The sequence below is a fragment of the Longilinea arvoryzae genome, from assembly GCF_001050235.1.
GTDB lineage: Bacteria > Chloroflexota > Anaerolineae > Anaerolineales > Anaerolineaceae > Longilinea > Longilinea arvoryzae.
On sequence record NZ_DF967972.1, the window covers coordinates 4,008,709 to 4,124,051 of the forward strand.

Annotated in this window: 104 protein-coding genes, 1 tRNA gene, 2 pseudogenes and 1 riboswitch (2 of these 108 only partly in view); of the genes and pseudogenes, 40 read left to right on the forward strand and 67 right to left on the reverse strand. The window is 57.2% G+C overall.

Translation table 11 applies throughout. The features are described 5' to 3' along the window. From LARV_RS17945 to LARV_RS17965, 5 genes are all read right to left on the reverse strand, one after another. On the reverse strand, positions 1 to 57 hold the 5' end (the start) of the coding sequence (locus LARV_RS17945) for a MerR family transcriptional regulator (protein ID WP_075074932.1). Its footprint begins 339 nt before the window's first position; 57 of the gene's 396 nt are visible here — the first part of the coding sequence; the start codon lies at positions 55 to 57; the stop codon falls past the left edge of the window. Between the two features lie 63 nt (positions 58 to 120). Continuing rightward, positions 121 to 657, reverse strand: a complete 537-nt coding sequence (locus tag LARV_RS17950; protein ID WP_075074933.1) for a flavodoxin family protein — start codon at positions 655 to 657, stop codon at positions 121 to 123. A 137-nt stretch (positions 658 to 794) separates the two neighbouring features. Further along, complete coding sequence (locus tag LARV_RS17955) at positions 795 to 1,289, reverse strand: flavodoxin (RefSeq protein ID WP_075074934.1); 495 nt, start codon at positions 1,287 to 1,289, stop codon at positions 795 to 797. A gap of 40 nt (positions 1,290 to 1,329) precedes the next feature. Beyond that, complete coding sequence (locus LARV_RS17960; protein WP_075074935.1) at positions 1,330 to 1,746, reverse strand: cupin domain-containing protein; 417 nt, start codon at positions 1,744 to 1,746, stop codon at positions 1,330 to 1,332. Between the two features lie 19 nt (positions 1,747 to 1,765). Continuing rightward, on the reverse strand, positions 1,766 to 2,617 hold the full coding sequence (locus LARV_RS17965; RefSeq protein ID WP_075074936.1) for an aldo/keto reductase: 852 nt from the start codon (positions 2,615 to 2,617) through the stop codon (positions 1,766 to 1,768). Positions 2,618 to 2,915: 298 nt separating this feature from the next. Between LARV_RS17965 and LARV_RS17970 the strand changes: the two genes are divergently transcribed. The 3 genes from LARV_RS17970 to LARV_RS17980 all read left to right on the forward strand — a co-directional run bounded on the left by LARV_RS17970 (position 2,916) and on the right by LARV_RS17980 (position 6,054). Beyond that, entirely contained in the window at positions 2,916 to 3,818 is a 903-nt protein-coding gene (locus LARV_RS17970; RefSeq protein ID WP_075074937.1) for an alpha/beta hydrolase, read from the forward strand. A gap of 427 nt (positions 3,819 to 4,245) precedes the next feature. Continuing rightward, entirely contained in the window at positions 4,246 to 4,713 is a 468-nt protein-coding gene (locus LARV_RS17975) for a DUF420 domain-containing protein (RefSeq protein WP_075074938.1), read from the forward strand. Between the two features lie 39 nt (positions 4,714 to 4,752). Continuing rightward, positions 4,753 to 6,054 carry a B12-binding domain-containing radical SAM protein gene (locus LARV_RS17980; protein WP_075074939.1) on the forward strand — a complete coding sequence of 434 codons (1,302 nt, stop codon included), beginning with the start codon at positions 4,753 to 4,755 and terminating at the stop codon, positions 6,052 to 6,054. A gap of 23 nt (positions 6,055 to 6,077) precedes the next feature. Here LARV_RS17980 and LARV_RS17985 read toward each other — a convergent pair whose 3' ends face one another. The 23 genes and pseudogenes from LARV_RS17985 to LARV_RS19960 all read right to left on the reverse strand — a co-directional run bounded on the left by LARV_RS17985 (position 6,078) and on the right by LARV_RS19960 (position 31,610). Beyond that, the gene (locus LARV_RS17985; protein WP_075074940.1) at positions 6,078 to 7,445 is read right to left on the reverse strand and encodes a B12-binding domain-containing radical SAM protein; all 1,368 of its coding nucleotides are present in this window, start codon (positions 7,443 to 7,445) and stop codon (positions 6,078 to 6,080) included. Next, on the reverse strand, positions 7,442 to 8,272 hold the full coding sequence (locus tag LARV_RS17990; RefSeq protein WP_075074941.1) for a hypothetical protein: 831 nt from the start codon (positions 8,270 to 8,272) through the stop codon (positions 7,442 to 7,444). The genes LARV_RS17985 and LARV_RS17990 overlap by 4 nt, the downstream gene beginning before the upstream one ends. Then, on the reverse strand, positions 8,269 to 9,606 hold the full coding sequence (locus LARV_RS17995) for a hypothetical protein (RefSeq protein ID WP_075074942.1): 1,338 nt from the start codon (positions 9,604 to 9,606) through the stop codon (positions 8,269 to 8,271). The genes LARV_RS17990 and LARV_RS17995 overlap by 4 nt, the downstream gene beginning before the upstream one ends. Before the next feature lies 1 nt (position 9,607). Then, complete coding sequence (locus tag LARV_RS18000) at positions 9,608 to 11,152, reverse strand: glycosyltransferase (RefSeq protein WP_152031843.1); 1,545 nt, start codon at positions 11,150 to 11,152, stop codon at positions 9,608 to 9,610. An 879-nt stretch (positions 11,153 to 12,031) separates the two neighbouring features. Next, positions 12,032 to 13,036, reverse strand: a complete 1,005-nt coding sequence (locus LARV_RS18005; RefSeq protein WP_075074944.1) for an ABC transporter ATP-binding protein — start codon at positions 13,034 to 13,036, stop codon at positions 12,032 to 12,034. A gap of 65 nt (positions 13,037 to 13,101) precedes the next feature. Then, positions 13,102 to 14,106, reverse strand: coding sequence for an ABC transporter ATP-binding protein (locus LARV_RS18010; protein ID WP_152031844.1), 1,005 nt, complete (start codon positions 14,104 to 14,106; stop codon positions 13,102 to 13,104). 22 nt (positions 14,107 to 14,128) lie between these two features. After that, entirely contained in the window at positions 14,129 to 14,791 is a 663-nt protein-coding gene (locus LARV_RS18015; protein ID WP_075074945.1) for an RraA family protein, read from the reverse strand. A gap of 17 nt (positions 14,792 to 14,808) precedes the next feature. Further along, positions 14,809 to 15,819 carry a Gfo/Idh/MocA family protein gene (locus LARV_RS18020; protein ID WP_075074946.1) on the reverse strand — a complete coding sequence of 337 codons (1,011 nt, stop codon included), beginning with the start codon at positions 15,817 to 15,819 and terminating at the stop codon, positions 14,809 to 14,811. A gap of 6 nt (positions 15,820 to 15,825) precedes the next feature. Further along, complete coding sequence (locus tag LARV_RS18025) at positions 15,826 to 16,581, reverse strand: amidohydrolase family protein (RefSeq protein ID WP_075074947.1); 756 nt, start codon at positions 16,579 to 16,581, stop codon at positions 15,826 to 15,828. Between the two features lies 1 nt (position 16,582). Continuing rightward, positions 16,583 to 17,365 carry an amidohydrolase family protein gene (locus LARV_RS18030; RefSeq protein ID WP_075074948.1) on the reverse strand — a complete coding sequence of 261 codons (783 nt, stop codon included), beginning with the start codon at positions 17,363 to 17,365 and terminating at the stop codon, positions 16,583 to 16,585. 36 nt (positions 17,366 to 17,401) lie between these two features. Continuing rightward, positions 17,402 to 18,238 (reverse strand): ABC transporter permease, encoded by an 837-nt coding sequence (locus LARV_RS18035; RefSeq protein ID WP_201785941.1) that lies wholly within the window; start codon positions 18,236 to 18,238, stop codon positions 17,402 to 17,404. Positions 18,239 to 18,369: 131 nt separating this feature from the next. Then, the gene (locus LARV_RS18040) at positions 18,370 to 19,323 is read right to left on the reverse strand and encodes an ABC transporter permease (protein ID WP_075074949.1); all 954 of its coding nucleotides are present in this window, start codon (positions 19,321 to 19,323) and stop codon (positions 18,370 to 18,372) included. A 103-nt stretch (positions 19,324 to 19,426) separates the two neighbouring features. Continuing rightward, positions 19,427 to 21,115: an ABC transporter substrate-binding protein gene (locus LARV_RS18045; protein WP_075074950.1), complete on the reverse strand. Its 1,689-nt coding sequence runs from the start codon at positions 21,113 to 21,115 to the stop codon at positions 19,427 to 19,429. A 169-nt stretch (positions 21,116 to 21,284) separates the two neighbouring features. Further along, positions 21,285 to 22,340, reverse strand: a complete 1,056-nt coding sequence (locus LARV_RS18050; RefSeq protein ID WP_075074951.1) for an aldo/keto reductase — start codon at positions 22,338 to 22,340, stop codon at positions 21,285 to 21,287. Positions 22,341 to 22,366: 26 nt separating this feature from the next. Further along, the gene (locus LARV_RS18055; RefSeq protein WP_075074952.1) at positions 22,367 to 23,683 is read right to left on the reverse strand and encodes an aspartate aminotransferase family protein; all 1,317 of its coding nucleotides are present in this window, start codon (positions 23,681 to 23,683) and stop codon (positions 22,367 to 22,369) included. Between the two features lie 40 nt (positions 23,684 to 23,723). Next, complete coding sequence (locus LARV_RS18060; RefSeq protein WP_172797933.1) at positions 23,724 to 24,767, reverse strand: PfkB family carbohydrate kinase; 1,044 nt, start codon at positions 24,765 to 24,767, stop codon at positions 23,724 to 23,726. A 33-nt stretch (positions 24,768 to 24,800) separates the two neighbouring features. Further along, positions 24,801 to 25,091, reverse strand: a complete 291-nt coding sequence (locus LARV_RS20975) for a VOC family protein (protein ID WP_407936375.1) — start codon at positions 25,089 to 25,091, stop codon at positions 24,801 to 24,803. Between the two features lie 60 nt (positions 25,092 to 25,151). Next, positions 25,152 to 25,820: pseudogene (locus LARV_RS18065) on the reverse strand (bifunctional 4-hydroxy-2-oxoglutarate aldolase/2-dehydro-3-deoxy-phosphogluconate aldolase); the annotation flags it as partial. Positions 25,821 to 25,834: 14 nt separating this feature from the next. Next, positions 25,835 to 27,082 carry a M20 family metallopeptidase gene (locus tag LARV_RS18070; protein WP_075074955.1) on the reverse strand — a complete coding sequence of 416 codons (1,248 nt, stop codon included), beginning with the start codon at positions 27,080 to 27,082 and terminating at the stop codon, positions 25,835 to 25,837. 1 nt (position 27,083) lies between these two features. Further along, positions 27,084 to 28,145: a zinc-dependent alcohol dehydrogenase gene (locus LARV_RS18075; RefSeq protein WP_075074956.1), complete on the reverse strand. Its 1,062-nt coding sequence runs from the start codon at positions 28,143 to 28,145 to the stop codon at positions 27,084 to 27,086. Between the two features lie 2 nt (positions 28,146 to 28,147). After that, on the reverse strand, positions 28,148 to 29,164 hold the full coding sequence (locus LARV_RS18080; RefSeq protein WP_075074957.1) for a C-terminal binding protein: 1,017 nt from the start codon (positions 29,162 to 29,164) through the stop codon (positions 28,148 to 28,150). A 27-nt stretch (positions 29,165 to 29,191) separates the two neighbouring features. Next, positions 29,192 to 29,866: an RraA family protein gene (locus LARV_RS18085; RefSeq protein ID WP_075074958.1), complete on the reverse strand. Its 675-nt coding sequence runs from the start codon at positions 29,864 to 29,866 to the stop codon at positions 29,192 to 29,194. A gap of 85 nt (positions 29,867 to 29,951) precedes the next feature. After that, positions 29,952 to 31,610, reverse strand: a complete 1,659-nt coding sequence (locus LARV_RS19960) for an amidohydrolase family protein (RefSeq protein ID WP_083522692.1) — start codon at positions 31,608 to 31,610, stop codon at positions 29,952 to 29,954. Between the two features lie 382 nt (positions 31,611 to 31,992). Between LARV_RS19960 and LARV_RS18100 the strand changes: the two genes are divergently transcribed. Next, a complete protein-coding gene (locus tag LARV_RS18100; RefSeq protein ID WP_075074959.1) occupies positions 31,993 to 32,796 on the forward strand; it encodes an IclR family transcriptional regulator in 804 nt (267 codons plus the stop codon). Between the two features lie 134 nt (positions 32,797 to 32,930). Continuing rightward, a complete protein-coding gene (locus LARV_RS18105) occupies positions 32,931 to 33,737 on the forward strand; it encodes a fumarylacetoacetate hydrolase family protein (protein ID WP_201785942.1) in 807 nt (268 codons plus the stop codon). 320 nt (positions 33,738 to 34,057) lie between these two features. Here LARV_RS18105 and LARV_RS18110 read toward each other — a convergent pair. The 9 genes from LARV_RS18110 to LARV_RS18150 form a co-directional block, all read right to left on the reverse strand. Beyond that, positions 34,058 to 34,129, reverse strand: a tRNA-Lys gene (locus LARV_RS18110). A gap of 231 nt (positions 34,130 to 34,360) precedes the next feature. Continuing rightward, positions 34,361 to 35,332, reverse strand: a complete 972-nt coding sequence (locus LARV_RS18115) for an acetylxylan esterase (protein ID WP_075074961.1) — start codon at positions 35,330 to 35,332, stop codon at positions 34,361 to 34,363. 272 nt (positions 35,333 to 35,604) lie between these two features. Next, a complete protein-coding gene (gene thiS / locus LARV_RS18120; protein WP_075074962.1) occupies positions 35,605 to 35,844 on the reverse strand; it encodes a sulfur carrier protein ThiS in 240 nt (79 codons plus the stop codon). Next, complete coding sequence (locus LARV_RS18125; RefSeq protein WP_075074963.1) at positions 35,841 to 37,538, reverse strand: aldehyde ferredoxin oxidoreductase C-terminal domain-containing protein; 1,698 nt, start codon at positions 37,536 to 37,538, stop codon at positions 35,841 to 35,843. Before LARV_RS18125 ends, thiS begins: the two co-directional genes overlap by 4 nt. A gap of 117 nt (positions 37,539 to 37,655) precedes the next feature. Then, positions 37,656 to 38,945: an aspartate aminotransferase family protein gene (locus LARV_RS18130; protein ID WP_075074964.1), complete on the reverse strand. Its 1,290-nt coding sequence runs from the start codon at positions 38,943 to 38,945 to the stop codon at positions 37,656 to 37,658. A 15-nt stretch (positions 38,946 to 38,960) separates the two neighbouring features. Beyond that, the gene (locus tag LARV_RS18135; RefSeq protein ID WP_075074965.1) at positions 38,961 to 40,544 is read right to left on the reverse strand and encodes an APC family permease; all 1,584 of its coding nucleotides are present in this window, start codon (positions 40,542 to 40,544) and stop codon (positions 38,961 to 38,963) included. Positions 40,545 to 40,666: 122 nt separating this feature from the next. Continuing rightward, positions 40,667 to 41,872, reverse strand: a complete 1,206-nt coding sequence (locus tag LARV_RS18140; protein WP_075074966.1) for a saccharopine dehydrogenase family protein — start codon at positions 41,870 to 41,872, stop codon at positions 40,667 to 40,669. A 47-nt stretch (positions 41,873 to 41,919) separates the two neighbouring features. Next, the gene (locus LARV_RS18145) at positions 41,920 to 43,596 is read right to left on the reverse strand and encodes a sodium:solute symporter family protein (protein WP_075074967.1); all 1,677 of its coding nucleotides are present in this window, start codon (positions 43,594 to 43,596) and stop codon (positions 41,920 to 41,922) included. A gap of 302 nt (positions 43,597 to 43,898) precedes the next feature. Further along, a complete protein-coding gene (locus LARV_RS18150; RefSeq protein WP_075074968.1) occupies positions 43,899 to 44,381 on the reverse strand; it encodes an Lrp/AsnC family transcriptional regulator in 483 nt (160 codons plus the stop codon). Between the two features lie 162 nt (positions 44,382 to 44,543). On the opposite strand from LARV_RS18150, the gene LARV_RS18155 reads away from it, so the two are divergent. From LARV_RS18155 to LARV_RS18165, 3 genes are all read left to right on the forward strand, one after another. Next, a complete protein-coding gene (locus tag LARV_RS18155; protein ID WP_075074969.1) occupies positions 44,544 to 46,445 on the forward strand; it encodes an aldehyde ferredoxin oxidoreductase family protein in 1,902 nt (633 codons plus the stop codon). Positions 46,446 to 46,448: 3 nt separating this feature from the next. Next, positions 46,449 to 46,682, forward strand: coding sequence for a MoaD/ThiS family protein (locus tag LARV_RS18160; RefSeq protein ID WP_075074970.1), 234 nt, complete (start codon positions 46,449 to 46,451; stop codon positions 46,680 to 46,682). A 210-nt stretch (positions 46,683 to 46,892) separates the two neighbouring features. Continuing rightward, the gene (locus LARV_RS18165; protein ID WP_075074971.1) at positions 46,893 to 47,813 is read left to right on the forward strand and encodes an Abi family protein; all 921 of its coding nucleotides are present in this window, start codon (positions 46,893 to 46,895) and stop codon (positions 47,811 to 47,813) included. A gap of 66 nt (positions 47,814 to 47,879) precedes the next feature. Here LARV_RS18165 and LARV_RS18170 read toward each other — a convergent pair whose 3' ends face one another. Genes LARV_RS18170 through LARV_RS18180 form a run of 3 tightly spaced genes read right to left on the reverse strand, consistent with a single transcriptional unit; the run spans position 47,880 to position 50,935 of the window. After that, positions 47,880 to 49,532 carry a DUF4153 domain-containing protein gene (locus LARV_RS18170; protein ID WP_075074972.1) on the reverse strand — a complete coding sequence of 551 codons (1,653 nt, stop codon included), beginning with the start codon at positions 49,530 to 49,532 and terminating at the stop codon, positions 47,880 to 47,882. Beyond that, complete coding sequence (locus tag LARV_RS18175) at positions 49,522 to 50,211, reverse strand: hypothetical protein (RefSeq protein ID WP_075074973.1); 690 nt, start codon at positions 50,209 to 50,211, stop codon at positions 49,522 to 49,524. Before LARV_RS18175 ends, LARV_RS18170 begins: the two co-directional genes overlap by 11 nt. A gap of 7 nt (positions 50,212 to 50,218) precedes the next feature. Then, positions 50,219 to 50,935 (reverse strand): CPBP family intramembrane glutamic endopeptidase, encoded by a 717-nt coding sequence (locus LARV_RS18180; RefSeq protein ID WP_075074974.1) that lies wholly within the window; start codon positions 50,933 to 50,935, stop codon positions 50,219 to 50,221. A 289-nt stretch (positions 50,936 to 51,224) separates the two neighbouring features. Between LARV_RS18180 and LARV_RS18185 the strand changes: the two genes are divergently transcribed. From LARV_RS18185 to LARV_RS18210, 6 genes are all read left to right on the forward strand, one after another. After that, positions 51,225 to 51,965, forward strand: a complete 741-nt coding sequence (locus tag LARV_RS18185; RefSeq protein WP_075074975.1) for a response regulator transcription factor — start codon at positions 51,225 to 51,227, stop codon at positions 51,963 to 51,965. After that, entirely contained in the window at positions 51,962 to 54,076 is a 2,115-nt protein-coding gene (locus LARV_RS18190) for a sensor histidine kinase (RefSeq protein ID WP_075074976.1), read from the forward strand. The genes LARV_RS18185 and LARV_RS18190 overlap by 4 nt, the downstream gene beginning before the upstream one ends. A gap of 10 nt (positions 54,077 to 54,086) precedes the next feature. After that, positions 54,087 to 54,668, forward strand: coding sequence for a hypothetical protein (locus LARV_RS18195; protein ID WP_075074977.1), 582 nt, complete (start codon positions 54,087 to 54,089; stop codon positions 54,666 to 54,668). Between the two features lie 510 nt (positions 54,669 to 55,178). Then, the gene (locus tag LARV_RS18200) at positions 55,179 to 58,190 is read left to right on the forward strand and encodes a hypothetical protein (RefSeq protein WP_075074978.1); all 3,012 of its coding nucleotides are present in this window, start codon (positions 55,179 to 55,181) and stop codon (positions 58,188 to 58,190) included. A gap of 15 nt (positions 58,191 to 58,205) precedes the next feature. Beyond that, on the forward strand, positions 58,206 to 59,414 hold the full coding sequence (locus tag LARV_RS18205) for an NAD(P)-binding protein (RefSeq protein ID WP_075074979.1): 1,209 nt from the start codon (positions 58,206 to 58,208) through the stop codon (positions 59,412 to 59,414). A 9-nt stretch (positions 59,415 to 59,423) separates the two neighbouring features. Then, positions 59,424 to 60,110 carry a glycosyltransferase gene (locus LARV_RS18210; protein WP_075074980.1) on the forward strand — a complete coding sequence of 229 codons (687 nt, stop codon included), beginning with the start codon at positions 59,424 to 59,426 and terminating at the stop codon, positions 60,108 to 60,110. A 279-nt stretch (positions 60,111 to 60,389) separates the two neighbouring features. On the opposite strand, the gene LARV_RS18215 is transcribed toward LARV_RS18210, so the two are convergent. From LARV_RS18215 to larE, 5 genes are all read right to left on the reverse strand, one after another. Beyond that, positions 60,390 to 60,815 (reverse strand): pyrophosphohydrolase domain-containing protein, encoded by a 426-nt coding sequence (locus LARV_RS18215; protein WP_075074981.1) that lies wholly within the window; start codon positions 60,813 to 60,815, stop codon positions 60,390 to 60,392. A gap of 49 nt (positions 60,816 to 60,864) precedes the next feature. Further along, a complete protein-coding gene (locus LARV_RS18220) occupies positions 60,865 to 61,638 on the reverse strand; it encodes an SDR family NAD(P)-dependent oxidoreductase (RefSeq protein ID WP_075074982.1) in 774 nt (257 codons plus the stop codon). 136 nt (positions 61,639 to 61,774) lie between these two features. Then, positions 61,775 to 62,725, reverse strand: coding sequence for an IS110 family RNA-guided transposase (locus LARV_RS18225; protein WP_075071883.1), 951 nt, complete (start codon positions 62,723 to 62,725; stop codon positions 61,775 to 61,777). A 584-nt stretch (positions 62,726 to 63,309) separates the two neighbouring features. Then, complete coding sequence (larC, locus tag LARV_RS18230; protein ID WP_075074983.1) at positions 63,310 to 64,602, reverse strand: nickel pincer cofactor biosynthesis protein LarC; 1,293 nt, start codon at positions 64,600 to 64,602, stop codon at positions 63,310 to 63,312. Then, a complete protein-coding gene (gene larE / locus LARV_RS18235) occupies positions 64,599 to 65,444 on the reverse strand; it encodes an ATP-dependent sacrificial sulfur transferase LarE (protein ID WP_075074984.1) in 846 nt (281 codons plus the stop codon). Before larE ends, larC begins: the two co-directional genes overlap by 4 nt. A gap of 457 nt (positions 65,445 to 65,901) precedes the next feature. Between larE and LARV_RS18240 the strand changes: the two genes are divergently transcribed. Then, the gene (locus LARV_RS18240; RefSeq protein ID WP_075071883.1) at positions 65,902 to 66,852 is read left to right on the forward strand and encodes an IS110 family RNA-guided transposase; all 951 of its coding nucleotides are present in this window, start codon (positions 65,902 to 65,904) and stop codon (positions 66,850 to 66,852) included. Positions 66,853 to 66,893: 41 nt separating this feature from the next. Here LARV_RS18240 and larB read toward each other — a convergent pair whose 3' ends face one another. Both larB and LARV_RS18250 read right to left on the reverse strand, forming a co-directional pair. After that, positions 66,894 to 67,661, reverse strand: coding sequence for a nickel pincer cofactor biosynthesis protein LarB (larB, locus tag LARV_RS18245; protein ID WP_075074985.1), 768 nt, complete (start codon positions 67,659 to 67,661; stop codon positions 66,894 to 66,896). Positions 67,662 to 67,673: 12 nt separating this feature from the next. Next, a complete protein-coding gene (locus tag LARV_RS18250; RefSeq protein WP_075074986.1) occupies positions 67,674 to 68,249 on the reverse strand; it encodes a nucleoside-triphosphatase in 576 nt (191 codons plus the stop codon). A gap of 129 nt (positions 68,250 to 68,378) precedes the next feature. Here LARV_RS18250 and LARV_RS18255 point away from each other — a divergent pair, with 129 nt between their 5' ends. From LARV_RS18255 to LARV_RS18315, 14 genes and pseudogenes are all read left to right on the forward strand, one after another. Continuing rightward, a complete protein-coding gene (locus tag LARV_RS18255; protein WP_083522694.1) occupies positions 68,379 to 69,440 on the forward strand; it encodes an alpha/beta hydrolase family protein in 1,062 nt (353 codons plus the stop codon). Positions 69,441 to 69,682: 242 nt separating this feature from the next. Continuing rightward, positions 69,683 to 70,696, forward strand: coding sequence for an ATP phosphoribosyltransferase (gene hisG / locus LARV_RS18260; protein WP_075074987.1), 1,014 nt, complete (start codon positions 69,683 to 69,685; stop codon positions 70,694 to 70,696). 15 nt (positions 70,697 to 70,711) lie between these two features. After that, complete coding sequence (gene hisD, locus LARV_RS18265) at positions 70,712 to 72,034, forward strand: histidinol dehydrogenase (RefSeq protein WP_075074988.1); 1,323 nt, start codon at positions 70,712 to 70,714, stop codon at positions 72,032 to 72,034. Continuing rightward, a pseudogene (hisC, locus tag LARV_RS20980) lies at positions 72,031 to 73,101 on the forward strand (histidinol-phosphate transaminase); the annotation flags it as partial. The gene hisD and the pseudogene hisC, both read left to right, overlap by 4 nt. Positions 73,102 to 73,203: 102 nt before the next feature. Further along, the gene (gene hisB / locus LARV_RS20985) at positions 73,204 to 73,791 is read left to right on the forward strand and encodes an imidazoleglycerol-phosphate dehydratase HisB (protein WP_083522766.1); all 588 of its coding nucleotides are present in this window, start codon (positions 73,204 to 73,206) and stop codon (positions 73,789 to 73,791) included. After that, complete coding sequence (gene hisH, locus LARV_RS18275; RefSeq protein WP_075074990.1) at positions 73,788 to 74,408, forward strand: imidazole glycerol phosphate synthase subunit HisH; 621 nt, start codon at positions 73,788 to 73,790, stop codon at positions 74,406 to 74,408. Before hisB ends, hisH begins: the two co-directional genes overlap by 4 nt. An 8-nt stretch (positions 74,409 to 74,416) precedes the next feature. Next, positions 74,417 to 75,157, forward strand: a complete 741-nt coding sequence (locus LARV_RS18280; protein WP_075074991.1) for a 1-(5-phosphoribosyl)-5-[(5-phosphoribosylamino)methylideneamino]imidazole-4-carboxamide isomerase — start codon at positions 74,417 to 74,419, stop codon at positions 75,155 to 75,157. Positions 75,158 to 75,160: 3 nt separating this feature from the next. Beyond that, positions 75,161 to 75,958 carry an imidazole glycerol phosphate synthase subunit HisF gene (gene hisF, locus LARV_RS18285; RefSeq protein WP_075074992.1) on the forward strand — a complete coding sequence of 266 codons (798 nt, stop codon included), beginning with the start codon at positions 75,161 to 75,163 and terminating at the stop codon, positions 75,956 to 75,958. Continuing rightward, positions 75,933 to 76,259, forward strand: coding sequence for a phosphoribosyl-AMP cyclohydrolase (hisI, locus tag LARV_RS18290; protein WP_075074993.1), 327 nt, complete (start codon positions 75,933 to 75,935; stop codon positions 76,257 to 76,259). The genes hisF and hisI overlap by 26 nt, the downstream gene beginning before the upstream one ends. 61 nt (positions 76,260 to 76,320) lie before the next feature. Beyond that, a complete protein-coding gene (locus LARV_RS18295) occupies positions 76,321 to 76,599 on the forward strand; it encodes a phosphoribosyl-ATP diphosphatase (RefSeq protein ID WP_075075306.1) in 279 nt (92 codons plus the stop codon). Between the two features lie 96 nt (positions 76,600 to 76,695). Next, complete coding sequence (locus LARV_RS18300) at positions 76,696 to 77,367, forward strand: ribonuclease D (RefSeq protein WP_075074994.1); 672 nt, start codon at positions 76,696 to 76,698, stop codon at positions 77,365 to 77,367. Between the two features lie 61 nt (positions 77,368 to 77,428). Continuing rightward, positions 77,429 to 78,310 (forward strand): hypothetical protein, encoded by an 882-nt coding sequence (locus LARV_RS18305; RefSeq protein WP_075074995.1) that lies wholly within the window; start codon positions 77,429 to 77,431, stop codon positions 78,308 to 78,310. Between the two features lie 74 nt (positions 78,311 to 78,384). Beyond that, positions 78,385 to 80,280 (forward strand): CASTOR/POLLUX-related putative ion channel, encoded by a 1,896-nt coding sequence (locus LARV_RS18310; protein ID WP_075074996.1) that lies wholly within the window; start codon positions 78,385 to 78,387, stop codon positions 80,278 to 80,280. 75 nt (positions 80,281 to 80,355) lie between these two features. Beyond that, positions 80,356 to 82,017: an alkaline phosphatase family protein gene (locus tag LARV_RS18315; RefSeq protein WP_075074997.1), complete on the forward strand. Its 1,662-nt coding sequence runs from the start codon at positions 80,356 to 80,358 to the stop codon at positions 82,015 to 82,017. Between the two features lie 102 nt (positions 82,018 to 82,119). Here LARV_RS18315 and LARV_RS18320 read toward each other — a convergent pair whose 3' ends face one another. After that, a complete protein-coding gene (locus LARV_RS18320; protein ID WP_075074998.1) occupies positions 82,120 to 82,506 on the reverse strand; it encodes a hypothetical protein in 387 nt (128 codons plus the stop codon). A gap of 29 nt (positions 82,507 to 82,535) precedes the next feature. Beyond that, on the reverse strand, positions 82,536 to 83,069 hold the full coding sequence (locus LARV_RS18325; RefSeq protein ID WP_075074999.1) for a DUF4405 domain-containing protein: 534 nt from the start codon (positions 83,067 to 83,069) through the stop codon (positions 82,536 to 82,538). 157 nt (positions 83,070 to 83,226) lie between these two features. Between LARV_RS18325 and LARV_RS18330 the strand changes: the two genes are divergently transcribed. The 4 genes from LARV_RS18330 to LARV_RS18345 all read left to right on the forward strand — a co-directional run bounded on the left by LARV_RS18330 (position 83,227) and on the right by LARV_RS18345 (position 87,453). After that, positions 83,227 to 83,910: a response regulator transcription factor gene (locus LARV_RS18330; protein ID WP_075075307.1), complete on the forward strand. Its 684-nt coding sequence runs from the start codon at positions 83,227 to 83,229 to the stop codon at positions 83,908 to 83,910. Further along, the gene (locus LARV_RS18335) at positions 83,907 to 85,307 is read left to right on the forward strand and encodes a sensor histidine kinase (RefSeq protein ID WP_075075000.1); all 1,401 of its coding nucleotides are present in this window, start codon (positions 83,907 to 83,909) and stop codon (positions 85,305 to 85,307) included. The genes LARV_RS18330 and LARV_RS18335 overlap by 4 nt, the downstream gene beginning before the upstream one ends. Before the next feature lie 173 nt (positions 85,308 to 85,480). Next, on the forward strand, positions 85,481 to 86,971 hold the full coding sequence (locus tag LARV_RS18340) for a hypothetical protein (RefSeq protein WP_075075001.1): 1,491 nt from the start codon (positions 85,481 to 85,483) through the stop codon (positions 86,969 to 86,971). Positions 86,972 to 87,132: 161 nt separating this feature from the next. Then, entirely contained in the window at positions 87,133 to 87,453 is a 321-nt protein-coding gene (locus tag LARV_RS18345) for a hypothetical protein (RefSeq protein ID WP_152031845.1), read from the forward strand. A gap of 90 nt (positions 87,454 to 87,543) precedes the next feature. Here LARV_RS18345 and LARV_RS18350 read toward each other — a convergent pair whose 3' ends face one another. The 10 genes from LARV_RS18350 to LARV_RS18395 all read right to left on the reverse strand — a co-directional run bounded on the left by LARV_RS18350 (position 87,544) and on the right by LARV_RS18395 (position 96,087). Continuing rightward, positions 87,544 to 87,822 (reverse strand): ubiquitin-like small modifier protein 1, encoded by a 279-nt coding sequence (locus LARV_RS18350; RefSeq protein WP_075075003.1) that lies wholly within the window; start codon positions 87,820 to 87,822, stop codon positions 87,544 to 87,546. Between the two features lie 200 nt (positions 87,823 to 88,022). Further along, complete coding sequence (locus tag LARV_RS18355) at positions 88,023 to 88,799, reverse strand: ABC transporter ATP-binding protein (protein ID WP_172797922.1); 777 nt, start codon at positions 88,797 to 88,799, stop codon at positions 88,023 to 88,025. 5 nt (positions 88,800 to 88,804) lie between these two features. Then, positions 88,805 to 89,833, reverse strand: a complete 1,029-nt coding sequence (locus tag LARV_RS18360; RefSeq protein WP_075075005.1) for a FecCD family ABC transporter permease — start codon at positions 89,831 to 89,833, stop codon at positions 88,805 to 88,807. 211 nt (positions 89,834 to 90,044) lie between these two features. Next, entirely contained in the window at positions 90,045 to 90,971 is a 927-nt protein-coding gene (locus tag LARV_RS18365) for an ABC transporter substrate-binding protein (RefSeq protein WP_075075006.1), read from the reverse strand. 183 nt (positions 90,972 to 91,154) lie between these two features. Beyond that, positions 91,155 to 91,332: riboswitch (cobalamin riboswitch) on the reverse strand. A gap of 105 nt (positions 91,333 to 91,437) precedes the next feature. Beyond that, the gene (locus LARV_RS18370; protein WP_075075007.1) at positions 91,438 to 91,842 is read right to left on the reverse strand and encodes a DUF4332 domain-containing protein; all 405 of its coding nucleotides are present in this window, start codon (positions 91,840 to 91,842) and stop codon (positions 91,438 to 91,440) included. A gap of 60 nt (positions 91,843 to 91,902) precedes the next feature. Then, positions 91,903 to 92,100 (reverse strand): hypothetical protein, encoded by a 198-nt coding sequence (locus LARV_RS18375; RefSeq protein ID WP_075075008.1) that lies wholly within the window; start codon positions 92,098 to 92,100, stop codon positions 91,903 to 91,905. 122 nt (positions 92,101 to 92,222) lie between these two features. Then, positions 92,223 to 93,527 (reverse strand): M23 family metallopeptidase, encoded by a 1,305-nt coding sequence (locus tag LARV_RS18380; RefSeq protein WP_075075009.1) that lies wholly within the window; start codon positions 93,525 to 93,527, stop codon positions 92,223 to 92,225. Positions 93,528 to 93,605: 78 nt separating this feature from the next. Then, positions 93,606 to 94,187: a TetR/AcrR family transcriptional regulator gene (locus LARV_RS18385; RefSeq protein ID WP_075075010.1), complete on the reverse strand. Its 582-nt coding sequence runs from the start codon at positions 94,185 to 94,187 to the stop codon at positions 93,606 to 93,608. Between the two features lie 11 nt (positions 94,188 to 94,198). After that, positions 94,199 to 94,702 (reverse strand): GNAT family N-acetyltransferase, encoded by a 504-nt coding sequence (locus tag LARV_RS18390; RefSeq protein WP_075075011.1) that lies wholly within the window; start codon positions 94,700 to 94,702, stop codon positions 94,199 to 94,201. A 182-nt stretch (positions 94,703 to 94,884) separates the two neighbouring features. Then, on the reverse strand, positions 94,885 to 96,087 hold the full coding sequence (locus tag LARV_RS18395; RefSeq protein WP_152031846.1) for a hypothetical protein: 1,203 nt from the start codon (positions 96,085 to 96,087) through the stop codon (positions 94,885 to 94,887). Positions 96,088 to 96,568: 481 nt separating this feature from the next. Between LARV_RS18395 and LARV_RS18400 the strand changes: the two genes are divergently transcribed. Further along, on the forward strand, positions 96,569 to 97,426 hold the full coding sequence (locus LARV_RS18400; RefSeq protein ID WP_075075013.1) for an alpha/beta fold hydrolase: 858 nt from the start codon (positions 96,569 to 96,571) through the stop codon (positions 97,424 to 97,426). A 249-nt stretch (positions 97,427 to 97,675) separates the two neighbouring features. Here the strand turns inward: LARV_RS18400 and LARV_RS18405 are convergent, their stop codons facing one another. After that, a complete protein-coding gene (locus LARV_RS18405; protein ID WP_075075014.1) occupies positions 97,676 to 99,343 on the reverse strand; it encodes a sugar phosphorylase in 1,668 nt (555 codons plus the stop codon). Positions 99,344 to 99,495: 152 nt separating this feature from the next. Between LARV_RS18405 and LARV_RS18410 the strand changes: the two genes are divergently transcribed. The 4 genes from LARV_RS18410 (at position 99,496) to LARV_RS18425 (ending at position 103,252) form a co-directional block, all read left to right on the forward strand. Beyond that, positions 99,496 to 100,425 carry an NAD-dependent epimerase/dehydratase family protein gene (locus LARV_RS18410; RefSeq protein ID WP_075075015.1) on the forward strand — a complete coding sequence of 310 codons (930 nt, stop codon included), beginning with the start codon at positions 99,496 to 99,498 and terminating at the stop codon, positions 100,423 to 100,425. Between the two features lie 4 nt (positions 100,426 to 100,429). Continuing rightward, positions 100,430 to 101,014, forward strand: coding sequence for a DNA-3-methyladenine glycosylase (locus LARV_RS18415; protein WP_075075016.1), 585 nt, complete (start codon positions 100,430 to 100,432; stop codon positions 101,012 to 101,014). 84 nt (positions 101,015 to 101,098) lie between these two features. Next, positions 101,099 to 101,779: an acetyltransferase gene (locus LARV_RS18420; RefSeq protein WP_075075017.1), complete on the forward strand. Its 681-nt coding sequence runs from the start codon at positions 101,099 to 101,101 to the stop codon at positions 101,777 to 101,779. Positions 101,780 to 101,941: 162 nt separating this feature from the next. After that, entirely contained in the window at positions 101,942 to 103,252 is a 1,311-nt protein-coding gene (locus LARV_RS18425) for a GNAT family N-acetyltransferase (protein WP_075075018.1), read from the forward strand. Positions 103,253 to 103,386: 134 nt separating this feature from the next. On the opposite strand, the gene LARV_RS18430 is transcribed toward LARV_RS18425, so the two are convergent. The 6 genes from LARV_RS18430 to hpt form a co-directional block, all read right to left on the reverse strand. Further along, the gene (locus LARV_RS18430) at positions 103,387 to 105,078 is read right to left on the reverse strand and encodes a CHAT domain-containing protein (RefSeq protein WP_075075019.1); all 1,692 of its coding nucleotides are present in this window, start codon (positions 105,076 to 105,078) and stop codon (positions 103,387 to 103,389) included. 40 nt (positions 105,079 to 105,118) lie between these two features. After that, positions 105,119 to 106,210, reverse strand: a complete 1,092-nt coding sequence (locus LARV_RS18435; protein ID WP_075075020.1) for a C1 family peptidase — start codon at positions 106,208 to 106,210, stop codon at positions 105,119 to 105,121. Positions 106,211 to 106,413: 203 nt separating this feature from the next. Beyond that, positions 106,414 to 107,853: a hypothetical protein gene (locus LARV_RS18440; protein WP_075075021.1), complete on the reverse strand. Its 1,440-nt coding sequence runs from the start codon at positions 107,851 to 107,853 to the stop codon at positions 106,414 to 106,416. 27 nt (positions 107,854 to 107,880) lie between these two features. Beyond that, positions 107,881 to 108,210: a hypothetical protein gene (locus LARV_RS18445; RefSeq protein WP_075075022.1), complete on the reverse strand. Its 330-nt coding sequence runs from the start codon at positions 108,208 to 108,210 to the stop codon at positions 107,881 to 107,883. 22 nt (positions 108,211 to 108,232) lie between these two features. Continuing rightward, the gene (locus LARV_RS18450; protein ID WP_075075023.1) at positions 108,233 to 109,360 is read right to left on the reverse strand and encodes a ComEC/Rec2 family competence protein; all 1,128 of its coding nucleotides are present in this window, start codon (positions 109,358 to 109,360) and stop codon (positions 108,233 to 108,235) included. A gap of 171 nt (positions 109,361 to 109,531) precedes the next feature. Beyond that, entirely contained in the window at positions 109,532 to 110,101 is a 570-nt protein-coding gene (gene hpt, locus LARV_RS18455; RefSeq protein WP_075075308.1) for a hypoxanthine phosphoribosyltransferase, read from the reverse strand. 219 nt (positions 110,102 to 110,320) lie between these two features. Between hpt and LARV_RS18460 the strand changes: the two genes are divergently transcribed. Further along, positions 110,321 to 111,241 carry a radical SAM protein gene (locus tag LARV_RS18460; RefSeq protein ID WP_075075024.1) on the forward strand — a complete coding sequence of 307 codons (921 nt, stop codon included), beginning with the start codon at positions 110,321 to 110,323 and terminating at the stop codon, positions 111,239 to 111,241. 188 nt (positions 111,242 to 111,429) lie between these two features. Here the strand turns inward: LARV_RS18460 and LARV_RS18465 are convergent, their stop codons facing one another. After that, on the reverse strand, positions 111,430 to 114,225 hold the full coding sequence (locus tag LARV_RS18465; protein ID WP_083522698.1) for a PEP/pyruvate-binding domain-containing protein: 2,796 nt from the start codon (positions 114,223 to 114,225) through the stop codon (positions 111,430 to 111,432). A 61-nt stretch (positions 114,226 to 114,286) separates the two neighbouring features. On the opposite strand from LARV_RS18465, the gene LARV_RS18470 reads away from it, so the two are divergent. Then, positions 114,287 to 115,343, forward strand: the start of a protein-coding gene (locus LARV_RS18470; RefSeq protein ID WP_075075025.1) for a DNA polymerase III subunit alpha. It continues 2,018 nt past the right edge of the window; 1,057 of the gene's 3,075 nt are visible here — the first part of the coding sequence; its start codon is at positions 114,287 to 114,289; its stop codon lies off the right edge, out of view.

A 115,343-nucleotide genomic window follows, 5' to 3' on the forward strand; every position in this document is an offset into this window, starting at 1 on the left:
ATAACGCAACGTATCCGTGGAAATGCCATATTTTTCACTGACTTCTGCGATTTTCACAGCTCACCTCTATCCAACAGTCTAGCACATGGAGTGGACTCCAGGTCAAGGGTTGTGGACTGTTTAGACGTTTTTGCCCATTTCGTAAGCCTGCTGCATGGCAGGGCTCCCTTTGATTTCACCCTTTTTCCACGCGCCGCTCCCATAGATGACGCCTTTTTCGACCGCACCGCCCAGGCAATCGGTGAAACCGCGCAAACCGTCGATCGTGCGTACCAATGCCTGCTGCTCACCATCCGCGGCCGTGGCAATGAAATAGAATTCTTTGTCTTTGATCTCCGTGTAGCGCGGAACCGTCCGGTCGATCAGCATCTTCATCTGCGCGTTCATGGTGTAGAAGTACACCGGCGTCGCCATGACGATGACATCCGCCGCGATCATCTTCTCCAGGATTCCGGCCATATCGTCTTTCAGCACACACGCATGATTCTTATAACAGGCCTCACAGGCAATGCATGGGCTGATCTTTTGGTCGCGCACGAAAATCTTTTCGGCCGGGTTTCCGGCTTCCTGCGCGCCTTTGATAAACTGGTCGCATAACAAATCGGAGTTGCCACCCTTTCTGGGGCTGGCGGATAATACCAATACTTTCTTGCTCATTTTAATCCTCTGGTTTATTGTTTCTTAACCAAGCTTACTACCTGGAGTGAACTCCAGGTCAAGGGTTTCCCGGAAAATGGATCGTTCAAGGATGGGTGGACGCACAGATTCGCCCCTTCCTTTCCCAACCGGAGGGGTCAACCGCCCATCCCCGTCTGGCGCAGCCAATCGGCAATCTCCACCCGGGCGGCATGGACGTGAGAGCCGCGTACGGCGAAGCCTTTCAGGACCGTTGCCCCCGGGCAGAGCTTCTGGATGTCACTCTCGCTGCGTCCCATGCCGCTGCCTTCATGTGTGCAGAACGGCAGGATCCTCTTGCCGGAAAAATCAGATTGCCCCAAAAAGGTGAAAACGGCCATCGGCATGGTTCCCCACCAATTCGGGAAACCGAGGAAAATCACATCATAAGCAACCAGGTTTTCCACTTTTGCGGTCAACTCTGGACGGCGGTTGGCGGTCTGTTCCCGCCTGGCTACATCGACAACCGTGTTGTAATCCCGCGCATACGGATCGATGGTCGCGATTTCGAACAGATCGCCGCCAACGTTCTTGCGAATTTCCTCCGCGATGGTCCGCGTATTGCCGGAGTGTGAAAAATAAGCGATGAGAATTTTTGATTTCTCTGAGTTCATTTCGATTCACCATTTTTTCCAAACAGACAAACGGTCCGTTTTATTTCAAGTTCCTATAATCAGCATCGGGAAGGGGCTCCAGCCATTCAGCGCCGCCTTTTAGCGGATTGGTGCCGATGGCCAGGTGCGTAAACCAGCTATCCGGGGCCGCTCCGTGCCAGTGTTTCACATCCGGTTGGATTTTCACCACGTCCCCCGCGTGCAGTTCTCTGGCCGGCTGGCCTTCCCCCTGGTAATAGCCCCTGCCCCCGGTCACCAGCAGAATCTGGCCGCCCGGATGCCTGTGCCAGTTGTTTCGGGCCCCCGGCTCGAAGGTCACGTTCCAAACCATGCAATTGAAGGTGCCGGCGTCCGAAATCAAGGTCTCGGCCCAGGCAGCGCCCACAAAGTGGTCTTGATCGGCTTTGGCCCCTTTCGGGAAGATAATGCTTTCATGGAGTTCATTCGACTGATTCATCGTTTATTCTCCGTGTTTCCTAAATATCCAATTTCACGCCGCTGACCCTCTTGACGGTCTCCGGGTCTCGATGAGAGAAAAAGCTGCTTTCCTTCGTATCCAATGTTGCGATCTTTTGCATGTCTTCACCGCCCAGTTCAAAATCGAAGATGTCGAAATTTTCGACGATCCGCTCTTTGCGGACTGATTTTGGAATGGCAACGACATCCCGCTGAATCAACCAGCGCAGGATGATTTGCGCGACCGAACGGTTGTGTTTGGCAGCCAGGGAAAGCAGGGTTTCATTCTGGAACAGGTTGTTTCGGCCCTCGGCGAAGGGTGCCCATGACTCGATCTGCACACCGTATTCTTTCATCCATCGGACGCTTTCGACCTGCTGGCAGAACGGATTGGTTTCGACCTGATTGACAGCCGGAACGATCGCGTTGTGCAGGATCAAATCGACCAGGCGGTCCGGTGGGAAGTTACTCACGCCAATCGCGCGGATTTTCCCCGCGCGGTTTAGTTCTTCCATTGCGCGCCACGAACCGTAATAATCGCCGAAAGGCTGGTGAATGAGGTACAGGTCAAGATAATCAAGCTGCAATCGCTCCAGAGATTTACCAAAGGCTTTCCGGGTATTTTCATACCCTGCATCCTGAATCCAAAGCTTTGTGGTTATGAACAATTCTTCGCGCGGAATGCCGCTGCGCCGGATGGCGCGGCCGACCGCTTCTTCGTTGAGATAGGCTGCAGCGGTATCGATCGAGCGATAACCTGCCATCAACGCATCATAAACCGCCTGTTCACATTCTGTGGCATCCGTGATTTGGTAGACCCCGAAGCCCAGAACCGGCATTTCAACACCGTTATTCAAAATTACGTTCTTCATGTGCAAATCCTTCAAGATAAAATGGAACTCCAGACATCTGTTTTCAACTTCGTCAAAAAGAATAACACCTGGAGTGAACTCCAAGTCAAGAGTTTTTCGAATATTGATTCGAAATCTCGGGGGAGAATCCTTTTTTATCGAAAGCAATGGCGGAGGATGATACCCACCGGTGGCCCGGATGCGGAAAAACGGCCCGAACCAGGCCTTCCCACTTGTTGGAATTTACATTCACAGCGATAATGACAGCGGATAGCAATTGTGCCAGAATTCTATCCAACGGATTGGGGATGAACGAGTCATGCGCAATCTGAAGCTGTCATTGTTGCGGGTATTGGTCAACCAGGTCTACGGAAAGATCGTAGGCCGGACGCCGGACGTAAAAAATGTGGCGACGGTTCCGGACGTTGCCTATGTCGAGGATGGCCTGGATTGGCATAAGCTGGACGTCTATTCGCCCGTTTCACATCCTGAAACACTACCCGCCGTGATCTACATTCATGGCGGCGGCTGGTCGATCGCCGACAAGAGACAATTCCGGCACTTTTGCCAGGCCATCGCAGCTGGCGGTTACGTGGTCTTCAATGTCAACTACCGCCTGGCACCGGATTATTCGCACCCGGCCCAGTTGGCGGATGTCCTTTCAGCCATGGCATGGGTCAAGTCGCATGCCCGGCGATACGCCGCGAATCCTGCCGAAGTGTTTCTGGGCGGAGATTCCGCCGGAGCGCATCTGGCCGCGCTGGCTGCCTGTGTTTGTACAAACCCGGACCTGGAAGATTTCTACCGGATACCGGCGCCCTTTACTGAGAAAGAGATCCGGGGCTGCATCTTGTTTTGCGGCACTTACGATCTGCGCACCAGCCTCAACACTTCCTTCCCGCTGATCCGGGATTTTGTACAGGCACTCCTCGGGACGCGCGACCTCGAACAGGTTCCCGATCTGGACCGGCTCGCGCCGACGAAGAACATCACGCCTCGCTTTCCACCCTGTCTCGTTTCGGATTCGGTGAAGGATGCGTTGATCGGTGAAAGCCGGACTCTGATCCGGCTGTTGGATCAAAACGGCGTGAAACACAGCGATTTATTGTTCGAGGACGTTGGCAGGGCGTCCGCTCACGATTATCAGATCGAGTCGGACAAGCCCATCTTCGATCGCTGCATCAAGGAGTGCCTGGCATTTTTGGCGGAAGATCGATCCTAAAGAAGATCGCCATCAGGTGGTTCTCAGTTGCGAGGATTGGATCAAACATCGATGGGATTCGAACCACCCAAAGTAAAAAACGGCCTCTCGGCCGTTTTTATTCGTCGCGGGGGGTGGATTCGCATGCCCGAACGGCCAGTCCCGGGAACCACTACACAGGCGAATACTTCGTGATCTCTGGGTTATAAGCAAAGATCCTGCATCCGTGCCACAATGTCCTGTTCTATAGGATTTGTGCAGTGAATCTTGATTTATTCTCTGTTTCTTCGAATAATATTAATAATTGGGATATAACCTGCTCCTTTGTGTGACAAACCATAAGCGCTGAAGGCAAATTTATATTTGAAGATTATCAACATTCTCTCTATAATCAATAAATAGACACGACCACCCATCTGATGGGATATCGAAAATATCAGGAGAATCAATGATTGATTTCCTTAACCGCCCCGGGTTTCTCGGGACTCATGCTTTTTTATTATCCGATATTTCGCTCATCCTGATATTGCTGACTGCAATCTTATTCACCATTGGTCGGGGATTAATCCGGCGTAATCATGTCGAGGCACACCGATGGGTTCAAACCGTCGCCGCTATAATAAATGCCATAGTTGTTCTCGGCGTGATGATTAATTCATTTTTTGTCCATATACTTCCCGGACTTCCGGACAAGTTTTTTGAGGGTTCTTATGGAGTCACAACGGTTCATGCTTTTGTGGGTTTGATCGGTCTGGTCCTGGGCATATTTGTCGTTTTGAGAGGTAATCAACTGGTACCCCAAAGATTGCGGTTCAAAAATTACAAGTGGTTTATGCGGACTTCTTACGCATTGTACATGTTGGCAACTTTACTTGGCGTAGCCGTATACATTGAAGCTTTTGTGATTGGTATTTAGGTCAAATTCTCCTTAATCCGATCGATGGAGAAATCACGGATGCCCCGAATAGCCTTGATTTATCCTTATTTCCGCACAAGATCAGCGAACGAAATCTTGTTCCCACCCCTCGGGGAGGCATATCTTGCCAGTCAGCTTCATGGACTCGGAATAGAAACAAGGATTTTTGATTGTACCTTCGAGACTTTCGAAATTACTCAAAAGAAACTCGAAGATTACCACCCGGATATTGTCGGCATTTACGTTATGGTGACATTGAGCCGAAATGCTTTTCGGATTGCTGAAATGGTGAGAAGGAAATTATCGGAAAGTCTACTGGTTGCAGGTGGGCCTCTACCCACGCTCTACCCTGAACAATATTGCGATTGCTTTGATGTTGTTTTTCGAGGGGAGGTTGATATTAGTTTCCCCAGTTTTTGCAGGGATTACTTTGATCTCCACTTGATCAGAAACCAACTTGGCGAACTTCCCCTTGACACTTATGCAGGACTCTTCATCCAAAATGAGAATTTCCGGATTAATAATCCTGTAGTCCATCACAATGAAAATGAACTTGCCTCTTTTGCACTCCCTTACCGCGATGACTTTGACCATGCTGCGTATCAAAAAGTCTGGCAACAGCAGGATGGCTCGAAAACCACTTCTCTCATGACCACATTTGGTTGTCCCTTCGATTGTGATTTTTGTTCGCGACCTGTTTTTGGCGACCAGTTTCGCCGCAGGAATCTGGATAAGGTATTCGCCGAGATCGAGCAAATTCGATCCCTGGGCTATGACAGCCTGTGGATCGCCGATGATAACTTCACGTTGGATCAACGCTTCCTCAAAGAATTTTGTAAGCGCATGATTGGAAGCCAGATGCAATGGAGTTGTTTATCGCGGGTGACAGGTATCAATGAAGAAATAGTGGGAATCATGAAAGATGCTGGCTGCCGCAGGGTCTACCTGGGTTTGGAATCCGGTAACCAGGGCACCCTCAAATTGATGAATAAACAGACCACGCTCGAAGAAGGGCAAAATGCAGTTCACCTGTTCCATAATGGAGGCATCGAAGTTGCTGCTTTTTTCATCGTCGGTTATCCGGGTGAAACAACCGCATCCATTGAAGACACATTTCGTTATGCCCTTGAACTCCCCATCAATCTTATCTCTTTTAATATTCCCTTCCCGTTACCTGGATCACAACTGTATGAGCATGTCAGTAAACTGGATAAGAATAAGGATTGGAACGTGGAAAACGAAGTCACCTTTGTTTATGAATCGGAATTTGACTCTGAATGGCTGCAACGGCGTATCAACCAGACCATGCAGGCATTCGCAGAGAAGTATAAAAAGAGATAACCCCCCTGGGGGCCAACAGAACACTATTTTAATAGCTTGAAGAGCACATCAGTTGGTTTTTCGAAAAGCGGAAGAAAGAAAGGCGCAAATTTCCCAGTTCTTTTCTTAATTTCAAACTGCATATGCCCTTTCATGATCGCAAACCACACCTTTGCTTCTGAAAAATCCGCATCAAAAATGAGCACGTGGCTTGAAAATGGACTTTCACCCTGGTGCCAATCCCGGTTGATTCGATTTTTGACCCTGTTAAATAGACCCGTTCCGGGGAGCGGATATGGCATACTAAGTCCAAGATAATCGATGGGTAAACTAGTGGCAAAACGCAACGTTTTGAGGACGGTCTCATCCGTATCCCCCGGGTAGCAAAGGATAAAGAAAGCCCCCACCTGCAAACCTGCCCGGTGGGCGTCATTCACTGCCCTGCGTGCCTGCGCGCTTGTGATTTGTTTGTGCATCAATTCCAGCATCTGGTCATCCCCGGATTCAACGCCAAAATAGATCCTTGTGCAGCCAGACGCTTTCATTTCCAGCGCAATGGAATAATCGATTGCATCGACTCTGCCCAGGCATTCCCATTTAAAAAGCAAGCCTCGTTTTTTGATTTCCTGGCAGATTAAAATCGTCCGCTCTTTCTTCATCGTAAAAACATCATCAGCAAATGAGATACGGTCGTACCCCAATGCCAGCGCAGCCTCAATTTCGTCAACAACATTTTCAGGCGAGCGCTCCCTGTAGGAGCCGCCAAAAACGACATTACTGCAGAACTCACACCTGAACGGACACCCCCGGGTGCTCATCACTGTGGTGATCGAATATCCATATTTTTTCTTGCCATAGGAGATGTAGCTTTCATTGGGCAGCAATTCGCGCGCAGGGAATGGGATCCGGTCAAGATCCTTAATAAAACTTCTTGCAGGAGTGCGAATTAGCTCACCTTTAGCCGGCCATTCAGGGTCTGATCGATATACGATCCCCGCGATATTCCTCAGGTCGGAGCCCGCCTCTATGGCACTCATCAGCTCAGACATGGTGTGCTCACCTTCACCGCGGACCACGATGTCAAAATCCTCCAGAAATGAATCGGGATTGCAGGTAGGTAGCGGACCTCCCGCCACCAAATATCGGCAGTGAACGCGTAAATGCTTCGCGAACCACCGACACTCCTCCATCATGCTGGTCATGCAGTAAATTCCCACAACATCCACATCAACCGCCAACGCTTTTTGGAGAGCCTCTTCCTTCTCCATGAATGTGCAGTCGATTAGATGGACCTCATACCCATCCCTTTTCAGGCCGGCAGCGATATAACTGACCCCGAGCGGAGGGAACCTAAAAACCGATCTGTCGCGCCGGGGAATAAAAAAAGGATAGATGAGTAATATGGAAGTCATCGAGTCTCTTCGATTTCAATTTCATATTGGATGTACTTAATGGATGACGGAAAAGAATAACCAAAGCCAGCCCATGCAAGTCGATTGCCGACCAACTCTCTCCCCCGGAAAAGCCGGGCGCCTTTTATTTGCCCGAGTTTGAAAGATACTTTATGTTTACTGCTCGTAAACCAGGCCTTTTCGCCATTGACCTCATCCCAACAACCAATCTCATCGCCCTCAAGCGTTGTCCCCGATGTATCAGTATACCTATCGAACGCTCGGGCGCCTTGTTCATTCATCACCACCACTTCCGTCACCTCCGGACGCAAGTTACTGGCGTCAACTTTGATTGCCACTTTTCCAGTTCCGAACTCGATTCTGTATTCTATTTTCACAATTTCTGAAAAATCCGTAAAAGAATAAGTGGTCTCCCAGTTGAACATCTTCCTTAATTTACTGGATGTAAAGGTCAACAAACCGCGCGAGATTGGCAGCCTGCGGATGGTGGCAGCGAGTAGATTCTTAACGCCATACAACCACCTGTTCTCCACCAACTCGTTTTGTCCCGCCGAGATTTTTTCAACCAGATTCAACTTGAAGTAAGCGTAGACGATGTAAGTCGACTCCTCCTGCTGCAGGGTAAGCTCCACCGACCCCGGAAATATGGTGTTCAATCCACGTTTAAGCAGAGGAACTCCGAACCCCACTCCTTCTTCATCGAGCTCCATTCCATGGTCAAGTAATATCAACCCCTTTTGCAGATAAGCCGTTGGATACTCTTTTCTATTGAGAGGTACGCCGTTCATTTTCAAAGAAAATCCCTGGAAAAGCGGAATCTCGATCATCGTTGATTACGATCCCCCTCTCCTGAGTATGCCACGTTCAATGTTTCAGAATGGCTGGCAGGTGTCTTTATTAAACACCGGAAAACGACCCGCCAACCCACAATTTGCCAAGGAATGACGATGATTATTTTCGAAATTAGCCTGAACTTTCGAAACTCCTCCGCCAGCGCAACCAATTTTTCCATAACCGCTGGTAGGCTGGGAAAAAACAGTTGAGCAAAGGCAGTGTTGAAAAAACTAAAAACCAACGGCAGGATCCAAATCGCTGCCAGTGTGAATCGGTCAAATTCATCAACGGAGGTCAATATCACAATGAACGGCAGCACCAGGATAATATTTGGCTCGGATAGCCAGGCCCGTGTGAGAAAGAGAACCATGATCAGGGCAGTACTTTTTATGAGAAGGTTCTTTAATCCACCCGTACTTCTACCGATAAAAAATGAAGTAACTGCCAGAGCAGGGATCCATAACATCCCCAAAAACCACCATGCCGGGACCAATTGATACGAGTTTCGGGTGAGCTCAAGGAACACCAAGAAAGACATTCCTCCACCGACGATGACATGGGCATTCCAGTTTTGGAGGATCGGGCTCGGATCCCAACCGAAAACAATAAACGGGACGATACAAAACAGGACGCCGCTGATAATTAGGACCCCATAATAATTCAACGTCTGCCGAATGGAGTCGAGTTTTAAATAGAACAGGGGGATAAGCACCAGTGGGAGCGCAATCGGTTTGAAAGAAATTGCCATTGCCAGAAGGATGGCTGAAAATTTGATTTTTCCCGTATCAAACAGGACGAGCGAATAGAGGGCCAATAGCGCCACGATCGAATCAAATTGCCCCCAGGCTGCTGTGGCATAAAGCATGAATGGATTCAGCAACATGAAAAGCCAGGCTTTTCGGGCAGCCTTGGAATTTGGATTGATCTTTCTGATTACGCCAGATACCAGGTATGCCAACCCGATGTTGGCTGCAATAATGGGTATCTTGAGCGCCAAATTGTAGACCAGAAAATTGGGAATGGCTGTATATACAACCCGATAGATTAGTCCCAATACCAGTGGCCAGGGGGGAGGATATCCCACGGTAGTGATGTTCTGAAACGTGAGATTGTGAAAAACAGCGCTGAGATCCTGAGAAATATACGGGTTTTGCCCTGTCCCCACCAGGTACCCTGTGGCCATAAAGATACGCATGTCGTAGAGATGCCCAAACAGGACACCTAAAACCACTTGTATGGCAATGCTCAACACCAGGATTCCCAGGTCTCTTTGGAAGAATTGGTTTTTGGGGTGAAGTGGGCTTACCGTCGAACCATGCGAAGCCATATCAGGCTGCCTTTTCTTTCCGGCTTTGGAAAACAGTCAGCAAAAATACGAATAAGTAGGCAGCAGTGTGAGGGATTAGAATCGCTAGCGCGCCGTAATAATGATTCAAAACGCCTATGCCAATGGAAATTCCTCCCAGGCAAATCAACGCGAATTCCAAAACCCAGGTGAAATCCAAAGGAACCTGGTATTTTTGTTTTTTCCAACTTTTATCTCTCTGTAGATCGGCGTATTTTGGAGTCCGGGTGAAATTCCAAACCCGGTTTGAAAGCAGCCCTTTACCGGCTTCTATTGTGTTGCTCAAACTGATCCCAAACCCGAGCAAAAACGTGATCAATAGGCTAACCAAATTCCGCGCCACAGACAGGTTTTGCGATTTCAAAGAGACGATCATTGATATCCAGGGGGCGATTGTACAAATGACAATTCCCAGTAAAAGAATTTCCCCACCCAGAGTCCTTAGGATTTCTGCTACAGAAAGACCAGACATTCCCTGGAGGATACCCGGCAGTGGAATAGGCTTGGGGTTCGAAATTCCGACGTTTTTAATTTCCAGTAGTGTGACCATACATAGTAATAAAAAGGAGAATAACATCAAGGGATGCAAAAAGTAACCGGTCAGATGAATAAATGCCTGGAGACGGAGTTTGAAGCCGAGTTGAGGGTTATTAAAGACACCTGGCAGAACTTTCCTGGCGGTTCGCAATGACCCGCACGCCCAACGCCCTTGTTGTTTTTTAAAACTTGGCACTGTAGGAGGGATTTCGCCTGGGCTCAGAAGATCCTTAAGGAAGAGGATCTTGTACCCGTGATTTTGCATCCGATAACTCAGGTCAAGGTCCTCAGCGAGGGTGTCTGATTGCCACCCGCCTGCCTCAAGGATGACGCTTTTACGTAAAACGCCTCCACTGCCGTTGAAGGTTTGGAAGACTCCAGCAGCAAACCTTCCTGTTTGTTCAACCAGGAAATGTACATCAATGCCAATGGCTATCGCCTTAGTCAGCGCGTTGTAGTCGCGGTTGAGATGCGTCCATCGGCTTTGGACGATCCCCAGGTGTTCATCTTGAATAAAATACGGTAGAGTTCTCAGCAGAAAGTCGGGCGCAGGAATGAAATCGGCATCAAAGACGACTATATACTCTTCCTCGGTTTGTTCCAAGGCTGCCTGCAAAGCCCCGGCTTTAAAGCCAGTCCTGTTCTTGCGACGCAGCACCTCGATATTCATATGCTTTTGTTTGTATTCCTCGATAATTTTATCGATTTCAAGGATTGTGTCGTCATTTGAATCATCAAGAATCTTGATATTCACTTTATCCATTCCGTAGGATTCAGCCATCACGGCACAGGCAGCAACCAGCCGGTTCACCACATATCTCTCATTGTAAATCGGCAGATGAATTGAAACGGTTGGACGATTCGTTGAAATGTCCGGCAGGATTGGCTTTTTATACTTGCGTGTGGCGGATAGCAAATAATAATGATTAAATCCGTATACAAAGAAAGTCAAGGTCAAAAACATCGACAGGACGAAGAAAAATATCTGCATGAACAACCTGTTACATCCACCGACTTAAGTCATGAAGATATTTGAACCCATCTAAATTAACGAAGGCCACAAAGTAAATCTGATTTAGATATGAATTTGCCTTCGACTATTATGACACAAAATATAAAGACTAGCTCGAATGGAGTGATGAAATAATAAGTTCCTCCGATTTCGCCGGCGATTCACCATGCAGTCACTGAATTTTTCAATACGGCAAATTGGAAAATTTCACAAAGCCGGGGAATCACTGACCTCCAGGTTACGCCAGCACCCGGCGCGGTGTGAGTCAAAATCCCGAATCCGTGGCGTTTGCCTGGGTGGGCTCTCCAAATACCTGCGCCAGCCGCACACTCGACCTGGATGCCAACGCCAGAGAGTGCAGGTGTCAACACCGACCTGACGAACTTGGGTCCACGCTTGCCGGGCACATGGGGGTGGGCCTTAGCGGTGAATCCGTTTGAAAAGATTCATCACCATGGTCCCCGCCCACGGAAGAAAGGACAAATGGATTTTATTAATGCGACTTCTGTTCAGCGTCCTGGGAATATCGCCATTATCGTAAAAATGCTCGCGTGTATGTGTGAAGTTTTCTCGAAAGAACAAAGGCTGTAATGGCGGTGGGCATACCACCGGCGTCTGTCATTCGACATTTCGGAACTAAATGATAATGAAGAAATTTGCGCGTATCATCACAATGGCAAAATACGACTCAAATTTGGGTGCTCGAATGATTCCCTGGGGGGAGTGGTTTGTCAACTATAACCTCACCAGATTTCACCTCGAGCTTTTTCATCTCCCGCCAGGTGGCAACCTGGGGGAATAAAATGGGGTATCACGATGCTGCACATCGTGATTCCGCGTCAGGATAGGCACATGGCTTTATTCATAATTTGTGACCTGCCAGCATGCAACGCGGTGTTTATCGTTGATCTGACTTAATTCCGGTTCGAGCCGGGTACAGATTTCACGGGCCAGCGGGCAACGCGGGTGAAAACGGCAGCCGGCAGGTGGATTGAGCGGGCTGGGCACGTCCCCGGTAAGGATGATCCGCTTGCGGCGGGCTTTTGGGTCGGCGATCGGGATGGCTGAGAGCAGCGCCTGCGTGTACGGGTGGAGCGGATTGTTGAACAATTCCTTCTTTCCCGCCATCTCCACAATCTTTCCCAGATACATCACCGCCACGCGATTCGAAATGTGCTCGACTACGCTCAAATTATGGGAAATAAAGAGGTAGGTGAGGTTCAATTCCTGCTGCAGAGTCTTTAGCAGATTCAGGACCTGTGATTGGATGGAAACATCCAATGCAGATACGGGTTCGTCACAAACAATAAATTCCGGTTGGAGAACCAGGGCGCGTGCAATGACGATCCTCTGACGTTGCCCCCCTGAAAACTCGTAAGGATAGCGTTGCAGGTGATATTCCTGCAGGCCAACCTTTCGCAACGCGTCGATGACCATTTCTTTGCGTTGTTTCGCATCACCGATATGGTGGACATTAAGCCCACGTTGGATCGAATCACCGATCACCACCCGGGGATCGAGAGAGGAATACGGATCCTGGAAAACAACCTGCATGCAGCGGCGCATTTCTTTCATCTGGGCGCGGTCCAATTTCGCGATATCCCGGTCCTTGAAGCAGATCGAACCCGAGGTAGGTTCGGTCAAGCGCAGGATTGCCCGCCCGAGCGTCGTCTTCCCGCAGCCCGATTCACCCACCAACCCTAAGGTCTCGCCGCGCTCGATATCAAAACTGACGTCATCCACTGCCTTTACGTATTCTTTCGTCTTCTCGAATAACCCGCCTTGAACGGAGAAATATTTCTTAAGGTGCTGAACAGATACGAGTGGTGTCTGAACTGGGGTGGCAGGAGTGTTTTCATTCATACGGAAGCCTTTTATTGTTCAATTCGATCGTCGATACTATCCCGAAAATTCATCTCACTACCGGCTTACTCCACGTATTGCCAGCAGCGCACGGAATGATTCTCGTTTATTTGAATCAACTCCGGGGTCTTTTCTGTGCAATTACTGCCCGGAGCCCGGATGCAATCCCGGCAACGTGGCGCGAAACGGCAGCTCGGCGGCAGATTGACCAGGTCGGGCACTGTGCCCGGGATAACATCCAGCAGATCCTTTTCTCTGCCTAAAATTGGGATCGATCCGATTAATCCACGGGTATAGGGGTGCAGTGGATTCTCGAAGAGTTCGTTCACGTCGGCCTGTTCCACAATCTGTCCGGCGTACATGACGGCGACCCGGTCTGCCATTTCGGCAATTACCCCCAGATCGTGAGTAATCAGGATGACCGACGTCCCCAGACGGTCGACCAGGTCCTGCATCAGGTCGAGGATCTGAGCTTGAATGGTCACATCGAGCGCGGTAGAAGGTTCATCGGCAATCAACAGTTGAGGACCCAACGCCAGCGCCATTGCAATCATTACGCGTTGGGCCTGCCCGCCGGACATTTCGTGCGGGAAGGAACGGCACCGTTTTTCTGGGTCTGGCAACCCCACCAGGTGCAACAACTCGATGGCTTTCTTCCAGGCCTCTTCGTGTGAGAGCTTTTGATGCACCTCGAGCACCTCGGCCACCTGTGAGCCGACCTGGAACACCGGGTTCAGGCTGGTCTGAGGTTGCTGGAAAATCATCGAGATGCGCTGCCCACGCATGTGAACCATGTCGGTCGTGGATAGCTTCAGCAAGTCCTGGCCATCGAAAATGATTTCGCCGGCCACGATCTTCCCGGGGTTGTCGACCAGTCGCAGGATCGATAGGGAGGTGACGCTCTTTCCGCAACCCGATTCGCCGACCAGGCCGAAAATCTCCCCCTGCCTTACCGAGAAACTGACATCATCCACTGCCTGGACAGCGCCGTCCACGGTGTTGAAATAGGTCTTCAGACCTTTTACTTCCAGAATATTCGTGCCTTTTTCTGGCTGTTGGGCATTTGTCACGGTTGTCTCCAATAATAAGGGCTCAAAGACCGCCAAAGGCTAGCAACTCTTCAACGGTGGCACCATCCCGGATCATCTGCCGCGAGGTGCTCTCGCGCGAGATGACCTCTTGCACCTTTTCGAATACTTCGTAGAGGATTTCTTGCGGAATGACGACGACGCCGCCGAGTTCACCTACGATGAAGTCTCCCGGCCTGATGGCGACGCCATTGATAAAGATCGGCTTCTGGTAACTCTCCAATTGCGAACGGCCGTTGGCTTCATGCGGGCAGATGAACGTATAGAACATATTAAAGCCCAATTTATAAATGTAATAGGGATCCCGCACGCCGCCGTTGATCACCGCCCCATCGATGCCCTTGCGCAGGCACATGTTGCACATCAACTCGCCCCAGTAACCCGAATTCTTACAATTGCCCGAATCGATAACCGGGACCATCATCGGCTCAAGGTGGTTGACCAGCTCGGCGATGTATTGCTTTCCCTGTTCACCTAACGGAACAGGGTCGTTGATCCAGCGCATCGTGAACGCCGGTCCCGCAATGCGATTCTCTGGGTTCAAGGGTTTGATCTCGGGTCCCAACCACTGGTTCCATAGGCCATAACCCTCGAGGATGTCGGTGACGGCCGCCGGGTAGATCTGTTTGAAGCTTTTGATCATCGTTTCGAATGATGGTTTTTCCATGATCATCCTTTATTCACTCAACCGATATGAACCATCCGGTGGGTTTGCTGTGATTGGTACGCAGCCAGCACGATTTCCACCGCGGCGCGGCCGTCCCCGCCGGTGATTGCGGGAGCGCGGTTTTCGAGGATGCTGTCAACGAATTCCTGATCTTGCAAGGCAAAAGACTTCAAGCGCACAGGCGAGAGGGGGTCTTTTTGAAAGTCGAACGGTTCCTGTTCGTACATCACCTGCCAGCCGTTCTCCGTGCCCAACTTCACCATCCCATAGCTATCGATATCCAGGAGCCCTTTTTCACCGATGATGCGCGCGTGAAACGCCGAGGTTGGAAACAGCGGAGGAGCGCTCTCGAATGTTACCCATACCGTAGCCATCACTCCCCGGGAGAACTGTATCAGGGTCATCGAACTGTTTTCGTGCGGCGATTGGATGGCGTAGTTTCCCGAAAAGCCGCACACCCACTCGGCTTCATCCTCCAGGAACCAGCGCAGGCGGTCGGGGCTGTGGATGCCATGCCCCAACAGGCGGCCGCAAGTCTCCGTGCTGTGTGAAATATCGGCGGGCAATTGGGCATGTTGTACCTCTTCAACCATTCTAATCCGCCCGATCGCCCCGGAGTCGATGAGCGATTTGGCCACCCGGTTGCCATCCCGATAACGCTGAGTCTGGGCAGTCATCAGATTCAACCCGGCTCGGCTGCAAGCATCGATCAATTGGTCGATATCGGGCAGGGATGTCCCGATGGGTTTCTCCATCAGAATGTGCTTGCCGTGTTGAGCGGCGGCCAGCCCCTGTGGAAGATGACAGTCGTGTGGAGTGGTAATGATGACGGCGTCGATGTCATCGCGGTCCAGGAGGTTCTCGACGCTCCCTTCGAAGTCGACCTGATATTCAGCCGCCAGCTTTGGCGCGCGTTTTCCCCCGGCGATTGCCACCAGACGCGCGTCGTGACAGTATCTGCTGGCCACCTCGGCGTGCGTCTTGCCCATGAAACCCGCTCCGATGATGCCTATCCTGACCTGTGCCATCTCAGCCTACTCTCCTGCCAGCACTCTTGCGGCGTTGCCGCCCAGAATCATTTCTCTATCCCGCTCCGTGATTTGCGCCTTCTGAATCTTGTAGAGACCCGGAAGCGGATACATCAGTGGCAGCCCAGTACCCATGTAAACGCGTTCGGCACCGGCTTTATTGACCAACGTTTCGATCCCATTCACCATCTGCATGCATGAAGTCTCGAAGCCTACGTTTTCGTGCCGGCGCATCACCGCGAGGGCGTCGCGAAATTCGCCGTAATTCACGCCACCGATGATAATGTTCAGTTTCGGAAAATTTTGGGCGACCGTATTGATCTCGCGCACATCCAATTGCGGCAGGCCCCAATGCAGGATCATGCGGATCGGAATGACCACGGTCATGCCCAGGTCCTGGCCAAGTGCCAACACTTCGTTCAGGCAAGGATCGTCGTCCAGGTGATAACGGTGATGTTGCGGGAACAGGCGGAAACCGCGCATGCCGGCCTCATGCGCTGATTTGAGGATGTCGCAGGCGTTCTTTTCATCGCAAGGATTGATCACCGCGAAAGCATGTACACGACCGTTCGACGCGCTTGCAAAGCTGGCTGCGTCCTCATTTCCCTGGCGGGGTTCGAAGAAAACACTGCGCGTCGAGGCCACCACTGCCTGGTCGATTCCCTCTCGATTCAGCAAATGGATCAGATCGGCCTGCGTTGTGTACTTGATCTTCCAATACGGCCACAGCCCAAAGTACGCGGAAAAATCGATGATTGCCATGTCAGGCCTGCCCTTTTTCTTTTCGATCTGCGATTGCGGTAGATTGACCGACGAGTCTGAGGATGTTCCCCCCCAAAATCAGGGCCTTTTCTTCATCCGACAACTCCGCGCCCTTCACTTTGGAAAAGCCAAAGAAGGGATCGATCAATGGCATATCCGTGCCGAAAATAACCCGTTGAGCACCGACCCCGGCGACCATTGCCTCCAGATACCCCATATCGGACTGTGAACTGGCTGTATCGAGGTAGATGTTGGGGTAATGCCTGGCGACCTCGATTGCGCGGAACCAATCCCCCATCGCAGTCGGATGCCCGCCGGTGTGAGCCATGATAATGACCGCCTCGGGAACAGCATCGCACAATCCCGCGCATTCTTCGGCGGTCGCATGCGCCAGGATAGGCATCTTCAATTCCGCCGCCTTGGCGACGATTGGATACATGGCGGGTTCGTTGACGGTTGTCAGCAAGGAGTAGCTGCCGAGGCCCGCGGTTTGGTGAATGATCTTCAATCCCCGCATTCCATAGACTTCAAAACAGCGCTGCACTTCTTCCACGGCCTCGCGTCCAAATCGGCCGTTGACCAGCGATGCATAGCCGATAATGCGGTCAGGATGACGTTTCATGTCCGCTGCCAGACGGCGGTTGCCTTCGGCAGGATCATAGTGAAGCGCGTAACTGTCAGTGGCAAATATCTTATCGATCCCCACGCGATCGGCCAATCGCAGGACGTCGTCTGTCGAATAGCCGTCGTAGCCTCCAGTATGTACATGCGCATCAACGATCATAAATCCTCCTCATCATGCAAATCCCTGCTGGCGTTCTCATTTTCCGCGCTGCGTTCGCGTCCTGCGTGGATCCAGCGCATCCTGCAGGCCATCAGCAAAGAAATTCATTCCCAACACGACCAGAGTGAGCGCCACGCCCGGGAAGATCCCGTACGTCGGGGCGCGGCTGATGTAAACCTGGGCCGTTTGCAGCATATTTCCCCACGAAGGCTCGGGCGGCTGGCTACCCAACCCCAGGTAGCTTAAAGATGCTTCCATCAGGATGGCGCTTGGCGCAGCGATGGCGATGTTGACGATCACCGGCGTCAGGCAGTTGGGCAGGATGGTGCGGAAGATGATCTCGAAGTCCGATACACCCAGTGCCCTTTCCGCAGTGACGAATTCCATTTCCTTTGTCGAGATCGCGATGGAACGAGTCAGGCGGGCGAAGGTGGGCATGCTCGTCAGCGCGACTGCGAAAATTGCCACCGAAGGTCCCGGACCCAGAATGGAGACCATGCCGATGGCCAAAAAGATGCCCGGAAAAGCCAGGATGGTATCCCAAACGCGCATGATCACCGAGTCCACTATGCCGCCCATGTAACCGGCAATCAAGCCGGTGGTTACCCCAATCAGGGCCGCCAGCGACACCGCGAACAGGCCAATCTCGAGTGAGATGCCCGATCCAAAGATGACGCGACTCAAAATGTCGCGGCCCAATTCATCCGTCCCGAAAAGGTGGGCAATCGAAGGTTCCTGGAGTTTGTGCCGCACGTCCAGAATGTAAGGATCATACGGAGAGATTTGTTTGGCAAATACCGCCATAATGATCAACAGTAATAACACGACGACGCCAAATGCGCCCTTGCGGCTTCGTAACAATCGCGTAACCACGCCCAAAAATCCTCGCCTTCGGAGGCGGTTTGGCAGGGCTACGACACGGCCAGTGGAGTTAATTGGTTCAGCGGGATTCAAGGTAAATCCTTATCTCAGGCGATGAATGCTGGCGAGAATCCAGAATGCGCTCAATATCCACGCGCCACCCGTACGCGCGGATCCAGGAAACCATAACTCATATCGACCAGCAGGTTGGTGATGATAAAAATCAACACCACCAGCATCAACGAAGATTGGACCACCGGGTAGTCGCGGTTCATAATGGATACCAGGATCAATCGACCTATGCCGGAATAAGCGAACACGGCTTCGGTGATCACCGCTCCTGCCAGCAGCCGGCCGAATTGAATGCCAACGATCGTGACCACCGGGATCATGGCGTTACGCAGCGCGTGGTGGCTGATGACGCGCGATTCGAACAAACCTTTCGCGCGCGCAGCGCGAATGTAATCCGTCGAAAGCACGTCCAGCATCGCCGAGCGCATATAGCGGGCGAAGACTGCGATCTGCGGCACAGCGATGGAAATTACCGGCATCAACAGGTACTTAAAATTCAGGATGTACGTTCCTTCGATCTCTCCCGTTCCGGAAGGCGGTAACCATTTCAAGCGCACGCTAAACACCAGAATCATCATCAAGCCCAGCCAGAAATTGGGAATTGCCAGCGCAAGTGAGCTCAATGATGTGATTGCCATATCCAGGATTGAATTCGGTCGCAAGGCAGACAGGATTCCCAAGAGGAACCCGAGAAACACAGCAATGATCATAGAAATGACGGCCAGTTGCAGCGTCTTTGGGAACGCATTCCCGATCTGGTCGGCTACAGGTTGCCCGTTCGTCAGCGAATAACCCAGGTTGAAATGAAGCATGTCCGAAAGCCAGACAACATACCGGACGACGATCGGTTTGTCCAATCCCAGTCGCGTTCGTTCGGCCTGAATCTGTTCTTGCGTCGCTTCTGTGCCGAGCTTCATGGCAACCGGATCGCCCGGGGAAAGGACGATAATGGCGAAGATAAGGATGGAAGCAATGAATAACGTAGGAATCAATTGTAGAAGGCTTCTGACCAGAAAACGCCGCATCCAAACCTCCTGACAGTGAACAAAGGTGTTGGCTGCCGCCAGTAGTTCGGGGGAACTAACCAACGGCAGCCCCTATTATTTGGATCAATCCATCAGGAGTGGTCTAGCGGTCCAACCACACCTGTTCGAAACCATAGAAGCCCAGAAGGTCGGCATAGAGACCCTTGACCGTCTTGCTCAGTCCAGCCACATACGGATTGGTGACGACCTGGATCATGGGGAGTTCATCCACCAGGATCTCGTTCGCCCGTTGGTAATATTCCGCCCGTTTTGCCGGATCAAGTTCGGTGCGGCCTTTGGTTACACAATCTTCATATTCCGCGTTGTACCAACCGTAAGGATTGACAATGCCGGATTTCTCGCCGGCGCCATATTGCGGTTGGGTCTGGAAGAAGATCGCCGGGTCGCGCTTCGTACGACCGGTTCCCCAGCCCGCCAGGTTGTAGCCGCCCAGGTCAGCGCTCTGAGCAATTTCATAAAACTTGGCGTTCTCGAACTCATCGATCTTCAATGTAATGCCGATCTTTGCCAGGTCAGCCTGCCAGATCTGGGCGTAGATCTTCCATTCCGGGAAGCCTGTTCCGGTCACAAAGGTCAACGAAAAATCGCCGACGCCAGCCTCATCCAACAAAGCCTTCGCCTTATCCAGATCGAACTGGTGAGCCATCACTAAGTCTTCTCGGTAGGCAATCGTCGCCGGGCTGTAAAAGGGAGAGGTGATCGGTTCGGAGATGCCGTAGTAAACTTCGTCGGCGATCAATTGGCGATCCAGCGCGTAAGACAGCGCCTGGCGAACTTCCTTCTTATCAAGCGGTGCGAGTTTCGTGTTTACGATGACATTGACGATATTACCGGAACCTTCATTGATCATCACGTCATAATTAGGATCGGCTTTGATGGTATCCACATAGGATGAGGGTACTTTACCGATTCCATCAACCGCGCCACTTAGCAAATTCGGAACCAGTGTCTCCGCCTGATCCAACCGTCGGACAACGATTTCATCCAGGTAGGGCACGTCCTTATTATAGTATTCTGCAAATTTCTCTAGACGAACGTATTCTTTCGTCTTCCATTCTGTCATCTTGAATGGGCCAGTACCAACGGCTAAAGTCTTGGTCAGGTTTCCATCCGTTTTATCAGGGATCAAGATGGCATACCAATAATCCAGGATGTCATAGATGAATGGGACTGGCTGGGCGAAGGTGAGCTTTAACGTGTAATCGTCTACAGCAATCACATCTTCGATCGATTTCAATAAGCCATTGATTTTTTGAACACCGGCGATGGTTTTCAGGGTTTCGTCTTTGGTGTACCCGAACATTTCAACGAAATCATTGGCTGTAAAAGCCTTACCATCATGCCATTTGACGTCGTGCCGCAAGTTCAAAGTCATCGATAGACCATCATCGGCAATTTTCCAATCCGTCGCCAGATCGGGATGGATTTCTCCCGATGCATCTTTCCAGAGCAAGCGGGAATAGACCATGTTGTGGATGATATCGTTGGTGCCAGACATCGCCCAGGCGTTCCAACTGGTGAAATCGCCTAACTCAGCCCATGTCAAGGTACCGCCGGTTTTAACACTCGGCTCGGCAGTTGGGTCGACGATCACCTCGGTCGGCAAAACAGTTGCCTGTTCAGTCGTTTGAGGTTCTTTGGTATCAGCGGGCGCAGAGGTCGCGGTAGCGGCAGCAGGAGCGCATGCCGTCACCAGAAGTACCACGATCAGTAAAATGGCTGAAATGGTAAACACCCTCTGAATTTTTGGTGTCTTGGAATGCTTCTCCATCTTATTCACTCCTATGCTTGAATACGGTTCGTGGGAATTGAAATCGGGAAAAGATTGCGATGGTTTCGGCATCGCAGTTGAGCGCTATGAAATCGTTACAGGCTCACCTCCTCTTGGAATCTGACGGGATGTGAAAGTAACCGGTAAGAAGAGTCTGATCTCGCTATCACTAAGGTTTTTCCGGAACAATAATGGCGTTAATTCGTTCTCTTTGTTCCGCGGTCAGCACGAATCTCCCGGCTGCAGCGTTGGACTCGAGTTGTTGAACGGTCGACGAAGCGGGAATGACCGGCCCCATACCGGGCAGTGTGAGCATGTACGCCAGCGCCAACTGGTTGACTTCGAGGCCCAATTCGGTTGCCACGGCGGCCAGTTGAACCAACCGCTGATAGGCCTGGGGCGTCAAATCTTTATCGAGGGTGCCCTCGTCAAACAACCGGTCCCCGGGGCCAATTTTGGTTTTGTTCAGATATCGTGAGGTCAATAAACCGCGCGCCAGGGGTGAGAAAGCCACAAAGGAAACACCGGATTGGCGGCAATGCTCGAGCACGCCCGGCTGGCCGGTTTCGAAGTTAAGAATGTCGTACTGGTTTTGGACGGCAACGACCCGGCATCGGATCGAAAAACTGCTTTCAAGCGACTGGTAAAGTTGCAATTGGTCCACGGTAAAGTTGGATACGGCGAAATGGCGGATCAAATCCTGCCGGACCAGATCTTCGATGGCGGACAGGCTTTCCTCGGGAGGGGTATCCGGCTCATACGAATGGAAATAAAGCAGGTCGATGCTGTCGCTTTGAAGACGGTCCAGGCAAGCGTAAACCGATTCCAGGATGTTGATGCGCCCCAACCGGCAATGGTTGGGGGTGTAACCGTCCATACCGCCAAAGATCTTGGTGGCCAGCACGATATTGCGGCGCTGATCCGGATTGTTTGCCAACCATTTGCCGATCAGGCGTTCTGAATTGCCCGATCCGAAGTTATACCGATTGGCGGTATCCCAAAAGGTAACGCCCAGTTCAATCGCGCGATCGAAAATTTCAAACGCCGTCTTTTCATCGACTCGAGCTCCGTCGCCGGTCTCCGGATACCCGAATTTCCAGGTGCCCAGGCCCACATTGGAGACCCGTAATCCGGATTGGCCAAGCCGCCGGTAGGGCATCTTGTGGAAATCATCGATTACGAAAGGCACGTCGGTTTGTGCAGGATTGGGAATGCTCGACTCCATGGGATCTCTCCTTAACAGTGGTTCGGTCAGGATGCGAGTGTCTTGAATACACCTTCAAAAACATTCAGGGCAGCGTCCAATTCCGGCTGAGTGATGATGAGCGGCGGGGCGATCCGAATGACATTTCCATAAAGGCCCAGCTTACCCAGCAGAACGCCGTGCTCCGCGCAGCCCATGACCACCTTACGGGTAATCTCCTGGGACGGCGTAAAGCGGTCGACAGGATCAACGAATTCGATCCCGATCACTAATCCCTTACCGCGAACATCGCCGATGAATGAATACCGGTTTTTCATCTCCAGGAAACGGGATTTCAAGTATTCACCCATGACCCGTGAATTTTCCGGAAGATTCTCTTTTTCCATGGCATCCAGCACTGCCAGCACGGCCGCGCTGGCCATGGGATTGCCACCCCACGTGCTGGACAACTCGCCCGGTTTCATGCACTTAAGGACATCCGATTCGCCGCAAACAGCCGAGGCGGGAATGCCGCTGCCCATGCCCTTGCCCAGGCAAAGCAGTTGGGGATGGATATCCTCCCACTCGATGGCGAACATCTTGCCAGTGCGGCCAAAGCTGGCCTGCACTTCGTCGACGATGAGCAGCAGGTTGCGCTGCCGCGCCCAGGTCTCAAGCCCCTTGAGCCAGCCTTCCGGCGGGAAGATAAATCCGGCCGTCCCCTGGTAGGGTTCGACGATCACAGCGCCCAGATCGCCGGATGAAGAGGATTCGACCACCCGGTCGAGAGCCTTCAAACAGAACATGCCGCAATCGGGATAGGTCTTTCCATAGAAGCAGCGATAGCAATAAGCATAGGGAGCCATGATCCCGCCGGGAACCGGAACACCAAAATGGCGCCGGGTGTTCATGCTGCCGGCTACCCCCATCGCCCCATAGGTGCGACCGTGAAAACCGCCGTAGAAGGCCAGAATTTCCTGCTTCCCTGAATACCGCCGGGCAATTCTCAAAGCCGCTTCGGTCGCGTCTGCACCTGTGCTCAGCATGAACACCTGGTTCAGATTTCCCGGCAATTTCTTCGCCAGGCGATAGGCAGCCGATACGCGTTCGGGGGTCGGGAATGAATAGCAGTTCATCATGCGCGGCGCCTGGTTTTGAATTGCAGACACCAGCCCGGGGTGGTTATGCCCCAAATTACTCACCAGGACTCCGGACGTAAAATCGATGTATGGGTTTCCGTCCACATCCCAGACCCACACACCCTGTCCATGATCCCAAACGATCGGAGTCTGGTCCACCGAGCATGCCGGTTCACACTGCCGTGATTTTTCGATAATCTCTGCCGACTTTGGGCCGGGGATGGATCTGTAATCCAATTTTTCCATATCAAACCTCCAGATTAATTACAGGTTGAAGAAAAGCGATCTAGCGCTGCACGCGGCCGGATGCATCACCTTTCATCAATCGTTCCACTTCGGTGACGCTGATTCGATTGAAATCGCCGGCGATGGAGTGCTTGAGACAGGAAGCTGCCACTGCAAACTCGAGGGCATCCGAATCCGGCATATTCTTTGTCAGACCATAGATCAGGCCTCCGGCGAAAGCGTCACCGCCGCCAACCCGGTCGACGATGTCGCTGATGTCATACCTTCTGCTGACGTAGAACTCCTTGCCGTTGTAAAGGCAGGCTGACCAACCGTTATGGTCGGCGCTGATGCTCTCACGCAGCGTGATGGCCTGTATCTTGAGATTGGGGAACGTTTCCAACATCTTCTTGCACAGCGCTTCGTAGTGCGCCCGATCGAGATGTCCACCTTCAATCGATTGGCTTGATCCGACGGCTTCGACTTCGACTCCCAGAGCCTTCTGACAATCCTCTTCGTTGGCGATCCCCACATCCACCAGCCGGACGATTTCTGTCATGACCGATTGGGCTGACTTGCCGTATTTCCAGAGATTCTTGCGGTAGTTGTAATCGCACGAAATCGTAATGCCGTGCGCTCGGGCTACATGCAATGCCTCCAGGCACAGGTCCGCAGCACTTTGGCTGATGGCGGGCGTGATGCCCGTCAAATGGAACCAATCGGCATCTGCCAGGATGCGTTCCCAGTCCAGGTTGCCCGGCTCGGCCGTGGCGATCGAGGATTCGGCCCGGTCGTAAACGACCACGGAAGGGCGTTGGTTGGCCCCGGCCTCCAGGAAATAGATTCCCATGCGCGATCCCTGGCGAAGAATCTCCGCGGTGTCGACGCCGAATCTGCGTAACTCGGCGATGCACGCGTCGGCTACGAGGTTCTTGGGCAGGATGGTGACAAAGGATACGGGTAGTCCAAAATTCGCCAGCGAAACCGCCACGTTGGCTTCACCCCCGCCGAAAGTCGCCTCCAACATGGGCGATTGGAAAAAACGCTCAGTGCCTGGAGCTTTGAGGCGGAGCATAATCTCACCGAATGTGACGACATGTTTCATCATTCTTTTTCCTCTGGAACTCGACCGTTCTCTCTATTTCCGCCACAACAGGTGCACTCTGTGGCCGGCAGGATCCGTCTGTTTCAGGTAAACGGCTTTCGATGTGGGCTTGATGATCGGCGTCTCCAGCTCGATGCCGCGCGCCATGAGCGTCTCCACAGCGGTTTCGAAGTTGGAGACCGAAATGGCTACGTGCGCGGGCTGACCATCAGCGGATTTACCGATCTCGATCCGCCCCGAACCGCTGCCCTGCACGAAGATGCTCGAGTTGCCTTCCTTGACCTCGAACCCAAAGGTATTCTGGTACCATTCTGCCATCTCCATGCCTTTGTGGTCAGCCAGCGGATATAACCCGACGTGTTCAACGCCGTTGAAAACGTTCAACCCGCGCGCCGCCCGCGACCAATCGAGGCATTTGGCGGTGAGCTCGGTGATCGCGGCGTAATTCTCCGCCAGCACCCAGTCCTTGCGGATCAGATCCGATCCGATGCCAACCGCAGCCACCCCAGCCTTGAACCAGGAGGTGATGCTGGCTTCGTTGGCTTCCACACCCCCGGTTGGCATGATGCGCGTCCATGGCGTCGGGCCAAGGATGCTTTTGACAAATTTGGGTCCGCCGACCGAATCGCCGGGGAAAACCTTGACGATTTCCACTCCCAATTCCTCGGCCTGCGAGATTTCAGTGGCGCTGCCGCATCCGGGGCAATAAGTGACTTTGCGCCGATTACATATCTTCGCCAGTTCGGGATTGAACACCGATCCGACCACGAAATTGGCGCCGCTGGCCAGGAAGATCGATCCGATTCCTGGGTCTCCCACCGACCCAACTCCCAGAATGACCTCGGGGGCTTCCCTGGTGTAGTACATCACCAGATCGGAAAACACACGGTAAGCGTTGTCGCCGCGGTTGGTAAATTCGATGGCCCGCGCACCGCCTGCAACACAGGCGTCGATGATCTTCCTGGCGGTATCGAAATTCGAGTTGTAGAAGACCGGGATGACCCCCAGCCGGTTGATCTCATTGAGAACTTCCAAACGTGAAAAACGCGCCATCTTTTCCTTCCTTACTACGATTGCGATTTTTTGAGCAGTTCCATCTGCGTATCGCCCTGGACGTAGTCCGCTAAAATTTCCGCGGCTTTGAGGATGTCATCTATCGAAATCTGTTCTTCCTTCGAATGGGCATGCAGGATGGATCCCGGGCCGAATACCACGGTGGGGATGCCAACCTGGTTGTTGTAAAGCCAGGCGTCGCAGGCAGCCGTCATTGCGTGTATCTCACCGGGCAGGCCCATTGCCTGCACTGACTTGACCAGTCCGGTGACAAGCGGGTGATCGACGGGCAGACTGTTGCCGTCGTTATTCAACATTGGGAAGCTGAGCTCAAAGTGCTCGCGCAGCCATTCATCGCCTTCGTCCAGCAGCGCCTGGCGCAACCCGGCCTGCACTTCGTGGCGATTCTTGTTGGGCAGGAATCCGATCAACCCCTTCAAAACGGCAAGGGATGGGACGCTGGACGGCCATGTGCCGGCCTGGCATTGCCCAATGGTTAACGGCATGGGGTCGGCATATTTATCGAAGAGCGGAAGATGGTGGGATTCAGCCAGCAGGCGGTCGTGATAACCGCGCCAGATCTGGATGGCTTCAAAGGCCTTATCGAGTGCGCTGATTCGCCCCTGGGCGTTTCCGCTGTGCGCCGCCCGCCCGAAGACCTTCAATTCGAACCACACCGCGCCACGTACCGCTGGAATTACCGCCATGTTGGACGATTCGAGCACGATGGCCGCGTCAGCTTTGACCCCGCGGCGAATCATAGCCAACGTCCCATTTCCGCCGTTCTCTTCCTCGATCACGAAATGGAAGATCAGATCGCCCTTTGGCCGGATACCCCGCTCGCGAAGGAGCAGCGCCAGGGCGTACATCGTCGTCACCTGTCCTTTATCATCGCTGGCGCCACGGCCAAAGATGACTCCATTCTCATCTCGCGGGAAGAAGGCATCCTCCTGGCCTTCCGAGGGCGGCACCACATCCAGGTGAGCGTTGAACACAATCGTCGGGCCTTCGCCACTGCCCTTGATGACACATTCAACGTTGGGGGTGTCTTGATAAGTGAAACCCGGCAGCGGGAAGGCGTAATCGGGGTCCTGAATGATGCTGTCGTCGATCGGCACGAGCTCGCACTCATCCACCAATGAGTGAATTTTGCTATAAACGTATCGACTTGCCGGGCCTTCATGCCCGCGAGTGGACGGGATGCGGATCAAATCCATCAGGAATTGTTGAGCCTCATTGCGAAGTGCGACGGTCACAGCCATGTCAATCCTCCTGAAAGGTAAAAATGACTTTCAAGGCTTCCTGCTTTTCAATCAGATCGAACACACGTTCCCACTCTTCGAGTCGCACCGTGTGGCTGATGATCTTGCGGACGTCCATTTTCTTCGAAGCGATCAAACCGATCGAACGGTCCCAGCAGGAAAAACCGGTGCTCATATTGAAATACAGATTGCAAACTTTCCAGGCAGCCTTATCCCAGGGGATCTTGATCTCATCCCGGCCGGTCAACCCGATCTGGCTGATCCGTCCCATACGCCGAACGACATTGAATGACGTTGCAATCGCCTGAGGTGCGCCGGAGGCTTCGACCACCAGGTCCGCACCGCGGCCATGGGTCAGGCGCATCACTTCATCCACAGTATCCTGTTGGTCGGCCAGGATAATTTCATCGACACCGATTTCTGCGGCAACAGGCAGGCGCATCTTCTGGTCGACGGTGGTGCCGACGATAATGGTCTTGCCAGCTCCGCCGGCGCGGGCTGCCATCAATGCCAGCAGACCGATGGGACCGGGGCCGAAGATGACCACAGTATCATTGGCAAACACCAATCCACGTTCCAACACATCCTGGACGACGTTGGCCGCTGGCTCGACCACCGCGCCTTCTTCGAATGTCATCGAATCGGGGATTTGATGAAGCAGGTGTTCGGGCATGACCAGGTATTTTGCGAAAGCGCCGTCGATCCCCCATCCTGGCGAACGTTTCGAGCTGCACAATTGCGGATTGCCCGAACGGCACATTTCGCACTTGCCACAGGCGCGCGTGTGAGGCTCGCCGACGATGCGGTCGCCGACTTTGAAATTGGTGACTTCGCTCCCCACCTCGACGATAGCGCCGGAAAATTCGTGTCCCAGGATCACTGGCGGCCAATAGGGAAATTGGTCATGCCGAATGTGGACATCCGTACCGCAAATCCCGGCTGCCTTGATCTCGATCAGGACCTCGTTTGCCTTTGGTTGAGGAACCGGCGCCTCACGAAGCTCCATATTCCCCACCCCTTTGGCCGTCTTATAAAGTGCCAGCATCGTATCGGCTCGTTTCATGGCTAACTCTTTCTTCCTTGTCCCTGCATCTCGACCCCGGTCGGAAATACCGGGTGAAGTTGTTCTTCGCCATTGCGAAAACGACGGATGTCCTCCACGATCTTCTGCCGGATGGCGAGGCCGGATTCTTCGGAAAGCCACGATAGATGCGGGGTGCAGATGACCTTCGGGTTATTGGTCAAAGGATGGTCCGGCGCGGGTGGTTCTTGTTCGTATACATCGATTCCGGCCATAGCCAGTCTTCCCTGGTTCAATGCGTCGTTCAATGCCTCCAGGTTGACAACCCCGCCGCGCGAGGTGTTGACCAGGATGGCGGTGGCCTTCATCTGCTCGAATTGGGCGGAGTCGAACATGTGGTAGGTCTCGCCCCACTTCAACGGCACATGTACTGTGATGGCATCCGCCTCACGCAGCAGTTGTGTAAAGGGCGACGTCTTTATGCCGAACTCCTGCTTGCGCACTTCACTGATGTATGGATCGACGATGATGAAGCGGGTGCCAAAACCCTGCAACATCCGAAAAACTGTGCTGCCGATGCGCCCAAAACCGACGATCCCCACCGTTTTTCCGGCCAGGCGAAAGACTGGATTGATGGAATTGAAATCCCATTGCCCATGGTCTACCGATAGGCGAAGTAACTGGTTCTGTAACAATAATTTTCGCTGGCAGGCCATCATCAAAGTCACAGCCTGCTCGGCCACTTCCTGCACGCAATAATCCGGAATGTTGACGACCTGGATTCCTTTCCGTGTTGCCGCGACAAGATCCACATTGTCATATCCGATACCGTGACGGATGATCAGCTTGCAGTGCCGCAACCCGTCGATGACTTCTGCGTCGATGCGGGCCATGTTGACCACCATAATGTCGGCATCCTGCGTAATCTGGATTAATTCATCCGCCCCGGCCGTCTTCAATTGGAACGCATTCAGGTCGACCCCCATATCTTTACATTGTTCGGTTTCCCATATGAGGTCCGGCTCGATAAAATCTGTGACAACAGCGGTAAGGTTAGGCACGAGCTTCTCCTATTGCGAAGATAGTTTTTACAGACGTCCGCCTGCTTTTAACATTTCCTTGACACTGGCTCCTTCACGGATCAGCTTGCGGGTGGCGCTTTCTTTTTCCATCAATTCCTTCGCCTTGTAATAAACGTCCGTGACGATCTCTTGCGGGATGACCACCACACCGCCGAAATCTCCCATGATGAAATCGCCGGGACGAATCTGCACGTCATTGATGAAAATGGGTTTCTGAACGCTCTCCAGCCGGGAACGATTAAAATTTGCTTCCAATGGGCATGGAAAAGCAGCAAACATGTTGAAGCCAGCCTTGTAGATATAATACGGATCGCGCACGCCACCGTCGATGATTGCACCCTCCACACCGTGTTCGGCGCAGATCGTACACATCAATTCCCCCCAGTACCCGGCATTCTTGCACTTCGAAGAGTCAATCACAGGAACCACACAAGGCTTTAACTCGTCCACCAGCCGGCGGGCCATTTCCTCATAGGCTGCGTCCTCAACGATCTCCGGGTCATTCACCCAGCGCATGGTAAAAGCCAGGCCGGCGACCCGCATTTCAGGGACCAGCGGCCGGATCTCGGGCCCCAACCATTGGTTGTGAAGCTTGAAATCGGTATCCATGATGTCGGTAAGCGCCGCTGGATAGGACGCTTTCAAACCCTGGCAAAGTTCTTTCAAACTTGGTTGCTCCATGCTTGCCTCCATTTATTCGATCGACGAAATATGAGGTTGATAAAGGTGATACCCAGGTAAGAGGGAAATCGATGAAAATAACCGATCAAGAAACGCCGGCAAGACCCAGTAAGCGCCGGATGTTACCGCCGAGAACGAGGGAAAGATCTTGTTTTGATAAACCGGCAAATAATAATCTGCCGAGACTGTAACGCGGGTCGATAAAAGGCTGGTCTGAACTATAGAGGACCCGATCGGCGCCAGCCATAAGAACCATGCGGCGGATCCATTCTCCAGTGATGAATGATCCACTGATATCCAGGTACAGGTTGGGGTGCTTTTTTACCAGATCGATGGCGCCGTTGAATCCAGCCGGGAGCGCGCCGCTATGAACCATGAGGATCGGGACATCGGGATAGCGTCCGGCAACCTCGCCGAATAACTGTGGATCGTCGAAGTGCGAGCTGTGATAAGTGTGCACGAGAACGAAGGCGTCCCTTTTGGACGCGAACTCGAAAACCGGCTGGTAGCCTGGGCCGCCGATGGGCTGCAGATGCGTATCCGGAACCAGCTTGATTCCTTTAAATCCCCATTCGTCGAACGCGCGTCGCATTTCATCCTCAGCCAGCTCAGGTTCGTTTGGGCTGACGACGACGTACCCAATAAAACGATCAGGGTATTGCTGGACAGCCTGGGCGGTCAAGCGGTTCCCGGTGTACCAGTCGCCGGAGATGGCCAGGTGGCTCGAGATACACGAACGCGCGATCGATAAGTGATCCATCACACGCAGCATATCCTCTGCGGAATTTTGTGGAATGTAAAATTTATGGTAGGGTCCCATGTGAACATGGGCATCGGTGATTTCGATATCCTGTGGAATTCTTTCAGTGCTTAGGTCCGCCGATTGGGTGATAATCTGAACCGAAGCTTCCTTGTGCATTCCGGGAAGAGGCGCAACCTTAACACGATCGAGAAGTTGCTCCAGGTTCTTGCTTGCAATCCGTCGGATTGCCTCCTGAGGTATTCCCGCTTTCACCAGCCGCAGCATAGCGCCACCGGCATCGACAAACGGTTGTCCCGTTCCAAAGAGTAAGCGATTTTCCCCCAGTCTTTCGGTCACAGCCTCGACACCCTGATGGGTGGCAAAAAATGACAGATCCAGGAATAAATTGGGGTTGGTCTGCATCATCGGCATCAAAATGTGAAACGCTCGATAACCGACCCGCGTTAATAAGATCGAAAGTTGAGGGTAAGTCCGACACAGGGTGTCCAGTACATCCAGGCTGGCAGCGCTGTAATCATACAATCCACTCTGCGTGAATATTTGATCGAGATCGATGACCACCAGATAATTACGCCGGTCGAGTTCACTCAACAATTTTTCAGTTGGTCCATCGTTCAGCGAAAATACGTGCTCGCGGGGGTAGAGACGGACAGCCCTGACTCCGTTTTGAGCCATTTGTTCGCAGAATGCAACTTCGCCCCCCAGATCCTCGACCTGCAGACCAGGAGTAACCACCCAGCAAGGTTCCAACTCAGGGTGGCCCGAAATGGCTTCCATCAGTAAGCGGTTCCCCAATGCCGGAGAGTTTTGCCAGGCAAGGGTATGTGTCACCAAGGCGCGATCGATCTCCAGACGCCGCATATTGGACAATAAGCCATCGACGCTGTCAAAAGCCAATTTTTCACCCGGCCAACGGCCGATGAACGCGCATGCATCAAAGTATGTCATTTTTACTCGACGGGGGAAAAAGTCGTTGCGCATAAATCGAATTTCTTATTGCGCATTGCACAATACCATTGTATAGTCTATAAACCGTTTGTCAAGCAGAAAATGAAAACTCGTATCCAGAATGTGCTTTTTGTCAGGTGGGGTGGGGGATTTTATGCAGGTACATCGATATTTTGATTGGAAATCGGTAATAAACACGAAAGAGACATACAATATAACCAATAAATATGCAAGGAGGCCTGTTTTGGATCATTTTCTGGGAAGAATCCCGGTGAGGTGATATAATTAAAAAGAAACGGCGTGGCAATGAAAAGGCGAGATTTTCAGCCCCCTCTTGAAAATTTACGAATTCTATTGCATAATATGCAACGAGCGGTCATCCTCTTAGGAAAAATTCAAATCCCCAAAAGGTCCTATGGATACAGAGAATAATTCGCCCTATCTTCACGATCAAAAAAGCCTCATCCAATCCCTGGATCGAGGTCTTCAACTGCTGGAAATCATCAGCCAGGCAAAAGAACCCATGGGCCTTCCTGAACTATCCGAATTATTGAACGTCGACCGCAGTACAGTGCATCGGTTGCTGGGGACGCTGCAAAAAAGGAATTACGTCGTTCAGGATGCAGTGACTAAACACTACTCGCTCGGTTTGAAGGTCATCGAATTGAGCCGTAGAGCGTTGGATGGAATCAACTTCCGTTCGATTGCCAAACCGTATTTGAAACGGCTCTCTAAAGAAACGGGCGAAAGCACAAATTTATTCATTCTGACCAACAACCACGCAGTTTGTGTGGATTACGAAGCCAGCCCCTCCCCCCTGGCGGTAACCAATGACACCGGGATTATTTACATCATGCATGCCACCGCCGGTGGCAAGGTATTGCTGGCATTCATGCCGGAAGCGATCCAGCAAAAGGTCATCAACAGTTCGCCGCTCCCAGCATTCACGCCCCGGACATTCACCGATGCAAGCACATTGATGATGCATCTACAGCAAATTCGAGCCCAAGGCTATGCCATCGATGATGAAGAACGCTATGTGGGGGTACGCTGTATTGCCGCGCCGATTTTCGATCATACCGGTAAGAATATCGCCGGCATCAGTATTTCCGGGCCTGCTTCGCGTGTCACCCTGGACAAGATCCCTGAATTGGCTCAATTTGTTGTGCGTGCCGCAAATGATATCTCCGCTGAATTAGGCCTTGGCAGGTTTGATTAGGATCATTAAATTAAACTTCAGCCTTTTGGAAAGGCCTCAAAGGGGCAAAGATGAAACTGGTCTCTTATTACCTGGATGGAATGCTGCGAGTAGGCGCGCTTATCGGGAATGGATGCAACGATCGTGTCATCGATTTGAACCTGGCCAATCCATTCCTGCCACCGGACATGCTGACTCTTCTGAGAATGGGAGATGCAACCCTGAGCCAGGTCAGAGATGTGCTTGCCGAGCCTCAAAACCATATGAGCATTCCGCTATCCGAGGTGCGGCTGGGGCCTCCTATATCGAATCCTTCGAAAATCATCTGCCTGGGATTGAATTATCAGGATCACTCTCCAAAATCAGATCCATCTACGCCGGTTTTCCCTACCATTTTCGCCAAGTACGCCAACTGCATCGTTGGGCCCGGTGATCCAATAATAATCCCGTCAGTAAGCGATCAGGTGGATTACGAAGCAGAATTGGCTGTGGTGATTGGCAAACGGGGTAAAGATATACCGCTCGATCAGGCAATTCATCATATCGCTGGGTATACCTGCTTTAATGACGTCAGCGCGCGTGACTACCAATCACGAACCAGCCAATGGCTGCAGGGGAAGACTTTTGATACGTTTGGCCCGATGGGGCCCGCTCTGGTAACCAGCGACGAGATCTCGGACCCAGGGACACTCGAAATTTCGCTCGCCTTGAACGGCCAAACCATGCAGCATTCTAATACCAGCCACCTGATCTTCTCCATCCCTCAGATCATCGTTTATCTATCCCAGATCATGACATTGGAAGTCGGTGATGTCCTATCCACCGGGACTCCCGGTGGAGTCGGCGCGCTGCGAAATCCCCCTGTTTTCCTCAAAGCGGGTGATCAGGTTGAGGTACGTATTGAGGGTGTGGGTATTCTTTACAATCCGGTTTCAGTTGAATCCCTTCAAAAGAACCGCTAATCATTTTTTATACAGGACTATCGCCTTATTGTTTTCATGAATAACGCCTATTCATCATAATCACCCGATAAAGACCTTTCTTCGTATAGGGTTTGCCAGATCTGACCAGATAAAAATTCGACTTTTTTATATTTACAGTTCTAGAATAAAACGGTTTAGACCGCCAGGATGGGTCATCTCATTATCAGTGTGCGCATCCTTGATAAGAAAACACTAACCTCAGGATGGTCTTTAAATAACTCACCATTGAATTGAATAAGTGTCCGGAAATATGGGAATTTAACGGTAATAAAAAAGCCCATCCAACGATGGGCTTCGTGTGACTCACCAGGGACTTGAACCCTGAACCCACTGATTAAGAGTCAGTTGCTCTGCCATTGAGCTAGTGAGCCGTGCTTTTCACGCAGACCAGATCGTTATTTTCCTGCTGGCGCGTTAGCGATAGCTATTATACCGCAGAGTCCGTACCTGTCAACAAAATACACCTGTTTTCCTCCTCAATCTGAACCCTAATACCGCCTATCTCCGAGTGAGTAATAAAAAGCAAACAATTTCATTCCCTTCAGAGGAATTACCTGAGGGAATCGACCCGGTCTTTCGGATTTTCGAAAGCTGTGGCGAAGCTATTTCCACAGGTGTCTCAGAAATTTGATCTGCTCAATACCTTGATAACTACTGCCGCCTTCATGGCCGTTGTAGGAGTAAATTCGGATCTCTTTTTCGGCTTTCCAGTTGTTATAGGCTGCGAAAACGGTCGAGGGCGGGCAAATTTCATCCATCAGAGCGACAGAAAACAGCGCCTTTGCGCTGGCCCGGGCGGAAAAATTCAAGCCATCGAAGTAGGAAAGGGTATGGAAGACTGCATCGACTTTATTGCGATGAGCGTGGCAATAATCCACGATTTCTTTGTATGGATAGGTATTCACAAGTTCGGTTGCGCGTCGATAATGGCAGAGGAATGGCACGTCCGGCATGGCAACGGCCAGATCGGGCACGAGCCCGGCGACGGCGATGGTGATGCCGCCGCCTTGCGAACCGCCGGTGACAGCAATCCGCGCGGGATCCACCGCTGGATGGCTGCGCGCCGCTTCGATAGAACGAACGGCGTCGCTGAAAACGCGACGATAGTAGTAATGCTGCGGGTCAAGAATTCCATTGGTCATGCTGCCGGGCGTTTGAGGATTGCCGCCGCCAGCATACAGGTCAGGCGTGTCTCCCGTAAGCCAACCGCTTCCCTGGCCGCGTGAATCCATGATGAAGTGCGCATAACCCACGCTGGACCAGAGCAGCCAATCAATTGGGAAGCCGCGCCCGCCGCCATAACCAATGAATTGAACCACACAGGGGAGCTTACCCATGCGCTGTTTCGGAAGGAGAAGCCAGCCTTTGATGGGTTGCCCGCCGAATCCGTTGAACGTAACATCGAAAGCATCTTGCAGGACGAGACCATAATCCACCGGTTCGAATTTTACCTCCAGCGGATACGAACGAGTTTCGTCCAGTGTGTTCCGCCAAAAGGCATCGAAATCCGCGGGTTCATCGCGGGTCGGGAGATAGTCCTTGAGTAGTTCGAGAGGGAGATCGAAGATTGGCATTCTTTTCCTTTGACCTTCGCAAAATTTATTACTCGCATGGATCTGCGGGGATTTGAATTACCCGGCCAAAAAATTCCGATATTGCATCCCGATATTTTAACGCACACTTTGCTTGCCATACGAACTTACCCATACAAAAGCGATCCTCACGCCCGATGATGGCAATTCAAGAATGTGAATGAAATCTCAAGGGAACAACGAAGATTTTATCGCCAACAGGCCGATTGAACTACTGTTCCAGCCGGCCTGTTTCAGATTAAGAGACGATAATGTTATCCGCCCGAAATCGCCGGGATCAAATCCAGCCGATCGCCATCCGCCAACCACGCGTCCGCGTCCACCACGCGCCGGTTGAGCACCAGCAGTAAATCCGCGTCGTTCGCGGTCAGGTTCAGCCTCGCCAGTACATCCTGCACGCAGGCGCCGGGAGGCAGCGCCATCTCCAGCAGGCCGGTCTTCTGATCGGGGCTCACCCGCTGCAGCGTGGTATGCAGCCGGATGAGCACGATCACTCGAACACCCCATCCAGGTCCCCGGCCGGCACATCGAACACTGAGCCCGTCGGCGCCAGAGCTTCCTCGGTCATCCACTCCGGCAGGCGATCATCAGCCGCGGTAAAACCCGCCTGGCGGTTGAATTCGCGCTCCAGCCGGATCGTTTCGCGTCCCAGTTCCTGCAGGATGCCATCCCCCACCTGCCAGCCGTAACGCGCGTTGAGCAGGTCGCGCACGGTTTCAGGTGCGGCCCCAAAACCGAACCCGGCAAAGATACACGCGCCCAGGGTATCGTACCCGGCCATGTTGAGCTGCGCATTGCGCGAGACTTTGGCCTGGCCCTCCGGGTTGAGGTGGTCGATCCTGGCGCGGATGGTCAGGCCGGCGGTATGGTCGGCGCCTTGCGGGGTGGTTGCATAAGTCACGCCGGTGCCTTTGATGGCGCGCGGATCGTAGCCCGAGATGGCCTGGTTCTTCACCACCGGCACGCGCCGCACGCCCAGCACCTTGCCCGCCAAGGCTGCGCCGCTGCCGATCACCCGACCGAGTGGGGTGTTGCGCCGCACCTCATCCAGCAGCGCCAGCGCGCGCCCGGCATCACCGAACTGCATCAACCCGGCCTGGGCCGCTACACCCAACGCGGCGCCGGTGTCGATCGAGTCGATTCCCAGGTCATTGACCTCCCAATTCAAGCGCGCGATGTCGTCCAGGTTATCCAGCCCCAGGTTCGATCCCATCAGGGCGATGGTCTCATATTCCACGGGTGAGACGATTTCCTTGCCATCCTCGCCCGCAAATACGTTCGAACACTGGATGGTGCAGCCGGCCATGCAGGCATGGGTGGGCTGTGCGTCGCCACCGTGCTGCAGCACCGTCTGGCGCAGATGCTCTCCGGAAAGCGTTTCTACGCCCTCGAACTCGCCGGCCGAAAAACCGCGCGTGGGCAGCCCGCCCAGCGTGTTGCACAGGTTCGCGATGGCGGCCGTACCAAAGTCACGGTAAACGCCGCTCTGCGGATGCTCGATCACGGATTTTGTGAAGCTTTTCTGGGCAGCTTTGAAAGCCGCCGGATCGGCGATGGGCGGTTTTTGCCCGTCGCCGGCGTCGAAGATGATGGCCTTCAAGCCTTTTGAGCCCATCAACGCGCCCAGCCCGCCGCGCCCATTGATGCGCGACGGCACGCCGTCTTTGTCCAGGTTCAGGATGCCGGCCGCCAGGAGTTGGTTCTCGCCGCCCGGACCGATCAAGGAGATGGCCACTTTTTCTCCAAAGCGTTCGCGCAGCGCCCTGGCGCAGGCGTACGCGCCCAGCCCGGCCAGCTCACCGGCCGGTTCGAAGCGTGCGCCGTCTTTACTCAGGTACAGCAGCCACCACCCGGCGGTTTCGGGTTGGTCCTCGAGGATGAGTGCTTTCAATCCCAACCGGCTGATCTGCAGCCCCGTCGAGCCGCCGGCGTTGCTCTCTTTTACGCCGCCGGTCAGCGGGCTCTTACCCCCGGCCGAGATGCGGTCGCAGCTCGAGAGCATATGCCCCACCAGGAGTCCCGGGGCGAATATGAGCTTGTTGTGGCGGCCCAGCGGATCGCACGTTCGTGAGACTTCATCGACCAGGATGCGCGCAATCAACCCGCGTCCTCCCAACCGCTCCCAGCTCTCGGGAACCGGCTCGCGCGACAGACTGTGCTTGCGAACGTCGATCCGCCAGACTTCCATGCAATCCTCCTGACCTTCGATGCAATGTACTTATTATGACACATACGGGCGCTGCAAGTAAATCGCCCTCGCAGCGCCCGCTCCCCCTGATCTTCTTGCCGCTTCACCGCCAGATTTTCAGCTTGCAGCCGCCTCTTTGAGCGCGGCTTCGAAGATGTTCAAACTCTCAGCGATTTGGCTTTCACTGACGATCAACGGTGGGATCCAGCGAATGACGTTGTCCCACGGCCCACAGGTCAGCAGCATCAACCCGCGTTCGTGACAGGCGCGCGCCGCTGCCTTGGCAGTCTTCTTATCCGGTTTGCGTCCGCCATCCCGGAACTCCGTGCCGATCATCAACCCCAGCCCGCGCACGTCGCCGATCACCGGGTATTTCTGCTGCAATGCGCGCAGCCCGGCCGTCAACTGCGCCCCGCGCTCCTGGGCATTTTCCAGCATATGTTCATCGCGTATGGCGGCGATGGTTGCCACCGCGCCGGCGGCCGCGACAGCGTTGCCGCCAAAGGTGCCGCCGTGCGAACCCGGCACCCATTTTTGCATCAATTCCAGCCGGCTGAACACGCCCGAAATCGGCAGCCCCGAACCCAGGCCCTTGGCCACCGTCAGGATGTCCGGGCGCAGGTCAAAGTGTTCCACGGCGAACCAGCGCCCGGTGCGGCCGAAGCCGGACTGGATCTCGTCGGCGATCAGCAGGATACCGTGCCGGTCGCACAATTCGCGCAGTCCGGTCAGGAAGGCTTTGGGCGGGACGACATACCCACCTTCGCCCAGCACCGGCTCGATCAGGATGGCGGCCGTCTCCTGCGGAGCCGTCTGCGACATCAACACAAAATCCAGTTCGTCCAGGCACCACTGCGTGGTCTGTTCCTCGCTCCAACCGTAGCGGTAGGCGTACGGATAGGGCGCGATGAAAACGCCGGATGGCAGGGGCTGATAACCGGCGCGGTAGACCGTCTTGGAGGTGGTTAGCGCCATGGTGCTGGCCGTCCGCCCGTGGAAACTGCCCTGAAAAACGATGACATTCGAGCGGCCGGTGGCATGCCGCGCCAGTTTGATGGCTCCTTCCACCGCCTCGGCGCCCGAATTGCTGAAGAAGAAGCCATCGATGGTGGACGGCACAATGGGCAGCAACGCGCGCACCAGTTCCAGCATGGGTTGGTGCAGGATGATGTTGGCCTGACCGTGCAGCAGCAGACCGGCCTGCTCGCGGATGGCCGCCACCACTCTGGGGTGGCAGTGGCCGGTGTTGGTCACGCCGATGCCGCAGGTGAAGTCGAGGTAGGCGCGCCCGGCCAGATCATAGACGTACGCGCCTTCCGCCCGGCTGGCGATGATATCCGTGCCGTGCGTCCACACCGGTGAAAGGTGCGGCAGCACGTCCGCGTAATCCTGATTGGAAGTCGTCATGGCTCCTCGCTCGGGTTAATCCGTCTCCGGTTCCAGTTTATAAGGATCGACGTCCGGGATTCCCTTCTTGACGTACTTTCGAATGGGCAGGTACACCAGAGCGCCCACGGCCATGGCCGCCAGCGCCATCCAGATGGAGCTGAAGCCTTCCTCGGAGATCTGACTGACGATGGCCAGCGTGATGATGAATGCCGGAGCCAGCGTAATCAGCGTCAGGCCAACGTAACCGCCCGGGACCCGGTTGCGCGGCAGGTCGGGTTTCTTGAAGCGCAGCACCCACAGCGCGATGAACTCGGCCAACAACACCAACATGTTGAGGAAGACATCCACCACCACCAGGAAGGCAAATGCGTTCAATGAGAAGATCGAGAAGATCAGACCGCAGAACAGAATGGATACCCAGGGTGTGCCGTATTTCGGGTGGACTTTGACCATGAAGGAAGGCATCATGCCGTCCTCCGCCATGGCAAAGGGCACCCGCGTACCGCCCAATCCATTTCCGATGAACAAGCCGATCATCGAGAGAATGGCGGCGAAGGAAACCGAAATACCCAGGAAGCGCGCCAGCGGGCTGTTGGGATCGCCGGTGGCCTTGGTGCCAATGACATGCGCGATATCCGGGAACTCCCAGCCCACCGAGGAGGTCGGATCGACGCCCCATTCCTGCAGCCTGGCTGCATCGACACCGTATTCTGCCATCGCCGGGCCAATCCCGGCGCCTTCATCGTTTTCCTCGATGCCCCACAGCAGGTAACGTCCATCCTCGCCAGCGCCGCCGTACAGGCCGGCCACGGTCGGGATGGAGTAGGTGGCAATGGCGGCCACCAGCACCAGGACCATCGCCAGCGGATAAGTGCGTTTGGGTTTGACGATTTCATCCCCGGCTGCGGTGGGTAATTCCCAGCCCATGAAGTTCCACATGGCGATGAACAAGCCCGTACTGAGCGCGCCCATCAGGTTTTCGCCCTCGGGCAGGAACGGCAGGCTGACCGTCACCCCACCTTTGATCCAGTTGTAGAAGCCCACGATCGACATCAGCACCAACGGGATCAGCATCACAATGCCCAGCCAGTTGGCCGTCATCCCGGCCAGGCGCGCGCCGCGTACGTTCAGGTAAGAAATCGACCAGATCAGGATGAGCGCCACGATCCAGGATAACACCCAGGCAGGCACAAAAACGCCGCCGATGGTCGCGCCCGTGCGCAAGGCCGGGATGAAGAAGCCCAGGTAGTACGCGCCAAGCACCGGGTAGATGGATACATCCACCCAGGAAACCACCCAGTTCATCCAGCCGGCCATGAAGCCAACGAACGGCCCGAAGGCCTGCTTGACCCAGTGGTAATACCCACCCTCCACCGGCATCATCGAGGACATTTCACGCACCATCAGCATGTTGGGAATGCTGAACAGAATGGGCGTAAGGACAAACAGCACCAGGGTGAACAGTGGGCCTGAATAGCCCACCATCGGTTCGGCGCCGAATGAACCGCCGCAAACCGTGAAGTAGATCAACCCGAACAGCGGCAGAAGCGTCAACTCGCGTTTTAGCTTCTTGGCTTCGGATCGAATAGCCTTACCTTTGACAGCAACCTCAGCCATTGATGGACCTCCTCCGATGGACTTGATTTGGAAAGGCGATCGCCATTCCGAAGGATGTAAGATGATTACCAAAGAATGTGCGGGACGGCGAATTATACCGACCGTCCCGCCGGGGCACAAGCCTACATCTCCTTAATTCCGTATGGGAAGCCGAATTCCGCCATTCTATCCATAAACGGCAGGGGATCGAAAGCTTCCGGCCCATAAACGCCGGCTTTCTTCCAGATACCCTTCTCGATCAATTCGAAACCGATCACGGGATTGAAACCGGTTTGAGCCACCACGGCCTGCACTCCGAATTTTTGCATACATTCTTCGTTATCGGCCACCTGGTACAGGTACACCTGGCGAGGTTTACCGTCCTTGACGCCCTTCACCCAGGTGCCGGCGCAGGTTTTGCCAAACATGCAGTCGCCGAGATGAGCCGGGTCGGGCAGGCAGGCCGCCACCACATCGCGCGGCGCCACATTCACGCCCTTGACCTTTATCGGTTCCTTATTGTCCAATCCCAGCATCTTGATGGTCTTCAAAACGCCGATGAACTGGTCGCCCAGGCCGTACTTGAAGGTCACCCGTTTGGTTTTCACCCAGCGCGGCACCAACAACACCTCTTCATGCTCCACATTGACGCATTCCACCTTGCCAATCCCATCCGGGAACTCGAAAGTTTCGGGTTCGGAGAAGGGCGGGGTCGTAAACCAACCCTTGCCCTGCTCCCAGATGATCGGTGGATTGAGGCATTCCTCGATGGTCGTCCAGATGGAAAAGTTCGGGGCAAATTCATAGCCGCGCACTTCCAGGTTGGCCCCATCCCGCACACCGATTTCCTCGATTTCATCGAAGAGGTGATCCTGGGCATAGCGCGCGAAAATATCCGCCATACCGGGTTCGACTCCCAGACCCACCAGCGCCAGAAGGCCTTTCTTCTCCCATTTTTCAGCCTGCTCAAACTGAAGATCGCCCAGCTTGATGCCGGGCGTGTGATACGGATCCGTCTCGTGCGGCTCGGAAAGGGACATGGCCATGTCCATGTAATGGCAGCCCACTTCGTAAGCCGCGTTGAAAATGGGCATGTTGAAAACCGGGTCGCAGGCGTTCATGATCAGATTCACACCGTGCTTGCGCGCCAGGGCTTCGATCAGCTCCTGTTTGCCGGCGTCCACCCATTCGACCGGGAAACGCTCCGGATCCTTGAGCTTGGCCTGAACTTCTTCTGCGCGGGCCTGGTTGTAATCCGCCAGAACGAGCTTTTCGCACCAGGCATGGCGCGCCGACATGACTGCAATCGATTCTCCAACGCCGCCGACACCGACCAACAAAATCTTCATCGCTTCCTCCAATCACAGAATAGAGTTGGTTGTTATGCCCATCGGGCTCAATCGCCAGGTTGAACGGATTCCTCAGCCAAACCAGGCTCGGGTTCCAATTCGGGTTCGATGCCCTCTTCTTTCTCGAGTTCGTCCGAACGCAGTTTCCTCAAGGCATCCTTCAAAGGCAGGATACCCAGGCGGTCCCTGAATTCCATTGACCTGCCATCCACGTCGGCCAGGGGTTTGGGCACCTCCACCTTTTGAGTCGCCAGTGAGACGGCCACCACCAGCACGACCGAAACAAAAAATGCCGGAACGGAACCGATGTAGGTGGCGTCCCAGATCGCCAGTTCGGTATCACCGGCATTGATCGCCAGGGTAGTGGGATACAGGATCGGGAGTGAAATCATCCAGGCAATCCAGCCGCCGGCGAACCCGGCCAGCGCGCCCCACTGGTTGGTCTTCTTCCAGTACATGCCGAAGGCAAACGGCGCAAACAGCCCCACCAGAATGATCGTCCAGGCGAACACCGAGAGCTTGTAGATGGTCTGCGCCCACAGGGCCATGGCCAGACTCATCAGGCCGATGACCAGCACCATGAAGCGCGTCCAGCGCAGTTGGGCTCGATCGTCCAATTTCTTCTGGCTGAAATAAGGCAGGATGTTCTCGGTGAACACCGAGGCGCCCGCCAGGATGGAACTGTCCGAAGTGCTCATCAGTGCCGAACACAGGGCGGCGATAAAGACCCCGGCCAACACCGGCGTGAGGTGATCCGTGGCCGCCGTGACGAGCAGAAATTCCGAATCTCCCGGGGCAATGCCCGGATTCATGGCGAACATGGCAATGCCGATCAACGGCGAGAGCACGCCAAAGCCCAGATAAAGGATCGAAGCCAGATAGGTGCCATGCACTGCCGTGGATTCGTTGCGCGCCGACATCGAACGCTGCATCAGGTCCTGCGCCGCGATCGACCCCAGGCCCAGGGCCATCCAGGCGCCCAGCCAGTAGGTCCAGCCCAGCCCACCCTGGTAACCCAGGTAGCCCTCGCCCTGGATGGGCATCAGGGTAAACGGTTTGGAGACGTACAACGAACCACCGTTGGCGAACAAGCCCTCCCAGCCGCCCACGGCGCGGAGCACGCCCACAAAAATCAGGGTAATGCCGCCGGCGGTGAGGAACATCTGAATAAAATCGAGCAGCGTATCGGCCCACATGCCGCCCATCATGGTGTAGGAGATGACGATGGTGGTCACCAGCAGCATGCCGGCCGCCACCGGCCAGCCGAACAGGGCGTGCACGATGTTTCCGCCGGCCACAATTTGGGCCGCCGTCCAGCCGAAATAGGTGATCATCTGAATGACCGCGCCCGCCAGCGCCATGCGCTTGCCAAAACGGCGTTCGAAGAAGTCGATGATGGTCAGATAACGCCCGCGGCGCATCAGCCGGATGAAAAAGAAACCGGAAAGCAGCAGGCACAGCGCCGCGCCGAACGGGTCGAACACCACTCCCTGAAAACCGTACTGATAGGCGGTGGAACTAGCCCCCATCAGGGTTTCGGCGGCGAACCAGGTGGCCATGATCGAAGCGCCGGTCAGATAAATCGGCAGGCGCCGTCCGGCCACGATGTAATCGGTGGTGTTGTTCACCTTGCGCGACGCCAGATAACCGATCAACAGGCGAACCGCGAAGAATACGACGATCAAAACCACGATGATCGTGACTTCACTTTGCGGAAGTCCCATTGAGCACTCTCCCAGGCAGACACCAGCAGGCATGAATTGCGAGGAGCGTTGCACAACCTGCAACGCGTTGTCCGGATGCGGAGCGCCGGCCTGGTGGATGGACAAATCAGCGAACGACTTGCGTTACCCCGGCATCGATCCACCCTCACCGGGATGCAGACATTCCGGCCGCTCCAATCTGGAGAGACAATTGATCCGTCAACCTGTACCCCGGAGCCAGCGACTGTATACTCCTGCGCTTCGAATGGCTCAGAGGTCGATCCTGGAGATGGGCAATGTTATCGGCTAAAAAGGATTAAGAATTATGCGTCACCATTAACCAACGCATCCGGAATCCGCCAGCGTGCATCGTCCTTGACAATGAAAGGGACGATAGAGGTCGTTGTTCGCCGGACCCCGGTGATACGTCCTAAGACGTTGGAGACAAAATCATACAATTCACGGTTATCGCGCGCCACCACCTGAATGGAGATATCCCGGTCGCCGGTCGAACAGGCAACGTAGGTCACCTGATCGAAGGTGGCCAGCCGGTTGGCCACTTCGTTCACCAGGCCGGGTTCGATTTCGACAAACACATCCGCGATCACCGGATAACCGATGACCGCCGGGTCGATGACGGCGCTGACCACGAAGACTTTTTCCGCGAGCATCCGCTCCAGGCGATAACGCACCGCGCGTTCGGAGATCTTGCCGACGCGGCGGGCAATCACCGCGCACGACATGCGCCCATCTTCCGTGAGCAGGTCCAGAATTTGTTTGTCAATGCGATCCAATTTTGTGATCATGGCTGAAAACCTGTGAATGAATTGAGTATAGCGACTCTTGTTTCACATTTCAACATGATAATGTCAATTTTACTTCCGAATACGACAAAATTACCTTAAAATATTTCCAATATTGAAAATATCACCCTGAATACCCCCCCCCCCCAGAAAGGAGAAGCGACTGTGGCACACTGCTATACCGGATCCATCCTGCATGTTGATTTAACATCAGGCAAGTTGTGGGTCGAGAATCCACCCGAAGCCTTTTACCGCGCCTATGCGGGCGGCAGCGCAATGGGCCTGTACTACATCCTCAAGGAAACCCCGCCCCACGCCGACCCGCTCGGCCCCGCGAACACGCTCACCCTGTTTTCCGGCCTGCCCACCGGCCTGGCGATCGCCGGTCAGGCCCGCCTGGCGGCCAATGCGCGCTCGCCGATCAGCGGCGGCATCGGCGACAGCCAGTGCGGGGGCTTTTTCCCGGCCGCGCTCAAATTTGCCGGGTTCGACGGCATCGTCATCCGCGGCCAGTCGCCCCGACCGGTCTACCTCTATCTGCACGACGGGCAGGTCGAACTGCGCGGCGCGGAGCACCTGTGGGGCAAGGTTACCGGGGACGTCGAGGCCCAGATCAAAGATGAACTGAACGACCCCAGGCTGGAGGTGCTTCAAATTGGCCCGGCCGGTGAAAAGCAGGTGCGCTTTGCCGCGCTCATCAACATGTGCAACCGCGCCAACGGACGCACCGGCATGGGCGCGGTCATGGGCTCCAAGCGGCTTAAGGCGGTGGTCGTCAAGGGTTCGGGCAAACTCACGGCGGCCGATCCGGCGACCATCACGCGCATGCAACGCGCAGGCGTGAAGAATCTCGAGGAAATTCCGGATGTAAAGGGGTTGGGAATCAATGGCACCGCCGATGTGGTCGGATTTCAAAACAGCATCGGCTCGCTGCCGGCCCATAATTACAATCAGGGGCAGTTCGCCGGCGCGGACACCCTGATGGGCGACGTGATGAGCAGAACGATCCTCAAGGAACGCGATACCTGCTATTCCTGCGTCGTGCGCTGCAAGCGGGTGGTGGAAACTGAATTCGCCGGTCAGAAAGTGCTGCCGCTGTACGGCGGGCCGGAATATGAAACCATCGCCGCCATGGGGTCTTATTGCGGCGTGGATGACCTGAACGCCGTCGCGCTGGCCAACCAGCTCTGCAATATGTACGGCATGGATACCATCGCCTGCGGCGCGACCATTGCCTTTGCGATGGAATGCTTCGAGAACGGGCTGCTCAGCCTGCAGGATACCGGCGGCATCGAACTGCGCTTCGGCAACCCGGATGCGGTGGTGACCCTGGTGGAAAAAATCGCCAGGCGCGAAGGACTGGGCGATCTGCTGGCCGAAGGCTCAGCGCGCGCCGCCGAAAGGCTCGGCCCGGCGGCAATGGAATATCTGGTAACCGTCAAGAACACCGAACTGCCCGCCCACATCCCGCACGCCAAGAAATCCCTCGGCCTGGTGTACGCCGTCAATCCCTTCGGCGCCGACCACCAATCCTCCGAGCACGACCCGATGTACGAGGAGGGCGGTTCACAGCTCTATTACGATCGATTGGCCCTGCTTGGACTGACCAGTGTGCAGGCGCCCGGCACAATGACGGATGAGAAAGTGCGTTTTGCCTATACCAGCGAGGTCTTCTATTCCGCGCTGGATACCTACGGCCTGTGCCAGTTCGTCTGGGGTCCCGCCTGGCAGCTATACGGCCCGGCCGAATTGGCCGAGTTGATCTCGGCCGCCAGCGGCTGGCAGGTCGGCATGGCCGAGATCATGCAGGTCGGCCAGCGCCGCCTGAATATGCTGCGCGCCTTCAACGCCCGCGAAGGCTTCACCCGCGCCGACGACCGCCTGCCTCGCAAGTTCAGTCGCGCCCTGCATGGCGAAGGCCCCACCGCCGGGGTCGCCTATGCGCCGGAGGATCTGGAGCATTACAAGGATGTTTACTACAACCTGGCGGGTTGGGATCCGGCCAGCGGCAACCCGACCCCGGCCCGCCTGGCCGAACTGGGCCTGGAGTGGATCGATTTACGGTAAACTATGCGCATACGCGTAATCCTGTATTCCTATCTGCGCGAAAAGCTGCCGGTCGAATCCAACGGCCGGGTTGAGCTGGAGCTGCCCGAGGGCAGCCCGGCTGCCGCCCTCTTCGAGCAACTCGGACTGCCCGGGCAGGTGGCCTGGGCAGTCAACGGCATCGCGAGGCGCGATTTCAATTTGATTCTGCACGACGGCGATGAAGTGCGCGTCTTTCGGCCCGGCGCGGGAGGATAATTTCCTTTTCAAAATCAACAAGGATTCAAAAGCGGAATCACTCCCCCAATCGAAAAATGGTATTATTTACATTGATATTCTTTAATATTCTCTATAAATGCACTTGACATTCTATGGACAGTGGGTATACTAAATTTAGTATACCCGCCAAGCCTCTACCCTTTTGGGCACGCTCAAATGTGGCGGGTGTTGTTTTACTAGAGGGGAAAGATGAGATACCAAAAACGTCCTCTTTCATTTCAACAACAAGCTGATTTGTTAATTTCCAGAGGATTAATTGTCGAAGATCGACAGGAATTAATGGATTATCTCAGCCGGGTTAGTTATTATCGTTTGAGTGGATATTGGTTTGTATTTAAACAGATCGACCCTTTAACACAAGAGGAAAAATTCAAGCCCAATACCACTTTCGACCAGATCAAACAACAATATGAGTTCGATCGAAAATTAAGGCTTCTATTACTGGGCGCAATTGAACGTATTGAAGTTGCCATCTTTCGCACACGGATGGTTGAAGCATACACACTTCAATATGGGGCCTTTGGTTATACAGAATATCGGAATTATAACCCGCGGAAATTCCAACCGGATGCATTTTCAAGATTAATGGGTGAAATCTCAGAAGACCAGAAGAGAAGTAATGAAGAATTCATTCAACGCTATCGTTTAAAGTATGCCGATGAAAAATACCTTCCAATGTGGATGGTAACAGAATTAATGTCTTTCGGTTCGCTGTTAACGATGTATCGAAATTTTCCGATGGATATCAAGCGGAAGATCGCATCTGATTTTGGACTTTATTCGATTGTGTTAGATTCATGGTTATTGAGTCTGAACACAATCCGGAATGCCTGCGCCCATCACGCACGCATTTGGAATCGGCCCCTTTCCACGATACCCAAACTGCCTGACCTGGCAAACGATCCAAGATGGTATTCGCCAGTACCCATGCAAAACAATCGAATTTTTACGATTCTCATAATTGTTCAGTATTTACTGGCATTTATCGCCCCTTTGGACAAATGGGAATCGTCTCTCGAAGACTTGATGATGGATTACCCCCAGGTTTTGCTGAAACCGATGGGATTTCCCGTTAATTGGCGAGATTGTCCGTTGTGGACGTCCCTATAAGAAATTTGAAAAGTGGGGGGTGAATAGATTGATATTCACCCCCCACTTTTTTTTACTTCTCGTCCATTAATCCATGGCTGTAAAACCCTGACACGTTCGTTCGACTGCGCCGACCTGCACCTGGTAACCGCCGCGCTCGGAATCCTGGCGTACCGGATACTCGCTCAATTCGGGGGCAGCCCCCACAAGCAGGCTGGCAGCCCGCGCCGCAGAAACCGTGTACGCCGTCCAGCGTGCGTCGCGGTGATCCTGCTGCCAGAGGGCGGCATGGCAGGCCAGCGAGCTGCCCAACGCATCCCGTTTGGCGCCCAGCGGCGCCGCTTCGAACTGGGCCAACAGGGCCGGCACCGCGTCATCCGACAGGCCGTCCAGGTAGGCCATGTCCAGTTGGCGGCTGTCGGATAAGCCCTCCCCGCTGGTCGGGATCACAAAATAATCCTCCGAACGAGCCGTGTTCTGGTTGACGATAAAGCCGTCCACGTTCATCACCGCCAGGGTCACAACGAACCCGGCCGCCACGGCCAGGGCCGTCAGCCCGAAGGCGCGTTGGCGCCCGATGAGCTCCAGAACCAGCGTCGCCAGCAACAGCACGCCCAACCAGATCATGAACATGTGGGTGTAGGTGCGCAGGCGGGTGAAGCCGTAAGCGGTTTCATACAACATGAGACGCTGGTAAGCCGAAACCAGGATCACGATCACCAGGGCCACCAGTAGCGCGCCCAAAATCGAAAAAACGCGCCGCTGGAGCCTGCTTTCGCGCCTGGAAAGTGTCGTCAGCCCCAGGTAGATCAGCAGGCTGATCAGAGCCACCCACACCAGTTCGCCAAAACCCCGCCGGGCATACTCCGAAAAGGTGTAACCGGCGCTATTGACGTTGGCCTGCCCGCCGAAGAAGTATTCGAACTGCAGGATCACGAAGAACAGGAACAGCAAATCCACTGCGCCCAGCACGATATCGGCCTCGATCCAACCCAGGAAAGGCGGTACGGGAGGCTTATCGACGCCGATCAATTTTTCATTCTGGCTCTTGGCCAGCACGTGCGCGTAGACGCCGGCCAGCAAGTACCCGATCAGCACAATGTAGAAGGCGCGCAGCAGGTATTCCACCCACTTCTCCGGCCGGAAGATATCCAGCAGCGCGCTGATGCGCTGCTGAAAAATCGGATCGGCCGAAGAGAGCAGCAGCGCCAGCACGATCAGCGCGGGCAAAGCCAGCAGCAGCCCGCGCAGCACCGGCAGCAGCGTGCGCCGGAAGCCGCCCCGGGGTGCGGCAGTTTTTTCCTCGCCTTCACCCGCCGCCGCAGCTTCCGCGCCGCCCTTCACCTGCATCTCGCCCGCGCCGATCAGGCCGCTGCCGGCCAGACGCAGGGCCGCGGCGAACATATCCGCCAGGCTGTAGCGCGTCCACAGGCCGGAGCGAAATGTGGCCGCCATCAGTCCCAGGCAGACCAACGCCAGCAGGTAACTCAACGCCGCTGTCATCGATTCCGCGCGCAGGAATGACACGGCCGCAAGGCCCAACGCCGGCACCGCCAGCAGCAGGCTGCTGCGCGCCGGGCGCACCCCCTCCAGGCGTGCCAGGAGCAGTCCCATCCCCAGCGTCAATGCGAAGAACAGGAAAAGAGTGATCCCAGGCCGCCGGCCCCAGAAGAGCAGGTCGAAAGCCCAACCCAGCAGCAGGGCAGCCAGAATAATGCGCCCACGATTCTTAATCCCCATGGTTTACCTCCGATTGTGGTTCATATTTTTTCGATTCCGGCCAGACCGCCGCCAGGGACGGTGCGGCCATCAAAATCAACGCCATGATGAATAACGGCCAGCGGAATTCGCCGGGCGGGAGTAGATTCCAGTCCGGCCGGCCGGCCGCGAGCGCCAGCAGCGCGTCCGACATAAACACAAACAGCGCCAACAGCCCGCCCATCATTCCGACGAACAGCCGCGGGCCGGTAAGGCCCAGTTCATGACCCCGTTCCAGCCGGACCAGCGCCAGCACAGCCGTCACGCACATCAGCGCCGAAATCAACACCGGCGCCAGCACCGGCCCGGTCCAACGCACCGGGATGAGGAAGAGCACATCCGGGCTTAAGAACGACTCCGGCCAACCGATCAACACCTTCAGGAAGAGGTAGTAGCTCATATCCCAGACGCCGAAAGCAATCGCCCAGTATGCGCCGCGCTCGCGCCAGTTACGCCCGGCCAGCCAGCCGACCGCTGCCAGCATCACCAATGTGGCCGCCTCACGACCGATCTCGATACCCATGTAGCCGTGCAGTTCGACCGTGGCATTGGTGATATTGAGCAGGCCGCGCAAATACACGACCACCGCCGCCTCCAAATAGCCCATCCCCAGGGCATAGGCCGTCGTCCAGCCGATTCGTTTCCATAAGTTACGCATCATTCTATAATCATCTCCCAAAGAGGTTCCACAGAGCATGGATGACGAGCGAACCGTATACACTCCGGCTGCTGCGTCTGGCCAGCCCGGTCAGTAACCCCACCGCCAGCCCAATTACCACCTTCATGCCCAGGATCAAGCCCAGCGGCGCCGAGTTCTCGGGGTGCGCTGCCATGCGCAGCCCGACCACGTCGAAGTATCCCAGATGCCACAGGCCGAACAAAATTGTTACCAGCGCCAGCGTCCCCCAACCCCGCCAGCGCGCCGGCAGAACGGCATCGATGCGTCCCCAACCCCAGCCCCGAAAGATCAGCTCCTCGAACAGCGGGGTTATGACGCAGCCGTGCAGCACGACGATGGCCTGGGATGGATCCAGGGCGATGTTGATCGCCGCCATCACCCCCAGCAGCGCTCCGCCAGCCAACGTGATCAGGCGTTCCTTTCGGGACGCCGCGGACCAATTCAGGCCGAGCCGCGCCGCGCGGGGCTGCAAAATAATTAGCAGGATCACGCCGGTCAATAGCATGGCCGCGATGCTGATCGCGTCCCAGAAGATCTCTGTTCGAGCGACACCCATCCTGGGTAAAAGCCGAAACAGCAGTTGGTAGATCACCGCGCGCAGCGCCTGCGTAACGCCCAGCAGCAGAACAAAATATCCGGTCGCAGCCAGGGCCGGCTTCCAGGAAAACTTGTCGCTCGCGATGTCCAATTCTTGCGTCGATGTCATGGATCATTGACCTTCTCAGATAGTATGCGACCAGTTTACGATCTTCCACCCTGAAAGGCGACCGCTTGAGATGCGTTTTGGACGCACTCAGGTGCTTGTCGGGAAAGTGCATGTAGAATATGATTAGCGATTAGCCATTAGCCTTTAGCTTTTAGCTCTTAGCGGTTAGGTGTTAATCGTCAAGTTTTGAAATGCGTTTTCGAAAAAAACGATTACGAAGATCCAATCACTAACCGCCAAATACTAAGAGCTAATCGCCAATAGCTAACCGCTAATCGCTAACCGCCAAATGCTAACCCTCCTCATTGTCGAAGATAACGCCAACCTGCGCGCGGCGCTGCAAAAAGGATTGCAGGCCACCGGCGAAGTGCAGGTGTTGGCCGGCTGCGAGCGCGGCGAAGATGCGCTTGGCCTGTGCCTGGAACACCAGCCCCAGGCCGTGCTGATGGACGTCCACCTGGCTGGCGAGTTGAACGGCATCCAAAGCGCGGTCGAACTGCGCCGTGAATTTCCGCGCCTGCCGGTGGTGTTCTATTCCATCCAGGACGACGACGCCTACTACCGCGACTTTCGACGCTCGGGCATCCTCAGCCACTACGCCTACGTGCGCAAGTCCAACTATCTGCTGCCTGCCATGATCGTGCCGTTGCTGCGGGATGCCGCTGCCGGGCGCAGTTTCATCGACCCGGAGATCGAGGCCCGCGTCCAGGAAGTGCGCCACAAAGACGAACAGTCCCCGCTGGCGCTCCTCGAGCCCAACGAACAGGTGGTGGCGCGCATGATCGCGCGCGGCCTGACCAACGAACAAATCGCCGCCCAGCTCGGCTTCCGCGACAAACGCACCATCAGCCGCACCAACGGCCAGATCTACGCCGCCTGGGGACTGGATGAGAGCGCCACCGACGAGAAAATAGCCCGCACACGCGCGGCCATCATCTTCAACGCCGGACGGTTGCTCACCTGGAACGCGGACGGCATGGCGCTGTACCAGAACGAACGCGGCGAATGGCTGCCCTGGGAGGGTGCATGAGCGGCCGCCTGCTGCTGGATTGGGCTGCCCTGAGCATTTCGCTGTTCAACACGCTGGTGCTGATCTGGCTCGGGTTGACCGTGCTGCTGAATGCCGAACGGCGCACGGCCGGGGTATGGCTGGCCGGCCTGGGCCTCCTGATGGGCGGCGCGTTCTTCATCAGCCATTCGGCCATCCTCGGGCAGCGCTTGGATCCGTCCAGTCCCGGCCTCAATTTCTGGTGGTCCGCCGCCTGGCTGCCCGTCATTCTCTCGCCCTTCGCCTGGTATATCGTCATTCTCTGGTATACCGGTTACTGGGACAGCCCCAGCACCGACCTGCACCGCCGCCAGCAGCCCTGGTATATGGTCGCCATGCTGTGCACGCTGGGCATGGGCGCGCTGCTGATCTTCACCCACCCCATCCCCACCTTCGCCCAGATCGCCGAACTCGATCTGAGCGACCTGCCCTCCGTGTTGGGCATACCGGTCATCTTCCTGGCTTACCCCGCCTATATCCTCCTGTGCATCCTGCTGGCGCTGGACGCGCTGCTGCGGCCCGGCCCGAGTATGCGCCCGATGGGCAATCTGGCCCGCCGCCGCGCACGCCCCTGGCTGGTGGCTTCGACCTTTGTCTTGCTGGCGGTCAGCCTGTTGGTGGCGGCGGCGTTGATGTGGGTGGTGATGGATTCGGGCGACGAATACGGCAGCGTCGATATCTACCAACGCCTCAGCCAGACGCTGGCCTGGTTCGACCTGATCATCGCCGCCCTGATCGGGCTGGCCGTACTGCTATTGGGTCAGGCCGTTGTCGTGTATGAGATATTTACCGGTAAATCCTTGCCCCGGCGGGAACTGCGCCGGGCCTGGCATTCAGCGATTTTTTTGGCCGTCAGCATCAGCCCGGTGGCCGCGGGCGGTTACCTGTTGCAGGTCAAGCCCATTTACAGCCTGCTCGCCAGCCTTATGCTGGTGACCGTTTTCTTCGCGCTCTACACCTGGCGCTCCTTTTCCGGGCGCGAAGCCGCCCTGCGCCAGGTACGGCCCTTCCTCTCCAGCCAGCGCCTGTACGATCAGCTCATCCAGCCGGGCGACGTCGCCTCCGATTTGGATGTCCAATCTCCCCTCGCCGCGCTGGTAACGGGATTGTTGGGCGCCGAACGCGGCGCGTTGGCGCCGCTGGGTTCGCTGGCCACCCTGGCCGGCCCGCCCATGTTCCATCCACCCGGGTCCGCCGCGCCGCTGCCGCGCCTGCATGAACTGGCTGCCCGGGTGCAGTCTCCCGGAACCAGCCTGGTGCCCATCGAACCGGCTGACTTTGCCGGGCTGCGCTGGGCGGCGCCGTTGTGGGGCGAACGCGGCCTGATCGGCCTGCTGTTGCTGGGCGATAAACCCGGCGGCGGATTTTACACCCAGGAAGAGATCGACCTGGCGCGTTCCAGCGGCGAACGCCTGCTGGATATACAGGCCAGCGCCGGGTTGGCGCGCCAACTGGTGGAACTGCAGCGCCAGCGCCAGTCCGAATCGCAGACCCTCGAACTGCACACCCGCCGGTCGCTGCACGATGAAGTCCTGCCGCTGCTGCATACCGCGCTGCTGTTGATGCAGGCCGATCCGCAGGACGCCCAGGCCCGATTGAGCGAAGCGCATCACCGCATCTCGGATCTGCTGCACGAACTGCCCGCGCCTGCCGCGCCAGAGATCGGCCGCCTGGGGCTGCTGCCCGCGTTGCGCCGCCTGGCGGAAAGCGAACTGCGCGGCCGCTTCGATGGCCTGGAATGGCAGATCTCACCCGAGATCGAATCGCGCACCGCGACGCTCCCGACGGCCGCGGCCGAAGCTCTTTACTACGCCGCGCGCGAGGCGCTGCGCAACAGCGCCGCGCACGGGCGCGGTTCCACGCCCCAACGCAGCCTGCACGTGAAGATTTCCGCCGCTGCAGGCCGTGAATTTAGCCTGGTCATCGAAGACGACGGCGTCGGGCTGGAGAACAGCGTTCCCGGCAGCGGCAGCCGCTCGGGCCTGGCGCTGCACGGCGCGCTGCTGGCGGTGGCCGGCGGCGCATTGAGCATCGAAAGCGAGCCCGACCGCTTCACCCGCGTGACATTGAGCATGCCGCTGCCCGAATCCTGAGGAAACACACATGGAAAACAATCTTCCCCGCATCGATCCCAACACCATCCTGACCGCCGAATACGATTACATCGTCCAGACCGCCATGCAGGCCAACGAAGACCGCGCGCGGGTTTCCAATTATTACCTGGCGGCTGCCGGCGCGGCCGTGGCAGCCATCATCGGCGCCGGTTTCGATTCCCCCACCCCACCGGGTGTGACCATCGGTTTTAGCCTGCTATTTGCCGGGCTCGGCGTGATCGGCATTCTCACCCTGCTGCAGCTCGCCCGCCTGCGCAGGGCCTGGCGCGAGAGCGTGGTGGCCATGAACCAGTTGAAGGATTACTATATCGCGCACTGCCGGGAAATCCAACTTGAGAAAGCCTTCGCCTGGCGCGGTTCCACCATCCCGCCGGCGGCGAAGCGCAACAGCCTGGCTTATCTGCTGGCACTTTCGGTGATTTTGATCGCCAGCGCTTCTCTATCCGCCGCCTATGTTTATCTATGCCTGACGCTGGACCTGCCCTCGGCTGCACAATTCATGGGCGCGGCGGCTGTTTTTATCGCCGCCGGCTGGTTCCAGTTGAAAATCTACGATCGATGGGTTGGTTGAGCCGGTAACGACTGACTTATTTCACTGAAACAGGAAAACGGAATGGGTAATGGACAGCAATGGCGTCACCGTAACGAGCATCAGATGGATGGCCTGTGAAGACAACGCGTTTGGCGCGAAATTTCGGCGTCAAATTGGTAATGTAGTATAATCACAAGTTTGAAGGCCAAGCATGAAGTTGCGGATGTGAGTAAGCGAGTTGGGCTGCTGATCGGCACAACCAGCCAATTTTTGTTTGAGGTAATTGATTTCAGCCGCAAGTGATCGCCCGTAATCCTGTCAACGAGGGGGAAGATCATCTCAGAGTACCGGGTACCTGAATGAATCGAGCCGATAATTGGTTGTGCAACTGTGAAAGATCAGGCGTCCAATTCAAAGGAATTGTGTTGCTAACCGGTGAGAATGGAATGCAAATTCAGGCGGCATGTTTTATTAATATTTTCCATCATGCGTTAGCAATTCCTAACAAAGCGAGTTAAAAAAAGAAGCGAGTAACCCTGGGAGTCATTGATGACTTGGTTAATTCTTTTAATTTTCATCCTGTTGACCATCTTGTGGACTGTGCACAAAATTGGGGCATTTAGGAAACTTAATAATTTACACTGGTTTACTTACCTGATCGCTTCCCTCGAGTCTCTGATCATGGCTATTCAGGTCGGCGTCTATTGCTGGCCAAAATTTCTAATAACCCCCCAGCAATATTCGGATTTTGTTGTTGGAAGTATTGGATTTGCGAATCAGAATAAATCCGTGGAATTTTACACATTATATGTAACAATTTTCTCCTTCACAATCTTTTTTATTCTATTAATCATTCTATTTGCCAACGCCTCTGAAAACCCAAAGTTCTTTGACGGAGTAAATAGAATCGCAATTTATGGGTTAACCCCCGCATTGATCATGCTGGGACAATCCCTGCGGTTCTCCAGTACCCATTTTTTGCTGTTAGTATCTTCCGGGACAACCGCTTTGTCAGTTGGCATAATTTTCATTTTGCTTATTTTATTTAGGTTTAAGCTCTTACAACCCGATCAAGCCAGGAACCTCGGGATTAAATTCATGTTGATTGTTGTTTTTCTTGGAATGTCTGAATTAGGGTTGGGAATTTTCCTCAGACGATTGGGCATTATGTCCTATAGGCGTGGACTGATCACCGGTTTATGTGTTCTCATTTATCTGATCAGCCTGTTCCTATTTAAGAAACAAACGCAGGGTATTGAACGGAAAGTAAACCTAGGAGTATTGCTCAGCCAGTTAGGTGTTCCGTTATTATTTGCGGTTCTCTTTACCCCACCTGCCAGGTTACTGGATGGAACGACTGTCATTCTTCCATATAAGCCAATTCTATTGATCTTTCTTCTTAGCCTCATCATTGGTACTATTTTAGATATTCTCCGGCGCTTCATCCGGGAAAATAAGAGGGGAAACAGTGCGATTCAGATAATATCTCCATGGGCGCTTTTAGCAATACTGATATTCCTGCAAAGCAGTAAAATCTATTGGCCTGGGATCGCAACCGACGAATATCATTACGGCGAATTTTACTTGCCCTGGTGGTTATTCAAGCAATTTGGATATTTACCGTACTTGGATTATGAACCAGCGCGTGGGTTAGTAAATTACGTGCCTGGCTTCTTATCCTGGTTATTTTATGATAATTCCTTTGGCGCCCAGAATTTGGTGATCAATCAGTTTAGCGCCTTTTATGTCTTTATTGCTTTCTTTACATCTCGATGGATACTCGGAGATTTTTTTGCCTTCCTAATGGCAGGATCCTTATTTTATTACACCGGGCAACCTACCGGGGGCATCATAGTGGCGATAGCAGCGCTCGTTATTTTTTACAAATCAGTCACCTCGGGGAATCCTGTTCGAGCTCTTTGGATTTGGTTTGGTTTATCCTGTATTATTTCGTTCTTTCAAATTACCGAGTGTCCGATATTTGTGGTAGCTACCTTGCCAATTGCGATTTGGTTACTCATACAGGCGTTTCGACAATCCAAAAAGAATCTTTGGCTTTCTCTGGGGATTCTATCAGTCATAGGAATCTTTGTGTTCTTTAATAAAACCACAAATGCACTCATCTTATCCACTCTACACTATGTCTTGGATCAGGGTGGAGTGAATGAAGTGGCGCATGGCATTGTATGGCAGCTTTCAGAGAATCTTACCGAACGAGTTACCAGTGGATACTTCTGGCAATTGATCCGTTTTTCCTGGCTGTTTTTATTGATTCCAACCATTGTTCTCTTAATCCGAAACCGATTTGATGAAGCAACCAGAATAAACCGAATTCTCTTGATGGCTTTACTGCTCATGTGCCTGTTAATCATTCCACGCGCTGCCGGACGAATTTATGCAGATATATACTCAAAAATCGGATTGGCGAGCATAGGTTTCGTCATCTGCGGATTACCGCTCGTTATCATTCCCAATACCCACAACGCTAGATTACGAACAGTCTTACCATTATGTTTTGCCTTTATTTTTGGTTTAATTGGAATGCAAGAAGTACAGGTCCAAACCGCATTGAGCATACGCGGCCAAATTATCGAAGAGCCGGCGCTTGCCGTATCCGGAGATGATTATGGATTTCCCAGCCTGGGTTCGAAGGTAATGATGGATGGCAATCAATTGACCCGGCAGATCCAATTGAAAAAGGTCATCGATCGTATCCTGGAACCGCAGGAAACCTATTATGATGCTACCAATCATACGCTTGATTACGGCATCCAAGGGCGAGCGAGCCCGGTGACTAACCCGGCTCCCTATAATACCCCAGCATTCGTTCAACAAGTACGCGTCGTTGAGCAACTCAAGCAAAAACAAATACCACTAGCTCTCATTCAGGCTGAAAATATTTTCCACGATGGTGGAAAATTATCAATGCGAGATTTCACCATATACGAATACTTGATAAAGGAATACCTGCCATTTCAGGATGAATTTGGTCGCATCTGGATGATCAAACGTGGTGAAGAATCCCGGTTATCTGGTACAGAATATCGCATCGGAACCGAAAACGAACAATTAGCCTTGTTGACGCAAGCCTTCTGGAATAGAGATATTCAAGGTATTCCCGCTGCCTGGGGTAATTCTGTTAGTGGTCTTTTGAAACATATGAGCAACCCAAGAAACCTGTTAGCTGACCAGAACACAATTGAAGCAAATGCCATGCAATTACTGAAAAACGATCAATGGGAGGTAACTGGCCCGGATCCATACATCGTTCTTAATTTCCCAAAAGATTTCAAGTGCGATTTGATCTATATTGAGACTGATAATAATATTTCTGGAAATTCCATGACTGTTTATTGGACAGACAATCGATTTCCAGAATTTTCTGAAGATCAAAGTGTATACTTTGCAGCCAATTCCAGAAAATTCTTAATTCCGATGTCCTCGGAGCCATCCTGGATGCTTTCAGATGGAATCACATCGCTACGGATCGATTTACCCGACAATTATAAAGGGGATATTCAACTTCTCAAGGTGTACGCATATTCCCGACCGGGGTTTTAAAAATTAGGAGAAGGTATGCCCGTAAAAGTCAAATACCTAATATTGGGTGGCGGACCAAGTGGATTAATCCTGGCAGCGAATCTTTTAAAATCAGGGGAAAAATCTTTCTTAATTCTTGAAAAGGAAAATGAACCGGGGGGTTTATGTCGAAGTCGCGAGATTGATCATAGCATGTTGGATATTGGTGGGGGGCATTTTCTGGATGTTCGTAATCGGAAGGTGTTGGATTTCGTTTTTGGTTTCCTACCAGAAAATGAATGGGAACGTTTCGATAGGATATCGAAAATCAGGACCCCAAAATTTGAAATTGACTATCCATACGAGGCAAACATCTGGCAATTACCTGTTGACGAGCAAATTGAACATTTGAAATCCATTTCGAATGCCGGGTCTAACATCGGTCGGCGCCAACCCGAGAAATTCAGCGAATGGATCACCTGGAAATTGGGGTCTGTCATCGCTCACAATTATATGCTGCCCTACAATTCCAAGATATTCTCGGATGTTCGACTGGATAAATTGGGGACCTATTGGCTTTATAAACTTCCCAATGTGTCGTTTGAGGATACCCTAAGGAGCTGTCTTCTCAATAAGCCTTGCGGAACCTTACCGGCCCATTCACAATTTTACTATCCCAGAAAATATGGCTACGGTGAGGTGTTTTCCCGTATAGCCGATTTTATCGGAAAGGATAAAATTCTGCTAAATTATTCAGTAAAAACGATCGAGGTTGATCATCTAGGGGTTAACAATGAAATTTTTGCCGAGAAAATTATTACAACAATTCCATGGCCTGAGTTACTGACATCGCGATCGATCCCAGTCGAGATCAGGCGAATAATTAGACAATTAAGATATAGTTCGATAGATATCACCTACCGCTCTTCAAACCAATCGACTAATGCTCATTGGACATATTTTCCCGACGAAAACTTGCCTTATCATCGATTGTTATTTAGGCATAATTTTATTGCTGGCGCAAAGGGGTACTGGGAGGAAACGAACTCTCGACGTGTTGTTGATGGACAACCATGTACACACCATAACGAATACGCCTATCCCATCAACACCCGACACAAGCCGGAGGTCATTTTGAAAATCATGGATTGGGCAAAATCTTTTTCCATCTTCAGCCTTGGCCGCTGGGGAGAATGGGAGCATATGAATTCCGACGTGGCAATGAACAGAGCAATCAACTTAGCTGATCATCTCGTAAGTGCCTAAGGATTACCAATGCGAATAACTTTATGTATTTTAACAAGAAATGAAATTATTGGTTGTAAACATGACATCCCTTTACTTCATAAAGAAGCCTTCGATGAGATTTTCGCCATCGACGGCAATAGCACAGACGGTACAATCGAGTATTTGACTGAGCTGGGTATCCCTGTTTATATCCAGCCGCGAAAAGGGTTGAATGCGGCCTGTGTTTATGCCTTCGAAAAATGCAACACGGATGCACTTATTTTTTTTCATCCCAAAGGCAGTGTACCAGTTAGCGATACTGAGAATTTTCGGTTTCTTTTCGAGCAGGGATATGATCTGGTGATTGCCAGCCGGAATATAAAGGGTGGGAAAAATGAAGAAGACAATAAAATTATCAGGTACCGTAAATGGTTTGTAACATTTTTAGCGCTAGCCAGCGCGGTTTTCTTTCGGAGAGAGGGACCAATCGTTTGGGACGTCCTGCATGGTTTCCGTGGAATGACCGTCAGATGCTTTACTCAAATCAATCCATCTGCAGAGGGCGTATCGATCGATCTGGAAATGGTCTGCCGTTCCTATAAGAAGAGATTGAAACGAATCGAATTTCCAACCACCGAATCGCCGAGATTGGCAGGAACGTCAAATTTTAAGGCATTGCCAACCGGATGGAAATTATTAAAATATCTGCTAACGGAAATAATGAAAGGCGATTGATCGCGAGCCCGAAATTCAAGTGGTTCATATCCAGTAGCAGGAAAGGGATCGGATAAATGCTTTATTCAACAATTTCCGCGGCTAATGCTCTCCTCCTACAATATAAAGCGATGGAAAAAACGAAGGCATCAGGTTCTGCCAGATGAAAGGTCGGTATAAGGTGTAACCCTCACATGATCGTGAATCACACAAAATCCGCTAGCCGATACCGTCTGCAGCTAGAACAACATCAGTAAGTGCTGTCCAAAAATTAACCCAATTTGCACCGGGATCAGTTCTTTATTCCTCAGCGGTATTTTTCTCGTTTCTTCTCGGCGAATATTTCTCCAGCACGGTTTTCAAATCCGGCGCGCTGAACAGCTTCGATTTGAGCACCTTGCCGTCGGCGCGAAAGATGGGCAAACCGTTCTCGTCCAACTTGCTCATGTTGCTGCGCTGAACCTCGGCAAACAGATCCTCGGCCGCATCCTGCAGGCCGTGCGCCAGGTAAGTTCCCAGCACCACATACATCAAATCCGATAAGGCGTCCGCGATCTCCACCAGGTCGCCGGCTTCGGCCGCCGTGCGGTATTCGTTCAGTTCTTCCTGGATCAGGCTGACACGCAGGGCAACCACCTCGGGCGGCAGGCTGGCGGTCGGTTTTTGATTGTAATAGGCGTGGTAGGTCTCGTGAAACTGCTGCACCATGTCGATTTCTTTTTTCATTGTTCGCTCCTGCGCTTTAAAAATCGCTACTGCTACCCTGCCCGTTGATTCACCCGCTGACCGCTTCCAGCAGGAACCGTCCCACCGGAGTCTGTATGAAGGTCACCGCCAACCGGTAGAACCAGCCCGGCACCACCACCACCGGCCCACCCAACCGCAGCGCGCGCAGTGAATCGCGCACCACCCCATCCGCACGCAGCCACATGAAATCGGGCAGCCGTTCCTGCCGGAAGCCCTTGAATTCCTCACCGTCGTGAAAATGCGTACGGGTGAAACCCGGGCACAGGGCTTGCACGCGCACGCCCGTGCCGCGCAGTTCGCTCTGCAAGCCGCGCGAGAAGTTGACCAGGGCCGCCTTGCTGGCCGAATAGGTGGGTGAATGCGGTGTGGGCCCAAAGGCCGAAACTGAGGCCACATTGATGATGGCGCCACTGCCGCGCTCGATCATCCTGGGCAGGGCAGCCCGGCACAGCCGCAGCGTGGCGTTCACGTGCACGGCCACCATGCGCAACTGCCGATCGATGTCGCTCTCGGCGAAAAGGTCGGTGGTGCCAAAACCGGCGTTGTTGATCAGGTAATCCAACCCCGGCAGCGCCTGGATGAAGGTTACCACGCCGGCCATGCCCGATTCTTCGCTCAAATCGGCCGGCAATACCTCGACCGCCACCGGAAAGGTCGCGCGGATTTCTGCGCGCAGCGCGTTCAGGCGTTCTTCGTTGCGCGCCACCAATGCCAGGTGAACGCCCTGCGCGGCCAACTGGCGGGCGAATTCCGCCCCAATTCCACTCGAAGCGCCTGTGATCAAAGCATAGCGATCTGCCATAATGCAACCCCTTTTAAGAGAATTCACCACAGAGCAACTGTGTAGAATGTCAAGAAAGAAAATCAGGCTAAAACTGAGGGAAAAGGCTGCCAGGGACGCACCACAGAGCAACTGTGTAGAATGTCAAGAAAGAAAATCAGGCTAAAACTGAGGGAAAAGGCTGCCAGGGACGCCGATCACGAACCATAGCGTTAAGGATCACCAAGAACTTCCGCATACAGGCGACCAACGCCACTTTTTTCTCCTTTCCCATGGCCAGGAGGTGATGATAGAAAGAATGAATGATAGGGTTATATTTCGTGGCACTCAGGGTAGCCATGTACAGAACCGTGCGGACACAAGGCCGTCCGCCTTTGATCCGACGCTTCCCCCGATGACGGCCACTGTCATTGTTATAGGGAGCTACGCCGACCAAGCCAGCAATCTCCTTGCGGCCCAGGGCTCCCAACTCAGGCAGATCTGAGAGCAGAATGGCAGCCGTAACTTGGCCCACCCCAGGCGCGGAACGAAGAATGTCATTCTTTTCCTGAAAGTCAGGCGTATGCCCAATCAAGTCATCAATCTGATGGTTGAGCTCAACCAACTCCTGCTGCAGGGCTTGCATGATCTTCTGGATGCTGGTCTGCATGCTCGGATGGGCGCTGCACAGGTGGTTTTTCTCCATGGTTAGCATTTCAATCACCTGGCGACGTCGGGTCATCAATGCTGTGAGCTGCTGTTCTTCTTCACTGGGTAAGCGGGTCGGCTCGGGCTGGATGGCTTCTCCAAACCGAACCAGTAAGCGTGCATCGACTTTGTCGGTCTTGGCCAGCAGGCCAATCGAGCGGGCAAATTCGCGGACTCGGCGAGGATTGACCACCGCCACCCGAAAGCCGTCCAGGGATAATAACGAGACCACCGCTCGTTCCAGTCCTCCCGTGGCTTCCACTACGATCAATCCAGGCGCTAGAGGTTTCAGCTTATCAATGAAGGCCTCGATCCCGATGATATCGTTGCTTTCTGCCCAATCCTGGCCCGCGATTGAGACATCCAGCCGGTTCTTTGAAACATCAATCCCGACCACACTTACTGAGATTTGCTGCTCCATTCTGCCCTCGTCTGTTTGTATAATGGATGTGCCCGTTCTAGCAGAATACGGTCTCTTGGACCCCACAACTGTTCGGGCAACATACACGACGGACCCGGCGACCCTGCTCTGTGACGGCCTCTTATGACCTATACCCGATCGGCCTGCCGGGTCCCATTGTATGGTATCACTCATCATTTTCATCATACTAGACACGGAGGACACGGAGAAGAAAGATGGAAAGAGGAGAAGAGTAATTCTTCTTTTCCGTCAGCGCCTGTGATCAAAGCATAGCGATCTGTCATAATTTAGCCTTTTTAAGAGAAATTCACCACGGAGATGAGATTTAGGAAGAGGAGAATATGCCTGTTTTGTGAATATTACTGAATTTTGAGAAAATAATAGAAAGGAACGATTTCCCATAATTATCCTGGCCATACAATTTTCTTCCATTCTAAATTCCCAAAACACGGGTATAGATCAAGTGATCTCCTCTTTCTGAGATATCTTCTCCGTGAACTCCGTACCCTTACGGGCGGGATGTCTCTATGGTGAAACCCCCTCTTTTCTTCTCCCCACACAGACTCTTCTCCGGGTCTCGGTGGTTATCCCTCTTTTTCCTTCAACAAAGCCTGACCGGCGGCAGCGGCGGCGGCCAGCACGCGCGCCGGCGAAACGCCCTGCGCCTGGGCGGCGCGCAGGCAGTCCTCGTATTCCGGCGCGGCCTGCAGGGCCCGGCCGTCCAGCAGTTTGAGCTTGACCTTGAGCGGACCGAATTCGGTATCCACCGTGCGTATCTCGCGCCCGGCCTCGTAGCGCCCCACCGGATGCACGCGCACGCCCAGCGTCGAAGTCTCCTCCAACACCAGGCGGGCCAGACCGGCTTCGTCCTGTTTGCGGGCAATCACGCCCAGCAGCGTGGCGGGGCGGTTCTTCTTCATATAGATCGGCGCCAGATACACATCCAGCGCGCCGGCAGCGAACAGGCGCTCCATCACCGGCGCGAACAATTGCGGGTTCATGTCGTCGATGTTGGTCTCGATCTCGACGTACTCGGCCCCATCGCCGGCCGATTCGCCCACGATCAGGCGCAGGATGTTCGGCCAGGGCAGATCGCGCTGCCCGGCGCCCACCCCGCGCCCGCTGACCGTCATGGCCGGCTGCGCGAAAGTCGCCAACGCCGCCAGGATGGCCGCGCCGGTGGGCGTGACCAGCTCGACCTGCGCCGTGGAAGGCACGGTCGGGGCATGCGCGTCGCTGAGCAGCTCCAACGTGGCCGGCGCCGGCAGCGGCAGGGGGCCGTGCTGGCTCTGCACGGTGCCCGAGCCCATTGGCAGCGCCGAAGCGTACAGGCGCTCGATGCCCAGGGTATGCAATCCGATGACCGCGCCGACGATATCGACGATCGAATCAACCGCGCCGACCTCGTGAAAGTGGACCTCTTCCGCCGGGACGCCGTGCACGCGTCCCTCAGCTGCTGCCAGGCGTGAAAAAATCGCCAGGCTGGTCTGCTGGACGGCCTCGGGTAGGGCGCTGGCCTGGATCAGTTCGCGGATCTCGCGCCAACTGCGCGGGTGGGTATGCACATGTTCATGCGCGTGTTGATGTCCGTGATCGTGCTCATGTTCGTGATCGTGCTCGTGCTCAGGATCCTTTCTGTGTTCATGATCCTGATCCTGAGCATCCTGTATATCCTGTTGATCTATGTCCACCTGCATCAAGCAGGCGCGCAGGCTGCCCTTGCGGGTTTCACTGACCTCCAACCTAAAGGCTTCCGGCAGCGCCAGCTTGGCCAATTCTGCCCGAAGCGTTTCCAGGGGCAGGCCGGCGTCAAGCAGCGCCGCCAGGAACATGTCGCCGCTGATGCCCGAGAAGCAGTCGACGTAGGCAATTTTCATTTTTGTTTCAGCACCTCATTCAGGCTTCCGGAACGAAATCCACCTAGGTCGACGGCCACGTAGGTGAAGCCGATGTCTTTGAACTTGGCCGAGACCTCGGCGTGCAATTCCGCCAGGCGCACGATCTGCTCGGGGGCCACCTCCAGGCGGGCGGTGGCGCGTTCGTAACGCACGCGCACCGGCGAAAAGCCCAGCTCGCGCAGGAATTTTTCACCGGCGGCCACTTTTCCGATATTTTCGCGCGTCACCTGAATGCCGTACGGGATGCGCGAGGCCAGGCAGGGCGAGCTGGGCCGGTTCCACACCGGCAGTTCGAGCGCCTTGGCCAGGGCGCGAATTTCGCTCTTGACCAGGCCAACCTCGGCCAGCGGAGAACGCACGCCGATCTCATCCACGGCGCGCATGCCGGGCCGGTAATCATGATGATCATCGGCGTTGGTGCCCTCGGCCGCGCACACGAAACCGCGTTCCCTGGCCATTTTCTGCAGGTTCGTAAAGGTTTCCTTTTTGCAGAAATAGCAGCGCTGCGGGGTGTTGGCGACGAAATTGGGGTTGTCGAACTCGTGGCTCTCAACCTTGAGGATCGGGAAACCGACCGCGCGAGCCGTGGCCTGAGCCAGCTCCCAACTCTCATCTTCCTCGACCGGCGAATTGAAAGTCACCGCCAGCATTTGATCCCCCAGCGCGTGGTAGGCCGCCGCGGAGAGCAGCGCGCTGTCGACGCCGCCGGAAAAAGCCACCATCACGCTGCCCAGTTTGCGCAGATTCTCAAGCAAAGCCTGCCATTTGGCCTGCACGGCCGGATCGAGTTGAGACAGGCGAGTATCGATTTGCAATTCCATACCAGTACTCCTTACTCTTTAAGTGGAAGGAATTAATCACAGAGACTCAGAGGACACAGAGAGTTCCTTGATGTAGAAAAGAGTCTTTTATCTTTTCTCATCGTAAACTCTTCTCCGTGATCTCCGTACCCTTATGCGCATAATGTCTCCGTGGTGTTTCCTCTTCTCTTATCCCGACAAAGACTCTTCTCTGTGTACTCCGTGATCTCCGTGGTGACCCCCTCTTTTTTTCCTCCCACAAAGACTCTTCTCTGCGTGCTCTGTGTCTAGTATGATGAAAATGATGAGTGATACCATACAATGGGACCCGGCAGGCCGATCGGGTATAGGTCATAAGAGGCCGTCACAGAGCAGGGTCGCCGGGTCCGTCGTGTATGTTGCCCGAACAGTTGTGGGGTCCAAGAGACCGTATTCTGCTAGAACGGGCACATCCATTATACAAACAGACGAGGGCAGAATGGAGCAGCAAATCTCAGTAAGTGTGGTCGGGATTGATGTTTCAAAGAACCGGCTGGATGTCTCAATCGCGGGCCAGGATTGGGCAGAAAGCAACGATATCATCGGGATCGAGGCCTTCATTGATAAGCTGAAACCTCTAGCGCCTGGATTGATCGTAGTGGAAGCCACGGGAGGACTGGAACGAGCGGTGGTCTCGTTATTATCCCTGGACGGCTTTCGGGTGGCGGTGGTCAATCCTCGCCGAGTCCGCGAATTTGCCCGCTCGATTGGCCTGCTGGCCAAGACCGACAAAGTCGATGCACGCTTACTGGTTCGGTTTGGAGAAGCCATCCAGCCCGAGCCGACCCGCTTACCCAGTGAAGAAGAACAGCAGCTCACAGCATTGATGACCCGACGTCGCCAGGTGATTGAAATGCTAACCATGGAGAAAAACCACCTGTGCAGCGCCCATCCGAGCATGCAGACCAGCATCCAGAAGATCATGCAAGCCCTGCAGCAGGAGTTGGTTGAGCTCAACCATCAGATTGATGACTTGATTGGGCATACGCCTGACTTTCAGGAAAAGAATGACATTCTTCGTTCCGCGCCTGGGGTGGGCCAAGTTACGGCTGCCATTCTGCTCTCAGATCTGCCTGAGTTGGGAGCCCTGGGCCGCAAGGAGATTGCTGGCTTGGTCGGCGTAGCTCCCTATAACAATGACAGTGGCCGTCATCGGGGGAAGCGTCGGATCAAAGGCGGACGGCCTTGTGTCCGCACGGTTCTGTACATGGCTACCCTGAGTGCCACGAAATATAACCCTATCATTCATTCTTTCTATCATCACCTCCTGGCCATGGGAAAGGAGAAAAAAGTGGCGTTGGTCGCCTGTATGCGGAAGTTCTTGGTGATCCTTAACGCTATGGTTCGTGATCGGCGTCCCTGGCAGCCTTTTCCCTCAGTTTTAGCCTGATTTTCTTTCTTGACATTCTACACAGTTGCTCTGTGGTTTTCTTATTTCTCTTCGAACCGTTGCGCGTTGATCATCGCCGCCAGCGTCCCCGCGCCGAAACCGTTGTCGATGTTGACCACTGCCACACCCTTGGCGCACGAATTGAGCATGGCCAGCAGCGCGGCCAGCCCGTTGAAACTGGCGCCGTAACCCACACTGGTCGGCACGGCGATCACCGGCGCCGAAACCAGTCCGCCGACCACGCTCGCCAGTGCGCCTTCCATGCCGGCCACCACAACGATGACCCTGGCGCGGCGCAGCGCTTCCATCCGGTTCAGCAGGCGATGCAGCCCGGACACTCCGACGTCGAAGACGCGTTCCACGGCATGGCCCATCAGTTCGGCGGTCAGCGCCGCCTCTTCGGCCACCGGGATATCGGCCGTCCCGGCCGTCAGCACCAGCACGCCCGGGTGTTTGAGGCGGTCCGCATCCCGGTTGAGCGCCGCCACGCGCGCCCGCGCATGGTAAACCATGTCGGCCGGCAGCTCCGCGCGAATCTGTTCGTACACTTCGGCGTCCAGCCGGGTCACCAGCACCTGGCGGCTATGTTCAGCCAGGCGGTTGGTGATGGCCAGAATCTGGTCCGGTGCCTTGCCCTGGGCGAAAACCACTTCCGGGAAACCACAGCGCAGGTCGCGGTGGTTATCCAGAAGCGCGAAATCGCCGACGGCTTCATAAGGCAGCCGGCGCAGTTGATCGACGGCCTCATTCACGGGCACCTGCCCGGCCTGCACAGCTTCCAATAATTGTTTCAGTTCCGTTTCATTCATACCTGAGTAAATTTATCCTTCCGCCGCCGCGCTCGAGAGCGCTGTCCACGCCGGCTGAACGTCATCGCTTGACTCCAGCCGGTGCACCTGCGCCTTCGGCCAGCGCTGCAGCGCGGTTTGCAGCAGGGTGGGTCGCACCGTTGCCACCGCCATACGGTACTTGCGGCTGTCCAGTGCATCCAATCCGGCCATCCAACCCTGTCCTTCGACGAATTCCAGCGGCCCCAGTTCATCCACGATCAGCACCCCGCAGGGGACAGCCTGGTGGAGAAGCTCATTGCCCCAGGCCAATGCTGCTGCATCGAAGGCCCAGTCCGCGGTGGCCGGAGCCCCGCTTTCCAGGGGTTCATCGGACGAACGCAGCCCTGCCAGGCTCCGGCGCTGTTGGGTGCGCAGGTCGTAAACCTCGATCCCCGTTTTGCGTCCCCGCGTGAAAACAGCCGGCGAAATCACGCCACCCATGTCTTCATTGTACAGGCTGAGCAGTTGGGCCAGACCGGCGCAGACCTGGGTCTTCCCGCTACCGTGCTCGCCGCTCACCAGGTGCAAATTAGGGTAATCCATCGAATTCGACTTGGAATTTTGCATATGTTGACCTCAAAGATAACATAGCGCGGGGGATGTGTCAATTTGAGTCCGCGCGGGGGTATCCGCGGAAGGACGCTGGCGCTGTATCCGGTATAATCTTCGTTAATCGGGTCGAAAAAGGAGAATTGGATGCTGCGCCGATCTGTATGGATCTTCCTGGTTCTCGTCCTTGGGCTGGCGGCCTGCTCGCCTTCCACGCCATCTGTCCACCCCACGGCGACCCATCCACTGGTACCTTCGCCCAGCCAAACGCCGGCACCCAGCCGGACGCCCACGGCCCTGCCCAGCCCCACCCCGACCTCCACCCCAACGCCTGATCCGTATGCCGATGTTACGGTGGCCGGTCTGCGCAGCCGGACCTACGGCAGCGGTGAACTGGAGGTCGTGCAGCGCTACGGCAGGAATGCCGATTTCACCCGCTATGAGATCCGTTACCCTTCCGACGGATTGTCCATCGCCGGCTTCATGAATGTGCCCAACGGCGAGGGTCCCTTCCCGGTCATCATCGCCATCCACGGATATATCGAACCGGGGCGCTACAACACCCTCGATTACTCGGCCACCTACGCCGATTCGCTGGCGCAGGCCGGTTATCTGGTGCTGCACCCCAACCTGCGCGGCTACACGCCTTCGGACGATGGCCCCAACCGTTTTCGCGCCGGGTATGCCGTGGATGTGCTCAACCTGATCGCCATTCTCGAAGCCCAGGCCGGCCGGCCCGGGCCGCTCGAGCAGGCTGACCCGGACCGGCTGGGGCTGTGGGGGCACAGCATGGGCGGCGGGGTGGCCATCCGGGTCATGGTGGTCAGCCCGGAGGTCGACGCGGTGGCGCTCTACGGTTCGATGAGCGCGGATGATGATTTGAACTTCGAGCGCATCAACACCTTCTTCAAGACCGGCAACCTGGGCATCGAGGAGCTTCAGGCCAGCCCGGAAGACTTCGCGCGCATCTCGCCGGTCAACTTTCTGGCGGATGTACGCGCGGCGGTCAGCATCCACCACGGCGGCGCCGACCTGGCCGTGCCGCCCGCCTGGTCAGACGACCTGTGCCAACGCCTGCAGGATCTCGGCAAGGACGTCGAATGTTTCAGCTACCCCGGCCAGCCTCATACCTTCATTGATAAAGGCGATACGCTTTTCCGGCAGCGCGTCCGGGACTTCTTCGACCGGGTCTTGAAAGCAGATAATTAATACGATAACGCAATTTACCAGAGGTTGACATCCCATTCCATATCGTGTATATTGCACACCATGCAACGCAACGTCTGCCAGTTCCATCATCATACCCACCTCCCCCACACGGACCGGAGGTCTGGTTGCGTTTGCTAAAAACCTGAAGTACGCATCCTGGCTCCACACAAGCCCCCGGTTCCGCCGGGGGCTTTTTTTATCTCCCTGTCCTTAGCGGTGATTTTGATCCATGAAAGGAAGTCATGCTCAACCAATCTCCACCTGTCGCGCGAATATCCTTACCCTCGAAAGGCCGTCTGGCCGAAGACAGTCTGGCCTTTCTGCAGGCCTGCGGATTGACGGTTTACAAGCCCAACCCGCGCCAGTACGAAGCCGTGATTCCAACCCTGCCGGGATTGAAAGTGCTCTTTCAACGTCCCGCCGATATCGTCGTCAGCGTGCGCAACGGCAGCGTCGACTTCGGAATTTCCGGGATGGATGTGATCGAAGAACGCCGCGGTTCGAACGGGGATGTGCTGGTGCTGCATGATGCGTTGGGCTACGGTGGTTGTTCGTTGGCTTTTGCCGTGCCCGAAGAATGGGACGACGTGACCCGGATGAACGACCTGGTGGCCCGCGCCGCCCGGTTGGGACGCCCGCTGGGCGTGGCCACCAAATATCCCATTCTGGCCGGACGCCGCCTGGAAAAATACGCCCTACCCTATACCCTGATTTCAGCCGAGGGCACCCTCGAAACCGCGCCGGCCATCGGTTACGCCGACCTGATTTGCGACGTCGTCTCCTCCGGTCAAACCCTGCGCGACAATCACCTGCGCCTGCTGGAGGACGGTGTGATTTTGCAGTCGCAGGCCTCCCTGATTGCCAACCGGGGCTCGCTGCAAACCCGGCCCCAGGCGCTGGAGATGGCCCGGGTCCTGCTCGAATATTTCGAGGCTCATCTGCGCGCCAGCGGCAACCTCTCGGTGTACGCCAACATTCGCGGCCAGTCTCCCGAGACGGTGGCCCAACAAATATTCACACACTGCAATATCCGCGGCCTGCAAGGCCCGACCATCTCACGCGTGATTGTGGCCGAAGGCGAGCAGTGCTGGTATGACGCCAACCTGATCGTTCCGCGCGATCAGTTGTTCACCACCATCCAGGGGCTGCGCGCCGCCGGGGGCAGCGGGGTGGTGGTGCTGCCGGTGACCTATATTTTCGACGAAGAACCGCCGCGTTACAAGGCCATGCTGGCCGCGCTGGCGAAAGAGGATTAAAGGAACGGAGGAAAGATGTTATCCATTTATTCTGTCGAAGAAGCCAGCGCCCGCATCTTGAAACGCCGGCCGTTCGATGAGACGGTTGTGCCGCCAGCCGTGGCCGAAAGCCTGAAGGCGACCTTCGGCCGCCCGCTGACTCCGGCCGAGGCCGTAGCCCAGATTCTGAGTGAAGTGCGCCGCGAAGGCGACCCCGCGCTGCTGCGCTGGACGGAAAAGCTGGACGGCCGGGCGCCGGACTCGCTGCGCGTACCGCAGGAGGAGTTGGACGAGGCCCTGGCGGCCCTGCCCGGCAACCTGCGCTATTCGCTGGAACAATCCATCGCACGCGTGCGCGCCTTTCACCAGCGCCAGCCGCTGACCTCGTGGATCAGCCAGGACCTGGGCGGGACCCTTGGCCAACTCATCCGTCCGATCCGCCGGGTGGGATTGTACGTCCCGGCCGGCACGGCGCCGCTGCCTTCCAGCGTCATCATGACCGCCGTTCCGGCGCAGGTGGCCGGCGTGCCGGAGATCGCCATCGTCGCGCCGCCGGTGCGCGGGACGGGCAAAATCGCCGGGGTGATCCTGGCGACGGCTGCGCTGCTGGGCGTCAGCGAAGTGTACACGCTGGGCGGGGCGCAGGCCATCGCCGCCCTGGCCTACGGCACCCAAACCCTGCCCGCGGTGGATAAGATCTTCGGGCCGGGCAACCTGTTCGTCACCCTGGCCAAGAAGCAGGTCTACGGCGCGGTGGGCATCGACAGCCTGGCCGGGCCGACCGAGACCGTGGTCATCGCGGATGAAAACGCGCGCCCGGAATGGGTGGCGGCCGATCTGCTGGCCCAGGCCGAACACGACCTGCTCGCCTCGGCCATCCTGCTCACCCCCTGCCGCCGGCTGGCTGAAGCGGTGTCTCAAGCCGTGGGACGCCAGTTGGAGACGTTGAGCCGGGCCGAGATTGCCGCCAGCTCGCTGGCCGCGCGCGGCGGCGCAGTGATTACACGCCACCTGGAGGAGGCGATCGGGCTTTCCAACGCTTACGGTCCCGAACACCTGTGCCTGGCGGTCGCGGATCCGTGGCGCTGGGCTGAACGGGTGACCAGCGCGGGCGGCATCTTCCTGGGTGAGAACTCATTCGAGGTATTGGGCGACTACATCGCCGGTCCCAGCCACGTCATGCCAACCGGCGGCTCGGCTCGTTTTGCCTCGCCGTTGAATGTCTGGGATTTTATCCACATCATCAGCCTGATCGGCCTGACGCCCGAAGACGCGCGCCGGTTGGGACCCTCGGCCGCGCTTCTGGCGCGATCCGAAGGCCTGGATGCCCACGCTCGGGCAGCGGAGGTGCGCCAATGAAACCGGCCGCCCGCTTTGAATCCCTACCACCCTACCAGCCCATCGAACCCTTCGAAGTGCTCTCGGCGCGCCTGGGCCGCCCCGCGGCGGATATCCTCAAGATGGACGCCAACGAGAATCCCTATGGGCCTTCTCCAAAGGTGCGCGAGGCGCTGGCAGCCCTGCCTTACACGCACATCTACCCGGACCCTGAAAGCCGCGCCTTGCGCGCTGCGCTGGCGAGCTTTAGCGGCGTTCCGGCCGAAAATCTCATGGTCGGGGCCGGCGCGGACGAGCTGATCGACCTGCTGCTGCGGGTGCTGCTCGAACCCGGCGACCGTGTGTTAATCTGCCCCCCGACCTTCGGCATGTATTCCTTCGATACGCTGCTCAACGCCGGCCAGGTGGTCAGCGTGCCGCGGCGCGCCGATTTTTCACTCGACCTGGCGGGCATCCGCGCCGCGGTCGAACGCGAGCAACCCCGGCTGATCTTCATCGCCAATCCGAACAACCCGGACGGCCGCCTGCTGACGCAGGCTGAGCTCGAGACCCTGCTGGGGCTGCCGCTGCTGGTGGTGCTGGACGAGGCCTACATTGAGTTCACCGCCGGCGGCGGGCGGCTGGGCGAGCAGTTCAGCCGCATCCAGGAAGCGCCGCGGCGTGACAACCTGGTGGTGCTGCGCACCTTCAGCAAGTGGGCCGGGCTGGCCGGGCTGCGCGTGGGTTATGGGGCCTTTCCGGGCTGGATCTTGCCCGCGCTCTGGAAGGCCAAACAACCCTATAATGTAAATGTCGCCGCCACCGCCGCCGCGCTTGCCTCGCTGGGCGACGTGGAAACCCTGGTGGCCAACGTGGAAAAGATCCGCGCCGAACGCGCGCGCCTGTTCGCCCGGCTCAAGGATATCCCCTACCTCGAGCTCTCCCCTTCCCAGACCAACTTCATCCTTTGCCACGTTCGCGGACGGCCGGCGGTCGAAGTCCGCGCCGATCTGCTGAAAGAAGGCATCCTGGTGCGTTATTACGACACTGCCCTGCTGCGCGACTATATCCGCGTGACGGTGGGCAAACCGCAGGATACCGACCGGCTGGCGCGCGCGCTGCTGGCATTGGAACCCGACCCCGACCTGCGGGATGGCATCGCCGCCGGATGGACCCCGGCCGCGTCCGAGCCCATCCAGAAGGAAGGGCGAATGGGGGCGGTGAAGCGCCAGACCGGCGAAACGCGCGTTTCAGTGGAGGTCAACCTGGATGGCACGGGCCAGCATTCGACCCACACCGGCCTGCCTTTTCTGGATCACATGCTGGCCCAGGTGGCGGTGCACGGCCTGTTCGACCTGAATGTCGAGGCCCGCGGCGACCTGGACGTGGATTCGCACCACACGGTCGAAGACGTGGCCCTGGCGTTGGGCGAGGCCTTTGCCCGCGCGCTGGGCGAGCGCAAGGGCATCGTCCGGGCCGCTTCGGCGCTGGTGCCCATGGACGACACCCTGGCCGAAGTCGCGCTTGACTTCTCCGGACGCCCCTATTCAATCATCAACGTAGACTGGCACACCCCGTCCGTGGGCGGCATCGCCAACAGCCAGTGGCCGCACTTTTTGGAGTCGTTTGCCCTGCGCGCCGGCCTTACCCTGCACGTCGCTGTACGCTACGGGCGCGACGATCATCACCAGATCGAAGCCATTTTCAAAGGATTGGCCCGCGCGCTGAACCAGGCCACCCGCATCGACCCGCGCCGTTGCGGCGCGACGCCTTCGACTAAGGGAACCCTGACCGTATGAAGTCGAAATCGATCCTGTTGGTGGATGCCGGGACGGGTAATTTGCGTTCGGTGGCTCACGCGCTGGAAGCGCTGGGCGCGCCGGTGCGCCGCACAAGCGACCCCGCCGACCTGATCGCCGGTGCGCGCATCCTGCTGCCGGGCGTGGGCGCGTTCGGCAAGTTCATGGCCGGGCTGCGCGCGGCTGGTCTGGATGAAGCTCTGCGGCAGGCGGTGCAGCGCGGCGACCCCGTGCTGGGCATCTGCGTGGGCATGCAGGCTCTGTTCGAAACCAGCCGGGAGATGGGGTCCTTCTCCGGCCTGGGCATTCTGCCCGGGCAGGTGCTGCGCTTCCCGGACCAGCCCGGCTTGAAGGTGCCCCATACCGGTTGGAACCAGCTCTGGCCGCAGAACGGCGGCGGGATCTTGTTCGCCGGACTGTCGGGCGGCGACTACGCCTACTTCAATCACTCCTATTATTGCGCGGCAGACCGGCCGGCGGACGTCAGCGCCGTAACGGATTACGGTCTGCGTTTCGCCAGCATGGTGCAGCACGAGAACGTGCTCGGGGTGCAGTTCCACCCCGAAAAGAGCCAGCGGGTTGGGCTGCGCCTGCTGCGCAACTACCTCGAAATGTGAGGTTCCGAATGGAATTCGAGATTTATGTGGCGATCGATCTGCGCGCCGGGAAGGTGGTCCGCCTGCGCACCGGCGATCCCGCTCAACAAACCCTGTATTTCACCCATCCGCGCCGGGCGGCGCTGGGCTGGCTGGAACAGGGCGCGCGCTGGCTGCACGTGATCAACCTGGATGCCGCCTTCGGCGGGGACGACGCCGCCAACCGCGTCGCGCTGCCGAAAATCGCATCCGTCGCCCGTGACTGCGGGGCAAAGGTTCAATACGGCGGCGGGATGCGCACGCTGGAGGCCATCGCCTGGGCGCTGGATCAGGGCGCGGCGCGGGTGGTGTTGGGCACGGCCGCCGCGCAGAATCCGGGCCTGGTACAGGAAGCGCTGGCGCGTTGGGGTAAAGAGCAGATCGCGGCCGGCCTGGACGCGCGCGGGGGCAAGCTCAGCGTGCGGGGTTGGACCGAAGATACCCCGCTGAGCGCGCTGGATGCAGCCCGCTCACTGGCCGGGCTGGGTGTACGCCGGCTGATCTACACCGATATCGCCCGCGACGGCACCGGGCTGGGCGGCAATCTGGCAGCCACCGCCGAACTGGCGCGCGCCACCCAGATGGCGGTGATCGCGTCCGGCGGCTACAGCAGCCTGGCAGAAATTCGCGCGGCGCGGGCGGCCGGGCTGGCCGGGGTGGTGCTGGGACGCGCACTTTACGACGGCCGGCTCGCGTTGCGCGACTGCCTGGCGGCCGCCGAAGGAGGCTGAGACATGCTGGCGAAACGCATCATTCCCTGCCTGGACATTCGTGACGGCCGCATTGTGAAGGGCATTCACTTCGTCAACCTGAGGGATGCCGGCGACCCGGTCGAACAGGCCCGCATTTACGACGCTGCCGGGGCGGACGAGCTGGTGTTTCTGGATATTTCCGCCACGCCTGAAGGCCGCGCTACGGTAGTGGACGTGGTCAGGCGGGTGGCCGATCAGGTTTACATGCCCCTGGCAGTCGGCGGCGGGATCCGCACGCCGGAGGATATGCGCCGCCTGCTGCTGGCCGGTGCCGACAAGGTCAGCCTCAACTCGGCGGCGGTGCGCAGCCCGCAGGTGCTCAGCCAGGGCGCTGAACTGTTTGGCAGCCAGTGCATCGTGCTGGCCATCGATGCCCGCCGGACGGCGCCCGGCCGCTGGGAAGTGTTCGTCGACGGCGGGCGCACGCCCACCGGGTTGGACGCGGTGGAATGGGCGGCGCGCGGCGTTTCGCTGGGCGTGGGTGAGATTCTGCTGACCAGCATGGACCGCGACGGCACCCTGGCCGGTTACGACCTGGAGTTGACCAGGGCGGTGGCCGAGGCGGTCAATGTGCCCGTGATTGCCTCGGGCGGCGCCGGTAAGGTGCGCGACTTTGCCGACGTGCTGACCACCGGTCAGGCGGATGCCGCCCTGGCGGCGTCCCTGTTCCACGATGGGGTGCTATCCATTCCGGTCCTCAAGTGTGAACTGGCCGACCTGGGCGTGCCCGTGCGCCGGGTTCGGGAGGAAGAGGATGGCCGAAATTATCCTGAAGTTTGATGAAAAAGGACTGATTCCGGCGGTGGTCCAGGACGACGCCAGCGGCCGGGTGCTGATGGTGGCCTGGATGAACGCCGAGGCGCTGGAGCGCACGCGTTCGACCGGGCAGGCCCATTTCTGGTCGCGCAGCCGGCAGGAACTCTGGCGCAAGGGCGCCACCAGCGGCAACACTTTACAGGTGAACGAGATTTGGGTCGACTGCGACGGAGATACGTTGCTGCTGCGCGTCCGCGCGGCGGGTCCGGTCTGCCACACCGGTGAGGTGAGCTGTTTTTATCGAAAATTGGATTTATGGGGCTGAACCCGGCGCTGTCTTTTTTTTACGACAAAAGCACCTCAAGCCGGTGGAAAAGAGAATGGCGATGGATGCAATCGAAGAACTGTACCAGCGAATCCTGACGCGCAAGAGCGCATCTCCGGATATTTCCTATACCGCCCGCTTGTTTACCCTGGGCGAAGATGAAATCGTCAAGAAGGTCGGCGAAGAGGCCATCGAGGTCATCCTGGCGGCGAAAAGCCAGGGGAATTTACGTCTGGTGGAGGAAGTGGCCGACCTGACCTATCACGTCCTGGTGCTGCTGGCCCTGCGCGGCGTCTCCCCGACGGATGTGGCCGCCGAGCTGGCCCGGCGCCAGAAATAAACCTGCCTGTAAACCCGGCCGAGCCTGCGTACGCTGTCTCGTTCCGCCCTCCGGGCGTATAATCAAGGCTGAAAATTCGTACGTAGGAACCGGTGCATGAAAAGCAACAAACGCGTTGTCTATGAATTAAAAGAAGACCTGACCGAAGCCGACCTCGAGCGGCTGCGCTCGGCGCACACCGCTGCGCTGGACTGCGAAATGACCGGGTTGAACCCCAACCGGGATTTATTGTGCCTGGTGCAAATCAGCGACGGCGCCGACCCAACCCTGATCGTCAAGACGCAGGATTGGAGCAAGGCCGCCAACCTGCGCGCCCTGCTCGTCGACCCGGCCGTGACCAAGATTTTTCACTTTGCGATCATGGACTGCGGTTTCCTGCTCAAGTACGTCGGCGCCATGCCGGTGAATGTCTACTGCACCAAAATCGCCAGCAAACTGGCGCGCACTTATTCACCCGAACACGGGCTGGCGGCGCTGGTGAGCGAACTGCTGGATATCGAAATGGACAAATCCCAGCAGACCACCTTTTGGGGCAGCGACGAATTGAGCGAGCGCCAACTGATCTACGCCAGCCGCGACGTGGCCTACCTGATCGAAATTCGCGAGAAGCTGGAAAAAATCCTGAAAAAGAAGGGCGTGCTGCCTACCGGCACCACCTATAAAGAGCTGAATTCGAAATGTCAGGCCTTCATTCCCACCCTGACGCACCTGTGGGTGAACGGCTGGGACTTTGGGCGGGAAGACCGATCCTCGGTGTTCGGGCACTGATAGCGGCTGCCTGTGGACCGAACAAAGATGGGCAGCTAGCATGATGAGAGGGGAGCACTCTATGGAAGCGCCCGACCTTTCTACCGGGGAAATCGAAAACGCAGCTCTGCGCCTGGAATACATGACCGGCGCGGGTCCGCGTGTGCTGCGCCTGATCGATAAGCACTCGAACCAGAATCTGTTCGCCGAATTGCCGCAGATTTTCTGGGAAACCATCCACGGCGCGTATCACCCCTTCGGCGGACACCGCCTGTGGCTTTCACCCGAAATTCCCGAGATCACCTATATCCCGGATGAGCTCGCTCCGCAGATCGAAGCGCTGCCGGACGGCGTTCGCCTGACCGGCGCGCTGGAAGCGCCGACCGGGATGCGCAAGGTCATGGAAATTCACCTCGACCTGCTGCGCCCCGGCGTGACCCTCGAGCATCGCGTGACCAACCAGGGCCAAAACACGATCGAAGTCGCGCCCTGGGCCATCACCCAGATGGCGCCGGGCGGTTGGGCGGTCCTTCCGAACCCACCGTCTCGGACGCAAGCATCGCCATTTCTGCCGGATCGTGCACTGGCGTTGTGGCCTTATTCGCGCCTGGAGGATGCGCGCCTGCGTTTCCAAGATTCCCGGATACTGGTACATTGCGACGCCTCAACCGAACCCTTCAAAATTGGGGTTCGCAATCCGGCCGGCTGGCTGGGATATTACCGCCAGGGTACCTATTTTCGGAAATCGACTGCGTGGGCGGCGGACGCGAATTACCCGGATTTCGGCTGTAATCTGGAAGTTTATGCCATCAACCGCTTCCTGGAACTGGAAACGCTCGGACCGCTGACGCGTCTGGCGCCCGGCGCCAGCCTGTCACACACCGAGACCTGGCAGGTCTGGAGCGGCCTGGACGGACCCGAAACGCCCGAGGCGCTGGGCGAGCGGATCGAAACGTTATTCTGATTTTGCAATTTGAAATTTTATTCCCAAGTCGTCTCACACACTACCGATCATCGAGCAACCCAAAAGGGACGCACATGAAAACGAATTGGCAGGATCGTCTTCGTTACAGGTTCGATAACTACATGGCGCGCGGAACCGGCGCGTTGATCTGCGGATTAGGGCTGGCATCGCTGGGGCTCATCGTCGTGGCGGCAACGGTGGTCAGCCTGGTGGGCATTTCGCCCGAGGACGGCGCCAGGATCGGCTTTTCGGAAGCCGCCTGGTTGAGCCTGATGCGCACCCTGGATGCCGGCACGATGGGAGGCGACACCGGCTGGCGGTTCCGGATCGCCATGTTCATCGTCACCCTGGGCGGCATCTTCATCATCAGCACCCTGATCGGCGTGCTCACCAGCGCCATTGAAGGCCGGATGAGCGAACTGCGCAAGGGACGCTCACGGGTGATCGAACGCAATCATACCATCATTTTAGGCTGGTCCTCGCAGGTCTACACCCTCCTCTCCGAACTGGCCATTGCCAACGAAAACCAACGCGATGCCTGCGTGGTCGTGATGGCCGACCGCGACAAGGTCGAAATGGAAGACGACATCCGGGCGGCGCTGCCGCGCAACAGCAAACTGCGCATCGTGTGTCGCAGTGGCAACCCCATCGATCCAAACGACTTGAGCCTGGTCAGCCTTGAAACCGCGCGCTCGATCCTGGTCGTTGCGGGAGAGAGCGGCCAGCCGGACTCTGAAACCATCAAGACCCTGCTGGCGATCACCAACAGTCCCACCCGGCGCGCCGAACCGTATCACATCGTGGCCGAAATCCGCGAAGCCCGCAACCTGGAACCCGTCAGTATGATCGGCGGAAGCGAGGTGGAACCGGTGCTGGCCGGCGACCTGATCGCGCGCATCATCGCGCAGACCTGTCTCCAGTCCGGGCTTTCGGTGGTGTATACCGAACTGCTGAATTTCGAAGGGGATGAAATCTACTTCAAAGAAGAGCCGTCCCTGATTGGCAAGACCTTCCACGACGCGTTGTTCGCTTACCCCAAGTCCGCGGTCATGGGGCTGGCTTCCTCGAACGGCAGCGTGAAACTCAATCCTCCCATGGATACGCCCATCTCCGCCGGAGACCAGGTGATTGCCGTCTCCGCGGATGACGATACTGTGGTTCCGGGCCGGGATGGACAGCCGGCCGTTCAGGCCAGCCGGATCGCAAACCGCGCATCCCTGCCCCTTAAGCCCATCAATACCCTGGTCCTGGGCTGGAACTGCCGGGCGTTGCGCATCATCGGCGAACTGGATCATTACGTTGCCCCCGGTTCCGAAATCATGCTGCTGGCGGATCGCAAATGGGATGAGACCGAAAAAACCGAATTTGGCGGCGGGCTGCAAAACGAACGGCTGCATTTTCGCAGCGCCGATACCACCGACCGCCGCGCCCTGGATGACGTGCATCCTGAAAATTTCGACCATGTGATCGTGCTGGCCTATTCGGATTCGCTGGACGGTCAGGCCGCGGACGCGCGCACCATTATGACCCTGCTACACCTGCGCGACATTGCCAATCACAGCGGGCGGAACATCCCCATCGTGAGCGAGATGCTTGACCTACGAAACCGCAACCTGGCCGAAGTGACCCAGGCGGACGATTTCATCGTCAGCGACCACCTGGTCAGCCTGTTGATGGCCCAAATTTCGGAGACCAAAGCGTTGAATCAGGTCTTCGCCGATCTCTTCGACGCCGACGGCTCGGAAATTTATCTCAAACCGGCCGGCGAGTACGTCGAACCGGGCCAGGCGGTCAATTTCTACACCCTGCTGGAGGCGGCAGCCCGGCGCGGTGAGGTGGCGTTGGGTTATCGTTTGAAAAAATTCGCGCATGATTCAAAGCAGTCCTATGGGGTGGTCATCAACCCCCTCAAATCGGAAGAAGTGACCTTCAGCGAAGAAGATCGCATCGTGGTACTGGCTGAAAATTAAGGGGCATCCGCCGGTGATCGATTCCCACGCGGATGCCTCGGGCGGCTGGTTTACCGTTTTACTCTTGGAGGTTGTATGAAACAAAAAGGTTGGATCGCCGGCGGCATTCTGGTCCTGTTGGCGCTGGCAGCCATGGCCTATTTTTGGGCAACCGGCCTGTTTGCCTCGCTGGAGGCATATCGCTCTCCACTTCACGCCAGCCCGCCGCAGGCCGGACCGGCGCTTGGCCAACCGGCCACCCGGCGGGTGGTGTTCGTCCTGATCGATGCGCTGCGCGCCGACACCGCTCAAAACGCCGAGGTCATGCCCACCCTGGCAAAATTGCGTGCCCAGGGGGCTTCGGCCACCGATCACAGCCAGCCGCCTTCTTATTCCGAACCGGGTTATTCCGTCCTGCTGACCGGCGCCTGGCCCGAATTGAGCGATGGTCCGGCGGTGAACCTCGATTACGCCGACATCCCGACCTTCACCCAGGATAATCTCTTCTCGGCAGCCCACCGCGCCGGCCTGCAGACGGCCGTCTCTGGGTATTACTGGTTCGAAAAGCTCATTCCGCAGTCCGCGGTCGATCTGTCCTTCTATACCCCTGGAGAAGACCGCGTCGCCGACCGGGCGGTGGTGGATGCAGCCCTGCCCTGGCTGGCGGGAGACCAGGCTCAACTGGTGTTGGTCCACATCGACCAGGTCGATTACGCCGGGCATCACGAGGGCGGGGCCAAATCCCCGGCCTGGAACGAAGCTGCCCGCCGGGCTGACGACCTGCTGGCCGAGATCGTCGCCCAATTGGATCTCTCACAGGATACGCTGCTGGTCACCAGCGACCACGGCCAGATCGACGCCGGCGGACACGGCGGCGACGACCCGGTGGTGCTGGTCGAGCCGTTCGTGCTGGTTGGCGCGGGCGTAAAGCCGGGCAGCTACCCGGACATTCAGATGGTGGATATCGCCCCCACGCTGGCCGCCCTGCTGGGCACCAACCTGCCCGCTTCCACGCAGGGACAGGTCTTGACGGACATGCTCGACCTGCCTGAGCAGACGTTGGCCGCTCTGCCGGCAGCCACACAGGCTCAACAAACAGCCCTGCTGAAGGCCTACAGCGCTGGGATGGGCGTGGCCGCGCCGGCAGTGGCCGGGACCGATGTAGCCGCCTACCAGGCTGCCATCGCATCCATCCGGGCGGATCGGATTGCCTGCGAGCGCCTGCCGCGGATTGGGCTGGCTGTGGTGCTCGGGCTGATTCCATTGGTCATGTTGTTTCTCAAACGCCGGTCCGGTACGGCCTGGTTCCTGGGCGGCGCCATCCTCTTCCAGGCGCTCTTCCATTTCCGGTATGCCTTTTTGGATGGCAAGGTCTATTCGCTCAGCGGCATCACCAGCCAGGCGGATTTCACCTCCTACATCGTCACCACCGGCGGAATCGCGCTGGTAATCTCCTGGACCGTGATCATGCTCGCCTCCGGCCTGCTGCGGCGCGGGCCGGCCGCGGCCGCACGCGGGACGCTGGCCCTGGCGCTGACCACCGCCTATCTGCTGCTGATCCCCATTCTTTACCATTTCGCGCTCAACGGCGCGGTGGTCACCGGGTTCCTGCCCGAAATGGCGCCGGCTTTCATGGCGTTGCTCAGCCTGGTGGCGTTGATCATCGTCAGCGCCGGCGGCCTGCTGCTGACCGGTCTGGCCGCGCTGCTGGCAACCCGATCCCAGCCTGAAAACAATCGAATGGAAGGATCCATTTAGGGATTGTCTGGAAAGGCTCAGGGGTGATCGTTGACGAGACACGTAGAGGCGATTCATGAATCGCCTCTACGCTTTTTAATTACCCATAATGTACCTGTAAACTCATTCCGCGGGAGGGGCTTCTGCCCTGAGTTTCCTGCTTCGCCGGACCAATTCGTGCGCCTTCTGGATCAGGATCACCCCGCCCGTTACCACGATGATGACGCCCAGGCTTTTGAGGACTTCCATCCAGCCAAAGGCCGAACCACCCTCGCGCCCGCCGCGGAACTCCCCGCCGCCGGGCAACAGTCCCTGACTGTCCGGGGATCGTTCAGGCCCGGCCTGAGGCGCGGAGCTCCCATCGCTCAGGCCGGCGCGTTCGCCAAAGCCGCCCATTCCAGGCCCGTCGGCCGTGGACAGTTGAGAATTCAACGAAACCGCGTAGGTTGCCCCAATCACCAGCCCGGTTGCCAGCAGGATCAACAAAACTCTGCCCAATATTTTTAACATAAACAGGCTCTCCTAAAAGGCTTCTTCGATCACGCTCGATCGTCAATCCGGACGGTTTCCGCTGCCGGGTTGAGTTGGGGCTCGATCCCCCGCAAACGCCGCGGCAGTCGCAGCAATTTCCGGATCCAGCTCCGGATCCAGCGCCAGTGCACGCCGATGTGCAGGGCTGTGAGCCACAGGGTCAGATCCAACCCGAGCCGGTGCAGCATTTCCCAGAAGCGGTTGTTGGATGCTGAAAGGCCAAACGTCTGCAGGACGTAGCGCGACTCCATCCCGCCGCTAAAAATGATCACGCTAAAGGCAATGAAAATACCCACATTGAGCAGGTAGCTAAAACGCGCGCTCCAGCTCGCCCGGGTGAAGAACCTGCGCGTAACGCCGGCCACCCACTGCCAGTGCAGCAGGATGTGCACCCACAGGGTAATTCCAAAGGCCAGGCCAAGCCATTCATGCAGCCGCAGGCCGATCAGGTTGGGGGCAAAAGCGGCCAGCAGGCCGGCCAGCACAATTCCATCCATCCACAGGTTGGTCAGGTTGGAATTAATTCGTTTTGTACCATTCATTCGTTCCTCCGTCCAATCCAATAAATCAGGGGTTCTTGCGAAACCTTGCCTGGATTGTAGGTGAAATTGATTTCGATCTGGTTTAAATTCGGTTTAGATCGGGTTAATTCCAGGGCTCTAAATCAAAAATGAACAAATTTCAGGTATGATCAAAGGCATGAAGACGATTCTGGTGGTTGACGACAAATCCAGCGTGCGCATGCTGCTGCAGGAATATCTGGGCGAACAGGGATATCGCGTCGTGCCGGCGGTCAACGGTCGCGAGGCGATTTACGCCGCCCGGCATGAAAAACCCGATCTGATTCTGCTGGACCTGATGATGCCCGAGATGGACGGCTATACCTTCCTCAAGCTGTACCGTCAGGAGAGCCAGACCCCGGTGATCATCATCACGGCAAAAGAGGAAGAGACCGACGCCGTGCTGGGCCTTGAACTCGGCGCGGATGATTACGTGGTCAAGCCTTTCCGTATGCGCGAACTGGCTTCGCGCGTGCATGCCGTGCTGCGCCGGTATGAAAGCGCAAGCCATACCGGACGCGTGCACAAGGTAGGCGAACTGGAGCTGGATGAAAATCTGCACAGCGTCACCCTGAGCGGCCGGGAAATTTCGTTGACCCCAATGGAATTCAATCTGCTGGCCACCCTGATGGGCGAACCCGGGCGGGTCTTCACCCGCGAGCAACTGGTGGATAATCTGGCCGACAGCGGTTTCGCCGGTTTGGAGCGCACCCTGAACGTGCACGTCCGAAATTTGCGCACAAAAATCGAAGCCGATCCCGACCAGCCGTGCTATATCGAAACCGTTTTTGGCGTCGGTTATCGCTTTCGCAGCCAATCATGAAACGCAATCTCGCAACCAAACTCATCCTGGCGTTCACCTGCATCGCGGTGGTGACGGCCGCGCTGGTGGCGGTGGTCATCTGGCTGACCAGCCCGGCGCGTTTGAGCGATCTGGTGACCAAACAACAACTGGCCACCTTTAAAAAATATCTGATCAGCTATTACCAGGACAACGGCACGCTGAGCGGCATCGACCGGATTTTCTTTCAGGTCGGCGAACCTTTTCCGGAGCTTTCGAACCAGAACACCAACACCAACCCTGGAATCGACCAGCGGATTCCATTTGTCGTCCTGGATGAAAACCGCAAGGTTGTGCTGGCCAACCGCCCGAATTACATGCTGGGCATGATCGTTTCCACGGATACGCAGATAAAGGCCGAGTCGATCCAGGTCAAAGACAAAGTGATCGGGTACATCCTCACCCTGCCCGAACGACCCGGGTTCACGGCCGAGGAGCAGGCCTACCTGGCGCAAATGTACCGCGCGCTGATCGTGGCTGCCGTGGTGGCCGTCGTGATTGCCCTGGTGGCCGGCATCCTGCTGGCCTCATCGCTCACCCGCCCGCTGCGCGATTTGAAACAGGCCGCCCAGCGCATGGCCGGCGGCCAGTTGGAACAGAAGGTCGCCGTCCGCTCGCAGGATGAGATCGGCGAACTGGGACAGGCCTTCAATCAGATGAGCAGCGAACTGGCGCGTTCGAACCAGTTGCGCCGCCAGATGACGGCCGATATTGCTCACGACCTGCGCACACCGCTGACGGTGATCGCCGGCTACATTGAATCGATGCGCGACGGCGTTCTCGCGCCCAGCCATCAGCGCCTGGACGTGATCTACGCCGAAATCGAGCGCCTGCAGCGCCTGGTGGAAGACCTGCGGACCCTTTCGCGGGCCGAGGCCGGTGAACTGACCCTCAGCCGCCAAAAGATATCCACCGCCCGGCTGCTCCAACAATCGGCCGCCGCCTTCCAGAACCAGGCCGACCATCACGGTGTGAAAATCACGGTCGAGGTGGCGGAAAATTCGCCGGAGATCTGGGTGGATGAAACCCGTATCATGCAGGTGCTGGGGAATCTGATCACCAACGCCCTGCGCTACACCCCCCAGGGCGGCGAGGTCACGCTGAAGAGCGAGCGGGATGCCAACTCGGCGGTCCTGAAAATCAGCGACACGGGATCGGGTATTGCCCAGGAAGACCTGCCGCGTGTCTTCGACCGTTTCTACCGCGGCGATTCCGCTCGCAGCGAACAGGGCGGCGAATCGGGATTGGGGTTGGCCATCGCGCGCGCCTTCGTGCAGGCGCACGGCGGCGAAATCAGCGTCGAATCGCAAACCGGTCAGGGCTCGACCTTCACCATCCGCCTGCCGATCGACCTCCCGGACCCGACCGCCCGGGCGTAATCCAAATGGTATCCAGAATCGTTTCCATCCACCGGCTGAATTCGATCTGTGGACGAATGTGACGTTCTTCACGAATTTTAACGGCGTTCGTCTTGACTCGGGCACATCCTTGTAAATTCATAATAGAATAACATAATGGCGGAAATTTGCAATTATTATTCTTAGGAGATGGTATGACGACACGAATACAATTTAATGATGTTACCTTGCGAGATGGTAACCAGAGCATCGCTGCAACCCGCATGACCCGCCAGCAAGCCTTGCAGGTGCTCAAATTGATCGTCGATGCAGGTTATCCCACCCTGGAATTATGGGGTGGAGCGATTTTGGATAGTTGCGTGCGGTTTTTGGACGAGGATCCCTGGGAGCGGTTGGAAACTTTTTCCGGCGTGGTCGGCGATAATCGCAAGATCATGGCGCTGCTGCGTGGACAGAATTTGTTTGCCTACCAGCCTTACCCGGACGATCTGGTCATTTCATTCATCAAACAGGCTGCCCAATCGGGCGTTGGCATCTTTCGCATGTTCGATGCCCTCAACGATGAACGCAACCTGTCGATTCCCATGCTGGCCTGCAAAGCCAACGGCATTCAGGTCGAAGCCGCGCTTTCGTATACGGTCAGCCCGGTGCACACCACCGAGTACTTCATTCAATATGCCCAAAAGCTGCGCGAGATGGGCGCGGACCGCATCGCCATCAAGGACATGGCCGGCATCCTGACGCCGTCCGCCGCGGTTGACCTGATCCGTGGGTTGAAGGCCAGATTGGATGTCCCGCTGACGCTCCACAGCCATACCACCACGGGCATGGGCTTCCTGGACGCCGTCATCGGCCTGCTCAACGGAGTGGACGCGATCGACACGGCCATCACGCCCTTCGCGGGCGGCAGTTCGCATCCCCCGGTCGAAGTCCTGCAGGTTTTCGCGGAAGAGCTGGGATTGGACACCGGGTTGGACAAGGACCTGATTCTCGAAGCCCAGAAACGCCTGTTCGTCGTCTTCGATGAACTCAAGGCCGTGATCCCGTACGCCGGCAAATACTACCAGCCGGTGCGCTTCGAAGACGTCGACCGGAATACGGTGAACCAGATCCTCGCCCTGGTGAGAGACCCGGACGAAGCCAACCTGGCCAAAGCCCAGGACCTGTGCAACGGGCTTCTCACCCAGCTCCATTACCCGGCCAGCAACAACCGCATCAACAAGGCTCAAATTCCCGGCGGCATGTTGACCAACCTGCAAAATCAACTCCGCCAGATGGGCCGCGAAGATTTGCTGGATAAACTGTACGATGAAATCCCGGCCGTGCGCCGCGAATCGGGTTATGCCCCGCTCGTGACGCCCACCAGCCAGATCATCGGCGCGCAGGCCACCTACAACCTGATGACCGGCGAGCGTTACTCCTTCGTCAGCAATGAATTCCGCATGCTGCTGCGGGGTGAGTTCGGCCGGACGCCGGTTCCGCCGGATGAAACCCTGGTCAATCAGGTGCTGGGCATGGACGAACCGCGCGTGAAATACCGCCCGGCATCTTACCTGCCCCCGGTGCTGGAAGAACCCATCAACCTGCCCTTCATTCACTCACACAAGGACGTTCTGCTGCACCTGCTGTTGGGCAAATCGGCTGATGATTTCATGATCCAACGCAACGCGGCCACGCAGAAATAACCCCCTTTGTCTGGCCAATCCAAACGCAGCGAACCCATCCGTTCGCTGCGTTTCAAATTAAGACAAATTGCATAGAGGGATATTACACTGAGTAGGTGCTTATAAAAGATATTGCCGGTAAAATAAGGGTGCTTAAATAATAATTCCCCTGGAGAAAGAATATGCGGAGAATTTCTCGTTGGATTCTGTGGATGGCGGTTCTGGCAGCGTTCGCCCTTTCGCCGGCCAGCCGGGTTGCAGCCCAAAGCGGAGAACCCACCCCTGAGGTCGTCGTGCTCCATATGCAAGAGTCAGCCAGCCTGCCCTGGTATGTGGGTATACTGCTGCTGTTGGCCATCTTCGTCGGCCTGACGATTTATAAAAATCGCTATCAGGCCGCGCGGAAAAAGAAGGTCCTCAACGCCGCATGCTGCGCGCCCATCGTCGAAGACGGCGAAAGCCCGTTTCATCCGGTCGAAGATGAAACCTGGAAGAATTCCTGAAATCCAGATCTCTTCTTTCAACTTCCTGGACTGAAAAATCGGCTCGCAGACGCGGGCCGATTTTTTCTACCAAAAAGTCAGACTGCCTGATCAACCGCCCACGACCGGCGGAAAGAAATCCAGTGTATCGTCCGGATGGAGCGGCATATTCCACTTGAGCGGCAGGGTCGCCACGTCATCCCCGTTGAGCAGGCAGTGCACGTGGGCGTGAATCTCGCCGGCGTCGTTCAGCCAGTGGACGCGCAGCGCGGGATATTTCTCCACCGCCGCCTGCACGGCCTGATAGACTGTCGCGCCGGACGGCAGGTCGATCTGGATCGTCTTCACCCCGGCAGCCAGCCGGAACGTGGCGTATAGGTTGATTTGCAATGCAGGCCTCTTTACTGATCTGTGAACTCGGTGTCCCCTGTGACTTTCTTCGGTGTGAAGAATTTAACCACAGAGCCCACAGAGATAAAAGAGGTCACAGAGAAAGAGATTGGAGAGAAGATAAATGCTTATCTACTTTTCTTCTCTCGTTCTTCTTCTCATTTCCTTCTCTGTGATCTCTGTGTCCTGTGTGGCTTTCCTCATCTTAAAATCGCCGGCAGCACCACCGGATACCCGCTGGGCGTGTTGCGCATCACCTCCAGCGGCAGGTGATAGGCTTCGCTCAAAATGCGCGCGGTCAGCACGCTTTCGATGTCGCCCATCTTCACAATGCGGCCCTCCACCAGCAGGGCCGCCTGATCGCAGTAGCGCGCCACCAGGTTGAGGTCGTGCATCACCATCACCACGCTCAGTTCGTCCTGCTGGGTCAGCCGGCGGACCTGTTCCAACAGGCTGATCTGGTACTGCAGATCGAGGTTCGAGGTGGGCTCGTCCAGCAGCAGAATGGGGGTGGCCTGGGCCAGCGCGCGCGCCAGCAGCAGACGCTGCTGCTCGCCGCCGGAAAGCTCGCCCACCCGGCGTTCGGCCAGCTTCAGTGTGTCGGTGCGGCGCATGGCGTCCCGGGCGATCTCTTCGTCGCGCTTCGAAACCTGTCCCAGCCAATTGAGATAAGGCGTTCGTCCGAGCAGAACCGTCTCCCAGGCCGTGAAGGCCGGAGGCAGGTTGTGGGCCTGCGGCACCACAGCGATATGCCTGGCCACGTCCGGCGCAGTCATTCCGCTCAGGCTGCGCCCATCCACCAGCACGCGGCCGGATTGCGTCGCCAGCACGCCGCTGAGCGCCCGGATCAGCGTCGACTTTCCCGCGCCGTTCGGGCCGATCAGCCCCAGAACCGTGCCGCGTTCGACCGAAAAACTGACTTCATGCAGCACGGCGCGCTCACCGTAGGAAACCGAAAGCGATTCGACCTGTAACATAGGCATCACCAGTAGGATTGCTGCTTGTTGCGGCGCAGCACCCATAAAAAGAAAGGCGCGCCTGCCAGGGAGGTGATCACACCCACCGGCAGCTCCTGCGGAGCCATCAGCGTGCGCGCCAGCACATCCGCGATCAATAGGAAGGCCGCCCCGCAAACGATTGAAAGCGGCAGCAGCCGGCGGTAGTCGCCGCCCCATACCATCCGCACCAGATGGGGCACGACCAACCCGACAAAACCGATCACGCCCGAGAATGCCACCGCCGCGGCCGTGGTCAGTGTGGCGGCCAGGACGATGATGCCGCGCACGCGTTCCACCGGCAGGCCTAGCTGTTTGGCCTGTTCATCGCCAAACTGCAGCACGTTGAGCGCGTGTCCGTTGGCCAGGAGCACAAGGCAGCCAACCGCCAGATAAGGCAGCGCCGCAACCACCGGCCCCCAACCCGAAAGCGTCGTGCCGCCCAACTGCCAGACCAGCGCGCGGCGCAGCTCGCCGGTGGAGTTGAGCATCAAGTACGAACTCAAAGCCGTGCAAAATGAACTGACCGCCACGCCGGCCAGGATCAGCGTGGTCGTGGGCAGGGTGCGTCCCACACGGGCAAGCTGATAAACGATTCCGACCGCCAGCAGCGCGCCGGCGAAAGCCGCCAGGGGTACCGCCAACATCCCCGCACCCCCGCGTGCCCATTGGGCCGTCATGGCCAGCACTGCGCCGAGCCCGGCGCCCGAGGCAACCCCGATCATGTAGGGATCGGCCAGCGGATTGCGAAACAGGCCCTGGTAAGCGCCGCCGCTGGTCGCCAGCGCTGCGCCGGTGAAAGCCACCAGCAGGGTCCGCGGCAGGCGCAGCGAACCCAGGATGATCCGGTAGGTATCCGCCTGCGGCAACACGGAGTCGCGTCCCGTGAGCGCAGCCCTGGCCAGATCCCACAAGGCGGCCGGCGGGATGAACACGCTGCCGACCGCCACGCTGAGCAGCAGGGCCGCCGCCAGCAGGAACAGGCTGTAGAAGAAAGGACGGGAGGTGGTTTTCATAAAAGGGTCGAAGAGAGGATTAGCCACAGAGCCCACAGAGTTCTCAGAGAAAGAGGAGCAAATAGAAAGAAAGAGAAAAAAGAACCAGAGGTGTCGATTTCAACCGGGAACTTCTTCATAATGATCCTGGCTCCCTCTTCTTTTTTCATCTCTTCTTCCTCTGTGTTCTCTGTGGCTTTCTTCTTCCTCTGTGATCTCTGTGGCTTTCTTTTTACTTGAACAACTCGGGATGTAGCAGTTTGGCCAGGGTTTCCAGGCCATCCACCAGGCGCGGACCGGGCCGGCTGACCAGATCGTCGTCGAAGGTGTAGATGCGGTTATCCTTGACGGCCTGCAGCGCATCCCAGCCGGTGCGAGCCGCCACCTGTTCGGGGGTCGCGCCGTATGCGGCGTCCCCGAGCAACAGGATGGACGGATCCTGCACCAGCAGCTCTTCCAGGCTCATCTGGGCATAGCTGCCCGCCAGGTTGTCGCCGATATTCGAACCGCCGGCCATGCTGATCAACTGCGACAGGAATGTATCCTTGCCGGCCGTCCAGGGCTTTGTGGGATCTGTGGTGCCGTCCAGTTCATAGAATACCGTGACCCGGGCGGCGTCGGGGGTGATCGCATCCTTGACGGCCTGGACACGTTTCTGCAACGAGCTGACCAGCGCATCCGCTTCGCTTTCCCGGCCGGCAAGCTGCGCCACGGTCTTCAAATTGGCGTACATGCCGTCCAGATCCTTGGGGTTGGACAGGTAATAAACGGTCAGGCCGAGGTCCTGCATGGATTTGACCAGTTCCGGAGTATTGATTTCAGCCGCCAGCACCAGGTCGGGCTTCAGGCTGGCGATGGTTTCGAGGCTGTAGGTGCCCATGTTCCCGCCCACCGAGGGCAGTTTGCTGGCTTCGGTCGGGTAATCAGAGAAATCATCCCGGCCGACCACCTGCGAACCTGCGCCGATGGCATACAGGATCTCGGTGTTGGAAGGCGCCAGGGAAACGATCCGCTGCGCCGGCGCAGCCAGCGTGATGGACCGGTTCAGGCCATCGGTGAGGGTGATAGGGGCGGCGGTAGGCGTCGCGGCGGCGCCGCAGGCCGAAAGCAGCAGGGCTGCCAGAATGCTGATGGAAAGCAAGATATTCAAACGTTTCATGTGGGTTCCAATGTCTTGATTAAGGTCGAATACGATACAGGCGAACCGTCTGACGGTTGGCTTCAATGCATTGCGGGATCATCGCTGCGAAGTACCGGCCGCCTGAAAAAGAAAACCCTGTCCGCGGGGACAGGGTGATGTGTGGATTGGCCAGGCACGTCTCCACCTCCTTTCCGCGAGGTCGTGGATCATACCTGCCTGGGCGGGCGACCTGGCTTGCCGGGATTGGGCAGATCATCTTTCGTTACACGCTGATCCGTCGTCCCAGGCTCACAGTTGCGCGACAGCGCCGGACTTGCACCGGCTTCGCCTTTGAGCATTCCCATCCGGGAGATGATGCACCCGGCAGGTCTATGAAATTATCATCGTCATTGTATGTGCAGACAGCGGCTCTGTCAAGTCCAAACCGGCCCATTAACGAAAAAGCCCCTCGCCTTTCGCGAGGGGCATAAAGAGCGCGACTGGATTAATACGTGATGACGCGCGGCAGCTTTTTGGCCTGATCGATCCAATCCGCCACCATGGCTTCGGTGGGTAATTTGCGGACGAGTTTCTTGGTTTCGTTCACTTCCACGATCTTCTGGAAGAGATTCTTGGCAACGCGCTGGGCCAGTTCAGGCACGGTATCCACACCGGCTTCTTCCAGCAAATCGGCGTATTCTTCAGCAACGCCCTTGATGCGGAATAAATCCACATGGTTGATCCATTCGAGGATCAGGGCATCGCTGATGCCGGCTTTTTCGGCCAGTTCCTTGCGGCCCTTGGGAGTGGAGCCAACCTTGAGCAGGGCATCCGTGTTGGCGATGCCGGCTGCCTTGAGTTTGGCTGCATATTTTTCCCCAATTCCTTCGACATCGAGTAAATTAGCCATGTTATTCTCCTCAATTTGCATTTTTGATTGGAAAAGGAAGGAAACGAATTTCCAATGGGATTATTTCCCCAACAAATCGCCCAGTCCCTTAAGCACGTCCCCGCCCTGACTCTCGCCCTTCAGTAAGGCATCGATCTGTCCGGCGATGGGCGCAGGCAGTTTCTGCTTGATGAAATTGAGCACGGTTTCAACGGCCACGCGCGCCGTCTGTTCGGGAATACCGGTTTTTTTGCTGACCAATTTGACCAGTTCGTCCATTCATCCTCCCATAAAAAGGTCACTTGTCATTATAAGATTTAAAGTAAAATCGGGATGGTTAAAATATAGGCTACTTGCAACGGTTCGTCAAGCTGTTTGTTGAAACGAAATCGCTGAAATCATTAACGAAAGACCGAGGAGCCCTGCATCCCGCTGGGACTGGCGGTGGCCAACTGATTGCCGCGCACCAGGCGGCCCTGGTAAGGTTTTTCACCGGCTTCGACCTGCCAGCCGGAAAGCACGAAGGGGATGCGGTCCAGGCCGAGCCACTCGCCGTTGTATTTGCGCGCCAGGTGAACGTGCGCCCCACTGGCGTTGCCGCCCTCGCAGGATGGATTGCCGAGCGGATCGCCGGGGGCGACTCGCGTCCCAACCGGCGCGCGGTTGGCCAGGTGCATATAGATCAGCACCCAGCCGGTCTGCTCGTTCCCGTCACCGTCCAGGTCCAGCGCCAGCGCGCCGCGCTCCGAACGCGCCACCACCCCGGAAGCCGCCGCCAGGGCCTGCTGGGGAGCCGGTTTGCAGCCTGTCCCAGCGATGGGCGCCAGGTCGATGGCGCCGAGCGGACTGCCCACGCCCCAATCGATGTGCGGGCCGCCGGTGAAGGCCCAGGTCTCGCCTGCCGCAAAGGGCAGATCGAGCTGCGGCTGGGTAAGGCCGGCCGGCGACAGCACCTCGACGGCGCGCTGCCAGGGATCGCCAAAACGCGCCGTGTAAAATCGAATGAAGCCGTCCGGACCGGTGATGGCCGCCTGCCAATCGACGAACGGCAGCAGGCGCGAAAACAGCGCGTACAGCGCAGCCGTGCCCGGATTGGCGTTCGCGGGCAGGTCGATGCTGACCCCGTCCGGGAAGACCAGTTGACTGAGCTGGCCGGCGCGCTCGCCGTAATAACCCTGCGACAGATAGCGCACCGCCAAGCGCAGCTCCGCATCCAGTCCCTGGATGGCCGGGTTTTCGAAGCCCAGCGGATATTCGGGTTCGCTGTCCGCCCTGGGCTGGCCGAACACCCAGCCGGAACGAAATTCGAGCAGCCCGAGCAGCAGGCGCGGGTTGGTGGAGGTCTCATCGGCGATGCGCTGCACAATCTGCGCGCCGCTCATCGTTTCATCGTCCACCGTTTCGGTGTAGGTGCTCAGGTAACCGCCGGCTGAGGCCACAACGGACGCCACGTCGAAGCCCAGCGCGGCCGGTGAATTGACAACCTCGCTGTCCGGAAAGATCTCGCCCTGCTGCGCCAGTTCGGTTCCCAGCGGCGATACCAACGCCACGTCCGTGCTGGCCGTCGCAGCCGGCGCCTGGGTGACAATTTCGAGGTCAGCGGGCGTTTCGCGAGCCAGCATGCGGGCCCGCGAAGGCAGGTTGCAGGCCAGCGCCGGCAGCAGCCAGACCAGCACGAGAGCCAGATAAATTCGATGGTTGCGCATGAGGGAATTGTACCAAAGAGAAAATCAGCCGGATGGGAAAAGGCAATACTCGATTCCACCTCCCGGTGAACGGATATTCTAACGAATTAGAAGATCCGTCAGGGTTAAACATTCCTGTAGAAGGTGGGCTCGAAATGCATTTTCTTCCGGGATCAGGCCTCTGCCCGAGATGTTGATCGACATCTCGCCGTATAAATAACAATGTACCTCATGCAATAAATGATAAGCCTCAGTCTGGGGCAGGTTGATTCCGCAGGTCTCCTGGACGGCGTCGCCGAAAAGCAGCGCCAGCGATGCAACCCGTTTTTCGCCAAGGGCCGCACTTTCAACCGGGCGAGGGCCTTTGAGGGGATCAGCCCAGAACAACCTCAGCCAGCCCTTGTGGACCAGGTAGAAATCAATGATCCCGGCAAAGAACCGGTTCAGGCTGGTTGTCGTTTCACGGGTTGACTTCACCCCGGCGGTGACATCCGCGATGAATCGATCCCCGGCTGTATCCAGCGCCGCCCAGAGCAGATCGTCGAAGTCATCGAAATAGTTGTAAATGTTGGTATGCGCGCACCCCAGGGCGCGGGCGACTGCCCGCAAATTGACCCGACTCGCGCTTTCCTTCTCCTGAATGAGTTCCAGGGTGGCTTGAATAATGTCCGCTCTTTGCATCTTCGCCCTGCTCAAGCAATGCGCCGCTGCATCCAGACCACATCGAAACGGGTCTGCTTCTTCTGCCCCACCCCCAGGAATCGGCCGCATTCCTGAAACCCGTGCGTCTGGTGGAACTTCAAACTGGGTTCGTTCAACGAGCAGATTTGCGCCAGAATATTCGTAATCCCGATCCTGGCGCCTTCCGCGATCAGATAATTCAACATCTGGTTGCCCAGTCCCAGCCGGGTATATTCCGCCCGGATGAAATAGGAGATTTCAGCGGTCTGGCGGAATGCAGGCATGGGGTGATAGGGTTTGATGAACCCAAAGCCAATCACGCCATCCTGCGGCGACTCCAGGGCTGCGGTCGGATATCCCTGCGTGCCGGCCAGCATGCGTTCGTAGAATTCATAAGGAAACGGCCGTTCGGGATAGGCGGCGAATCCATTTTCGACGTAATAGTTGAAGATGTCCATCACCGGGATTTGATCGGATGGCGCCAGCGGGCGAATCAAACAACCGGATTCAGTCATGAGTTCCCTCCAGGGTTTAGATTACCAATGGTAATTACCATTGGTAATCATTATACTGCCATTTTCGGTTCTGTCAACCAATAGCCAAACCATTCAATCTACGAAACATTCCTTCAATCGGATCGTTTTCTTTTACTTTTTCACAGGATCGGAGTGCGTCAAATATTGTTATCGCGGTTTCTTCATCGAAAGGTGGTCCATTCCAGATAAATATCGCTGACCGCTTTGGACATTTCGGTCACCCGCACCCAGGCGATGGTATTCTTTCGAATGGCGACAAATCGGTAATACTGATCCTCTCCGGGTGCATGAAGAACGTAGATCTTGTTTTCCCCGATATCATAAATATAGATCGCGTTCGTAATCCCATGAGTGGACCGAATACTCCCGGTCCAATACACCCTGGTACCATCGATTTTCGGATCGGAAGGCTCAACCCCTTCATTTCGAATATAGAATTCCTGGCCGTTCGACAAATTATGCAGCACAGCTTTAATCCAAAATGCGTACCTGGCGCCGGATTTCCACACCGCCCACGGGTAAGCGATCTCGGGCATGCAGCTTTTCTCGCCCAGCGACAAATCCTTCAGCGTTCCATCGGTGATATCCATCAAATGAAGGTCGGTCCCTCCGCCATAGATATCTTCGAAGTCCTGTTCGACGATCGCCAGGTTCCCGGATAGGCTCAGGACAGGCCAGATGGAACCCTCGATCTTCGTGCGCATGAGTTCGCGCCTTTCGCCCGTGTCAAAATCGATCGCTTCGATCACCATTTCATCCAGGTCTTTTAAATCTGGCGTGGTTCTGGCGTACGTCCAAATGGCGTTATGCCCATTAAGAGAGATATCAAACATGCTGAATACGATCCTGCCGTTTTCATCATCCAACAAAAGGATTTCTGCTTTATCTTTCAGGTTCACGGCTCGAATTTTCCATTCGCCCAGATCGTTTGAGGTGGGCGTGTCACACACGACGAGCCAATCTTCGCTGATTTGAAATTTATTACAATCCAGACGGCCATCTGAATAGACCGATTCGATAATTTTTTCAGAAGCACCGCCGCCGAGGGGTGTCCGGTAGAGTGCCTTGGGATTTTCGGTGTCAACCCAATAGATAAAATCATCATCCAGTGCAATGGTTGCAGAAACTATTTTTCCCAGTGGATAGGCGGAAACGTGCTCCAGATCGATTATTTCTGATGCGTCAACCAGGTCGGGGGACATTCTTTGCAGGGTAGGGGTGGGCGTGATCGCGAAGGTGGGCGTTCCGGCAGGGGTTTCGCCGCCCTTTTTGGACGGCGGTAAATCGAATGGGGTAGCCGGGTTGGGCGTTGCAGTTGCCGACGCCTGATCGGGGGGCTGCGTCGAAGCGATTGGTTTTTCCATGCCGGATGTACAGGAAGATAGGACAAGGATGATAACGATTGAAAGATAGAGGGTCGAGTATTTCGGATTTGTGAGCATGGATCGTTTCCTGGAGGATATTTATCTTTTGCCCGCCAATGGGGAAAGGCCAAAATACCTGATTTAAAAATCAAACACTGGCCGGGGTTTATCTTTTATATACCCGGATGATTGTAACTATCTTCAACCTGTCAACTGGGGGTTCCATCTTTTGTGGCCGGGTTTTCGGTGCGAGAAACACGAATTTATCCAGAAAATTTACAACTTAAGTACAATATAGCCAGGAAAGAATCACATTTCAAGCGGAATAACAAACATTTACCTTAAGAATTGACCAGAATCAATATAAAAATTTCGCCATTTTCGCGGTATAGTATTGCAGTAAATCGGATTGGCCCGGCTTCTTCACCCTCCAGAGCAATCTCCATTTTCCGTAAACATTGCGATCCTATAAGGCACATTCATGAACTCGTCTACTCCTGATTCATTTGAATCTTTCTGGCTGAGCGTCAACGGTCTTCAAATTCGCGCCTACGCGCTCGGCAACGGCGAACCGCTGCTGCTGTTGCACGGCGGCGGCGTGGACGGCGCGTTGCTCTCCTGGCGGCTGGCCATGCCAGCCCTGGCCGCTCACCGGCGCGTAATCGCTTTCGACTGGCCAGGCTACGGCGAAAGCCAGCCTAATCCGCTGCCCAACAGCATGGATTTCTACATCCAGTTCACTGGCGCGGTGCTGGACGCGTTGGGCTTGCAGCGCAGCGGCCTGATGGGGCTATCGCTGGGCGGCGGCGCAGCCCTGGGCTTCGCGCTGGCCCACCCCGAACGGGTGGAAAGCCTGGCGCTGGTGGATGCCTACGGCCTGGCGGAAAAATTGCCGCTTCAACGCCTCTCCTACGACCTGGTGCAGGCCGATTGGTTGATGCAGTGGAGCTACGCTCTGTTGCGCAAGAGCCGGGCTCTGACGCGCTGGACGCTGAGTTACATCCTGGCGCGCAAAGAGTCGATCACAGACGAACTGGTCGACGAGGTGTTCAGGATCATTCAGCAGCCGGATGCCGGCAAAGCCTTCCTAGACATTCAGCACGCCGATGTGCTGCCCGACCGGGTGCGCACCTGTTACATGGAGCGTATCGGCGAACTGCACATGCCCACGCTCATCATCCACGGCGAAAAGGATACCCTGGTTCCGATCGCGGCCGCGCGCGAAGCCGTGCGGCGCAATCCGGCCATCCGGTTGGCCGTGCTGCCGCGCTGCGGGCACTGGCCGCAACGCGACGCGCCCGATGAGTTCAACCGCGTCGCCGTGGAATTCTTTGGGTGAAAAGAGTATTCACCACGGAGACATTATGCCCGTAAGGGTACGGAGAACACGGAGAAGAAATCATAAAAAAGGAGAATTCCTGCTGAATGTTGCCAGAGATGGTACGAGAGATCGCATTTTCAATGCTCCCTTGTTCCTGGTGCCTTATCTTACTCTCTTTTTCATCTTTTCTCTTTTCATCTCTGCTACTTTTCTTCTCTTCTCCGTGTCCTCCGTACCCTTACGGGCATAATGTCTCCGTGGTGATTTTTATTTTTTCAACCACCGTATACCATAAGCCTCCAGCACCTCGGGTTTGCGGCTGCCGAGCAGATCGACGCCGCGCCGCAGGGCCGCCGGAATTTCGACGGCCCGTCCGGTCACGTTGACCAGGCAGGTCAGGTCGCCGCGCCGCAGCGCGAACAGGCCCGGTCCCGCGTCCAGCACCTCCTGCCCCACCTGCGGATCGAAGGCCGGCTCAGCAGCCCGCAACCGCAGCATCGTCGCCAGCCAGTCATACACCATCCGGCGCCGCCCGCTCGGGTTAGCCAGATCGGCTTCCAGTTCATCCAGCACCAGTTTCTGGCGGTTGATGCTGCGGTTCTGCCCGGTTTTGGTGATCCCTTCCGGCCAGCCCCGCGAGCCGAACAGGGAATGAAAGTAGATGCCGGGCACACCCTGCAGCGCGAGCAAAATGGCGTGCGCCGCCACGAAGCGCCGTACCTGTTTACCCTCCTCCTCGCCGCCGGCCGGGTCGGAGAGGGCGTCGAAATAATTGATGTTGAGTTCGTACGGGCTTTGCGAGCCGTCCGGGTTGTGCTTGTAGGATACCCGCCCGCCGTGCGCCAGCGCCGCCTGCACCAGCGCTTCGATCTGCGCCGGCGGCAGAATGCCGCGCAGCGGATTCAGCCCGATGCCGTCGTGCGAAGCCAGGAAGTTGAAAAAAGTTGTCCCCGGCGAGGGCGGCTTCAGCCCGGCCGCCCAGGCGCTCAACGCAGAGGCGTTGCCGCTGCGCAGCGTATGCAGCACCAGCGGCGGCTGCGGGAAGTTGTAGACCATCTGGGCCTCGTTGGCGCCGTCGCCAAAATAGGAAATGTTGTCGGCGTGGGGCACATTCGTCTCCGTGACCAGCATCACGTGCGGCGCCACCCCATCCAGCACGGCGCGCATGAGCTGCACAACCGCGTGCGTCTGCGGCAGGTGAATGCAGGGCGTGCCGATCTGCTTCCACAGGTAGGCGATCGCGTCCAGGCGGATCAACTCCGCGCCCTTCCCGACGTAAAACAGCAGCACGTCCAGCATGCTCAGCAGCACGCGCGGGTTGACGTAGTTCAGATCCACCTGGTCGGTCGAAAACGTCGTCCAGATCTGGCGCGGACCGTCCGCGGCGGTGAAGACGGTCAGCAGCGGCAGCGCGCGCGGCCGCACCACCTGCGACAGATCGGGTTGGTCATCCACGGCAATGAAGAAATCGCGGTAGGCCGGGTCGTTGCGCAGGTAGGCCTGGAACCATTCCCCCTGCGCCGAAGCGTGGTTGAAAACCGCATCGAACATCAGCCGGAAATCGCCGCCCAACTGCCGGATGTGTTCCCAGCCGCCCAGCGCCGGGTCGACGCGGGTGTAATCGCTGACCGAAAAGCCGTCATCCGAGGTGGAAGGGTAGAACGGCAGGATGTGCAACCCGCTGACCACGCCCTTCAAATAAGCGCGGCTGAAATCGGCCAGCGTGGCCAGTGGCGGCTGACCGGGCTGCTGCACCTGATCGGCGTAAGTGATCAGGATGGCATCGCGCTGACTGAGACCGGTCGAGCGCGGCGCAGGGATGCGCCCGCGATAGCGTTCAAGGAGATCCTTCACTTCGGGCAGCAAATCCGCCCCGCGCCGCGCGCCGTACAGTTCGGCCAGCAGTCCTTCCACGCGTTGAAGCCGTTCGTTCATGAGCGCCACCTCCGGATACAGTCAGATTGTAGCAAATCGGGGCCCGCTTTCCAAATCGGAAACCATGACAACCAGGTGCGCGCTCACGAACGGTCAGATATGCTATAATCGCTTGACACGGCAATACAATCCTCACACTGGAAAAATCGCGTATGCGTTATTTGATCACTGGAGCCGCCGGCTTTTTGGGCGCGGCGCTCTCGAACCGTCTGGCCCAGCAGGGGCATACCGTCCGCGGGGTGGACGATCTCTCCACCGGCGATCCGGCCGCTTTATCCGAAGAAGTGCATTTCACGCGCGGCGATGTCAACGACCGTCCCAAGCTGTGGACGCTGCTGCAGGACGTGGACTGCGTCTATCATCTGGCAGCGCGCGTGCTGGTGCCCGAATCGGTGCTCTACCCGCGTGAGTACAACCAGGTCAACGTCTCGGGTACAGTGTCGCTGATGGAAGCCATGCGCGACGTGGGCGTGCGCCGCGTGGTGTTCATCTCCTCCGGCGCGGTCTACGGCAATCAGGAGACCCAGCCGGCCCGGGAGGACGCCCGCCCCGATCCGCGCTCGCCGTATGCCGTGTCCAAACTGGCCGCCGAATACTACGTCAACACCATTGGCCGCCTGTGGGGAATCGAAACGGTCTGCCTGCGCGTCTTCAACGCCTACGGGCCCGGCCAACACCTCCCGCCGGTGCACGCGCCGGTCATCCCCTATTTTCTGCGCCAGTCCCTGCAAAACGGCACCCTGGTGCTGCACGGCGACGGCAGCCAATCGCGCGATTACGTCTACGTCGACGACGTCGTCTCGGCCATGGTGGCGACTTCCACCGCGCCGGGCGTCAACCGCCTAACCATCAACGTCGGCAGCGGCCAGGAGACCAGCGTGCGCAATCTGGCTCAGCTCGTCAACAGCATCACCGGCGGTAAACCGGAAATCGTTTATAACGCGCGCAACGACGGCGGCCCCTCGCGCCTGTGCGCCGATATCCATCTGGCCCAGGAAAAACTGGGCTACCAGCCCCTGACCACGCTCGAAGACGGCCTGCGCCTGACGCTGGAAAAAGACCCGCATATCCGCCAGAAGTAAGCGCATGGCCGAAGCGCTGCCCGCTGAATTTTACGCTCGCGACGTTCTAGCCGTGGCGCCTGACCTGTTGGGCACCCGCCTGATGCGCTGCCTGAACGGCGTTACGATCTCCGGCATCATCTGTGAGGTCGAGGCGTACCGCGGCGAGGAAGACCTGGCCTGTCATGCCCGCGCCGGACGCACGCCGCGCACCGCGGTCATGTACGGTCCGCCCGGACGCGCCTATGTGTATTTTACCTACGGCATGCACTGGATGTTGAACGTGGTTTGCATGCCCGAAAACGAGCCGTCCGCCATTCTCATTCGCGCCATCCGCCCCTTGAGCGGGCTGGATCTCATCGCTGCGCGCCGCAGCGGGGTTGCTGCCGGGCACTGGACGGACGGTCCGGCCAAATTATGCCGCGCGCTGGGCATCGACGGCGCGCTCAACGGCTGCAACCTGACCGTTCCAAATGGCGGCCTGTGGATCGAGGCCGGAGAGATCATCTCACCCGATCGAGTTCATACCAGCCCGCGCATCGGCATCGATTATGTCCCAGAGCCCTGGAAGAGCCGGCCCTGGCGCTATACATTTGACATATCTCACTAAACGGCTATTACATTAATTGCTTACAATTAAGAGTGTGATTTATCCGACCTAGACCACCTCTGATTCAGAAGAAACGGGTGCGCCATGGCTGAATCCCTTGCAGATCAATTCCATACCAGCTTCGATCCCACCGCCATCCTGATCTTTGGCGGCGGAGGGCACGGCAAGACCCTGATCGAACTGGTGCAATCTCTCGGTTTGTACCGCGTTGTCGGCGTGATCGATGATGTGCTGGCCGCCGGCGAACACATCGTCGGCGTGCCCGTGCTGGGCGGCCCCGATATGCTGTCCGACCTGTACAAACGCGGCGTTCGTCTGGCTGTCAACGGCGTGGGCGGCATCGGCAACCCGGATGTGCGCATCAAAATTTTCGAACAACTGGCCGAGACCGGCTTCGTTTTTCCGGCCGTCGTTCACCCCACCGCGTATGTGGAACCCAGCGCCGTGCTGGAACCCGGCGTGCAGGTGCTGGCTCAGGCCTACGTCGGCAGCGATGCGCACATCGGATTCGGCTCCGTGATCAATGCGGGTGTGATCATTTCTCACGACTGCCGAATTGGGAATGTGGTCAATCTCTCGCCGGGCGCCATGCTGGCCGGCAACGTGACCATCGAAGACTATGCGCAAATCGGGATGGGCGCGACCATCAACCTGCACCTTACCGTGGGCAAACTGGCCCGCATCGGCAACGGCGCCACCGTCAAGGCGGATGTGCCCGGTGAAAGCCGCGTTTACGCCGGGACGATCTGGCCGCCGAGGATTTAGCTTTTAGCAATTCGCTTTTAGCAATTCGCTTCTAGCGAATAGCTTTCAGCTGTCAGCGATTGGCTACTTTTGACAGCCCATTATTCTTCCCGAATGGACTCATGATCATTTGGCAGGATTCTTCTTTTTTCATGTCTTTCGTGACTTTCGTGGTTAATCTGCATGGATATTTCCTCTGAAATCTTCACCACCGCGCGACTGCGCATTCGTCGCGCAATGCCGGAAGATGCCACCTTCCTCGATCGCCTGTGGCACGACCCGCGCGTGATGACCAATGTCGGCTTTCCAGACGGCCTGCCCATCAACCGCGTCCAAATCGAAAACAAGATCCGAGGGTACGACCCATCCGAATATGACAAAACCCTGATCGTCGCCCTGCGATCCAGTGGCCAGCCGATCGGCGAGTGCATGCTGGGCTGGCCGGATGAGCAGGGCATCAGCCTGACGGATGTCAAATTGAGCCCCGAATTCTGGGGCCAGCGCTACGGCGTCGAAGTCAAGCAGGGGTTGCTGGATTATCTCTTCACGCACGCCCCCGTGCTGGCGGTGGAAGCCGATCCGGCCTGGACCAATCTGCCCTCCATCCGCATGCAGGAACGGGTCGGCGGGCTGCGCGTGCGCGAATACGACTCGGACTTCAATCGCCACCTGGTTTACCGCGTGCACCGCTTCGACTGGGAACGCCTGCGGGCCGGGCTGCCGGTCGCGTCCGAACCGCTGCGCAGCCTGCTGGCTGGCCTGTTACCCGGGCTGGTGCCCGGCTGCCAGGCGCTGGCCCTCACCGGCAGCTTCGCGCGCGACTGCGCCGGCGAAACCAGCGATATCGACCTGTACCGCTTCGTCGAGCCGCCGGTCGCGGAACCCCACCGCTACAGCCTGAAATTACCCCAGCGCCGCCTGGTCAGCCTGACCACGGCCGTGCTGAGCGAAAAAATGGCGGAGCTACAGAAGCCGCAGCGCGCCATCTGGGCCGCGCCCGGCTTCCGGCAGGCCTGGGTGCTCTTCGACCGCTCCGGTGGGCTGGCGCAGCTCAAGGCGCAGGCCGCGGCCTACGATCCGGCGGCCCACCCGGTCGAAGCCGCCGCCTGGATCAGCGAAACGTTGTTGAACAACAGCGAAGAAGTGACCAAGGTCTTCGGCGCGCTGCAGCGCAACGACGAAGGCGCTGCGTTGTACGGCGTCATCGGCCTGGATTACAATCTCAATTTGATAGCGGCCGTACACCTGGGCGTGCTGATCGAAAGCGAAAACCGCTTTTTCGAGCAGGTCCAGCAGGCCGCGCCGCCCGAATGGACGCGCCTCGAACGCATCCTGATGGGCTTCGAGCCGGCCGACATCGGGCAGCGCGCCCGCGCCGGGTTGGGGCTTTACCGCTATACCTGCCGCTGGCTGGATGGACTCATCCAACCCCAACACCGCGATATCATCGCGTATGCGGTTGGCTTGATTCCACCCGAGTGGGAAGAAATTTGAGGTTTGTCCTGGTAGTCACGACGTCAGTCGTCAAGAAATGGCTTCCGTCATTACTACAGGTCTTCATTTCTTATACTCTTACTCTATCAAAAATCTCTTCTCAGTGAACTCTGTGATCTCTGTGGCTTCTTCTCCTATGCCTTACTGGCATAATGCAGCGAGCCCATCATTTGATCGAAGATCGCCTTCGAACGCCGCAGACTGGGGCTGATCTGGGCCTCGAAAGCCAGCCTGGCCTGCACCGCCTGGTTGGGGCGCCCCTCCTGGATCAAGGTCCAGATATTCTCGACGGCCGCGTCCATCTGATCCAGGAATTCGCGAAAGAATTTCAGCAAATCGAAGTCGCTGCTCTCCTGCACCTTCAACTCCTGCTGCAGCGCATCCCTCTGCTCGGGCTTCAGGTACGGGCCGACCGTCTGCATGACCTTGTTGCCGAGTATGCCGATCTCGAAGCAGGAACTGCCCGCGTGCGTCCAGGTTTCGCCGTCATATAAACCCTTGAACTGGTAATAGTACGGCTCGAAGGCCTGGGCGAAGGTGGCCGGATCGCGGCCGAGACGCCGGAAATCACCCGTCAGGTCAGCCAGCAGCCGGTGGCTCTTGCTCAATTCCTTGATCAAGGCGTTGACCTCATTCAGGCTGCTCAAACCCTGCTCCTGAGCCGCCTGCTGCGCGGAACGCAAGACTTCGAAAGCCTGGTCGTTGTGCTCCAGCACATTCGCATAGATCTGGCCGACCGGAAAATCGATCAGTTGATTGTCCTCCAGGCGGCTGAACAGCACCGGCGCGCCCCAGTCCCAGCGTTCTTGAATGACCTGGCGGGCCTCGTTGGCCGCGGCGTCCGCCATGCCGTGCAGAAACAGGCGCGTGTAGAACTGCCCGGCAAAGGCGTGCGCGGTATCCTTGCTGACCTTGTCGAACATCGCCAACGCCGCCGCCGCGCCGCCGAGAGTCACAAGCTCCAGCCCGAGGGGTTGGAATGGCGAGCCGGTATCGAAGCGCGCGCTTTCGCAGGCCGCCAGGAAGGCGAACAGCGGCGGTTGGTTTACCGTCGAAAAAGTCTCCGCCAACCGCCCGGCGGTGACCGGATCGGCGCTGCGGTCGTCCTTTTCCAGGAAGAGCACGCTGCCGGCCGGGACGAGCGCGCCGTGGCACAGGAAATGGATCAGGTGAACGCCCTGCTGCAGGGCTGCCCGCAGCGCGTTCAGGGTGGGCGGGTCCGGCGTGCCGCTTTCCAGGTAGGTGACACTCAGCTCAGCCCGCCCATCCAGTTTCTGGCGCAACAAACGGCGTTCAGAGGGTGCGATCGGCGCCAGGTTGTAGTCCTGCTGAATGCCTTCCGGCGAGGAGATCACCACCAGCATGCGCAGCGGGCGCTCGTGGACCGCGGCTGGCCGCGCCCACGCTCCGCTGGCCGCCTGGCGGCAGAAAGGCGTGTCGGCGGTGACGGCCAGCGGCTGCCACTTCTCGCCGATGGGTTGGTAGACGCGTTCCCAGCGCACCGCCTGCAGTTCAGCCGGTTCGACGGCCAGACGCAGGTGCAAATCCTCGTCCCGGGATTGCATCACCGCCAGCGTTTCGCGGTAATCGGCGCCCAGGCCGCCTGCTGCGAAGAGTTTCCTGCCCAGCAGTTTACCGTAGGCCTGCGGATCCGCCTCCTGTGAGGCCAGGCGAGCTAAATCAAGATGCAGGTTGCGCGGCGGGAACTCGCGCCAGCCCTCCACCCTGAGCGCGGCCCGGTAAGGCTTTCCCTTCTGGGCCGGCGCCAGGATCCGGATTTCAGCCATACTGAAGTTGGGACGCGCGGTCATGCCGGTGAGGATCATGCGAACTTCTCCTTCCCTGTCGCGGGTTGCCGGCCGGAAATCAGCCGCCGAAAAGCCGGCGCAGCCAATCGATGAAGGCTTCCCACCAACCCTTGCGGGTCTCCGGCAACGGTTCAGTCGAGGCTTCGGCTGTGAACGCCGAGTTGGCGTACTGGTAGATGTAGGCAAAGGGAATGCGCGCGTAGCCCGGCGCGATGGTGCTGTTCGAGGCCCAGCCCTCGCCCCAACTGTTGCGCACCATGAAAAAGCCTCCGCCGGGCACGACCTCATTCTGCTGGTAACCGACCATGCACATGGCGTGCCCGCCGGCGACCGGCTCGCCGGGCAGCGGCAGGCGCACGTCGCCCGAGGAGCGCACCGGTTCGGCGAACCAGTAGTTGTAGACCGGAACGGCAAAAGCCACCGGTTTGCCGCGCGCGAGTGCGGAGCACAGCCCTTCGATATCCGTGGGTACCAGCCGGGTGGAAGCGGTGATGCGATATTTGCCGGCGCCGTCCACGGCGGTTTGCGGGGCCGGTCCCTGGCCTTCGTTGCCGGGGATGGGATTGGGATTGTACGGCCAGGCTTCTTCCAGGCAGATGCCGTTATCCTGCAGGCGCGCCATGGCCGTGCGGATGTAGGTGCCCGGCAGGGTGGGAATCAGGTCATGCTGTTTGCAGTCCCAGTAATGGAACTGCTCGGAAAACTCCAACGCAGGCGGCTGCTGCCCCAGCAGATATTCGCGCACGGCGGCGCTGGCATGCGCCACGCAGGTGCCGCGCTGGCCCTGGTTGCGCACCGGCCCAAAGCCGCTGCGCAGGTCAATGCCTGGGGGTAAAGGGGCAAAGGAAGGCGGCTCCTTCTTCTCCTCACCGGGTTCGCGCTCATCCAGTGCGCCCAGACCATGCGGCTGCAAGTCGCCGGGCGCGAAGGAAACCGTGGGCGGCAGGGCCGCCTGGGCAGTGGCAACCAGCCTGACCACATCGTCCTGACTCATGCCGAGCGCGTTTACCAAACCAGCCAGGCCGCCCTCACCGACGGCTGCGCTGGCCAAGTCTTCGCAGGTTTCGATCCAATAAGCGGCCAGCTTGGCCAAAACCTCTGCCGTAAAGCCGGACAGTCCGGCCAGCGGCGTACCTTTCTTTTCAGCCATGGTTCCACCTCCTTTTAAGAGAAATCACCACGGATACATCATGCCCGTCAGGGTACGGAGGACACGGAGAGAAGAGAAGAATGACTTACATATCCCTTCTTTATCCTTATTCTCCAATGAAATCTACGGTCTTGTTGATCCCATCACCTTCCTTCTTCTTCTCCTTTTTCTCTTTCTTCTCCGTGAACTCCGTGTCTCCGTGGTTAATCAATTTCCGAGGAACGTAAGCGCACCGCGGGGTCGCCGAGGACAACATAGCCTTCGGCGTCGTTGCGCTGCACCCAGGCGACGGCGAGCTTATCGTCTGGCACGTTCTTGTGATAGTAAAGCTTCTCCTCCACGAAGCTGCTGACCTGGATGGATAGATCGGCATAGCGAAAATTGAAATCCTGAATGGCGTATCCGACCGGCTTTCCGCTCAGGATGCGCTGGATGGTGTTGCGGAAGGCATCGATCTGGGGCAGCGCGCCCGGGTTCTGGATCGAAAAGCCCCAGGCCCGGTCGACGTGGGCGATGACGGCCAGCGCGCCGCCGTTGGGATGAGCCAGCAGCGCCCTGGGCAGCGCGGCAAAGAACGGGCGCGGGGCCAGTTGAACCGGTTTGCCATGCTCGAGCGCGGTGAACCTGTCGAACGCCGGGGTGCCTCCGCCAAAGCAGGCGAACAGGAAGGCGACCAGCCCATGAACGCGGGCTTCGGCCGGTAAATCCGCGGCGGCGAAATACTGCGCGGGCGTCACGCTGTATCTCAACTGCCAGTCCTGGCACAGCAGCGCGCCCTGGCGGGCCGTCTGGTCGGGGTCGCCGCTGGCGAAACCCAGGCCGTGGCTGGCGGTGAACAGGAAAGCCGGCGGTTTTTGCCCGGCCGGCGGCGCCAGGATGCCGGTCAACCCGGCCTTGGTGGCCGGTTCGCCGATCCAACTGCGCAGCCGGTAATTCGCCTCCGCGGTCACCGGAGGATACGCCGGCAGGGGACCCACCGCCGGCGCGCCCTCGACCAGCGGCCGTACCAGCCCATCCGCGCTGAGCTGGGTGGCCCGATCCAACAGGTGGCGCGTGCCGAAGAAGGCCGCCTCGCGCCCGTGCGGCAGGTCGGCCGGTGGGGCGCTCTCGTAGGCGACCACCGAGCGCGCGTAGGCGGCATACTCATCCGGACTATCGAAGTGCAGGCGCCCGACGGCGTATTCGAAATCCAGGCTGTGCCCGAAGAACAGGGGAATGCGCTCCGGGCTGCCGGCCAGCAGCAGGTAATAAGGCACGCGCAGCGGATCGCGTGAGCCGGCCGTGATGCCGAAACGCGCCAGCCAATCCTGCTTGCTTTCGCCATCCCGGTAATCCAGCACCTTGACGCGGTCCGCATCGATCTGCGTGCGGCGGTGATCGATGAGCGGCTGCAGCGCCTGCCGGACGCGGTCATCTTCAGCCTCATGAAAAACCACCCCCCAGCCCGCTTCGGCCGGGTTGGACCAATCCGGCTCCGGGCCGAGGTGCTCGGTGCCCCAGAACGCGCGCAGGAAAATCGGGATGCGCCGATCGCGCTCGCGCAGCGCCTGGCGCACCACCTGCCTGACGGTCATGGGTTTGGTGAAGTAATCGCCTGTGGCGGCATTGATGCCATTGATATAGATTTTCTCGGCCTTGGGCATGGTTGGCTCCGACGCTGGGAATTGAAATTAACGCCCGGCGATCATATCGATCAGGCGCGGCCCGGCCGCCTGTCCGGCGGAGGCCTGCGCCGGTTGGATGGGAGTCACTGCCGCCAGCGCCTTGAGGATGAGCGGCGCAGAAATGCCGATGTTGATCGCCAGCAGCGGGCTGGTCACATTTTGCACGGCGGCCAGCAGCCCGCCGGCCAGCACCATCAATACGGTCAGGACCCAATACTTCAGGCTGCCCAGGTACGGCGGTTGGGTCGGGCTTTCGCGCATCTGGTACCACTTGAGCAGCTCGGCCAGCGCACCGCCCAGCACGCCGTATCCGAAGATCATCCAGTTGAAGGTCATGCGGTTCCTCCCGGGGATTGGGTTACAGTGCAATGCAATGCTGCCCGGCGGGCAGCAGGGTCAATTCGCAGGCCAGTTTCTCTCTCTGAATTCGGCGCCGGATCTTCTGAAGGGTGGGCGTCAGATTGGTGGCGACCAGCCGAATCGGGCCGTTGGGATGGGGCGCGTCCAGAATCCAATTGAGCGTATCGAGATCGGGATTGCCGTCCTGGTGGTGCTTGTTGGCCGAAATCACGTAAGTGTCGGCGGTGATTTTCTGGAAGAATTCCGGCGAGGCATTGCGCAGGCTGCCATGGTGCTGGACCTTGAACACGTCCAGATGCAGGCGCCCATTCGCGTCCGTCAGGCCGGCCTGCTGCAGCGCGTAGAGAATATCGTCGCCGTGCGCGTCGCCGGTGAGTAAAATGCGCCGCCCACCGCCCTCGACCAGCAGGATGACCGAACTGCGGTTGGCGACCGTCCGGTCGATCGCCCGAGCCGCCCGCTGCGCGCCGCTGCCGAAGCTGGGTTTCTTCTTGCGAGTCTCGTACCACTTGAGCCAGTCCTGCTTCAACCGTTCCAGATTCTGCGGGCGGGGACCCAGCACCCACAGGCGCAGGCCGTCCGTTTCGATGACGCGCGGCTGGGCCTCGAGCTGGATCACTCCCTGATCGAAACCCGGGTTGACCGGCAGGTCCAGATCGCGCGCGGCCGCCAGCAGCAGTTCTCCCTGGGCGATGCTGAACGCCACCGGGTTGACATTCCCGTCCGGCGCAGGCGTGGCCAAAAAATCCTGGAACTGGTCGTAGGCGAAGTCCGGCAGTCCCAGCGCCTGGCGGAAGGTGTTGTACCACAACGCCCGGACCGGGATGAGCGGCGGCAGGCTCTTCTCTTTGGCTTCCACCAGGTCATAAGCCAGGTCCACCAGCCCGGCCACATGGTCTTCGTCGACATGCGTCAGCAGAATGGCATCCAGCGCCGCGCTGCGCTGGGATAACTGCTGCAGGGCCGGTTTGAGGTGGGCGGCATACACGCCGGGCGGCCCGCCGTCGATGAGCAGGGCATGCCGGGCGTCCGCCCGGCCGTATTCGAGGATCAGGCTGTCGCCGTAGTCGGCCTGGACCACATTCAAACGCAGGGTGCCGGTTTGGCCGGCCGGAAAATCGCCCATGAGAATTCCTTTCAGACTGCGTTCTAAAAACCGGATCCGAATCCTGAATTGTGTCTTTATTGTAGAGGGGCAGGCAGGCCATTTCAAGCCCTAAATAGGACTGATTCTGTCAACAGTAAAACAAAAACCGCCCGATAGGGGCGGTTGAGAAATTCGTGATTCCAGGAGCAATCAGGGTTGGCTGCGCTGGTTGTATTTTTCGAGATTCACCGAGCAGATGTAGGGTAGGTTGCGGCCGTTTTCGTCGATATCCAGACCGTAGCCCATGACGAAATAATCCGGAATGGTAAAACCGCAGTAATCGATGGGCACCGCAGCCTTACGGCGTTCCACCTTATCCAACAGGGCGCAGATCTTCAGACTGCGCGGGTTGCGGTCGAGCAGCAGCTTGCGCACGAAGTTCAACGTATAGCCCGTATCGACGATATCGTCGACCAGGATGACGTCCCAATTCTGGATGCTGGTCTTATGGTCGGCTTCGATGCGGATGAATCCGCTGCTCTCTGTGCCCGAATAGGATGCCACCGACATGAAATCCATCGTCATCGGGCGCTGGATATGGCGCATCAGGTCGGTGATGAACATGACGCTGCCGCGCAGCAGGCCCAGGATGAGCAGATGATCCGAATTCTGGTAGTCGCGCGTAATCTGCTGGCCGAGTTCGCGGACGCGGTCTTCGATCTGCTGCGGCGTGATGAGCACATCGCCGATAAAATCATAGGGCACAGGGGTGGTGGGCATTCCCATGGGATAATCTCCTCAAGGTCAAAACAAGCTCAGGCAAAACCGGTTTATTTTACTCCAATCCGGCCGTTTATGCGGTGAGTCTTGTCTGTATAACAGAATTGTAATCTACAAAGAACAGATTTTTCGCGTCTGCAGAATTGGATTTTTTCGATCTCCAGCGTCCCGATTATGGATTAAGATAGATATGGCATTATCATCCCCCTGGAGGTTTCGATGGAAGCAAGCTTTCGCCCGGCTTACCTGAACCTGTTGGAAAGCGGCGCGCTCGAGGAACGCATCCGGCAGGCAAATGCCCTGCTTTCGCCCTGCAGACTTTGCCCGCGCAAATGCCTCGCCGAACGGCTGGTCGGGAAAGCAGGCGTCTGTCACACCGGCGCACTGGCCCGGGTGGACGGATGGTGTGCTCATCCCGGCGAGGAACCCGTCCTCAGCGGCCGGCGCGGATCGGGTACGATCTTCTTCTGCGGCTGCAACCTGCGCTGCGTCTATTGCCAAAACTTCGAGATCAGCCAGGGCGCGGCCGGGCGCGAGATGAGCGCCGCCGAACTGGCCGCCGGCATGCTCGATTTGCAGGAACGCGGCTGCCACAACATCAACCTGGTCTCGCCCACCCACGTTGTGCCCCAAATTCTGGAAGCGCTGCTGATCGCCGCCCGCGCCGGGCTGCGCCTGCCGCTGGTTTACAACACCGGCGGCTACGACGCGCTCGAAACCCTGCGCCTGCTGGACGGCGTGGTGGATATCTACCTGCCGGATATGAAGTACGCCGACGCCAAAACCGCCGAGCGTTATTCGCAGGTGAAGAACTATCCCGCACACAACCGCGCCGCGGTGCTCGAGATGCACCGTCAGGTGGGCGACCTGCAGCTTAACGCGGAAGGGCTGGCCGTGCGCGGGCTGCTAGTGCGCCATCTGGTGCTGCCCAACCACCTGGCCGGAATCCGCCAAATCGCCCGCTTCCTGGCAGAGGAAGTCTCGCCCAACACGGCCCTGAACTTGATGGGACAGTACCGGCCCGAGTTTCATGCCGGCGAACACTTCCCGCTGAACCGCCCGCCCACCGCCGCCGAATTTCAGGCAGCCCAGCAGGCCGCCGGACAGGCCGGGCTGACCCTGCCTGCCGGGTGGAATTAACCAAATCTTTACAACTTTTTCATCCGGGATTAAGAACCCGATTCTATACTTCGAATGGATCGGAAAAATAAGGGCGGCGCCGGCAGCGAAACAAATAGAGGTTGATTGCCTGTAAATCGATTCGCTGTACAGCCGCCCTGGACTAGACTGATTTTCCTCTCCGCACCGGTTGCGAAGAGGTTTTCTTTTTAAAACGTTGGCGTCTCTGCGACCGCCGGATGGGTCTCGCCCAGGATTTCGATCACCCCGCTCGAGCCGTTCAGGCGAACCCGCTGCCCGGTGCGTAACTGCGACGTGGCCCGATCCACGCCGACGGCGGCCGGGATGCCGTATTCGCGCGCCACCACCGCGCCGTGGGTCATCATGCCCCCCACCTCCATGATCAGGCCGGCCGCGGTCAGGAACAGCGGCGTCCAGGAGGGATCGGTGCCGGGGCACACCAGAATTTCGCCCGGCAGCAGGCCGGCTTTACGCGGATCGAACACCACCCGCACGCGCCCTTCCACCACACCCGGCGACACCGGACTGCCGGTCAGTTGCCCGGCATGCCCGTTGCCGGCCATGCCGTCATAGAAGGCGCGTCCGTCCGAAAGTAGCAGGCGCGGCACCTGGCGGCGGAGCAGTTCACGTTGATAGGCCTCGCGCCGTTCTACGATTCGCCTGTGCCAATCGCGCCCGGATTGCCCCTCCGGTTCGGTTGCGAAATCGTGCAGTTCACGAAAGTCAAGATAGAGCAGGTCATCCGCGTGCGCCAGATCGCCTGCCTTTACCAACTCCTCTCCGATCCTCAACAGGGCCCAACGGAACTGTGCGAACAGTCGCACCATGAAAAATTTTGGAGATTCACGCGTTCCCATCAATTCGCGAATCCGCCGACCCAGGAAACGCGCCTGCTGAGCCTTGATCCAGCCGCCGTGCGTCTCACCCAGCGCGTTTGCCAATTGCTCCAGTGCCCGCTGGCTGGACGCCGCTCCGCGTGCAAAAGTCTCATCCGGCGCATGTTCACCCGGTTGAATTTGCAGGTAACCGCTCAAGATCTCGAAAACGTGCGTAGGATCCTCGACCCAGCGTGGTCTGCCCAGGTCGATCTCGCCCAGGCCGCGCCCGCCGTAGCGTTGCATGAAACTGGAGAGTGCCGCCTGAGTGGCAGGATGCGACCCGCCCGCCATCCAACGCTGCGCCATTTCAGCTGCCGAATGATCTGCAAACTCCGCCAGAGCCGCCGGATCCTGGCGGATGGCGCAGGCGGCGGCCCATAACGCCAGATCCATCTCGGTTGTGGGGTTGTACGCCAGCCCGCGTGTCAGTTCCAGCAGCGTATCCGTCCAGCCGCCGTTCTGGGATGGCAGATCCTGAAGGCGTACGCGCAGCAGATTTAAGGATGCCATTCCGGACGCAACCAGAGAAATGAATAGGATCAGGTTATGCGGCAGGAATTCTTCGATCATTTTGGGGAATAAGCGGGAAAGTTGCGCCAGACGTTCGCGCGGGCTTCCTTGAACCGCGGCCATGCGCGTTCCGATTTCTTTCAGCACGGCTTCCGTCCGGTTCAAAATGGCCTTACGGCGCGCGGAGGGCGAGAGCAGGTTCAACACCACATTTCCGGCCAACGGCAGAAAAAACCTTGCAAGCTGCCGGCGCGCCCGCCAGGAGATTCCTTCACGCTCTGGCCGCAGATTGGGTTCATCCAACAGTTGCAGAATAATCTGGCGGGTGGAAGGTTCGATAAAAGCCATCGCCATCGGGACAAGTTTACGCCCGACCGTGTTGCGCAGAAGCGGTGTCAGGCGAATCCATAAGCGCTCACCGGCTTCGAAGAGAATCGTCTGAGTTTCGGCGGTGTAATGAGCGTCGATGATGCGAGCGCCCGCGGTCAAGAGCTGGCGAATGGCATCCCTACCGCATGGAGTCATCGGGTCGAGCATGCCCTGCACGGCTGCAAAGGAGAAGAACACCTGCAGCGGTTCGGCCGGGACGGCGGATGGAATTGGAAAGAGCGAGGTCACCGTGCGGGATTGAAGCAGCGACAACCGCCCTTCCGCCCAGGCCCACTCGATATCCTGGGGCTGCCCGTACATCGCCGCCACCCGCTGCCCGAGCGCGGCCAATTCCAAAATCACCTCATCCGGCAGCGCCTGGCGGGTCACCTCCGGGTTTGCCTCGCTTTGAACGCCGCCGCCATCTCGCGGCCTGACGGCCAGCGCCTTGCGGCCCAGCCGGCGTGAAGTGACCCGCCCGAACTGGGTATCCACCCCAAAATGATCCGGCTCCACCTGTCCGGAGACGATCCCTTCGCCCAGGCCGAAAGTGGCGTCGATGACCGTCTCGCTGCGCAGCCCGCTGAGCGGATTGGCCGTGAACAGCACCCCCGAAACCTCGGCGGGAACCATGCGCTGCACCACCACCGCCAGCGCCATACCCTCCTGCGGCACGTGGTTGCGCATCCGGTAACCGATGGCCCGCGCGGTCCACAGGCTGGCCCAACATTTCACCACCGCATCCAGCAGGGCTGCCTCGCCGATCACGTTCAGGTAGGTATCCTGCTGCCCGGCGAAGGACAATTCGGGCAGGTCCTCGGCGGTCGCCGATGAACGCACCGCCACGGCCGGGCCGCCCAGCGAGCGGTAAGCGGCGCGAATTCCATTCGCGGTTTCCGCGGGTATCTGCCCGTCCGCGAATAACGCCCGGATGGATGCCGAAGCCGCTTCCAGCGTCTCCATTTCTTCTGCGCCTTCCGGCAGCGCGGCCAGGATGCGCGTTTCCAGATCGTTGGCCGCGATGAACGCCCGGTAGGCCTGCGTGGAAAGGATAAACCCGCCCGGCACCGGCAAACCGGCCTGCGCCAGCCGGATCAGGTTGCTGCCCTTGCCTCCAGCGACAGCCAGCCAATCACCCGGGTTTGTCTTCTCATTATCGGAATGAATTTCCGATTTTTCAAATGGAATGATCAGCAGCGACTCTTGACTCATAACTCGTCGACTCATCAACGACCTCGTGGGATGGAATGATTGTACCAGCAAGCCGCCTCACCCGAGGGTCTGTGATATGCTTAATCCGATGGACGCCGCCTTCGTTCCGCTCAACCTGCATTCGAACTATTCGCTGCTCGAGGCGCCGCCCTCGCCCGGCGAGTGGGTGCAGGCGGCGTCCGCGCGCGGCCTGCCCGCCCTGGCGCTCACCGATCACCGCCTGCTGACCGGCGCGGTCGAGTTTTACACCGCCTGCCGCAAAGCCGGCCTGCAACCGCTGCTGGGCTTGGACCTGGAGCTGAACTATCCGGATGGTCCCCGGCCCATCACCCTGCTGGCCGCCGGCGAACAGGGCTGGCCCAATCTGTGCCGCCTGAGCAGCGCGCTGATGCTGCCCGGCGAGGATGAGCCCTGCCTGCCGCTGGCGACGCTGGACGCCCACAGCACCGACCTGCTGGTGCTGGCCGGAAACCTCGGCGACCCCACCGGGCGCAGGCTGGCCGGGTTGGCCGAAGCCTTCCCGGGGCGCCTGTACCATGCGCTGGCCGCGCCCCCCGGCGGCCGCGAAGAATTGCAATACCAGGCCGAAGAAGCCCGCCGCCTGAGACTGCCTTTCGTCGCCGCGCCGCCGGCCTATTACCTGCTGCCCGAGCAGGCCGCCCTGCAGCGCACGCTGGCCGCCATTCGCCGCAATTGCCCCATCGGACGGCTGGCGCCGCAGGACGTGGCCCCGCCGGGCGCCTGGTTCCTCAGCCCGGAGGAGATGCGCCGCCAGTACGGCGCCATCCCCGGCGCGCTGGAGGCCACCCTCGAAATCGCCGCCCGCTGCCGGATGGAGCTCCCGCTCGGGCAGCCCTTCTACCCGCAGGTGCCCCTGCCGCCCGGCCTCAGCCCGCAGCAGGCCCTGCGCCAAAAGGCGGAAGATGGCGCGCGCCGCCTGTACGGCCACATCACCCCCGCCATCCAGGCCCGCCTGGACCACGAGCTGGAGGTCATCGCCGGGCGCGGCTTCGAGCCCGTCTTTTTGATCGTCGAAGAGGTCCTCAACTACGCCCGCCGCAGCGGGACGCCCTTCTCATCGCGCGGCTCAGCGGCTTCCTCGCTGGTGGCGCACTGTATCGGCATCACCGGTC

What these genes read in the sequence shown, in the direction of transcription:
- LARV_RS18325 (WP_075074999.1), bottom strand. Translation starts at nt 83,069, where the DNA reads ATGAATGGTACAAAACGAATTAATTCCAACCTGACCAACCTGTGGATG.
- LARV_RS18360 (WP_075075005.1), bottom strand. Translation starts at nt 89,833, where the DNA reads ATGAAAACCACCTCCCGTCCTTTCTTCTACAGCCTGTTCCTGCTGGCG.
- LARV_RS18460 (WP_075075024.1), top strand. Translation starts at nt 110,321, where the DNA reads ATGGAAGCAAGCTTTCGCCCGGCTTACCTGAACCTGTTGGAAAGCGGC.
- LARV_RS17985 (WP_075074940.1), bottom strand. Translation starts at nt 7,445, where the DNA reads ATGACTTCCATATTACTCATCTATCCTTTTTTTATTCCCCGGCGCGAC.
- LARV_RS18390 (WP_075075011.1), bottom strand. Translation starts at nt 94,702, where the DNA reads ATGACTGAATCCGGTTGTTTGATTCGCCCGCTGGCGCCATCCGATCAA.
- larB (WP_075074985.1), bottom strand. Translation starts at nt 67,661, where the DNA reads ATGAATGAAACGGAACTGAAACAATTATTGGAAGCTGTGCAGGCCGGG.
- LARV_RS18195 (WP_075074977.1), top strand. Translation starts at nt 54,087, where the DNA reads ATGGAAAACAATCTTCCCCGCATCGATCCCAACACCATCCTGACCGCC.
- LARV_RS18055 (WP_075074952.1), bottom strand. Translation starts at nt 23,683, where the DNA reads ATGGAAAAATTGGATTACAGATCCATCCCCGGCCCAAAGTCGGCAGAG.
- LARV_RS18370 (WP_075075007.1), bottom strand. Translation starts at nt 91,842, where the DNA reads ATGGCTAATTTACTCGATGTCGAAGGAATTGGGGAAAAATATGCAGCC.
- LARV_RS18395 (WP_152031846.1), bottom strand. Translation starts at nt 96,087, where the DNA reads ATGGAAAAACCAATCGCTTCGACGCAGCCCCCCGATCAGGCGTCGGCA.
- LARV_RS18150 (WP_075074968.1), bottom strand. Translation starts at nt 44,381, where the DNA reads ATGATCACAAAATTGGATCGCATTGACAAACAAATTCTGGACCTGCTC.
- LARV_RS18435 (WP_075075020.1), bottom strand. Translation starts at nt 106,210, where the DNA reads ATGGCTGAAAAGAAAGGTACGCCGCTGGCCGGACTGTCCGGCTTTACG.
- LARV_RS18255 (WP_083522694.1), top strand. Translation starts at nt 68,379, where the DNA reads ATGCTGCGCCGATCTGTATGGATCTTCCTGGTTCTCGTCCTTGGGCTG.
- hisD (WP_075074988.1), top strand. Translation starts at nt 70,712, where the DNA reads ATGTTATCCATTTATTCTGTCGAAGAAGCCAGCGCCCGCATCTTGAAA.
- LARV_RS18330 (WP_075075307.1), top strand. Translation starts at nt 83,227, where the DNA reads ATGAAGACGATTCTGGTGGTTGACGACAAATCCAGCGTGCGCATGCTG.
- LARV_RS18015 (WP_075074945.1), bottom strand. Translation starts at nt 14,791, where the DNA reads ATGGAAAAACCATCATTCGAAACGATGATCAAAAGCTTCAAACAGATC.
- LARV_RS18220 (WP_075074982.1), bottom strand. Translation starts at nt 61,638, where the DNA reads ATGGCAGATCGCTATGCTTTGATCACAGGCGCTTCGAGTGGAATTGGG.
- LARV_RS18295 (WP_075075306.1), top strand. Translation starts at nt 76,321, where the DNA reads ATGGATGCAATCGAAGAACTGTACCAGCGAATCCTGACGCGCAAGAGC.
- LARV_RS18355 (WP_172797922.1), bottom strand. Translation starts at nt 88,799, where the DNA reads ATGTTACAGGTCGAATCGCTTTCGGTTTCCTACGGTGAGCGCGCCGTG.
- LARV_RS17970 (WP_075074937.1), top strand. Translation starts at nt 2,916, where the DNA reads ATGCGCAATCTGAAGCTGTCATTGTTGCGGGTATTGGTCAACCAGGTC.
- LARV_RS17955 (WP_075074934.1), bottom strand. Translation starts at nt 1,289, where the DNA reads ATGAACTCAGAGAAATCAAAAATTCTCATCGCTTATTTTTCACACTCC.
- LARV_RS18190 (WP_075074976.1), top strand. Translation starts at nt 51,962, where the DNA reads ATGAGCGGCCGCCTGCTGCTGGATTGGGCTGCCCTGAGCATTTCGCTG.
- LARV_RS18125 (WP_075074963.1), bottom strand. Translation starts at nt 37,538, where the DNA reads ATGGAAGTCTGGCGGATCGACGTTCGCAAGCACAGTCTGTCGCGCGAG.
- LARV_RS18410 (WP_075075015.1), top strand. Translation starts at nt 99,496, where the DNA reads ATGCGTTATTTGATCACTGGAGCCGCCGGCTTTTTGGGCGCGGCGCTC.
- LARV_RS18005 (WP_075074944.1), bottom strand. Translation starts at nt 13,036, where the DNA reads ATGAATGAAAACACTCCTGCCACCCCAGTTCAGACACCACTCGTATCT.
- hisI (WP_075074993.1), top strand. Translation starts at nt 75,933, where the DNA reads ATGGCCGAAATTATCCTGAAGTTTGATGAAAAAGGACTGATTCCGGCG.
- LARV_RS18025 (WP_075074947.1), bottom strand. Translation starts at nt 16,581, where the DNA reads ATGGCAATCATCGATTTTTCCGCGTACTTTGGGCTGTGGCCGTATTGG.
- LARV_RS18045 (WP_075074950.1), bottom strand. Translation starts at nt 21,115, where the DNA reads ATGGAGAAGCATTCCAAGACACCAAAAATTCAGAGGGTGTTTACCATT.
- LARV_RS18305 (WP_075074995.1), top strand. Translation starts at nt 77,429, where the DNA reads ATGGAAGCGCCCGACCTTTCTACCGGGGAAATCGAAAACGCAGCTCTG.
- LARV_RS19960 (WP_083522692.1), bottom strand. Translation starts at nt 31,610, where the DNA reads ATGCGCAACGACTTTTTCCCCCGTCGAGTAAAAATGACATACTTTGAT.
- LARV_RS18225 (WP_075071883.1), bottom strand. Translation starts at nt 62,725, where the DNA reads ATGGAGCAGCAAATCTCAGTAAGTGTGGTCGGGATTGATGTTTCAAAG.
- LARV_RS17950 (WP_075074933.1), bottom strand. Translation starts at nt 657, where the DNA reads ATGAGCAAGAAAGTATTGGTATTATCCGCCAGCCCCAGAAAGGGTGGC.
- LARV_RS18280 (WP_075074991.1), top strand. Translation starts at nt 74,417, where the DNA reads ATGGAATTCGAGATTTATGTGGCGATCGATCTGCGCGCCGGGAAGGTG.
- LARV_RS18335 (WP_075075000.1), top strand. Translation starts at nt 83,907, where the DNA reads ATGAAACGCAATCTCGCAACCAAACTCATCCTGGCGTTCACCTGCATC.
- LARV_RS18170 (WP_075074972.1), bottom strand. Translation starts at nt 49,532, where the DNA reads ATGGGGATTAAGAATCGTGGGCGCATTATTCTGGCTGCCCTGCTGCTG.
- larE (WP_075074984.1), bottom strand. Translation starts at nt 65,444, where the DNA reads ATGGAATTGCAAATCGATACTCGCCTGTCTCAACTCGATCCGGCCGTG.
- LARV_RS18450 (WP_075075023.1), bottom strand. Translation starts at nt 109,360, where the DNA reads ATGGGCGATTTTCCGGCCGGCCAAACCGGCACCCTGCGTTTGAATGTG.
- LARV_RS18250 (WP_075074986.1), bottom strand. Translation starts at nt 68,249, where the DNA reads ATGCAAAATTCCAAGTCGAATTCGATGGATTACCCTAATTTGCACCTG.
- LARV_RS18185 (WP_075074975.1), top strand. Translation starts at nt 51,225, where the DNA reads ATGCTAACCCTCCTCATTGTCGAAGATAACGCCAACCTGCGCGCGGCG.
- hisB (WP_083522766.1), top strand. Translation starts at nt 73,204, where the DNA reads ATGGGGGCGGTGAAGCGCCAGACCGGCGAAACGCGCGTTTCAGTGGAG.
- LARV_RS18215 (WP_075074981.1), bottom strand. Translation starts at nt 60,815, where the DNA reads ATGAAAAAAGAAATCGACATGGTGCAGCAGTTTCACGAGACCTACCAC.
- LARV_RS18000 (WP_152031843.1), bottom strand. Translation starts at nt 11,152, where the DNA reads ATGCAGATATTTTTCTTCGTCCTGTCGATGTTTTTGACCTTGACTTTC.
- LARV_RS18375 (WP_075075008.1), bottom strand. Translation starts at nt 92,100, where the DNA reads ATGGACGAACTGGTCAAATTGGTCAGCAAAAAAACCGGTATTCCCGAA.
- LARV_RS20975 (WP_407936375.1), bottom strand. Translation starts at nt 25,091, where the DNA reads ATGGAGATGGCAGAATGGTACCAGAATACCTTTGGGTTCGAGGTCAAG.
- LARV_RS18100 (WP_075074959.1), top strand. Translation starts at nt 31,993, where the DNA reads ATGGATACAGAGAATAATTCGCCCTATCTTCACGATCAAAAAAGCCTC.
- LARV_RS18430 (WP_075075019.1), bottom strand. Translation starts at nt 105,078, where the DNA reads ATGATCCTCACCGGCATGACCGCGCGTCCCAACTTCAGTATGGCTGAA.
- LARV_RS18380 (WP_075075009.1), bottom strand. Translation starts at nt 93,527, where the DNA reads ATGCGCAACCATCGAATTTATCTGGCTCTCGTGCTGGTCTGGCTGCTG.
- LARV_RS18070 (WP_075074955.1), bottom strand. Translation starts at nt 27,082, where the DNA reads ATGGCTGTGACCGTCGCACTTCGCAATGAGGCTCAACAATTCCTGATG.
- LARV_RS18385 (WP_075075010.1), bottom strand. Translation starts at nt 94,187, where the DNA reads ATGCAAAGAGCGGACATTATTCAAGCCACCCTGGAACTCATTCAGGAG.
- LARV_RS18345 (WP_152031845.1), top strand. Translation starts at nt 87,133, where the DNA reads ATGCGGAGAATTTCTCGTTGGATTCTGTGGATGGCGGTTCTGGCAGCG.
- LARV_RS18200 (WP_075074978.1), top strand. Translation starts at nt 55,179, where the DNA reads ATGACTTGGTTAATTCTTTTAATTTTCATCCTGTTGACCATCTTGTGG.
- LARV_RS18320 (WP_075074998.1), bottom strand. Translation starts at nt 82,506, where the DNA reads ATGTTAAAAATATTGGGCAGAGTTTTGTTGATCCTGCTGGCAACCGGG.
- hpt (WP_075075308.1), bottom strand. Translation starts at nt 110,101, where the DNA reads ATGCCCACCACCCCTGTGCCCTATGATTTTATCGGCGATGTGCTCATC.
- LARV_RS18115 (WP_075074961.1), bottom strand. Translation starts at nt 35,332, where the DNA reads ATGCCAATCTTCGATCTCCCTCTCGAACTACTCAAGGACTATCTCCCG.
- LARV_RS18180 (WP_075074974.1), bottom strand. Translation starts at nt 50,935, where the DNA reads ATGACATCGACGCAAGAATTGGACATCGCGAGCGACAAGTTTTCCTGG.
- LARV_RS18415 (WP_075075016.1), top strand. Translation starts at nt 100,430, where the DNA reads ATGGCCGAAGCGCTGCCCGCTGAATTTTACGCTCGCGACGTTCTAGCC.
- LARV_RS18465 (WP_083522698.1), bottom strand. Translation starts at nt 114,225, where the DNA reads ATGAGTCGACGAGTTATGAGTCAAGAGTCGCTGCTGATCATTCCATTT.
- LARV_RS18085 (WP_075074958.1), bottom strand. Translation starts at nt 29,866, where the DNA reads ATGGAGCAACCAAGTTTGAAAGAACTTTGCCAGGGTTTGAAAGCGTCC.
- LARV_RS18020 (WP_075074946.1), bottom strand. Translation starts at nt 15,819, where the DNA reads ATGGCACAGGTCAGGATAGGCATCATCGGAGCGGGTTTCATGGGCAAG.
- LARV_RS18310 (WP_075074996.1), top strand. Translation starts at nt 78,385, where the DNA reads ATGAAAACGAATTGGCAGGATCGTCTTCGTTACAGGTTCGATAACTAC.
- LARV_RS18300 (WP_075074994.1), top strand. Translation starts at nt 76,696, where the DNA reads ATGAAAAGCAACAAACGCGTTGTCTATGAATTAAAAGAAGACCTGACC.
- LARV_RS18400 (WP_075075013.1), top strand. Translation starts at nt 96,569, where the DNA reads ATGAACTCGTCTACTCCTGATTCATTTGAATCTTTCTGGCTGAGCGTC.
- LARV_RS18425 (WP_075075018.1), top strand. Translation starts at nt 101,942, where the DNA reads ATGGATATTTCCTCTGAAATCTTCACCACCGCGCGACTGCGCATTCGT.
- LARV_RS18140 (WP_075074966.1), bottom strand. Translation starts at nt 41,872, where the DNA reads ATGAAGATTTTGTTGGTCGGTGTCGGCGGCGTTGGAGAATCGATTGCA.
- LARV_RS17995 (WP_075074942.1), bottom strand. Translation starts at nt 9,606, where the DNA reads ATGGCTTCGCATGGTTCGACGGTAAGCCCACTTCACCCCAAAAACCAA.
- LARV_RS18130 (WP_075074964.1), bottom strand. Translation starts at nt 38,945, where the DNA reads ATGACGACTTCCAATCAGGATTACGCGGACGTGCTGCCGCACCTTTCA.
- LARV_RS18340 (WP_075075001.1), top strand. Translation starts at nt 85,481, where the DNA reads ATGACGACACGAATACAATTTAATGATGTTACCTTGCGAGATGGTAAC.
- LARV_RS18145 (WP_075074967.1), bottom strand. Translation starts at nt 43,596, where the DNA reads ATGGGACTTCCGCAAAGTGAAGTCACGATCATCGTGGTTTTGATCGTC.
- LARV_RS17965 (WP_075074936.1), bottom strand. Translation starts at nt 2,617, where the DNA reads ATGAAGAACGTAATTTTGAATAACGGTGTTGAAATGCCGGTTCTGGGC.
- LARV_RS18160 (WP_075074970.1), top strand. Translation starts at nt 46,449, where the DNA reads ATGCGCATACGCGTAATCCTGTATTCCTATCTGCGCGAAAAGCTGCCG.
- LARV_RS18075 (WP_075074956.1), bottom strand. Translation starts at nt 28,145, where the DNA reads ATGAAACGAGCCGATACGATGCTGGCACTTTATAAGACGGCCAAAGGG.
- LARV_RS18420 (WP_075075017.1), top strand. Translation starts at nt 101,099, where the DNA reads ATGGCTGAATCCCTTGCAGATCAATTCCATACCAGCTTCGATCCCACC.
- LARV_RS17975 (WP_075074938.1), top strand. Translation starts at nt 4,246, where the DNA reads ATGATTGATTTCCTTAACCGCCCCGGGTTTCTCGGGACTCATGCTTTT.
- LARV_RS18040 (WP_075074949.1), bottom strand. Translation starts at nt 19,323, where the DNA reads ATGCGGCGTTTTCTGGTCAGAAGCCTTCTACAATTGATTCCTACGTTA.
- LARV_RS18210 (WP_075074980.1), top strand. Translation starts at nt 59,424, where the DNA reads ATGCGAATAACTTTATGTATTTTAACAAGAAATGAAATTATTGGTTGT.
- LARV_RS17980 (WP_075074939.1), top strand. Translation starts at nt 4,753, where the DNA reads ATGCCCCGAATAGCCTTGATTTATCCTTATTTCCGCACAAGATCAGCG.
- hisH (WP_075074990.1), top strand. Translation starts at nt 73,788, where the DNA reads ATGAAGTCGAAATCGATCCTGTTGGTGGATGCCGGGACGGGTAATTTG.
- LARV_RS18315 (WP_075074997.1), top strand. Translation starts at nt 80,356, where the DNA reads ATGAAACAAAAAGGTTGGATCGCCGGCGGCATTCTGGTCCTGTTGGCG.
- LARV_RS18240 (WP_075071883.1), top strand. Translation starts at nt 65,902, where the DNA reads ATGGAGCAGCAAATCTCAGTAAGTGTGGTCGGGATTGATGTTTCAAAG.
- LARV_RS18440 (WP_075075021.1), bottom strand. Translation starts at nt 107,853, where the DNA reads ATGCCCAAGGCCGAGAAAATCTATATCAATGGCATCAATGCCGCCACA.
- LARV_RS18205 (WP_075074979.1), top strand. Translation starts at nt 58,206, where the DNA reads ATGCCCGTAAAAGTCAAATACCTAATATTGGGTGGCGGACCAAGTGGA.
- LARV_RS18405 (WP_075075014.1), bottom strand. Translation starts at nt 99,343, where the DNA reads ATGAACGAACGGCTTCAACGCGTGGAAGGACTGCTGGCCGAACTGTAC.
- LARV_RS18135 (WP_075074965.1), bottom strand. Translation starts at nt 40,544, where the DNA reads ATGGCTGAGGTTGCTGTCAAAGGTAAGGCTATTCGATCCGAAGCCAAG.
- LARV_RS18030 (WP_075074948.1), bottom strand. Translation starts at nt 17,365, where the DNA reads ATGATCGTTGATGCGCATGTACATACTGGAGGCTACGACGGCTATTCG.
- LARV_RS18175 (WP_075074973.1), bottom strand. Translation starts at nt 50,211, where the DNA reads ATGATGCGTAACTTATGGAAACGAATCGGCTGGACGACGGCCTATGCC.
- LARV_RS18365 (WP_075075006.1), bottom strand. Translation starts at nt 90,971, where the DNA reads ATGAAACGTTTGAATATCTTGCTTTCCATCAGCATTCTGGCAGCCCTG.
- LARV_RS17990 (WP_075074941.1), bottom strand. Translation starts at nt 8,272, where the DNA reads ATGATCGAGATTCCGCTTTTCCAGGGATTTTCTTTGAAAATGAACGGC.
- LARV_RS18050 (WP_075074951.1), bottom strand. Translation starts at nt 22,340, where the DNA reads ATGGAGTCGAGCATTCCCAATCCTGCACAAACCGACGTGCCTTTCGTA.
- LARV_RS17960 (WP_075074935.1), bottom strand. Translation starts at nt 1,746, where the DNA reads ATGAATCAGTCGAATGAACTCCATGAAAGCATTATCTTCCCGAAAGGG.
- LARV_RS18165 (WP_075074971.1), top strand. Translation starts at nt 46,893, where the DNA reads ATGAGATACCAAAAACGTCCTCTTTCATTTCAACAACAAGCTGATTTG.
- LARV_RS18445 (WP_075075022.1), bottom strand. Translation starts at nt 108,210, where the DNA reads ATGACCTTCAACTGGATGATCTTCGGATACGGCGTGCTGGGCGGTGCG.
- hisG (WP_075074987.1), top strand. Translation starts at nt 69,683, where the DNA reads ATGCTCAACCAATCTCCACCTGTCGCGCGAATATCCTTACCCTCGAAA.
- LARV_RS18060 (WP_172797933.1), bottom strand. Translation starts at nt 24,767, where the DNA reads ATGAAACATGTCGTCACATTCGGTGAGATTATGCTCCGCCTCAAAGCT.
- hisF (WP_075074992.1), top strand. Translation starts at nt 75,161, where the DNA reads ATGCTGGCGAAACGCATCATTCCCTGCCTGGACATTCGTGACGGCCGC.
- larC (WP_075074983.1), bottom strand. Translation starts at nt 64,602, where the DNA reads ATGAAAATTGCCTACGTCGACTGCTTCTCGGGCATCAGCGGCGACATG.